At 34.0% G+C, this 101,294-nt stretch carries 89 protein-coding genes and 3 tRNA genes; 39 read left to right on the plus strand and 53 right to left on the minus strand.

What is annotated here, in order from left to right:
• Positions 1–500: 500 nt before the first annotated feature.
• From Q0Q96_RS08660 to Q0Q96_RS08675, 4 genes are all read left to right on the plus strand, one after another.
• Positions 501–713: a DUF5522 domain-containing protein gene (locus tag Q0Q96_RS08660; RefSeq protein WP_293873786.1), complete on the plus strand. Its 213-nt coding sequence runs from the start codon at positions 501–503 to the stop codon at positions 711–713.
• On the plus strand, positions 710–2,695 hold the full coding sequence (locus Q0Q96_RS08665; protein ID WP_293873789.1) for a urocanate hydratase: 1,986 nt from the start codon (positions 710–712) through the stop codon (positions 2,693–2,695). Before Q0Q96_RS08660 ends, Q0Q96_RS08665 begins: the two co-directional genes overlap by 4 nt.
• Positions 2,696–2,801: 106 nt before the next feature.
• The gene (locus Q0Q96_RS08670) at positions 2,802–3,338 is read left to right on the plus strand and encodes a DUF4136 domain-containing protein (protein ID WP_293873792.1); all 537 of its coding nucleotides are present in this window, start codon (positions 2,802–2,804) and stop codon (positions 3,336–3,338) included.
• Positions 3,339–3,549: 211 nt separating this feature from the next.
• Positions 3,550–5,310 (plus strand): aromatic amino acid hydroxylase, encoded by a 1,761-nt coding sequence (locus Q0Q96_RS08675; protein ID WP_293873794.1) that lies wholly within the window; start codon positions 3,550–3,552, stop codon positions 5,308–5,310.
• Here Q0Q96_RS08675 and Q0Q96_RS08680 read toward each other — a convergent pair.
• The 14 genes from Q0Q96_RS08680 to Q0Q96_RS08745 all read right to left on the minus strand — a co-directional run bounded on the left by Q0Q96_RS08680 (position 5,302) and on the right by Q0Q96_RS08745 (position 24,347).
• Positions 5,302–5,949: a response regulator transcription factor gene (locus Q0Q96_RS08680; protein WP_293873796.1), complete on the minus strand. Its 648-nt coding sequence runs from the start codon at positions 5,947–5,949 to the stop codon at positions 5,302–5,304. The genes Q0Q96_RS08675 and Q0Q96_RS08680 overlap by 9 nt on opposite strands.
• 272 nt (positions 5,950–6,221) lie before the next feature.
• Entirely contained in the window at positions 6,222–9,335 is a 3,114-nt protein-coding gene (locus Q0Q96_RS08685; protein WP_293873798.1) for a T9SS type A sorting domain-containing protein, read from the minus strand.
• Between the two features lie 71 nt (positions 9,336–9,406).
• The gene (locus Q0Q96_RS08690; RefSeq protein WP_293873799.1) at positions 9,407–10,858 is read right to left on the minus strand and encodes an SUMF1/EgtB/PvdO family nonheme iron enzyme; all 1,452 of its coding nucleotides are present in this window, start codon (positions 10,856–10,858) and stop codon (positions 9,407–9,409) included.
• Positions 10,859–10,959: 101 nt separating this feature from the next.
• The gene (locus Q0Q96_RS08695) at positions 10,960–12,795 is read right to left on the minus strand and encodes an SBBP repeat-containing protein (RefSeq protein WP_293873802.1); all 1,836 of its coding nucleotides are present in this window, start codon (positions 12,793–12,795) and stop codon (positions 10,960–10,962) included.
• A gap of 34 nt (positions 12,796–12,829) precedes the next feature.
• Complete coding sequence (locus Q0Q96_RS08700; RefSeq protein ID WP_293873805.1) at positions 12,830–14,569, minus strand: T9SS type A sorting domain-containing protein; 1,740 nt, start codon at positions 14,567–14,569, stop codon at positions 12,830–12,832.
• 89 nt (positions 14,570–14,658) lie between these two features.
• On the minus strand, positions 14,659–15,792 hold the full coding sequence (locus Q0Q96_RS08705) for a T9SS type A sorting domain-containing protein (protein WP_293873808.1): 1,134 nt from the start codon (positions 15,790–15,792) through the stop codon (positions 14,659–14,661).
• 9 nt (positions 15,793–15,801) lie between these two features.
• Positions 15,802–16,443 (minus strand): hypothetical protein, encoded by a 642-nt coding sequence (locus tag Q0Q96_RS08710; protein ID WP_293873811.1) that lies wholly within the window; start codon positions 16,441–16,443, stop codon positions 15,802–15,804.
• Between the two features lie 103 nt (positions 16,444–16,546).
• On the minus strand, positions 16,547–18,484 hold the full coding sequence (locus Q0Q96_RS08715; protein ID WP_293873813.1) for a tetratricopeptide repeat-containing sensor histidine kinase: 1,938 nt from the start codon (positions 18,482–18,484) through the stop codon (positions 16,547–16,549).
• A 58-nt stretch (positions 18,485–18,542) separates the two neighbouring features.
• Entirely contained in the window at positions 18,543–18,818 is a 276-nt protein-coding gene (locus tag Q0Q96_RS08720) for a hypothetical protein (protein ID WP_293873816.1), read from the minus strand.
• Between the two features lie 187 nt (positions 18,819–19,005).
• Complete coding sequence (locus Q0Q96_RS08725; RefSeq protein WP_293873818.1) at positions 19,006–19,560, minus strand: DUF6252 family protein; 555 nt, start codon at positions 19,558–19,560, stop codon at positions 19,006–19,008.
• 76 nt (positions 19,561–19,636) lie between these two features.
• Positions 19,637–21,064, minus strand: coding sequence for a hypothetical protein (locus tag Q0Q96_RS08730; protein WP_293873820.1), 1,428 nt, complete (start codon positions 21,062–21,064; stop codon positions 19,637–19,639).
• A gap of 66 nt (positions 21,065–21,130) precedes the next feature.
• Entirely contained in the window at positions 21,131–22,927 is a 1,797-nt protein-coding gene (locus tag Q0Q96_RS08735) for a PQQ-binding-like beta-propeller repeat protein (RefSeq protein WP_293873822.1), read from the minus strand.
• A gap of 30 nt (positions 22,928–22,957) precedes the next feature.
• Positions 22,958–23,332, minus strand: coding sequence for a hypothetical protein (locus Q0Q96_RS08740; protein ID WP_293873824.1), 375 nt, complete (start codon positions 23,330–23,332; stop codon positions 22,958–22,960).
• Positions 23,333–23,405: 73 nt separating this feature from the next.
• Entirely contained in the window at positions 23,406–24,347 is a 942-nt protein-coding gene (locus tag Q0Q96_RS08745) for a GSCFA domain-containing protein (protein WP_293873826.1), read from the minus strand.
• 122 nt (positions 24,348–24,469) lie between these two features.
• Here Q0Q96_RS08745 and Q0Q96_RS08750 point away from each other — a divergent pair, with 122 nt between their 5' ends.
• Positions 24,470–26,221: an ABC transporter ATP-binding protein gene (locus Q0Q96_RS08750; protein ID WP_293873828.1), complete on the plus strand. Its 1,752-nt coding sequence runs from the start codon at positions 24,470–24,472 to the stop codon at positions 26,219–26,221.
• A gap of 37 nt (positions 26,222–26,258) precedes the next feature.
• On the opposite strand, the gene alaS is transcribed toward Q0Q96_RS08750, so the two are convergent.
• Positions 26,259–28,952: an alanine--tRNA ligase gene (alaS, locus tag Q0Q96_RS08755; protein ID WP_293873830.1), complete on the minus strand. Its 2,694-nt coding sequence runs from the start codon at positions 28,950–28,952 to the stop codon at positions 26,259–26,261.
• Between the two features lie 214 nt (positions 28,953–29,166).
• Here alaS and Q0Q96_RS08760 point away from each other — a divergent pair, with 214 nt between their 5' ends.
• From Q0Q96_RS08760 to Q0Q96_RS08780, 5 genes are all read left to right on the plus strand, one after another.
• A complete protein-coding gene (locus Q0Q96_RS08760) occupies positions 29,167–30,147 on the plus strand; it encodes a M23 family metallopeptidase (protein WP_293873833.1) in 981 nt (326 codons plus the stop codon).
• A gap of 65 nt (positions 30,148–30,212) precedes the next feature.
• The gene (locus tag Q0Q96_RS08765; protein WP_293873836.1) at positions 30,213–30,545 is read left to right on the plus strand and encodes a MerR family transcriptional regulator; all 333 of its coding nucleotides are present in this window, start codon (positions 30,213–30,215) and stop codon (positions 30,543–30,545) included.
• 41 nt (positions 30,546–30,586) lie between these two features.
• Positions 30,587–31,171, plus strand: coding sequence for a LemA family protein (locus Q0Q96_RS08770; RefSeq protein ID WP_293873839.1), 585 nt, complete (start codon positions 30,587–30,589; stop codon positions 31,169–31,171).
• A 40-nt stretch (positions 31,172–31,211) separates the two neighbouring features.
• Positions 31,212–31,679 (plus strand): TPM domain-containing protein, encoded by a 468-nt coding sequence (locus Q0Q96_RS08775; RefSeq protein WP_293873842.1) that lies wholly within the window; start codon positions 31,212–31,214, stop codon positions 31,677–31,679.
• A gap of 111 nt (positions 31,680–31,790) precedes the next feature.
• Positions 31,791–32,543, plus strand: a complete 753-nt coding sequence (locus tag Q0Q96_RS08780; protein WP_293874031.1) for a TPM domain-containing protein — start codon at positions 31,791–31,793, stop codon at positions 32,541–32,543.
• A gap of 47 nt (positions 32,544–32,590) precedes the next feature.
• Here the strand turns inward: Q0Q96_RS08780 and der are convergent, their stop codons facing one another.
• The 3 genes from der to Q0Q96_RS08795 all read right to left on the minus strand — a co-directional run bounded on the left by der (position 32,591) and on the right by Q0Q96_RS08795 (position 35,114).
• Positions 32,591–33,901 (minus strand): ribosome biogenesis GTPase Der, encoded by a 1,311-nt coding sequence (gene der, locus Q0Q96_RS08785; protein ID WP_293873845.1) that lies wholly within the window; start codon positions 33,899–33,901, stop codon positions 32,591–32,593.
• 197 nt (positions 33,902–34,098) lie between these two features.
• Positions 34,099–34,983, minus strand: a complete 885-nt coding sequence (gene era, locus Q0Q96_RS08790; RefSeq protein ID WP_293873847.1) for a GTPase Era — start codon at positions 34,981–34,983, stop codon at positions 34,099–34,101.
• Between the two features lie 58 nt (positions 34,984–35,041).
• A tRNA-Met gene (locus tag Q0Q96_RS08795) sits at positions 35,042–35,114 on the minus strand.
• A 151-nt stretch (positions 35,115–35,265) separates the two neighbouring features.
• Between Q0Q96_RS08795 and Q0Q96_RS08800 the strand changes: the two genes are divergently transcribed.
• Positions 35,266–35,718: a KTSC domain-containing protein gene (locus Q0Q96_RS08800; RefSeq protein WP_293873849.1), complete on the plus strand. Its 453-nt coding sequence runs from the start codon at positions 35,266–35,268 to the stop codon at positions 35,716–35,718.
• Positions 35,719–35,802: 84 nt separating this feature from the next.
• Here the strand turns inward: Q0Q96_RS08800 and Q0Q96_RS08805 are convergent, their stop codons facing one another.
• Entirely contained in the window at positions 35,803–36,657 is an 855-nt protein-coding gene (locus Q0Q96_RS08805) for a Two component regulator three Y domain protein (RefSeq protein WP_293873851.1), read from the minus strand.
• Between the two features lie 214 nt (positions 36,658–36,871).
• Here Q0Q96_RS08805 and Q0Q96_RS08810 point away from each other — a divergent pair, with 214 nt between their 5' ends.
• The 7 genes from Q0Q96_RS08810 (at position 36,872) to Q0Q96_RS08840 (ending at position 41,206) form a co-directional block, all read left to right on the plus strand.
• The gene (locus Q0Q96_RS08810; RefSeq protein ID WP_293873854.1) at positions 36,872–37,354 is read left to right on the plus strand and encodes a DUF1761 domain-containing protein; all 483 of its coding nucleotides are present in this window, start codon (positions 36,872–36,874) and stop codon (positions 37,352–37,354) included.
• Between the two features lie 57 nt (positions 37,355–37,411).
• Positions 37,412–38,563 carry a peptidogalycan biosysnthesis protein gene (locus Q0Q96_RS08815; protein ID WP_293873856.1) on the plus strand — a complete coding sequence of 384 codons (1,152 nt, stop codon included), beginning with the start codon at positions 37,412–37,414 and terminating at the stop codon, positions 38,561–38,563.
• A 29-nt stretch (positions 38,564–38,592) separates the two neighbouring features.
• Positions 38,593–39,795 (plus strand): helix-turn-helix domain-containing protein, encoded by a 1,203-nt coding sequence (locus tag Q0Q96_RS08820; RefSeq protein ID WP_293873859.1) that lies wholly within the window; start codon positions 38,593–38,595, stop codon positions 39,793–39,795.
• A gap of 182 nt (positions 39,796–39,977) precedes the next feature.
• Positions 39,978–40,334 (plus strand): hypothetical protein, encoded by a 357-nt coding sequence (locus Q0Q96_RS08825; RefSeq protein WP_293873862.1) that lies wholly within the window; start codon positions 39,978–39,980, stop codon positions 40,332–40,334.
• A gap of 29 nt (positions 40,335–40,363) precedes the next feature.
• Positions 40,364–40,624, plus strand: coding sequence for a hypothetical protein (locus tag Q0Q96_RS08830; protein WP_293873864.1), 261 nt, complete (start codon positions 40,364–40,366; stop codon positions 40,622–40,624).
• Entirely contained in the window at positions 40,611–40,721 is a 111-nt protein-coding gene (locus Q0Q96_RS08835; RefSeq protein WP_293873867.1) for a DoxX family membrane protein, read from the plus strand. Before Q0Q96_RS08830 ends, Q0Q96_RS08835 begins: the two co-directional genes overlap by 14 nt.
• A gap of 128 nt (positions 40,722–40,849) precedes the next feature.
• Positions 40,850–41,206 carry a hypothetical protein gene (locus tag Q0Q96_RS08840; RefSeq protein ID WP_293873869.1) on the plus strand — a complete coding sequence of 119 codons (357 nt, stop codon included), beginning with the start codon at positions 40,850–40,852 and terminating at the stop codon, positions 41,204–41,206.
• A 4-nt stretch (positions 41,207–41,210) separates the two neighbouring features.
• Here the strand turns inward: Q0Q96_RS08840 and Q0Q96_RS08845 are convergent, their stop codons facing one another.
• On the minus strand, positions 41,211–42,086 hold the full coding sequence (locus Q0Q96_RS08845; protein WP_293873871.1) for a diacylglycerol kinase family protein: 876 nt from the start codon (positions 42,084–42,086) through the stop codon (positions 41,211–41,213).
• 60 nt (positions 42,087–42,146) lie between these two features.
• Between Q0Q96_RS08845 and Q0Q96_RS08850 the strand changes: the two genes are divergently transcribed.
• Complete coding sequence (locus tag Q0Q96_RS08850) at positions 42,147–43,115, plus strand: App1 family protein (RefSeq protein WP_293873873.1); 969 nt, start codon at positions 42,147–42,149, stop codon at positions 43,113–43,115.
• Here the strand turns inward: Q0Q96_RS08850 and Q0Q96_RS08855 are convergent.
• The gene (locus Q0Q96_RS08855) at positions 43,108–45,012 is read right to left on the minus strand and encodes an ABC-F family ATP-binding cassette domain-containing protein (RefSeq protein ID WP_293873875.1); all 1,905 of its coding nucleotides are present in this window, start codon (positions 45,010–45,012) and stop codon (positions 43,108–43,110) included. The two genes, Q0Q96_RS08850 and Q0Q96_RS08855, sit on opposite strands and share 8 nt — an antisense overlap.
• A 98-nt stretch (positions 45,013–45,110) precedes the next feature.
• Here Q0Q96_RS08855 and Q0Q96_RS08860 point away from each other — a divergent pair, with 98 nt between their 5' ends.
• Positions 45,111–45,494, plus strand: a complete 384-nt coding sequence (locus Q0Q96_RS08860; RefSeq protein ID WP_293873878.1) for a DUF983 domain-containing protein — start codon at positions 45,111–45,113, stop codon at positions 45,492–45,494.
• A gap of 136 nt (positions 45,495–45,630) precedes the next feature.
• Here Q0Q96_RS08860 and Q0Q96_RS08865 read toward each other — a convergent pair whose 3' ends face one another.
• From Q0Q96_RS08865 to topA, 8 genes are all read right to left on the minus strand, one after another.
• Positions 45,631–45,915, minus strand: a complete 285-nt coding sequence (locus Q0Q96_RS08865; protein ID WP_293873880.1) for a hypothetical protein — start codon at positions 45,913–45,915, stop codon at positions 45,631–45,633.
• Between the two features lie 26 nt (positions 45,916–45,941).
• Complete coding sequence (locus tag Q0Q96_RS08870) at positions 45,942–46,988, minus strand: FAD-dependent oxidoreductase (protein WP_293873882.1); 1,047 nt, start codon at positions 46,986–46,988, stop codon at positions 45,942–45,944.
• A gap of 66 nt (positions 46,989–47,054) precedes the next feature.
• Positions 47,055–47,969, minus strand: a complete 915-nt coding sequence (gene gldN, locus Q0Q96_RS08875) for a gliding motility protein GldN (RefSeq protein ID WP_293873884.1) — start codon at positions 47,967–47,969, stop codon at positions 47,055–47,057.
• A gap of 48 nt (positions 47,970–48,017) precedes the next feature.
• Positions 48,018–49,574, minus strand: a complete 1,557-nt coding sequence (gene gldM / locus Q0Q96_RS08880) for a gliding motility protein GldM (protein WP_293873887.1) — start codon at positions 49,572–49,574, stop codon at positions 48,018–48,020.
• A 56-nt stretch (positions 49,575–49,630) separates the two neighbouring features.
• Positions 49,631–50,278: a gliding motility protein GldL gene (gldL, locus tag Q0Q96_RS08885; protein ID WP_293873890.1), complete on the minus strand. Its 648-nt coding sequence runs from the start codon at positions 50,276–50,278 to the stop codon at positions 49,631–49,633.
• A 54-nt stretch (positions 50,279–50,332) separates the two neighbouring features.
• The gene (gene gldK, locus Q0Q96_RS08890) at positions 50,333–51,754 is read right to left on the minus strand and encodes a gliding motility lipoprotein GldK (RefSeq protein WP_293873892.1); all 1,422 of its coding nucleotides are present in this window, start codon (positions 51,752–51,754) and stop codon (positions 50,333–50,335) included.
• 268 nt (positions 51,755–52,022) lie between these two features.
• On the minus strand, positions 52,023–53,177 hold the full coding sequence (locus Q0Q96_RS08895; protein ID WP_293873894.1) for a formimidoylglutamase: 1,155 nt from the start codon (positions 53,175–53,177) through the stop codon (positions 52,023–52,025).
• 3 nt (positions 53,178–53,180) lie between these two features.
• Positions 53,181–55,682, minus strand: a complete 2,502-nt coding sequence (gene topA / locus Q0Q96_RS08900) for a type I DNA topoisomerase (protein WP_293873896.1) — start codon at positions 55,680–55,682, stop codon at positions 53,181–53,183.
• 327 nt (positions 55,683–56,009) lie between these two features.
• Between topA and miaB the strand changes: the two genes are divergently transcribed.
• From miaB to groL, 7 genes are all read left to right on the plus strand, one after another.
• Positions 56,010–57,458, plus strand: coding sequence for a tRNA (N6-isopentenyl adenosine(37)-C2)-methylthiotransferase MiaB (gene miaB / locus Q0Q96_RS08905; protein ID WP_293873899.1), 1,449 nt, complete (start codon positions 56,010–56,012; stop codon positions 57,456–57,458).
• 90 nt (positions 57,459–57,548) lie between these two features.
• Complete coding sequence (locus Q0Q96_RS08910; RefSeq protein WP_293873902.1) at positions 57,549–58,811, plus strand: sigma-54 dependent transcriptional regulator; 1,263 nt, start codon at positions 57,549–57,551, stop codon at positions 58,809–58,811.
• A gap of 88 nt (positions 58,812–58,899) precedes the next feature.
• Complete coding sequence (locus Q0Q96_RS08915; protein WP_293873904.1) at positions 58,900–59,403, plus strand: LptE family protein; 504 nt, start codon at positions 58,900–58,902, stop codon at positions 59,401–59,403.
• Positions 59,404–59,471: 68 nt separating this feature from the next.
• The gene (locus Q0Q96_RS08920) at positions 59,472–60,290 is read left to right on the plus strand and encodes a tetratricopeptide repeat protein (protein WP_293873906.1); all 819 of its coding nucleotides are present in this window, start codon (positions 59,472–59,474) and stop codon (positions 60,288–60,290) included.
• 2 nt (positions 60,291–60,292) lie between these two features.
• On the plus strand, positions 60,293–60,625 hold the full coding sequence (gene secG / locus Q0Q96_RS08925) for a preprotein translocase subunit SecG (RefSeq protein ID WP_293873908.1): 333 nt from the start codon (positions 60,293–60,295) through the stop codon (positions 60,623–60,625).
• A gap of 140 nt (positions 60,626–60,765) precedes the next feature.
• Positions 60,766–61,041, plus strand: a complete 276-nt coding sequence (locus Q0Q96_RS08930; RefSeq protein ID WP_293873911.1) for a co-chaperone GroES — start codon at positions 60,766–60,768, stop codon at positions 61,039–61,041.
• Between the two features lie 49 nt (positions 61,042–61,090).
• Entirely contained in the window at positions 61,091–62,722 is a 1,632-nt protein-coding gene (groL, locus tag Q0Q96_RS08935) for a chaperonin GroEL (protein WP_293873914.1), read from the plus strand.
• 49 nt (positions 62,723–62,771) lie between these two features.
• Here groL and Q0Q96_RS08940 read toward each other — a convergent pair whose 3' ends face one another.
• The 6 genes from Q0Q96_RS08940 to xrtF form a co-directional block, all read right to left on the minus strand.
• The gene (locus Q0Q96_RS08940) at positions 62,772–63,455 is read right to left on the minus strand and encodes a VTT domain-containing protein (protein ID WP_293873917.1); all 684 of its coding nucleotides are present in this window, start codon (positions 63,453–63,455) and stop codon (positions 62,772–62,774) included.
• 110 nt (positions 63,456–63,565) lie between these two features.
• Entirely contained in the window at positions 63,566–63,907 is a 342-nt protein-coding gene (locus Q0Q96_RS08945; protein WP_293873920.1) for a cation transporter, read from the minus strand.
• Positions 63,908–63,946: 39 nt separating this feature from the next.
• Positions 63,947–65,971 carry a TonB-dependent receptor gene (locus tag Q0Q96_RS08950; RefSeq protein WP_293873922.1) on the minus strand — a complete coding sequence of 675 codons (2,025 nt, stop codon included), beginning with the start codon at positions 65,969–65,971 and terminating at the stop codon, positions 63,947–63,949.
• 108 nt (positions 65,972–66,079) lie between these two features.
• The gene (locus Q0Q96_RS08955; protein WP_293873924.1) at positions 66,080–66,481 is read right to left on the minus strand and encodes a hypothetical protein; all 402 of its coding nucleotides are present in this window, start codon (positions 66,479–66,481) and stop codon (positions 66,080–66,082) included.
• A gap of 56 nt (positions 66,482–66,537) precedes the next feature.
• Complete coding sequence (locus Q0Q96_RS08960; RefSeq protein ID WP_293873926.1) at positions 66,538–66,990, minus strand: exosortase F system-associated protein; 453 nt, start codon at positions 66,988–66,990, stop codon at positions 66,538–66,540.
• A complete protein-coding gene (gene xrtF, locus Q0Q96_RS08965) occupies positions 66,977–67,534 on the minus strand; it encodes an exosortase family protein XrtF (RefSeq protein WP_293873928.1) in 558 nt (185 codons plus the stop codon). The genes Q0Q96_RS08960 and xrtF overlap by 14 nt, the downstream gene beginning before the upstream one ends.
• 117 nt (positions 67,535–67,651) lie before the next feature.
• On the opposite strand from xrtF, the gene Q0Q96_RS08970 reads away from it, so the two are divergent.
• From Q0Q96_RS08970 to Q0Q96_RS08985, 4 genes are all read left to right on the plus strand, one after another.
• Positions 67,652–68,107, plus strand: a complete 456-nt coding sequence (locus tag Q0Q96_RS08970) for a GAF domain-containing protein (protein ID WP_293873930.1) — start codon at positions 67,652–67,654, stop codon at positions 68,105–68,107.
• A gap of 106 nt (positions 68,108–68,213) precedes the next feature.
• Complete coding sequence (rpsO, locus tag Q0Q96_RS08975) at positions 68,214–68,483, plus strand: 30S ribosomal protein S15 (RefSeq protein ID WP_293873932.1); 270 nt, start codon at positions 68,214–68,216, stop codon at positions 68,481–68,483.
• 152 nt (positions 68,484–68,635) lie between these two features.
• Positions 68,636–70,819: a polyribonucleotide nucleotidyltransferase gene (locus Q0Q96_RS08980; RefSeq protein ID WP_293873935.1), complete on the plus strand. Its 2,184-nt coding sequence runs from the start codon at positions 68,636–68,638 to the stop codon at positions 70,817–70,819.
• A gap of 347 nt (positions 70,820–71,166) precedes the next feature.
• Positions 71,167–72,246, plus strand: coding sequence for an AI-2E family transporter (locus tag Q0Q96_RS08985; RefSeq protein ID WP_293873938.1), 1,080 nt, complete (start codon positions 71,167–71,169; stop codon positions 72,244–72,246).
• Positions 72,247–72,377: 131 nt separating this feature from the next.
• Here Q0Q96_RS08985 and Q0Q96_RS08990 read toward each other — a convergent pair whose 3' ends face one another.
• Positions 72,378–72,539 carry a hypothetical protein gene (locus Q0Q96_RS08990; RefSeq protein WP_293873940.1) on the minus strand — a complete coding sequence of 54 codons (162 nt, stop codon included), beginning with the start codon at positions 72,537–72,539 and terminating at the stop codon, positions 72,378–72,380.
• 284 nt (positions 72,540–72,823) lie between these two features.
• On the opposite strand from Q0Q96_RS08990, the gene Q0Q96_RS08995 reads away from it, so the two are divergent.
• Complete coding sequence (locus Q0Q96_RS08995) at positions 72,824–73,687, plus strand: sigma-70 family RNA polymerase sigma factor (protein ID WP_007137700.1); 864 nt, start codon at positions 72,824–72,826, stop codon at positions 73,685–73,687.
• A gap of 326 nt (positions 73,688–74,013) precedes the next feature.
• Positions 74,014–74,679, plus strand: a complete 666-nt coding sequence (rpe, locus tag Q0Q96_RS09000; protein WP_293873983.1) for a ribulose-phosphate 3-epimerase — start codon at positions 74,014–74,016, stop codon at positions 74,677–74,679.
• On the opposite strand, the gene Q0Q96_RS09005 is transcribed toward rpe, so the two are convergent.
• From Q0Q96_RS09005 to Q0Q96_RS09050, 10 genes are all read right to left on the minus strand, one after another.
• Entirely contained in the window at positions 74,680–75,762 is a 1,083-nt protein-coding gene (locus tag Q0Q96_RS09005) for a T9SS type A sorting domain-containing protein (protein WP_293873986.1), read from the minus strand.
• Positions 75,763–75,783: 21 nt separating this feature from the next.
• Positions 75,784–75,857: transfer RNA gene (locus tag Q0Q96_RS09010), tRNA-Arg, on the minus strand.
• Between the two features lie 62 nt (positions 75,858–75,919).
• Complete coding sequence (locus tag Q0Q96_RS09015; RefSeq protein WP_293873989.1) at positions 75,920–76,369, minus strand: GatB/YqeY domain-containing protein; 450 nt, start codon at positions 76,367–76,369, stop codon at positions 75,920–75,922.
• A 315-nt stretch (positions 76,370–76,684) separates the two neighbouring features.
• Complete coding sequence (locus Q0Q96_RS09020) at positions 76,685–78,787, minus strand: peptidylprolyl isomerase (RefSeq protein ID WP_293873992.1); 2,103 nt, start codon at positions 78,785–78,787, stop codon at positions 76,685–76,687.
• A 108-nt stretch (positions 78,788–78,895) separates the two neighbouring features.
• Positions 78,896–80,155: a hemolysin family protein gene (locus tag Q0Q96_RS09025; protein ID WP_293873994.1), complete on the minus strand. Its 1,260-nt coding sequence runs from the start codon at positions 80,153–80,155 to the stop codon at positions 78,896–78,898.
• A gap of 3 nt (positions 80,156–80,158) precedes the next feature.
• Positions 80,159–80,350 carry a hypothetical protein gene (locus tag Q0Q96_RS09030; RefSeq protein WP_293873996.1) on the minus strand — a complete coding sequence of 64 codons (192 nt, stop codon included), beginning with the start codon at positions 80,348–80,350 and terminating at the stop codon, positions 80,159–80,161.
• Complete coding sequence (lptC, locus tag Q0Q96_RS09035) at positions 80,347–80,907, minus strand: LPS export ABC transporter periplasmic protein LptC (RefSeq protein WP_366069198.1); 561 nt, start codon at positions 80,905–80,907, stop codon at positions 80,347–80,349. The genes Q0Q96_RS09030 and lptC overlap by 4 nt, the downstream gene beginning before the upstream one ends.
• Positions 80,907–82,181 (minus strand): hypothetical protein, encoded by a 1,275-nt coding sequence (locus tag Q0Q96_RS09040; protein ID WP_293873998.1) that lies wholly within the window; start codon positions 82,179–82,181, stop codon positions 80,907–80,909. The genes lptC and Q0Q96_RS09040 overlap by 1 nt, the downstream gene beginning before the upstream one ends.
• Before the next feature lie 12 nt (positions 82,182–82,193).
• Positions 82,194–83,444 (minus strand): hypothetical protein, encoded by a 1,251-nt coding sequence (locus Q0Q96_RS09045; protein WP_293874000.1) that lies wholly within the window; start codon positions 83,442–83,444, stop codon positions 82,194–82,196.
• Complete coding sequence (locus Q0Q96_RS09050) at positions 83,441–84,169, minus strand: type III pantothenate kinase (RefSeq protein WP_293874002.1); 729 nt, start codon at positions 84,167–84,169, stop codon at positions 83,441–83,443. The genes Q0Q96_RS09045 and Q0Q96_RS09050 overlap by 4 nt, the downstream gene beginning before the upstream one ends.
• Before the next feature lie 98 nt (positions 84,170–84,267).
• On the opposite strand from Q0Q96_RS09050, the gene Q0Q96_RS09055 reads away from it, so the two are divergent.
• The 5 genes from Q0Q96_RS09055 (at position 84,268) to Q0Q96_RS09075 (ending at position 90,417) form a co-directional block, all read left to right on the plus strand.
• A tRNA-Phe gene (locus tag Q0Q96_RS09055) sits at positions 84,268–84,340 on the plus strand.
• A 122-nt stretch (positions 84,341–84,462) separates the two neighbouring features.
• Positions 84,463–86,631: a S9 family peptidase gene (locus Q0Q96_RS09060; protein WP_293874004.1), complete on the plus strand. Its 2,169-nt coding sequence runs from the start codon at positions 84,463–84,465 to the stop codon at positions 86,629–86,631.
• Between the two features lie 23 nt (positions 86,632–86,654).
• Positions 86,655–88,331: a peptide MFS transporter gene (locus Q0Q96_RS09065; RefSeq protein WP_293874006.1), complete on the plus strand. Its 1,677-nt coding sequence runs from the start codon at positions 86,655–86,657 to the stop codon at positions 88,329–88,331.
• A gap of 70 nt (positions 88,332–88,401) precedes the next feature.
• On the plus strand, positions 88,402–89,886 hold the full coding sequence (locus Q0Q96_RS09070) for a peptide MFS transporter (RefSeq protein ID WP_293874008.1): 1,485 nt from the start codon (positions 88,402–88,404) through the stop codon (positions 89,884–89,886).
• 63 nt (positions 89,887–89,949) lie between these two features.
• Positions 89,950–90,417, plus strand: a complete 468-nt coding sequence (locus tag Q0Q96_RS09075; RefSeq protein ID WP_293874011.1) for a thioredoxin family protein — start codon at positions 89,950–89,952, stop codon at positions 90,415–90,417.
• Positions 90,418–90,427: 10 nt separating this feature from the next.
• On the opposite strand, the gene Q0Q96_RS09080 is transcribed toward Q0Q96_RS09075, so the two are convergent.
• From Q0Q96_RS09080 to surE, 4 genes are read right to left on the minus strand one after another with little or no spacing between them, the layout of a single operon-like run.
• Complete coding sequence (locus Q0Q96_RS09080; RefSeq protein WP_293874014.1) at positions 90,428–92,458, minus strand: ComEC/Rec2 family competence protein; 2,031 nt, start codon at positions 92,456–92,458, stop codon at positions 90,428–90,430.
• Positions 92,459–92,497: 39 nt separating this feature from the next.
• On the minus strand, positions 92,498–93,148 hold the full coding sequence (locus Q0Q96_RS09085; protein ID WP_293874017.1) for a C40 family peptidase: 651 nt from the start codon (positions 93,146–93,148) through the stop codon (positions 92,498–92,500).
• A 46-nt stretch (positions 93,149–93,194) separates the two neighbouring features.
• Entirely contained in the window at positions 93,195–94,307 is a 1,113-nt protein-coding gene (gene lpxB, locus Q0Q96_RS09090) for a lipid-A-disaccharide synthase (protein ID WP_293874019.1), read from the minus strand.
• A 10-nt stretch (positions 94,308–94,317) separates the two neighbouring features.
• Entirely contained in the window at positions 94,318–95,088 is a 771-nt protein-coding gene (gene surE, locus Q0Q96_RS09095) for a 5'/3'-nucleotidase SurE (RefSeq protein ID WP_293874021.1), read from the minus strand.
• Positions 95,089–95,292: 204 nt separating this feature from the next.
• Between surE and Q0Q96_RS09100 the strand changes: the two genes are divergently transcribed.
• Positions 95,293–97,563 (plus strand): carboxy terminal-processing peptidase, encoded by a 2,271-nt coding sequence (locus Q0Q96_RS09100; RefSeq protein WP_293874023.1) that lies wholly within the window; start codon positions 95,293–95,295, stop codon positions 97,561–97,563.
• Positions 97,564–97,665: 102 nt separating this feature from the next.
• Here Q0Q96_RS09100 and Q0Q96_RS09105 read toward each other — a convergent pair whose 3' ends face one another.
• The 3 genes from Q0Q96_RS09105 to Q0Q96_RS09115 all read right to left on the minus strand — a co-directional run.
• Positions 97,666–98,580 (minus strand): GYDIA family GHMP kinase, encoded by a 915-nt coding sequence (locus Q0Q96_RS09105; protein ID WP_293874025.1) that lies wholly within the window; start codon positions 98,578–98,580, stop codon positions 97,666–97,668.
• Between the two features lie 68 nt (positions 98,581–98,648).
• Positions 98,649–99,965 (minus strand): hydroxymethylglutaryl-CoA reductase, degradative, encoded by a 1,317-nt coding sequence (locus Q0Q96_RS09110; RefSeq protein ID WP_293874027.1) that lies wholly within the window; start codon positions 99,963–99,965, stop codon positions 98,649–98,651.
• A gap of 116 nt (positions 99,966–100,081) precedes the next feature.
• On the minus strand, positions 100,082–101,294 hold a 1,213-nt coding region (locus tag Q0Q96_RS09115), incomplete at its 5' end, for a T9SS type A sorting domain-containing protein (RefSeq protein ID WP_293874029.1).

Raw genomic sequence — 101,294 nt, forward strand, 5'->3', positions numbered from 1 at the left:
CTATTTCATTATCAAACAAAAAGCCTTCTATAATTTTATATAATCGAGATTTCTCTTCTTGATTTAATTCCGATATTTGTGCTAAAATGGTATCTTTCATAAAACAAAGATAATAAATATATTCTTTAGACTAAAGCCTTTATTAATTATAAATAGTTTAACGAAGTCCAAAATGACCTTTGATTTAAATAGTTAAGGTCTTTTTCATTTTTATACGCTTCTCGTTCAAAAGAAATATTTAAGTAAGCTTTTCTTCTATCTTTATATTGAATCCATCGAAACAAAAACTCCAAACTGTACCAAATAAAAAAAAGCAAAATTAACAACTCCAACTGTTGCCGAATATGAATTTTTTCGTGATTTATAATTACTAAATTTTGCTTTAAATGATTTTGAGATACTAATATAAAAGGATAAATAGCCAACCCGTCAAAACCTTTTGGAATTAAATATTTCGAAACGACAACAACCATTTATTAGAATACTTTAAATTTGTAGCTATGAAAAAGCAAAATAATGAAAATAAATCAATTGAAGGTGAAGATTATTATTTAACTCCCGAAGGTTATAAATGTTTCACCTCCAATTATCATTTAAAACGTGGCTATTGTTGCAAAAGTGGATGTCGTCATTGTCCTTATGGTTTCGATAAAAAAACTGGGCAAATTAAAACAACATCTAAATTACAAAATCAACGAATTAATAAAAAATGACATTTCAAGAACAAATTTTACAAGGAATTCCATCACTACTTCCTGACCCAAAACCATACGACGTTGCTATAAACCACGCCCCAAAACGAAAGGAAATCCTATCGGCTGATGAAACAAAATTGGCATTAAAAAATGCGCTACGCTATTTTGAACCAAAACATCACGCCGAGTTACTTCCTGAATTCAAAAAAGAATTAGAAAAATACGGTCGAATTTATATGTACCGTTTCCGTCCAGATTACCAAATATTTGCCCGACCTATTTCTGAATATCCCGGAAAATGTGAACAAGCAAAAGCTATTATGTTGATGATTCAAAACAATCTTGATTATGCTGTTGCACAACATCCTCATGAACTCATAACTTATGGTGGTAATGGAGCTGTTTTTCAAAACTGGGCACAATATTTATTGACCATGAAGTACTTGTCAGAAATGACAGAAGAACAAACATTAACCATGTATTCTGGACATCCAATGGGATTGTTTCCTTCACATAAAGAAGCACCAAGAGTTGTGGTGACCAACGGAATGGTGATTCCAAACTATTCCAAACCAGATGATTGGGAAAAAATGAACGCCCTTGGAGTTTCGCAATACGGTCAAATGACGGCCGGAAGTTATATGTACATTGGTCCGCAAGGCATTGTTCACGGTACAACTATAACTGTTTTAAACGGATTTAGAAAAATAAAAAAAAGTCCAAAAGGCGGCTTATTCATCACCTCGGGTTTAGGCGGAATGTCTGGCGCGCAACCAAAAGCAGGGACTATTGCTGGTTGCGTTACCGTTTGTGCTGAAGTGAATCCGAAAATTACGCACATTCGCCATTCACAAGGTTGGATTAATGAAGTTATAGAAAATATTGAAGATTTAGTACCTAGAGTCAAAAAAGCACTTTACAATCAAGAAGTAGTTTCTATCGGCTATCTTGGAAACATCGTTGATGTTTGGGAACGTTTTGATCAAGAAAATATACATATTGATTTAGGTTCAGACCAAACTTCACTGCATAATCCTTGGGCTGGTGGCTATTATCCCGTTGGAATTTCATTTGATGACGCTAATGAAATGATGGCTAACAATCCGGCTAAATTTAAAGAAGAAGTTCAAAAAACCTTGCGCCGTCATGCAAAAGCAATCAATAAACACACCATAAAAGGAACTTATTTCTTTGATTACGGAAATGCCTTTTTACTCGAGGCTTCTCGCGCTGGAGCCGATGTTTTTGATACTAATAAAATTGATTTTAAATACAACAGTTACGTTCAAGATATTATGGGACCTATGTGTTTTGATTACGGATTTGGTCCATTCCGTTGGGTTTGTGCTTCTGGAAAACCAGAAGATTTAGCCAAAACTGATGAAATTGCGTGTACTGTTTTAGAAGAAATGATGAAAAATTCACCTCCTGAAATCAAACAGCAAATGGCCGATAACATCCAATGGATAAAAGGCGCACAAGAAAATAAACTAGTTGTAGGCTCACAAGCCCGAATTCTTTATGCAGATGCTGAAGGCAGAATCAAAATTGCGGAAGCTTTCAATCAAGCCATTGCAAAAGAAGAAATTGGTTTTATCATTTTAGGCCGCGATCACCATGATGTTTCAGGAACAGATTCACCGTATAGAGAAACCTCGAACATATATGACGGCTCTCGTTTTACTGCCGATATGGCAATTCAAAATGTGATTGGAGACAGTTTTCGGGGTGCCACTTGGGTTTCTATTCACAATGGCGGAGGCGTTGGTTGGGGAGAGGTTATAAATGGCGGGTTCGGCATGGTTCTTGATGGCTCAAAGGAAGCTTCAAGGCGTTTAGAATCAATGCTTTTCTGGGATGTGAATAACGGAATTTCGAGAAGAAATTGGGCAAGAAATGAAGGAGCTATTTTTGCCATAAAAAGAGCGATGCAAACGCAACCTTTATTAAAAGTAACCATCCCTACTATAGTTGATGAAGAACTTTTCAAAATTGTTTAACGAGGTATAAAAGTTGAAAGCTGGGTGAAATATCTACTTGCTTTTACTTTAAAATTAGTTTTAAACAGTTGCGAAATTTTTAAACAAATTAAACATTTATAAAGATATGAAAACATTAAAAATTTTACCGTTACTCCTACTCGTTGTTCTTTCTTCTTGTAGTTCTATCAAAGTGAACTCTGATTATGACAAGAAAATAGATTTTGCGCAATACAAAACCTTTGCCTTTTACAAAAATGGCATTGATAAAGTCGAAATATCCGATTTAGATAAGAAGCGGATTCTTCGTTCTATTGATGAGGTCATGACCGCTAAAGGATTTACTAAAAATGAAACACCAGATTTGTTGGTCAATATTTTTACTAAAGAACGAGAACAGGTTGATGTTAGTCGGTTTAACTCCGGATGGGGTTATGGCTGGGGCTATGGATGGAATCCATATATGTGGGGCGGCAATAATACTTCTATTTCCCGTTATACGGAAGGAACTTTGTACATTGATTTGATTGATGCCAAGAAAAAAGAATTAATTTGGCAAGGTGAAGGCGAAGGTGTTTTGACCAAAGACACTAACAAAAAAGATGAGAAAATTAAAGAATTTGTGAGCAAAATTTTGGAGCAGTATCCGCCTCAAAAGAAGTAAGCCGTCTTGAGTGGCAGTTGACCGATTTATAAAATAGCATAGAAACCGTAGCAGCAATGTTGCGGTTTTTTTAGCCCAGATTGCAATGGAAATCCTTTTTACAGCTGTAAGGTTTTTCAAAACCGAACAACTCTAAAAAGATTGCAATGGAAAGCTGGAAATAGCTACAAAAAAAATTGATACCTTTACTTCAAATACAAAGTTATTTATTATGGAAAAAGCATTTGAAAGCAACCCTTTGATTGACCGATTGCCAAAACATTTGAAACAATTCATTAAGCCACAGCATTATGCTGATTACACACCGATTAACCAAGCGGTTTGGCGTTATGTGATGCGAAAAAATGTAAGTTACTTATCAAAAGTTGCCCACTATTCCTATTTAGATGGTTTGGAAAAAACAGGTTTGGAAGTAGATTCTATTCCGAATATGTATGGCATGAATCGAATTTTGGAAGAAATTGGTTGGGCTGCTGTTGCCGTGGACGGTTTTATTCCGCCAAATGCTTTTATGGAATTTCAGGCCTATAATGTACTAGTAATTGCTTCGGATATTCGCCAATTAGAACATATAGAATATACGCCAGCACCTGATATTATTCATGAAGGCGCAGGTCATGCTCCCATTATTGCTAATCCAGAATATGCAGAATATTTACGCCGCTTTGGTGAAATTGGTTGCAAAGCTATTTCTTCACATCGTGATTACGAAATGTATGAAGCGGTGCGATTACTATCGATTCTTAAAGAAGCCGAAGGGACACCACAACAAAAAATTGATGCTGCTGCAGCGCAAGTTGATTTTTTGCAAAACAATATGGGCGAACTTTCGGAAATGTCTCGAATTAGAAATTTACATTGGTGGACCGTGGAATATGGCTTGATTGGCACTTTGGAAAATCCAAAAATATACGGGGCAGGATTACTATCCTCGATTGGAGAAAGTGCTTGGTGCATGACGGATGAGGTGAAGAAAATCACTTATGATATTACGGCTGCCGATCAAAGTTTTGATATTACAAAACCACAACCTCAACTTTTTGTGACTCCAGATTTTGCATATTTAAGTTTGGTTTTGGAAGAATTTGCCAATTCGATGGCACTTAGAACTGGCGGTTTATCTAGTTTGAAAAAGTTAATTCAATCCAACGCTTTAGGAACAATTGAATTGAGTACAGGCATTCAAATTTCTGGCGTTTTCACCAATGTAATTGAAGAAGATGGAAAACCAGTTTATTTTCAAACGACGGGAAAAACAGCTTTGTCGTATCGTGAAAAGGAATTAGTGGGACACGGATCGCAATATCATGCGGAAGGTTTTGGTTCACCAGTTGGAAAACTAAAAGGGATTAACCTAGCGATTGAAGACATGAGCCCCAGAGATTTGCGTGCTTATGATATTTATGAAGCCGAAAAAGTAACGCTTGAATTTGAGGGAAACATTATTGTTACTGGAGAAATTATTACCGGTTCTAGAAATCTGCAAGGAGAAATTATCATCATTAGTTTTAAAAACTGCACTGTTAAACATAATGATACCATTTTATTCCAACCAGAGTGGGGAGTTTATGATATGGCTGTTGGCAAAAAAGTGACTTCTGCTTTCTCCGGACCCGCTGATGTAGCTAGTTTTGATATGATAAATCATGTTCCAATAAGTCATACAATCAAAGCAATAAAATCGGCTGAACGCGAAGAATTAGAAAATTTGTATTTGAATATTAGAAATTTAAGAAATCAAAAAAACACTTCGCTTTCTATCGAAAAAATCTTTGATTTAGTTAAAGAAAATCATCCGAAAGATTGGTTGTTACCGCTTGAAATAGCTGAAATGTGCACTGTAACCAATAACCATTTAGTATTGCAAAATGTGTTGATTTATCTCGAAAAAATGAAACAAAACCGTCCAGAAATTGCGCATTTAATTACGGGTGGATTGGAATTATTTTTAGAGAAAGTTGCTTTAAATTAAATTGTTATTTTTCGCCTTTTGAATGGCTTCCAATTTATTATGTACCTGAAGTTTCGTGTAAATATTTTCGATGTGTTTTCGCACGGTTCCTGGTGAAAGAAACAAATTATCAGCAATAACATTATAATTCAACCCTTTGCTTAATTGCTCCAAAACTTCAACTTCTCTGTTACTTAATTTTATCTCCTCATGATTATAACTTTCAATACTATACGGATTTCTCAATAATTTCAGTGTTTTCAACGCTATAGAGGGATTCATTGCTGCGCCACCATTCAAGGTTTCGATAATGCCTTGATGCAGTTCTTTTGGGTTAACTTCTTTTAGCAAATAGCCATCAGCTCCGGCTTTTATGGCATTAAAAATATTCTCATCATTATCAAAAACAGTTAGCATAATAATTTTAAATTGTGGATATCTGGATTTGATCAATTTGGTAGCTTCAATTCCGTTGCATTCGGGCATTTCGATGTCCATTAATATTAAATCAATATTTTTGTTTTTTTCGAGTTTTGAAAGCAAGTCATTACCATTATTTGCCGTAAATTTTAATACTAAATCATCAAAAAAAGACAGCTTTTCTGCAATGGCTTTTTGCAAAAAAACATTGTCGTCAACAATTACTATTCGTACTGACATATTTTTGAATTTTAATCCGTTTGGTTTGTTAAGTGTAACAAATTTGGTGATTTTTTCTTAAAAAAATCCATTACAAGCCAATTGATTCGTTTCACTAAATAATTACTTGAAAAGGATTGTAACAAAAATCAATACCACTTGATATTACAAATATGATGGATTTAAATCAAAAAAAAATACGACAAATGCAGTATTTTTTTTTCATTTTCGTGGTAAAAAAAAACCATCTCAATTAAATCGAGATGGTTTAAAAAAAAATAAAAAACTGCTAATTACTTTTTGATTATTTTGACCGTTTTGAACATATCAGCAGCATAAACCTTTATCAAATAGGTTCCACTAGCATAACGAGCCATATCTATTTGTAGATCGGAAGCGTTGCTTTCTTCTGAAAATACTTTTTGTCCAATTATATTGAAAACTTCAATTCTAGAAATAGTTTCACTATAAGAAACATTCAGCAGATCAACCGTTGGATTTGGATAAACTTTTAATGCTTTCATCTCAAATGTATCATTACCCAAGCAAGCACCAGAGGTTACCGTAACTGCAAGTCTCGTTGCGCTTTCGCATGTTCCGTTATTTTGACTAGCAAAATATGTAGTGCCAGAGACTAAAGCTGTACCATTGGGAACTACTGCACCACCAGAAGCAGCATTGTACCAAACAAGGTTTGTTCCGCTTGTAGTAACTATCAAACCAACGGTTTCGCCGCTACAAAAGGTTTGATTTGCATTTCCTGTTGGAGCATTTATTGGAACAATTGATGCTGTAACCGTTGTTCTTGACGAAGTACAAGTTTCGTTGGTAACCTCAACATAATAATTTGTAGTACTATTAATTGATGGTGTTGTAAAATTAGAACCGGTTGCCAATAGTGATCCTCCGCTGGAACTCGAATACCAGTTTAAAATTCCGCCTGTAGCTACTGCACTCAAAATTAAAGTTCCAGCATTACAACGACTATTTGGAGTTGTTGACGTAATTGTTTGTGCCACATCAATGGTTGCAATAACTGCATTTCGTGTTGATGTGCACGTTCCGTTACTTGCTTCAACATAATATGTGGTAGTATTGGCAATACTTGGCGTGTTAAATGTTGTTCCAGTAGCCAGAGCAGCTCCGCCTGCTGCAACATTATACCAAATTAAAGTTCCTACACTGGAAGCCGCATTTAATGCTAATGAACCAGTGCCACAACGACTCGCTGGAGTTGTTGAAGTTACCGCAGGAATTGCATTTACAGTTGCTGTAATTGCCGTTCTAACAGATGAAATACAGGTTCCGTTTACAGCTTCTACATAATACGTTGTAGTTGTAGTTAAACTTGGCGTTACAAAATTACTTCCTGTAAAAACTAAAGTTCCTCCGCTTGCTGCATCATACCAATTGATAGTTCCGTTAGTATAACTTGCCGATAAAGTCAGCGTTCCTGTTCCGCATTTTGAGGCACCTGTTGCTAATGTATTGAATGGTCTTTGATTTACAGTTACAATTACTGGTGTTCTTGCAGATTGACAACTTCCGTTGGTAGCTTGAACATAAAAAGCAGCCGTTGTTGTCAAATTTGTCAAAGAAAAAGTACTTCCTGTTCCTTGAACAGATCCGCCAGTTGCCACATTGTACCATGATAACGTTCCTACACTTCCTACCGCAGAAATAATAAATGTGTCTCCACTACAAATAGTTGCGGGGGTAGTTGAAGTAATTGTGGGCGATATATTTACCGTTGCAATGACAGCAATTCTAGAAGAAGTACACGTACCATTTAAAGCTTCAACATAATAAGTTGTAGTACTTGAAATACTTGGCGTAGTAAAACTAGTTCCTGTTCCAATGGCAGAACTACCGGCAGCATTTGCAAACCAACTTAAAGTTCCAGCAGTAGCCGCAGCTGATAAGGTTACTGTTCCTGTATCGCATCGACTGTTGGCAGTACCTGTAACCGTTGGCGTCGTATTTACGGTTGCTATAACAGCAATTCTTACAGAAGTACAACTTGCATTGGAAGCATCAACATAATACGTTGTTGTTGTACTTAAACTTGGTGTTAAGAAACTTGTCCCTGTTGCTAAACTTGAACCTCCTGATGGCACATTGTACCAATTTAAAGTACCAGAATTGGCTACCGCTGTTAATGTTACCGTTCCGCTATCGCAACGGGTTGCTGGAGTAGTTGAAGTAATTACTGGAGTGGTATTCACGGTTGCAATGACTAATGTTCGTGGCGAGGTGCAATTTCCTGTGGTAGCTTCTACATAATAATTTGTAGTAACACTTATAGAAGGAGTTGTAAAATTGTTTGTAGTTGCCAAAGCTGTTCCACCTGTTGCATTTACGTACCAAAGAGTATTTCCTGCAGTTGAGGTAGCGTTCAATAAAACTGAACCTGCATCACAACGACTCGCTGGAGTTATTGCTGTTATAGATGGAGTCGTATTGACGGTTGCAATAACAGCAGTTCTTGCTGAAACACAACTTGCACTAGCAGTTTCAACATAATAGGTAGTTGTTGTAGTAATACTAGGCGTAGTAAAACTAGTTCCCGTTCCTAGAGCTGTTCCGCCCGATACGTTTGCATACCAACTTAAGGTTCCTGCCGATGCTGTTGCGCCCAATGTTACTGTTCCTGTGTCGCAACGACTCGCTGGAGTTGTTGTTTGCACTGTTGGATAAGCCGTTATCGTTATATAACCTGTTATGGTTTTAGTATCTGTACCGTTAAAATTAGCAGCGACCAAAGTTACTGCATAACTTCCTGCGGTATTATAAGTGATTACAGGGTTTTGAACTGTTGAACTGTTTGGCGTTCCTCCTGTAAATGTCCAAGTCCAAGCCGAAGGAATATTAGTAGATGTATCCGTAAATGTTACCGATTGACCTACGCAAATACTCGTTGCACTTGCAGTAAAACTTGCCACTGGCGGTTGGGTCGGGCAAATTGGAGCGGTTTTATCTACTGTAAAACCATCACCATCACCACCAAAATAAGCATAGAAAGAAGGTGGAAAAGGGCAAACAGTTGCTTCCAATGTAGCTACTGTAGTTCCATCATTATTCCCGCCAAAGTAGGCAAAAAATGAAGGTGGTATTCCACATGCAGTAATACTGGCTTGTTCTGTTGCAGCGCCATCTGCATTTCCACCTAAATAGGCAAACTGAAAAGGTGCTATTCCACAGGCTGTTATACTTAACTCATCAACACTAGAACCGTCATTAATTCCTCCCAAATAGGCATAAAAATGCGAAGGAAATGAACAACTGGTTACACTTAACTGATTTACTGTGGTTCCGTTGGAGTTGCCTCCATTGTATTGAGCAAATGCGTTAAATTGTGTCAAAAGAAATGTTAAGCAAACAACTAAATATATTTTTGTTGTTTTCATCTAATTTGATTTTTAAATTATTTTAATTCATTGTATCACAAGTACATTTACTTGCAAATCAAATTGGATTACTATCTTACGCCACGTCCGCCATAAGTATAATTTCTTCCAGCTGCTGCTGTTCCAGCAAAAGTTCTATCAGAAGTTCTAACATAACTTACAGGGCTCACATATTCTCCTCCTCGTTGACCAATACCCACTGCAGTAGTTATAGAAGGCCAAGTCGCCTGATTACAATCGCCTGTAGCTGTTAAAGTTCCATCACCAAGTGTTCCGTTAAAGACTACTCCAGAGGCAGTAGCAACGCAAACAGTTCTCTCAACAAGATTTCCACCCATTTCCATAGCACCATAATAAGCAGCACCTGCGGAAGATCTTCCTGAAGTAGCTGTGGCAAAAACACCAACTTTTAATGGCCCAAAGGCTGTACTTCCTGAACCTAATGCTACAGCGCATCTACCGTTTACAACTGCATTGGCAATTTCTGAAGGTTGCAACGGATTTGTAACTGTTGAGCTATAAAATGGATTAATAATCGTATCTCCCCAAGTATATTCACCTGCAACTCTTGGCATTGTGCCACGACAGACTTTTTCAAATTCTAGTTCGGTCATTGGTCGTAAGGCTGCCCAGTCTAAATAGGCAGCTAAATCAGCCCAGCTTAAATTTGCCATGGCTACACTTTGACCATCGTTTATATTATTGATAACTCCATTGGTAGCATCACAACCAAAAACGGCTGGAATTGCAGCATTATTACCTGGGGTATCAATTACGATTCCGTTTCTGTAACTGTAAGTACCACCATAAACTACATAAGTTCCTGCAACGCTCGTTGGATCTGAAGTAACTCTTGATTGCTGTTGAGAGAATGTTAATGAATTTAAGAATTCTACATACTGCAATTGAGAAATTTCATATTTCATACAGTAAAAAGAATTATATCCAACAGGAAAAGTTGCAGGAATTGATGGCCCTCCTCCACCTATTGTAGCTGCACTAATTCCGCCCGACTGTGAAGCTGCGTTTACTGTAATACTATTAAAAGTAGATGCGCTAGTGCCATCGCCCAGATCAAAAGACGCTTGAGGCACATTTACCATTTCTATTCCAAAAACTTTGTAATTGTAAGTTCCTGCTGGGATTGTCATTTTTAATGTAATTGACGTAGCTCCAATGTTTCCACCACCTAAAGCACTTCTTCTAATAAAAACGCCGCGACCATCTGTCACAGTATCTACTTGTAATGGCGAAGCTGCTGTGTGATCGCCGGCAATAGCACTTAATCCTGCATGTGCCCAAAGTCTGGTGTTACAATCTTGATACTTAATAAACACCCAAACAGCATCCCAATTGGCTGGAGCCACATTGGCATTCCAACTGTTTTCCCAAGAAATATCAAATGTAATGTTGGAACCAGAAACTGTAGTTCCTGTAATTGTAACATTATTTGCATTAGTATTTAATGCCAATAAAAATGTAATTGCAAGTGCAATTTTCGAAAATAATTTTTTTGCTTTCATTGTTATAAATTTTTAGCGTTATAAAACAAATTACATGTATTTATTAACACAAAAAAATACGGCAAATGCCGTATTTTGATAAAGATATTCTCGATTTATGATTAATTTACAAGTAATTTTTTGGTAATATTATTGGCGTCTTTCTGAATTGCGATCAAATACATTCCTTTGTCAAGGTTTTTATTGGTTGTTAATGCATCTAGCGTAAACTGATTTACTTTTTGACCCAAAATGTTATAAATAGTTGCTGTAGCACCCATCAAATTTTCGTTTATTGTAATGTTAAAATCGCCTGATGAAGGATTTGGATAAACCGAAATGTTTGTGTCTAAATCAAATTGCGAGGTTGCAAGTGCAGGTTGGGTGTATGATGCAAGAAAACCTCCAGCAGATACAGCTGTAACCGATTTGTTAAATCCAGTGTCAGTGGAGCCTGCAACAACTACTTTACCTTGAGGTGTTACAATTATCGAAGTTCCTTTTTCGCCACCTGTACCGCCAAATTTATTGGCAAAAACAAAATCACCATTCGAGTTTAATTTAGATAAATAGCCATCGATTCCGCCAGCAGCAGTTAAATTATAATTTGCTGTGCTTGGGTCAAAATCTGTTATACCAGATGTTCCAAAACTACCCGTTGTATAAATATTTCCAGACGAATCGCTGGCCAACCCTAAGGCACTATTGTCTGACGACAAAATTGATACTACAGATTGAGCTGTACTTTTTGCCCAAATAAAACCGGCATTCGAGTTTATTTTAAATAAATAGCAATCGGTGTCGTTTGGCAAAAAGAAGGTGCCAGAACCAAAATCTAAATCTCTAACACTAGCGATTGTTGTGGTTCCACCCGAAATTGATTTGTATGAATTGCCAGATATAATTATGTTATTGGCATTGTCTACAACCAACGAGCAAGTTGAGCCTGGCAAATGATCTCCTGCAATTGGGTATGCCCAAACATAGTTTCCATTTACATCCAACTTGGCTACAAATTGCTCGTTATAACCTGACATAAGCGGTATTACGGTACTGGTGTAGGCTACCAAATTATTTACTGTAGCACTAGGGTCAGCATCAATACTTACCGTAAAAACACCAGTTATATATACATTGCCCGTGCTGTCTAAATCTATTGCCGTCCCTTTGTTGGTGCAATATCCGTTATAAATCCCGTTGTGCAATAGTGCTTTTGCCCAACCTAAATTGCCTGCACCATCTAATTTCATAACAAATATATCAGAATTTAAACTGCTGGCAGGAACTGTAGAGGTAATATTTGTAGTTCCTGCTCTTGGGTCAAAATCTATTGTGCCATAAAAGCCACCCGTTACAAACAAGTTTCCTGCACTATCTACTTTCATAGCCTGAACGCTGTTTTGATCTGCCGCAGCATTTGTCAAAGTGTTGTTAAATTGTGCATTCCAAACATAGTCGCCGTTTGAATTTAATTTTAAAATATACATAAAATTTGTTCCAGCAGGATTAGGCACATCTACAACTCCCACTCCTGGATTGAAATCTAAAATGGCTGCCGCATTTAATTTTTCTGACGATCCTGCAATATATATATTATCATTACTATCGATAGTAATAGCTGTTGCGCTACTTATTTCGTAGTTTGTGGTGCTACCGCCACCTATTTGTTTTGCCCACACAAAGTTGCCTAAAGCATCTACTTTTAGAACATACATGCTAGTTAAAGCAGCACTAAATTGATTTGTATAACAATCGAGATTAAAAACTGCTGGACCTGGATCAAAATCATAATTGCTATTATGTAGTCCGATACTATAAATGTTTCCTTGCGAGTCTGATGCTATTGTGTGATTGTAACTTGCAATTGATGGCAAACCACCTGTCCAGTTTTGAATAGCCTGCGAATGTGCAAAAGAAAATACAAGCAAAAAAGCGAATAATAATATAGTTTTTTTCATAAGAATAATTTATTTAAATTTTAGTACCATTAACTTAATTAACTATTAGTTTTTTTGTGGTTTTGTTATTGTCTTTTTCTATTTCTATCAAATACATTCCTTTGTCGAGGTTTTGATTGGTAGTTAATGCATCTAGCATAAATTGATTTACTTTTTGACCCAAAATGTTATAAATAGTTGCTGTAGCACCCATCAAATTTTCGTTTATTGTAATGTTAAAATCGCCTGATGAAGGATTTGGATAAACCGCAATGTTTTTGTCTAACTCAAATTGCGAGGTTGCAAGTGCAGGTTGGGTGTATGATGCAAGAAATGGACCCGCAGCAGTTGTTGCAATTTTGTTGAAACCGCCCGTACCCGCGAAGCCTTTTATGATAACTTTTCCTGATGGATTAACAAGAATATTAGAAACATAGTCATCACCTGTACCCCCAATTTGATTAGCCCAGATAAAATTACCGTTACTATCAAATTTGGCGAAATAACCGTCTCTGCCAGTACCTCCAGATACGTTATTATAAGTTGTCATGCTAAAAACTCCCGCTCCAGGGTCAAAATCTACTGTATTACTAAAATGGCCAGTTACATAAATATTTCCAGCACTATCTGACGTCATTCCGTTTGACTCGCAAAATCCAGAACTAGTATAGTTTGGATTAATAACAACGTAAACACCTGTAATAGACTTTGTCCAAATATCAGCTCCTGTGGCACTATCTACTTTGAAAAGAGTATTTTTATATAAATTATCAGAAAACATAGAATCGGAAACAATAGGGTTATTTGTGGCATCTAACACTAATTTACTTTCGAAGCCAAATTGCGAATACGTAATTTTCTCATAGGTGTTTACCCAAACTAGTTCGCCCATTGCATTTAGTTTTGTAATAAACAAACTAACATCATTAATAGATGTTTTATTGACTACGCCAACCCCGGGATCAAAATCCATTACTCCTTTACCAAAATAACCGCAAATATATACGTTGCCAGACGAATCGCTTTTGATAGTATGCCCACCTACCTCAACGTTACTTGCACCCGATGTTTGTTTGAATGCTTTTGCCCAAACATAGTTGCCCGATGCGTCTAGTTTTAAAACAAAATTTTGAATATAAGCATCGGTTACTGGAGAAAGATTGACAACACCTGCACCTGGATCAAAATCGGCATTTAGTCTATAAGACCCAGTAGCATAAACATTACCAGCGGCATCTACATTTAAATCATTTATCTGATCGTAACTCTCATCATAAATATTATTTATAAATTTTACCCAATTGAGACTACCGTCAGGATTTAATTTTTCGATAAAATTGGCTTGTCCGCCTGAAATGTAAGTATTGGTATTAACGGTTGGACTTGGATCAAAATCCCAAAAACCAAAGCCTACTTTACCTGCAATATAAATGTTTCCCGATGCATCTAGAGTAATCGAACTTGAAAATGCAGGTCCAGCTCCACCAATTTGTTTTGCCCAAATAAAATTTCCTGCTTCGTCGGTTTTTGAAATAAAAATGTTTCCTAAATTATAATCTAAATTGAATACACCCGATGATGGGTCTAAATCAATCAAAGCTGACCCACTCAGAGGTAACACACCAATTGCATAGATATTGCCAGAAGCATCATTTGCAATTACATTATTTAGTGCTTTTGGCCCATATATTTGAGCACCATTGCCATAAATTTTTTGGCTCCAAACGGAGACCGCTTGCGCATTGACAAAAACTGAAGTCAATAATAATACTGATAATAGTAGTGATTTTTTCATAGTTTTTATTTACAAAGTACAGCTATTTGTAAAAGCAAAAAAATACGGCAAATACCGTATTTTTATAAGTTTTTTTTACAAAAATCACATTAGTTTTTAATAAATTTTTTGGTGCTATAGTTGCTATTTTCAGACTGAATTTTGGCAAAATAAATACCCCTAGTAAAATTTGAAATATCAATAGTATCTTGAAAATCGTTTGTGTTTTTCTCGAATATTTGTTTTCCTACAACATCATAAATTGTTATTGAATTGATTTTATCTGCACTCGAAATTTGAACGTTTGTTGATGCAGGATTCGGATATATTGAGAAACTTGTTTTTTCAAAAACATTTGTACTTAAACTTGAATCAAAAAACCTATATAATGATATCGCAGCACTACCATTATTTTTTGCGGCATAATACAAACCAGAGCCAAGAACATTTAACTCATTTGGAGCGCCACTATAAGTAGCCAACGCACTACTTGGAGCAGCCATTTGAATCGTACCACGTGATACTTGGGTTGTGCTTGCTAACGTACCATCTGTGGCAAACATTGCACCATTTGATCCGTCTGCTTTTACAAAATATAATTTACTGTTCCACTCTTGAGCTACCAAATACCTAGAATAGCCATTGTTAGTGTTAAATAAGATATAACCTAATGCAGCTGGCGCACTAACTTTGGTAAAAAATTCGGTTGTTGGATTAAATTTCATTAGTTCGATGTCAGTAGTTGTATTAGGTACATTTCCTATAAAATAATATTCTCCATTAAACAATCGCATTGCACCTTGTTCAGCATCAGCACTTTTTCCAGAATCTCCAGCAAACAATGTAGCACCAGCAATTTGTGTTACTGTATTTGAAGCATCTACCTTAAAAATTCCAGCTAAACTAGATGTCCCACCACCACCTGAACCTACTATAATATTGCCAGAGGCAAATAGATTATTATTAATTGCTGTCAAACTATTAACTGAAGTAATAAAATTAGTAGGTATCGTAGTGCCAGTTGGAGGTGTTGGCGCGACATGAGAAGTACCTGCAACCGTACCATCCGTTTGAAATAATCTAAAATTAAATCCATATTGATTGGTAAAATCACTATTGGCATTAAAATACATTTTGTTATTACATACTAGAAAAGGTTGTGTACTATAGGTAGATGTTACTGTAAATGCACCTTGATTGTAAACATTACTTTCGCTTTCGGTAACTCTTAAATTGGTAAACATGTTTGTACCTCATGTTGTTCCGTCAGACGACCAAAGTTCGTAGCCATTTATGCCATCATTAGCAACAAACCATAATTTGTTATTAAAAACCGTAAAATGCGGATTTCTACTTGAGTCAAATGATGGATAGGTTGCTCCAACATAAATATCTTTTACCAAGGTTGTTCCTGCAAGTGTGCCATCAGTTGACCACAATTCACGATTGGCAGCTGCCGAATAGGCCGTAAAATAAAGTTTGTTGTTAAAAAATTTAAAAAATTTTGGATCTAAATTTGATGATAAACTGATAGTTCCAGCTATGGTTCCATCGGACTGCCAAAGTTGACCACTTGCTACAAAGTATAATTTGCCATTATAAACTGCTTTGAAATCATTAAACGCATAATCAAAGTCGGTTTGTGGCATTATATTAGCAACTTGCACTCCAAGATTTTTTACTACTTGATTTCCAGATGCACTGCCATCTGTGGCGTATAACGACCATTGATAACCAGAAGTTCTAGCAAAATAGTACATTTTGCCATTCATATTAATAAAATTGGTGGCTTGAAATATTGAAGCCGAAGATCCTGGATAATTTTCAATAACAACTTGTGCATTACTTGTTATTCCAAAAAAAAGCAAGAGTAAAAGAGGTAGTTTTGTTTTCATTGAAGTGAGATTTTAGTTTTTTTTACAAAGTTGCGCTATTCTATTTAGCAAAATAATACGGCAGTTGCCGTATTATTTTTAAAATTTAATTGAAAAGAAGGTGTTACTTTTTTTGAAATTTAATAAGTATATCTGTTCCGTTATTTGGACTTGAGTTTATTTTGATTTCGCCATTTATATCGGCAATTCTTTTTTTCATAATTTGAATTCCGTTGCCTAGTTCAATCATATCGTTGTCAAATCCTTTTCCGTCATCGCAAATGCTGATTACAATATTATTTTCTTGATGTGTAATGTCTATTTTAATGTTTTTAGCATCGGCATACTTAATGCTATTATTTACAGCCTCTTGTATGGTTCTATAAATATTCATTCCTTCAATAGAGGTGAATTTTGAATCTTTCAAACTGTTTTCGATTGTGAAATTAAAGTCAATGTCTTGCTTTGCTTCTTTAGCTTTTTCAACAAAATTATGGATCCTGCTTTGCAAATCTTCAAAGGTGATTTCGCTATTATTCATAGCCCAAATAGTGTCACGAAGTTCTATTATGGTTGATTTAGCAAAATTGCTGATGCTGGAAAGTTTGTTGTCGAGCTTCGAATTTTGAAGTTCAAAAGCATATTTAATATTATCAACAGATGAGATGATAAAAGTGAGTTGCGAACCTATATTATCATGTAAATCTCTAGAAATTTGTAATCGTTGTTCCTGTAATTTGTTTTGGGTTTCAATTTTAGCAATAGCCGATTTGAGTTGGAATTCCTGCTCCTGTTGTTTGTTTCTTAACTTCTGCTGACGGTTTACCAAAAATCCAATCAAACCCACAAAAAGTGCTATTGCAGAAATTAAAAGTGAAACATTTCTACTATTTTTTATTTCCTTTGATTTTTGAAGTAGCTGTATTTCTTTTTTTTCGTTTTGATATTTTTCTTCCAATTCGTTGGTTTGTCTAGCGACCGCCGTTTCAATAATTGTGCTTTGAATTTTTGAAGCCAAATTATTGTAGTAATTTACACTATCTGATTCTTTTAAATAACCATACGTATGGATAAAATATTGATAGGTTTGTAAAAGATTATCTTGATAGTTTAGATCGTTTTGATACTGCTTTTTTAGTTCATATAAAACTTTGTTTGCTTCACTAAATCGATGATACATAATATGTTCTTTCACAAGGCTTAGGGATAAACTAGATTCATCTTTTTTAAGATTTAATGAATCTCGAAGCGTTTTTGATTTATTAAATAATGCAATTGCTTCAGAAGATTTTTGCTGTTGCGATTTTATACTTCCTATGTTGTTTAATGCACTTGACAAGGAAATGTTATTGCCGGCTTCTTTCGAAGATGCTATGCTTTTTTGATAAAATTTTAAGGCATTTAATGTGTCTTTCATTTTCAAAAAAACATTCCCCATAGATAAATACGATGTACACAATCCACTATTTTGTTTGTTTATTTCTTGGTGTGTTATAGCTTCTTGAAGGTATTTTTTTGCTTTTACATAATTTTTTAAACCTATAAAAAGTATGGCGACATTTGCTTTGGTAGCTGCAACTATATCCATATTATTAACCTTTTCGAAATACTCTATTCCGTTAAGGTAATATTTGAGTGCTTGTGCTTTATGGTTTTCTTTATTAAAAATATTAGCTAAATTCAAATTTATTTTTGCCACACCTAAAGCATCCTTCCTAATAGTTCTAATTTTTAGCGCTGTTAAATAATGCTTTTTTGAATTTTCAAAGTCGCTCTTTCTAAAATATACTGCTCCCAAATCACTATTTACTTGAGCGATTAACACCGAATCTTGAAGTTTATCTGATTCTACAATAGCTTTTTTTCCGTATAAGAGCGCAGAATCTGTAGAAATATTAGCATAATTCCAAGTTAAATCAGAATAAATTGTCGCCGTTCTTTTGGAATTAGGATGGTTTTTTAATTCTAATTTTAAATTATTTATTAATTCTTGAGCATTTTGGGCATTACAAAAATTAAAACTAATCAAATAAAAAAATAGTACACTTACAGCTTTTTTCATGCTTTAGTTTGGTGTGATTTAAAAATTAGTATTCAGATAAATATACTGTTTAAATGTATCATTTTATTGGATATAATTCTTCGACTAGTTTAAAATTCACTTCATAAATATCTTTGGAAAGCGTTGCATTAATTTGAAATAATTTCTCTTGGAGTTCTTCTGACAACTGCAATTGATTATTTTGAACCTTTTGATGCTGACTTATTTGAATATTAAATTTCTCTAAATCAGCTATTTTAGATTTAAATTTTTGTCTTTCCTGTATGATTTTAGTAATCAAATAGATGATTATTACTGAAAACAGAATGTTGATTAGCGTTAGAATAGTTATCATTTTTCAGAAGTTAAAACAATTTATTTTTGATTTCATTATGAATATAATACTTCACGTAAATGCGTTGACAATTGTTGTATTTATAATTAAATACTACTTAAACACTTAAAAAAACCGTCAAATGAATTCTGACGGTTTTATTTAAAATTTATAATTATTTTAAAATTTTTCTTAAAATAATATAATATTAATTTGTAAAAATTCCTCTAAAACTACCATTTGTAATTGTTTTGGTAACATCACAAGTTGTAGATTTCTTTGCAGTAAATGAGAAAGTTCCTTCTATTTGTGTAGCTGTAAAACTTGATATAGTAATTGTTCCTGAACTACCTGCACAATCTCCTGTACTATAAACAGTGCCCATTCCTGTTGTAGAACCCGAAGGCGAAAAAGTATAGGCTAATACATTTCCATCAGTAGTCGGTGAAACTGGATACGTTCCTGGAGCAGTAATTCCGTATAAATTAATAGCAATATTTGAAGAATCTGCCCCTGATGCCGAAACATTAGAAACACTTGTTCCTACTATTTGCACGAGTGTTTGAGCTCCTGTCCCAGATTTGCTTGCAACAGCGGTGTTTTGACCTGCATAAACGGTTGTGAAATTTGCGCCATCTACCTTTGCAAGTATGTAAGAACCCGTAGCTGGTGCACCACTGCCGCTATCACTTTTACTACACGAAGATAAAATTGTTGTTAATGCTAATACGATAGCAAAACTGAAATGTTTAATTGTTTTCATTGTAATTTTTTTTAGATTATTAATGATACAAATTACCAGCTATTCTTAAAAAGTAACAATACGTTAAATGACGTAATTATTGTTTTATCTCAAAATAATTTTTAGGGATTTTAATATATTTTAAAACTGATTTTTCTCCTATAAAAGTTGTATAATACAACATTTCCGAAGTTTCATCATAAAAAGGTGCGCCATCAAATTCTGCTGAATTTATTTTACTGCCAAGATTTAACGGTTCACTCCATTTTTTCCAAGTATCATCAAGTCGTTGGGTACAGTAAATATCATAATTTCCAAAACTGCTAAATCCGTTGCTACAAAAAAGCAAGGTTTTGGTGTCAGACAATAAAAAAGGCATTCCTTCATCGGCAGCAGAATTTATTGTTTTGCCAGCATTGGTCAAAAAACTATAACTCCCATCCTCTTTTTTATTGGTAAAATAAATATCGGTTCCGCCTTGTGTCATGTCTGACTCTATTCCCATAAGTATAGTTTTCCTGTCGGAAGTTATTGTTGCATCAGAAGTATCATCATAATTAGAATAAGCAGTTATGATTAATTTTCCCAATGATTCGTATTTTCCATTGTTATATTTAAGAAATTCATATCCACTTTCTCCAGTTCCAATAGCGTGTTCTACACCTCCTTTTAAAATAAAATTATTAGTAAAAGCTTCAATATAATTGTAGTTTGCATTTGCGTTTAAAGCTGCATCTTCCTCTTGAGGATTTGACCAATAACCCGAAGCTTTTTTTGTCATAGAATAAATTTTCTCCACCTCATTGACCTTTGTTGTAAATAATAATTTGGATTTATCTTGGGTTAAAACAGGGTTTTGAGGTTGCAAATTACCCGTTTCAATTTCTTGTGAATTGGGCAAATTTTCTAGTTTTGGCGTAGTATTAATTATTGCAATTAAAGGCGTTTCGGAATCAGATATCCCGATGGCGTCAATTTGCTTTTCTCCCGGCAGTAATGCAAAACTAAACTCTACTTTTACCGCAACTACACTAGAAACGGCATTTTCTAAAATTGCATTTTCGATTCCAGGATTATAAACATCTGGTGCATCTTGCACTTTTCGACGTTTTCTTTTAAAATAATAACTTCTATCAGTGCTTAAAGTAGTTTTGTAATAGGGTGTTTTATAATTTATTTTTCGTGACCAAACCAATTCATATTTTCCTGAACCCGTATCGATCCATATTCTGGTAACACAACCCGCATTAAGGTTTTCAAAAATGGCGACTTGCTTCACCGTTTGCGGCTTTTCAAATCCTACTTCAACGAGCTGTCTTCCATCCAACGCTTTTTTTGGTGTCCATGCGTTGGCGGACGCTCCTCCTTGCGGAAAAGCATCGGGCTTGCCCAAAATTCTTTTGATTCCGTTTTGTTTTCCTCCTAAATCTGAAGAAAATTTTATGACTTTTGAAGCATATTGGACTTGTTGTGAAAAACAAAAAAATGAGATGGTTAAGCTAAATAGTACTATACTTTTTTTCATAATTTTTTTATTAAAAAAGGTTGCAAAACGAATTTTACAACCTTCTTGTTAACAACTAAAAACGCATTAATTGTTTACTTTAATCTTTTCTACTTTTTTTCCCTTAAAAGCAAAAATATATTCTCCATCGGTTGTAATATCAATGCCGTTTCCATAAAGTGGGCTTCCTCCTTTTCCTTTAGACTCTACACTTCCTTTAATTTCACCATTAGTCATATCGATACCATAAATGATATTTTTACTGTTGCGTTGGTCTCTTAAAAAATAATTATTACCTATATGGTAAAAATAATCTACACCTTTTATTTTTTCTGATGCGTAGGCTCTACTTCCATCTTTTTTATTGTAAGCTGCTAATCCTTTTTCTGACAATACTACCACTTTATCGTTAAAATCAACAACATCTGTTGCTCTACCAACTTTCGCATCGTTGTGTTTTACATCAAATAATTGTTTGCCTGAAGCAATATCATAACCATAAAACTCATCACCATCACCCACAAATACCGTTTTGTCATTATCGATAATTAAATCTGTAATCCTTTTATCAAATTTTTCAGAACGCCAAGCCGTCGTCCCATTTTTATCATCAAGAGCTAAAACTCCATTTTTCTGATCTCTGTAAGCCCAATAAACAGAATAGGTCGTGCCATCTTTGTTGGTCTTTATCTCTTGGATCTGTACTTTACCACCAACTTGAACCATTACTTTATCACCAGTTTTATAAATATTAGGCATTGAAAGTGCACCAGTAATTTTTTCTGATGCCCAAAGCAATTTACCAGATTGTAAATCGTGTTTTTCTATATATTTAGTTCGGTCTCTTGTACCCAGAATTACTAAATAAACAGCATCTTTTGTGTACAATGGATCGGCAATTGTTCTATAAATTTTCTTTTGAGAACCGCCACCAAATAAAGAGACACCACCACCTTTATCCATATCAGTTTCATAAATTGACTCCCAAAGTTTTTGACCGTTTTTGTAATCAAATGCCATTAATCCATTTAGATAAACAAAGACTTGATTGTCTTTTACCCATAAATCAATAATGGCTCTCCGAGTCACCAATTCTTTTTCTACAGCTCCAATAAAAGTTGCATCCCATAAAACTTCACCATTAACGGCATTAATTTTAACTAACTGATTTTTAAATCCTGCAAATAAAGAACCTAATGCCGTTGGTTTAAAATTGACCATAATTATTTCATTTCGTTTAGCATCATAAACATATTTACCTACACCACCTTTAAAACGATTGGTTTCCCAAATTTTCTCGCCAGTGTTTGCTTTTACCAAAATTACAGAGGCTTTTTGAGAGATTAAAAACGCGTCTAATTCTGAAATGTACTTAACCGTTTCTAGTTCCCCTTGATCAGAGCCTTCAATAGTTTTAGCACCTTTTTTTTGTATTAAATTTTGATATTGTTCAGAGTTCCATAATTCTTTTCCTGATTGCATATCTATGCATGCTACTTTGTCCGCACCAAAAGTTCGTGCATCAAAAAGAAATAAATATCCCCCACCATTAGCTTTAAAAATTGCAAATTGATATTCCGAATTATTTGTTTTGTTGGTTGTAATTTTTTTATAATCGCCGTTCCATACTGGTTTTCCATCACTGTTTAAAACAGATGCCGAATTATCGTCTGTCCCTAAAATTGTTGAGCCATTAGCGTTTGTTAGTGATAAAAATGACGCCTTGTTTTCAAATTCTGATTCCCATACTGTTGAAAATCCTCCAGTCATTTTTCCAGCACCTGATTTACCTTTTACTTTATCTAAAAGTTTGCCAAATTGTGCGTGACTTAATCCGGTTGCCATCATACAAATGACAAACATAAATAGTGATACTTTTTTCATTTTTTTGCGTTTTTAGTATTAATTAATTTGTTAAAATGTTGCAGTGTAGCGTATTTTATAACGTTGCTGTTTTTGAAGTTTAAACTGAAATTTATGATCCAAAATATATGCTGACATAAAATTTATAAAGTCAATGTTGTGAATATCTGAATCTACTTTGAAAAAGGAAGATACTTTTCCATTTTGGATTACGCCAATATCTATGGTCATCGTTCCCTTGACATCAGCATATTTTTTGTTTTTCTTTTTTGCAAAATCTGGAGATTGAAATACTTGGTCAATTTCTTTGATAACTGTTTCGGATACTATTTCTTCATCAGTTAATACTGGGCGTTGCGAATAACTTGTTGCAGTGCAAAAAACAAAAAGCACTACGAAGAAGTATAAATATTTAGTTCTGAACATAAAAAAATGATTTAGTTAAAGTACAAATCTAAAGCTAAATCAAAAGCGGTAAAATACGTAAAATGTCGTATTTTTAAAATTCTATCATTGGATGCGTTTTCTGAATATTCATAATTTTAGTTTTTAAATTTTCTAAAAACTTATTATGAATTGAGGAGTTTGGGTTGAACGGTTTGTGAGTCATTGCTTTTTGAATAGCGTCAATTTCTTGCATTGTAGTTAAGCATCCCTTGTCGATATAATGGTTAAGAAAGGATTCCCAAATATAATTTATCGCCACTTTGCTTGGATGCAACATGTCATCAGCATAAAAACGATAATCGCGCAGTTCGTCCATCATAATTTCATAAGAAGGAAAATAACTGTGAATTGTGAACTGTGAATTATGAATCGCAGAAATTAAATGTGCTTTGCTGCGTTGGTTCTCTACAAAGCCATCTTTAATATGTCGCACTGGCGAAACGGTAAAAATGAAAGCACAATTTGGATTAACTTTCTGAATTAATGCAATCGTATTTTGAATTGATTTTTCAATAATAGCTATTTCTAAAATCTCTTTGTCAAATTGATTTTGAGGCACTTTATGACAATTGGCAACAATAGCATCTGATGATTTATTTCTATAAACCCAGGCAGTTCCATAAGTAATGATGAAGTGCGTAGATTGTCGGATTTGTTGATTTATTAATTTGATGAGAGCATTCATTTTTGCCAAAAATTCTTCTTTATCCGGATGACTTAGCTCCGAATGTATTTCAAAACAATGCCATAAATCATTGTGAAAGAAAATATCATTTTCGGTAAATTCTATATGCTTTATGGCTCGCTCCATTAGTTTTTCAATCGAAATTGGATTAAAAATTATTCCAAAAGGATTGGTTACTATCTGGAATTTAAAATAGTGGAATTTTTCACCCATATTTACGGCAAAACAAGAACCCAAGGACATAATTTTGGAAGTGTAATCAATGGGATTCTTCGATTTTGCTATGGGAATTTTAGTCGTAAAGTTCATTTTTCAAAAATACAAAATGATTCCGAACCTCAACCGCTCTATCAAATTATAAAGTAATACACTATAAACGCAAGCACTCTGAATTTTTATTTTATACTTTTGCTGCTCAAAAAGTAATTCTTATGAAACTATTATACGCTTATCTCAAAAAACATAAATTACTTTTGTTTTTTGCTTTACTAATGGCAGCTGTAAACATCTGTTTTAGTTTGTCTGACTCGGTAATTACGGGTAAATTAATGCAAGATTGCGGTGTTGGTATCGCCAAGTACAAAGGCAACGAAATGGGATTTATAAGATCAGTTGGCTTTTGGCTCAGTCTTTCTTTGGGCGCGGCAATGATTTCTAGAATTACAAAAAACTTTCAAGATTATTTTACAAATATCGTAATCCAGCGAACTGGTGCCGAAATGTATACAGACGGAATTAAAAAATCGCTCGATTTGCCTTTTGAAGAATTCGAAGACCAACGCAGTGGCGAAACTTTGAGTAAATTAACCAAAGTGCGTATTGATTCTGAAAAACTGATTACACTTTCGATTTCATTAATATTTCAAACCGTTATCGGGTTTGTTTTTGTAGTGGTTTATGTTTCAAGAATTGATTCCAGAATTGCGCTTATCTTTTTAATTACGGCACCAATTATAGCTTTTATAAGTTCGTATTTAGGTAAAAAAATAAAGGTAGTTTCTAGAAAAATTGTCAATCAAACCAATGCTTTAGCGGGTGCAACCACAGAAAGTTTACGAAATATAGAGCTTGTGAAAAGTTTAGGATTGACGTATCAAGAAGAAAAACGTTTGAACTTAAATACGTTTAAAATCCTACAACTCGAATTACAAAAAATCCGTTTTATCCGCAGTTTAAGTTTTATTCAAGGAACAACCGTTCATTTTTTAAGAACGTGTGTTATTTTTACGTTGTATTACTTCTTGTTTGGTGGCAAAATTATTGTGGGCGATTTATTGACCATGGTCTTTTTTACATTTTTTATTTTTGGACCTTTACAAGAATTGGGATCATTTATTATCGCCTTGAATGAAACCAAAGTTTCTATGGAGAATTTTAAAGAATTATTGAATGCTCCAAAAGAATTTCGTCCAAAAAACGCCAAAAATGTTGATGCTATTGAAACATTACAATTTTCAAATGTGAGTTTCAAACACAAAACGGCCAAATATTATGCTGTTGAAGGAATTACTTTCGATATAAAACAGGGTGAAACCGTTGCCTTTGTTGGTCCTTCTGGAGCTGGCAAAACAACGTTGGTAAAACTTTTAGTTGGATTATACCCTCCAGCAAAAGGAACGGTAAAATACAACTCGATTGATTCATCAGAAATTGATTTGCTAGGTTTAAGAAAACAATTGGGCTACGTAACGCAAGACGCACAGTTGTTTTCGGGAACGATTCGCGAAAATTTATTATTCGTAAAACCATCAGCAACCGACGAAGAATTACAAAATGTATTGCACAGAGCGAGTTGTGACAAATTGTTAGAACGTGCCGACGACGGTCTTAATTCAACCATTGGCGAAGGGGGAATTAAAGTTTCTGGCGGCGAAAAACAAAGATTATCGATAGCACGTGCAATCTTGAGAAATCCAAACTTATTGATATTTGACGAAGCAACATCGGCTCTAGATTCAATCACCGAAGAAGAAATTAATGCAACTATCAGAAACATTTCGGATAAAAACAGAATCACTGTTTTGATTGCACACCGATTATCAACCGTAATGCATGCCGATAAGATTTTTGTATTAGAACAAGGCAGAATCATCGAGCAAGGCAAGCACCAAGCTTTATTGGAAGAAAAAGGCTTGTACTATGCCATGTGGAGACAGCAAATTGGTGAACGTAAAAAAGAGTAATAAAAAACCCTGTCAATTTTGCATTGCCCCCAAAAAGTTAGACACTATTTGGGGGCAGTCTAGAAGTTATTAAATTACGAATCAAAATTTTGGCAACATTCTCCAATGCACCAGTAATCCCATCTGCATTTTTCCCTTTTCCTGAAGCAAAAAAGGATTGTCCGCCTCCATTCCCATCAATATATTGTCCTAATTCTTTGATTACCACACTTGCGTTTAAAGCTTTACTTTCAACTAATTCTTTTGAAATATAACAATGAATATTAGGCAACCCATCTTCAATTGAAGCTAAAACGACGAATGAATTTGGTTTTGCGTTTCCTAATGCTTGCGTTAAGTCTTTGGTAGCACTCATAGATAAATCCACTTGTTTTGCTAAAAAATTAACACCATTTATATCTTTAAATTCTGCAACTAAATTATTTTTTAATACTTCAATGTTTTCTTTTACTAGTTGTTCAATTTGCTTTTTGAATTTTAAATTATCCTCCTGCAAAGAAACCACTGCTTTCAGCGTGTCTTGTGGATTTTTCAAAGTTTCTTTAATTTCCGCTAAAGTACTTTCTTGATTTTTGTAGAAATCTTTCACCGCATCGCCAGTTATGGCTTCAATACGACGAATTCCTGCAGCAACTGCTCCTTCAGAAATAATTTTGAAATGCCAAATTTCCGATGTGTTTTTAACATGAATTCCACCACAAAGTTCTTTGCTTTCGCCAAATTCAATCATACGAACTGAATCACCATATTTTTCTCCAAACAAAGCCATGGCACCTTTATCCAATGCTTCTTTAATTGGAATATTTCTATGTTCTACTAACTTTAATTGTGCTTCGATTTGAGCATTTACACTAGTTTCTACTTGGCGTAATTCGTCATCGGAAACTTTAGAAAAATGCGAAAAGTCAAAACGTAAATAATTTGGGTTCACTAAAGAACCTTTTTGCTCCACATGCGTTCCAAGAATGGTTCTCAAAGCCAAATGCATCAAGTGTGTAGCCGAGTGATTTTTGGATGTTGACGTTCTTAAATCAGTGTTTACTTTGGCTATAAAGGTTTGGTTTAAATCTTCTGGTAAATTTTTAGCAAAATGAATAATCAAATTATTCTCTTTTTTAGTGTCAATTATTTCTATTTCTTCTTTTTGACTTTCGACTTTCGACTTTCGACTTATTAAAGTTCCTTTATCGCCAACTTGTCCACCACCTTCTGGATAAAATGGTGTGTTGTCTAAAACAATTTGATATAAAATTCCGTCTTTTTTAGAATCTACTTTACGAATTCTGGTGATTTTTACTTCGTTTTCAGTTTGGTCGTAACCCACGAATGTTTCTACATTTCCTGGAATTAAAACTTTCCAATCTTCGGTTGAAACTTCTGATGCCGCACGAGAACGCACTTTTTGTTTTTGTAATTCTGTTTCAAAATCGGATTCGTTATACGAAAATCCTTTTTCTTTCAGAATTAATGCCGTCAAATCTTTTGGAAATCCGAACGTATCATACAATTCAAAAACTTTTGCTCCTGAAACTTCTTTTCCGTTAGTTTCTGCTACAACTTTATCTAATAATTGCAAACCTAAATCTAAAGTTCTTAAAAACGAAGCTTCTTCTTCACGAATTACATTAGTAACCAATTGTTGTTGCGATTTAATTTCTGGAAAAAATTCGCCCATTTGATTTGCTAAAACTTCCACCAATTTATTGATAAACAGTTCTTTGGTATTTAAAAAAGTAAATCCGTAACGAATAGCACGGCGCAAAATTCTACGAATTACATAACCAGCACCAGTATTGGAAGGTAATTGTCCGTCAGCAATAGCGAAAGCCACAGCACGAACGTGATCAACAATTACACGGATTGCAATATTGGTTTTCTCCTCGACTTCGCAAGGAGTGACAGTATTCGGTAAATATTTGAAACCCGTAATTTGTTCTACTTTCTCAATTAATGGCGTAAAAACATCGGTATCATAATTGGAAGTCACATTTTGCATTGCCATACACAAACGCTCAAATCCCATTCCGGTATCAACGTGCTGCGCTGGTAATTTTTCTAAACTTCCATCGGCTTTTCTGTTGAATTCCATGAAAACATTGTTCCAAATTTCAACTACTTGCGGATGATCGGCATTTACTAAATCTCGTCCTGAAACTGCTGTTCTTTCTTCATCGGAACGAATATCAATATGAATTTCGGAACATGGACCACACGGACCTTGATCGCCCATTTCCCAAAAATTATCTTTTTTATTTCCAAGAATAATTCGGTCTTCAGGAACATATTGCTTCCAAATATTGAATGCTTCTTGGTCGAAAGGAACATTTTCGGCTGGATTGCCTTCAAAAACCGAAACATATAAACGGTCTTTGTCTAACTTTAAAACTTCGGTTAAGAATTCCCAAGCCCAATCCAATGCTTCTTTTTTGAAATAATCGCCAAACGACCAATTTCCTAACATTTCAAACATGGTATGATGATACGTATCAAAACCAACATCTTCCAAATCATTGTGTTTTCCTGAAACACGAAGGCATTTTTGAGTATCGGCAATTCGTTTACTTTTTGGAACTGCGTTACCTAAAAAGTATTCTTTGAACTGCGCCATCCCCGAGTTGTTGAACATCAAGGTTGAATCATCTTTTAAAACGATTGGCGCGGAAGGAACAATTAAATGTCCTTTGCTTTCAAAGAAATTAAGATATGCTTTTCGAATGTCTTTTGATTTCATTTTTATATTTATTCGGTTGTGTGGTTATTTGTTGATTTGGATATTTTGGTATGTTCATGATTTTTCTATTTCAAATAACCACATAACCAAATACATTTCTTAAAAAAAATTAAAAGAATTTGAAACAAGTTCAGATTGAATTGAAACATTTGTTAAATTTGTTCGTATAACCATCGTTTGATAAAAACTTCACAAAAATAGTATAAAATAAAAAATGGCGAAGAAAGTAAAGTATTATTTCGATACCGAAAGTTTAGCTTATCGCAAAATAAATCCAAAACTATCAAAAAAATTGGGATATTTTGGTTTGTTTTTGCTTGCTTCTGCTCTTTTTGGGTTTTTATGTTTTGTGGCTTTACTGAACACTTCGCTTTTAGACACCCCAAAAGACCGCTTGCAAGCTCGTGAAATTGAAACTATGAAATTGCGTTACGCCATTTTGAATAAAAAAATGGACGAAGTAGATGATGTATTAAGCGAAGTTGCCGATAGAGATAATAATGTGTACAGAGCGTATTTTAACACCTCGCCTATACCAAAGGAACAACGAAAAGCAGGTTTTGGCGGAGTAAATCGATACAAAGAATTAGAAGGATTTAATAACTCCGAACTGGTTATTACTACTTCTAAACGAGTAGATATTATTTCTAAAGAATTAGCGATTCAATCCAAATCATTGGATGAAATATTGAAGTTAGCTAAAGAAAAAAACAAACTGTTGGCAGCTATTCCAGCCATTCAACCGGTAAAAAATGAGCAGCTAAAACGTATTGCTTCGGGCTTCGGCTACCGTAGCGATCCTTTTACAAAAGTTAGAAAAATGCATGAAGGAATGGACTTTACCGCCGCAACTGGCACTCCTATATTTGCTACCGGTGACGGAGTTGTGGTAAGTGCGGACAATTCAAAATCGGGTTATGGAAATCATATTGAAATTAGTCATGGTTTTGGATATTTGACTTTGTACGGGCATTTGAGCAAATATAATTGCAGGGCTGGTCAACGTGTAAAGCGTGGTGATGTAGTTGGCTATGTGGGAAGTACCGGAAGAAGTGAAGCGCCGCATTTGCATTATGAAGTGCATAAAGATGGAAAAGTGGTGAACCCCATAAATTTTTATTACGGAAATATTTCGGCAGCCGAATATACTGCCATTTCAAAAGTGGCAAATCAAGAAAATCAATCGCTAGATTAACGATTTAAGATTAACGATTTAAGATTGATGAATTTTGATTTTTGAATAACTAAAGCACACGAAAAATGCAGATAGAATTAAAAGCAGATAAAAGATATTACAGCATTGGAGAAGTTTCTAAAGCTTTCAAGGTGAACACCTCTTTAATTCGTTTTTGGGATAAAGAATTTGAAATTTTGAAGCCCAAAAAAAATGCGAAAGGCAACAGAATGTTCACCCCAGAAGATGTGAAAAATTTGCAATTAATTTATCATTTGGTCAAAGAACGAGGCTTTACATTGGAAGGCGCGAAAACACATCTCAAAGAAGGGCAAAAGAAAACCTTGGATAAGTATGAAATTATTAGCAAACTAGAAGGGGTTAAGATGCAGTTATTACAAATTAAGAATCAATTATAAAAACTAAAAAAATAATAAAACAAACTTTAAATTAAACAAACATGGATTTTAAAAAATTTTTACCTTGGATTATTGGAATTGGATTAATCTTGATGATTGCTTTTTGGGTAGTTGGCATCAAAAACACTGGATTGCAAAAAAATCAAGCCGTGAATAAAGAATGGGGGAATGTTCAAACTACTTATCAAAGAAGAAATGATTTGATTGGCAACTTGGTAAACACGGTAAAAGGTGCGGCCGACTTTGAAAAAAGCACTTTAACAGCGGTCATAGAAGCTCGTGCAAAAGCAACATCTATCACTATCGACCCAAGCAATGTAACTCCACAGCAATTAGCAGCATTTAATTCGGCACAATCAGGAGTGTCCTCCTCTTTATCAAAATTATTAGTTTCGGTAGAACGCTATCCTGAATTAAAAGCTAACGAAAATTTCTTAAAATTGCAGGATGAATTAGCAAGTACAGAAAATCAAATTTTGACGGCAAGAACACGGTTTAACGAAGCAGTTCAAGACTACAACGGTTATGTATTGGCCATTCCGCAGAGCTGGTTCTTGAGCTACAAAGAAAAACCATACTTTGCAGCTGTTGAAGGCGCAGACAAACCTGTTCAAGTAAAATTCTAAAGATTCAACCTCTCCAAAAAGAGATTTAAAAAATAGAGCTATGTCTAAAGTAGAAGCATTTTTAACTCGTGACGAGGAACAAGCTATTGTGGAAGCTATCGGTAAAGCCGAAAAAAATACTTCTGGCGAAATTAGAGTACATCTAGAAAATGGCTCGAGCCATAAAGACGAACAGTCGCAGCAATTTGCCATGTCGCCTTTAGAAAGAGCTGTGGAGGTTTTTCATCAACTTGATATGGAAAAAACCCATGAGCGTAATGGTGTCATTATATACGTAGCGGTAAGCAGCAAACAATTTGCTATTTATGGCGATAAAGGAATTCACGATAAAGTAGCAGATACTTTTTGGGATTCAGCTAAAGAAGTGATGTTATCCCATTTTAAAAATGGTAATTTCAAACAAGGTTTGATTGAAGGCATTTTAAAAGCTGGTGATCAACTTCAAAAATATTTTCCTCATCAAGAAGACGATACCAACGAACTTTCTAACGAAATATCAAAAGGATAAATTATGGAAATTACGAAGTACGAATTACAAATTACGACCCGACCAATCCATGCGAATAATTGGGAACGTACTGGAAAAAATTCTAAAAGAGTTTCTAAAATCCTCTTTTTTATGGTTGGACTCTTTAGTAGTTATTTGAGTTTTGCTCAATTTGAAATCCCTATAAAACCTGATATACAAACTTCTGTATATGATTATGCCAATGTATTGAGCGCGCAGGAAAAAACACAATTAGAAGAAAAACTAATTCGCTACTCTGATAGTACGTCAACACAAATTGTGATCATAACTATACAAAGTTTAAAAGGCGAAGATATTGGTCTTTTGGCTCCCAAATGGGGACAGAAATGGGGAATTGGCGGCAGTAAAGAAAACGATAATGGTGTGGTGGTTCTTTTGGCTAAAGCGGAACACAAAATATGGATTGCGCCTGGCTACGGTCTTGAAGATAGATTAACCGCCGGAATTGGTGGCGAAATCAGTAGAAACATTATCATTCCCGAATTTAAAGCTGGAAGCTATTATAACGGTCTAGACAAAGGAGCTGATGCACTTTTTGATGTTTTTAAAGGAAAATACAAAGGCGAAAGAAAGCAAACCAATAAAGGTGGAACCTTTCCCATAATTCCGATAATCATCATTTTTGTTGTTTTATTTATTATAATCATCAAAAACAGAAATAGTGGCGGAGGAAACTCTGGCGGTGGCGGAATGGGATTGGCTGATATTATTTTGTTGAGCAGCCTTGGTCGTGGTGGTTTTGGTGGTGGCGGTTTTGGTGGTGGTTCTTCTGGAGGTGGCGGTTTTGGAGGCGGTTTTGGCGGCGGAGGATTCTCCGGCGGTGGTTCTGGCGGAAGTTGGTAAAATGCTAATCTTAAATAAATAAAAAAGATAATTATGATCGAGCTTTTTTATTTCTCTCTAATGTAAATATCTATCGGCACTCCCGAAAAATCCCAGTGTTCGCGTATTTTATTTTCCAAGAAACGTTTATAGGCTTCTTGAACATACTGTGGTAAATTGGCAAAAAACACAAACTGTGGTGTGGGTGTTGGCAATTGCATACAATATTTTATCTTCACATATTTTCCTTTCAAGGCGGGGGGAGGAAAAGCTTCTATCAACTTCAACATATAGTCGTTGAACTTGGAAGTTTGAATGCGTTGTTTTCGGTTTTCAAATACTTTTACCGTTTCTTCCAAGGCTTTCAACAACCGTTGTTTGGTTAATGCTGATACAAAAAGAATCGGCACATCGGTAAATGGTTTTAATTCTTCTCTTATTTTAGCCTCATAATCGCGGGTTGACATGGTGTCTTTTTCGATTAAATCCCATTTGTTGACCAAAATGATAATCCCTTTTCGGTTCTTTTCGGCAAGCCAAAAAATACTTTGATCTTGTCCTTCAAACCCGCGCGTAGCGTCAATCAATAATATTATCACATCCGAATGCTCGATAGCGCGCACGGAACGCATCACGGAATAGAATTCTAAATCTTCTTTTACTTTAGCTTTTCTGCGAATTCCGGCAGTGTCTACCAAGTTAAATTCAAAACCAAAACGGTTGTATTTGGTATCTATAGCATCGCGAGTTGTTCCTGCAATATCGGTAACAATGTATCTATCTTCTCCAATCAAAGCATTGATAAACGACGATTTTCCAGCATTGGGACGACCCACAACGCAAAACCGAGGCAAGGCAGCTTCTTCTTCGGTTACTTCGGGCAATTCCGGTAAAACTTCTACTAGTTTGTCTAGCAAATCTCCTGTTCCGCTGCCGCTGATACTGGCAATGGTAAAATATTCCCCAAGACCCAGATTGTAAAACTCGATAGCATCTTTTTCGCGCATCGCATTGTCCACTTTATTAACCGCTAATAATATGGGTTTTGTTACCTTACGCAGTAATTTAGCTACTTCGGCATCCATTGGCGTAATTCCTTCTTCAACGTCAACCACAAAAATAATCGCATCGGCTTCATCAATAGCCAATTCAACCTGCCGGCGAATTTCTGCTTCAAAAACATCGTCTGAACCTTTGATATAACCACCTGTATCTATTACGGAAAACTCTTTTCCGTTCCATTCGCTTTTTCCATAATTTCTGTCACGTGTAACACCACTCACCGAGTCAACAATAGCCTCTCTTCTTTGAATTAGTCGATTAAAAAAAGTAGATTTACCTACGTTTGGTCTTCCTACTATGGCTACAATATTGTTCATTTTTATTTTTGATATTAGATTTCAACTATAAGTGAGATGAAATAAATCTTGAGCATAATAAGTGTTATCTTCTTGATTATGGCTGAATTTTTTTTGCAAAAGTACGGTTTTAGATTTAAGATTAATGATTAACGATTTATGATTCCCTAATTTTAGGAACATCAGGAACTTAAAATCGTTATTCGATTAGAAACCATCTATTTTTGATTGTATCCAAAACGGCGCAATTGATAAGCATTGCTTCTCCAGTCTTTGTTGACTTTTACATACAATTCGATGTGAATTTGTTTGCCAAAGAACTTTTCTAAATCTATGCGCGATTGCATTCCTACTTTTTTTAAAGCAGCACCTTTGTGACCAATAATAATTCCTTTTTGAGTATCCCTTTCGACCATTATAACGGAACGAATGCGAATAATTTTTTCATCCTCCAAAAATTCTTCTGTTTCAATTTCTACAGCGTATGGGATTTCTTTATCGTAATTGAGCAAGATTTTTTCACGAATGGTTTCGTTGACAAAAAAACGTTCAGGTTTATCGGTCAATGCATCTTTTGGATAATAAGGTGGTGAAAATGGAAGCAATTCCATAATTCGAGCAAAAACTTCTTTTACATTAAAATTTTCTAAAGCCGAAATCGGATATATCTCGGCATTAGGTACTTTAGTTGTCCACAACGCGATTTGTTCTTCTAGTTGCTCTTGGTTTGATTTGTCGATTTTATTCAAAAGCAACAACACCGGAATTTGAGAATGAATAATTTTGGTAAAGAAATCTTCATCTTTAAGTTCCTTCTCACCAATTTCGACCATATAAAGCAATACATCGGCATCTTCAAAAGCAGACTTCACAAAATCCATCATTGATTTTTGCATTTCGTAAGCTGGTTTGATTATTCCTGGCGTGTCTGATAAAATGACTTGAAAATCATCGCCATTTACAATCCCAAGGATTCGATGGCGTGTAGTTTGTGCTTTAGAAGTTATTATCGACAAGCGTTCCCCAACAAAAGCGTTCATTAAGGTTGATTTGCCCACGTTTGGGTTTCCTATAATATTGACAAAACCTGCTTTATGACTCATTTAAATTATAATAAAAAAACCGAAAACTCAATTAGTGTTTTCGGTTTTTAGTTTCTAGTAGCGGGAACAGGACTCGAACCTGTGACCTTCGGGTTATGAGCCCGACGAGCTGCCTACTGCTCTATCCCGCGCTGTTTGAAGTGCAAATATACAACCAAAATCGACATACACAACATATAAAAATAAAAAAATAATTTTTGAATGTCTTCTTATATATATCTCATGTAAAGAACTACTTTTGCAAAAAATTTAAAAACCTTTAAAGGTTTATATTCCAGCAAAATGAATACAAAAAAAATTATCGAATACCGAACGTTACTCGGTGTTACAAAAACAGCTACTTTAAAAGAGCTTAAAACCATTTACAGAAATTGCATGAAAGACATGCATCCTGATGCTATTTCAGAAGATGCTGAACGAGAACTCGCCGAGGAGAAAAGTAAAGAAATTATTGCGGCCTATCATTTCTTGGTAAGCATTGCGCCTGAAACCTTGGATAAAGACAGAACCGAATATACAAGAATCTCAACAAGTACCAACATTGCTGATTTTTATTATGAAAAAGGTGTGCTATACATTACTTTCTTGGATGGCAGTGCGTTTGAATATTTTGGTGTTTTAAGACCCATTTATATCAAAATGGTAAATGCGGAATCTCCCAGCCGTTTTGCGAGAAGACACATCTACAATGAATATATTTATAGAAGCACTTCAAAATTAGTAGCAACTGAATAATTTTTAAACATAAAAAAGGTCTTGATTTCTCAAGACCTTTTTGACCTAACAAAAATTCAATTTTATAACAAAAAAAACAAAAAATTATTCATCTGCAGCAAACGCCGAATTTTTATCGATACTTACCTTTAAAGTCGTTGCAACACCTTGCTTATTCACCATTGTCATATTTAAAGTATCTAATTTAGATAAGTTTTTAGAAACTAATCCGTTGAACATATTATAAGAAATATTCATTTCTTTAAGTTTTCCTAATTTTTCTAAATCAAAAGGAACTTGCCCATCCATTTTGTTTTCAAATAAACTTAACGTCTCTAATGAAGAAAGATTGGAAACTTCTTTTTCTAATTTTCCTGTTAGTTTATTACTGTTTAACAACAATACTTTCAATGATTTTAGCTTATAATATGAAGATGGAATTTGACCTTCGATTTCATTATTGAATAAAGACAATGTTTCTAAATTTATCAAATTTCCCACAGCAACTGGTAATTGCCCTGTTAATCTGTTCATGTGCATTTCAATCGATTTTAATTGAGTAGCGTTCCCTAATGATTCAGGTAAAGCACCTGATATTTGATTAAATGCAATGTTTAGTTTAGTCAAATTTTTCAAATTACCAATAGATGTTGGCAATGCGCCAAAGATATTATTTCTAAATAAGTTTAAAACTTGCAACGAGGACAAATCACCCAGTTCAGATGGTAGCTGTCCCGCAAGATTGTTGTTGACCAATTTAATAGATATCACTCTATCGTTTTGGATTTCTAAACCGTACCAAGTGGAAACAGGCGATTTTAAATCCCATTTATTAATCCATTGTGAACCTTTAGTGGCTTTGTTCAATTTTATTAAAGCGTTTTTTTCGGTTGAAGATATTTCTGCAAAAAGTGATGCTGAAATAAAAAGTGATGCGATGTAGGTAAAAAATGTTTTCATATCATTTAAGGTTTGTGGGTTATGACGATGTAAAATTATGCGAATTGTCGTTTAAAAACAAATAAAATCGACAAAATACATTTAATGTGTAATTTTATATATATTTATCTTATAATAATGTTTTAACTTTATAATATAATTGAAAAAAACTTCAAAAAATTCATTTGAATATTATTTTTTACATTTGATGTACTAACCATTAAAACATTAAATTATGAACATCAATTGGATTGCAATTTTACTTGCTGCTTTTTCAACATTAGTTGTTGGATTTATTTGGTACAACCCAAAAGTTTTTGGAAACATTTGGATGAAAGAAATAGGATTGAAAGAAGTAGAGATGAAAGGAGGTAACATGTTCAAAATGTTAGCTTTTACTTTCTTGTATGCTTTTCTTATTGCATTTATTTTACAAATGTTAGTTATTCATCAATTTGGAGCTTTAGGAATGGTTGGAGGTAATCCTTCAAAAGCTTTACCCTCCTACAACGCTTTTATGACTGATTATGGAACTGCTTACCGAACTTTCAAACATGGCGCATTACATGGTTTCATGGCAGGATTATTTATGATCCTTCCTGTGGTAGGAACCAATGCTTTGTACGAAAGAAGAACTTTTAAATACGTTATGGTAACAAGTGGTTTTTGGATTGTTTGCTTTATGATTATGGGAGGAATTATCTGTATGATGCAATAATTAACATTTTATTATATACCAATCGCGCTACATTTGTAGGGCGATTTTTTTAGCCTATTGGAAACATTTACTTATAAAATATACGCTTCGCTATCAGAACTTCCTACTTCATGGGATGAAGTTGCCGTTGAAAATGCATTTTTACAAACACCTTATTTGAAAGTTTTAGAAGATTCTTCACCCATCAATATGCGGTGTTACTACATTGGTATTTATGAAAACGATATTTTAATAGGAGTAGCCTTGACGCAATATTTAGATATTAATAAGTTGGAATCATTTGGCGAACGAGATCAATGCATCAAAACTTATATTAGAAATTTTATCTTCAAAAATTTTTCAGGTCATGTGCTTTTTTTAGGCAATAATCTAGTATCGGGACATAACAGTTATGCTTATAAAAAGCATTTATCGTTTGAAACGATAAGTAAAATAATGCTTGAATATTGTGCTGAAATGCTCGTTTTTTTGAAACAAAAAAACATCACTATACATTTAATTACTTTCAAAGATTTTTATCAAATAGAAGCCACCGAACTTAAAAAGTTTGATTTTAAAAACATCTACGAAATCCATGCGCAACCCAATATGATTTTGAATTTGAATACAAAGTGGAAATCAAAAGAAGATTATAATCGAGAGTTGACAAAAAAATATAGAGACCAGTATAAACGGGCTCGAAAAAAATTTACTGGAATAGCAATCGAAGAATTATCGTTAGAAAAAATCGAACAAAACGAAGCTAAAATTTATGAATTTTATAAATTTGTAGCCAAAAATGCCTCGTTTAACACTTTTATTTTATCAGAAAGTCACTTTTCTACTTTTAAGAAAAAATGTCCCAAACATTTTAAATTATTTGGTTATTTTGATAACCATCTTTTAGTTGGGTTTCACACCATTTTTCAAAACGGAGATACGCTAGAAACCTATTTTTTGGGCTATGATGAAAAAGTACAAAAAGAGAAAATGTTATATTTGAATATGTTGTATAATATGACCGAATTTGGAATCGAAAATCATTTTAAACGAATCATCTTTGGCAGAACTGCGCTTGAAATAAAAAGCTCAATCGGTGCACAACCCATTATGATGTCGGGGTTTATGTTTCACAAAAATCGATGGATTAATAAGCTTTTACCTAAAATTTTTCCTCGGTTAGAGCCTGAAATGATTTGGCAACAAAGACATCCATTTAAAGAAAACTAAAATTATATATCTTTAACTAAATTTGATTTATGCTTTTCCAATTTGGATTTTATTCTTCCCTTCTTCTTATAACCTTCTCACAAGGAATCATTTATAGCAGTATTTTGTTAAAAAAAGGCATACAAACAGGTAGTAATTCCAGTTATTGGTTAAGCCTTTTTATCTTTTTGTGCAGTTTATATATTGCTCCTTGGATGCTTGGTTTTGCAGGCTGGTATGACAATCAGCCGTATCGTGACTTTTTGTTTTATACACCGTTTCAGCATCTTTTTTTTGTAGGTCCTGTAATTTACTTCTACACTCAAAGCCTTTTAAATCCTTCTTTTCGATTAACCAAAAGTAATTTTTTACATTTTATTCTAGGTATTTTATACGTCCTATATTCGCTATTCATGTGGATTTATGATAAAATAATTATCCATGATTATTATTTTTATAAAGATGGAATGGACAAAGATTTTGATGATTGGTATCAAAAAACAGGGTTGATTTCAATGTTAATTTACTTCATAATGTCTATTCGGTATTATAATTTGTACCGAAAACTCATGTTTCAAGTAGTAAGTTATGCCGACAGTGTTTTATTCAAATGGATAAAAGCCTATTTGTATGCGTTTTTAATTATGTTGCTTTTGCCTATTGTTTTCGATATTGTAATTCTAATTTATCCTGCTTTAAACTCTTATCAAGGATCGTGGTGGTTTTATCTTTTTTTCTCGATCATTATGTATTATGTAGCAATTTCTGGGTATGCCAATTTGGTAGTAACCAAAATACCTTTTGAAATTTCGGTCTTCGATAAGAAACCTGTTTTGCTTTTATCCAATAATGCACCGTTAGAAAAAGTAATCATTGATGTGGAACATGAAGTTTATGAACCTGAAACTTCTCCAGAAATTGAAAATTGGAAAGTAAAATTAGAATTACTCATTAAAGAGCAGCAACTCTATCAAAATCCTGAATTAACATTGGCAGATATTGCCAAAAAATTAGAAACTAATGCATCGGTAATCTCAAAAGCTATCAATCAAGGTTTTCAAATGAACTTTAATGACTTTATCAACAACTTCAGAGTAGAAGCGGTAAAACAAAATTTTGAAAACGGCGAACATAAAAAATCAACCTTACTCGGAATCGCTTTTGATAGCGGATTTAACTCAAAAGCAACTTTTAACCGAGCTTTCAAAAAAAATACGGGACTTTCGCCCAAAGAATACCTAAATACAATTTGATACTTTTAATAAGTCTTGTACTAAAACCCTTTATTTACCTCACTTTTTTTTAATTTAATAATTTGAGATCTATTTATTTTGGCTCAAATTATAATTTGAAGCGTATGCGTTTGAATGTTGCTACAACTTTGCAGCATTAAATAATCAGAAACCCAACAAAAGGTTTCCTAAAACTTCAAAAAATGAAAACAATTATTACAACCTTATTTTTGGCATTAATCATTACTTCTTGTGGCGTGTTTGGTTCTTTAACGTCTAACACCATTATTAAACCAAACGACAGTTTTGTTTTAGGTAACAATGAACACGGAACTTTTCAGGTAAAACTAAAAAATGTTTCCAATCATAATTTAAAAATAATTATGGCTCCTATAACTGGAGGCACCCATTCGCCAATTATAGTTAGTCCTAATGAAACTGTTAAAGTAAATGCCGATAGCAATACCGCGCTTGTTATCGAAAATAAATCTAGCGAAGAAGCATCGGTTAATTTATATGTTACTGGAGATACTGGATTATCTATGGGATATAAAAATTAATAGTAGTTTCAATCATCAAACAAATCACCATGAGAATAATAAATCAACTCACAAACCCAATTAAAATGCCATTTTGTTGGCAAGATTTCTTATTTGCCATTCCCGGAATTACTTGCGGATTTCTATTAAGCTCCAACTTTGGTGCGGCAAAATTCGGATTGTCGTGGTCGCCTCCCGAAAATAATCTAGGATTATTTGAAGTAGCCTTTTGGTTTCCAAATGATGTAAGCGTCGTATGGTGGAATATTTGCTGTCGCTCCAGCTTTTTTTGCTTGGATGGGTGCTTTTAGCGAAGCTGTCGGCGGCATTTTTTTAATACTGGGATTTCAAACCCGAATAGCTTCTTTCTTAATCTTGTGCACAATGCTTGTAGCGATTTTTATGTAACAAATTCAGAATGGTTTATGGAACTGCCTGCCAGCAACGGGATTTCTATGGGTGGGGACATTCTATCTGATTCTAGGTTCGGGTCGATTTGGTGTTGATTATTTACTAACTCGTAAAAAAACTGCATTATGAAAACATTATTTATTCTCATTGCACTACTTATTCTAGCGAATGCCTGTGTTCAAAAAGCGTATCAAAGAGTAGTTGTAGTAACACTAGATGTCTCTAAAGTAAAAAACATAAAAACTGTTGGAATTCGTGGTAATGGTAAGCCATTGAACTGGGAAAACGATTATCCTATGAAAGAAGTAATAAAAGACAGCTTGTATAAAGCGGTTATCGTTACGCAAACTGGCTATCTTTTTGCAGAAGGAAAATGTATCGTAAATGGCAATTTTGAATTACAAAATAAACCCAATCGAAAAGTGGTATTCGACACCAAAAAAGACACGACTTATGTCAATTTTGTTTTTGATTCAGAATAAAATTTTAAAGAACTGCAACTTTCATTTGAGCCGGCAAAATCATAATATCCAATCGTGTTTCTTCACCAATATATTCTCCATCAATTTGAAAACAAACGGGTGTAATGGTGGTAATTATTGCATTATCGGTAGAAATAATTTGAATATCTTCGGTATTAATTGGAATATTTCCAGTAATTATTTTTCCGAAAACCAATAAATCTAGGTTCTTTAAAATTACTAATTCAAATTTCCCATCGTTCATGACTCCATCCGGGTTAATGGTTACGCCTGTCCCGTATTTTTGAGAATTCGCGATTACAATCATTCGTGCAGTACATTCGATTATTTCATTATTGGCTTCTATTTTAGCAAAAAAAGGTTCTTCCAATTCGGTTAAAGTAGTAATTACTTGTAAAGCATAACCCAGTTTGCCCCGTGTAGAACCATTTTCATAATTCTTGACAAGTGCTGCATTCAACCCTAAATCGCTTAAATGAATACTTTTTTTACCATTGATAGAAATCATATCCATTTCCATAAAATGATTGTGAAAAGCTATAGATAGATTTTCTTCAATGGTAGCTGGCAAGTTTAAAGCTGCCGCCAAACCATTGGCTGAACCTGCAGGAATAATTCCAAAAATGACATCTTGTTGCTCTAGTGCTTCGCCTACCATTTTTATTGTTCCATCCCCGCCAGCAATCAATATTCGTTGTGGTTTATGCACATTGTACAAACTTCTTATGGCTTTTTCATCATCGTTACTAGAAGTTTCAAACACAATGATTTCTACTTTAAATTTCTCGGCAAATGCTAAAGTTTTTACTAAAATTTCAGTTTTATCAACATCTCCGGAAATGGGATTTAGTACTAAAATATATTTCTTATTTGCTGTCATAAATTGTATTTCCTAAATTATTTGTACTTTGTTCAGCTAAACTCAAATGTATAAAATTAAGTGAAGCCCTTTTTAAAATTATATCGTGGATATGCTAACGACCAAGAATTAATTGTGATGGGGCACGTTTTTAAATCTAACTCGAAGGAAGATTACGATTTTCAAAAGAAGAATTTTAAAAATGCAACTTCTGTAATTAGATCGTTTCGTATTGCAACTCTGGGCAATACAGATGTTTATTTAGAACACAATAATGCACAAATCCACACGAAAACGTTAGACGACGGTTATTTTAAATTTTGTATTCCGCTGACTGAAAAATCAATTTATGGTTGGATAAATTATACCGTAAGTATTTTTTATAAAAATGAAGAAATTAAAGCCGTTGGAAGTTTTATTAAACCTCATGAAGGAAATTTTGGATTCATATCAGACATTGACGACACTTTTTTAGTTTCGCATACTAGAAATCCTTTTAAGAAAATGTCTATTTTATTGTTCAAAAACGTTTATGATCGACGTGTTTATCGCGACGTTGTAGCGCATTATCAAGCGTTGAGTACCGCAGGCAAAAACAATGTAACCGAACAAAATGTATTCTTTTATGTGTCGAGCAGCGAATGGAATTTGTATCGTTTTATTACTCAATTTGCCGAAATTAATAAATTACCCAAAGCCGTTTTGCTGTTGAAAGACATTAAAACCAGCTTAACCGATTTATTTATTACCGGTCGTGGAGATCACAATCATAAATTTGAAAAGATTAAGCACATTTTAGAATTTTATCCAAATTTGCAATACACGCTGTTAGGTGATGATTCGCAAAATGACCCATATTTATATGAGAATATCTGCAAAATTTTTCCTGTAAATGTAAAAGCGGTTTACATACGACAAACCGGAAATTCTAAAAAAGAAAGAACGATATTATTACTAAAAAATCTAGAAAGCTTGCATGTAGAAGTGTGTTATTTTAAAGAAAGTTCAGAAGCAATAGCACACTCCAAAAAAATTGGTTTGATTACTTAAAATCTATCTCACCCTGAACAATTTCCCAATCATCAAGCAATTTATCTAATTCGGCTTTTTTCTTGTTATAAGCCATAAAAAAAGTAGCGTCTTCGACATGCTTATTATAATTAGAAGATAAAGCTTTATCATCGTTTTGAATATCAATTTCCAATTGCTTGATTTGGCTTTCTATTTTGCTCAAACGGTTTTGTAACGATTTGCTTTTCTTTTGATCCTCATAAGAGATGTTTTTGGTAGTTGATTTTGTTTCAAGCACAACATCTTTTTTCTCTATTTCACGCATATTTACCGCGTTTCTTTGTTCTAAAAAGTAGTTGATATCCCCCAAATATTCTTTAATATTTTGATCTTTAAATTCATAAACAATGTTCGACATCCCCTGCAAAAAATCTCTATCGTGTGATACCAAAAGTAACGTGCCTTCATATTTTTTCAAAGCAGCTTTCAATACATTTTTTGATTTAATATCTAAATGATTTGTAGGTTCATCCATCAGTAACACATTGATGGGTTGCAATAACAACTTGCACAATGCCAATCGGTTTCGTTCACCTCCCGAAAGCACTTTTACTTTCTTCTCTACATCGTCACCACGAAATAAAAAGGAACCCAACATATCGCGAACTCTTGAACGATTACCGTCAGTAGCGGCATTGGTCATGGTTTCTAATAAAGTGATTTCTCCGTCTAAATATTCGGCTTGGTTTTGAGCAAAATAACCCAACTGCACATTGTGACCCAGTTTTATAGCACCCTGAAACTTGAACTCGTTCACTATTGCTTTAATTAAGGTTGATTTTCCTTGACCGTTTTGACCCACAAAAGCAATCTTACTACCGCGCTCTACTAGTAGGGAAATATCTTTTAGAATCACTTTTTCGCCGTAGGCTTTTGTCACATGGTCGGCTTCAATAACTACTCTCCCTGGGGTTTGCGAAACTGGAAACGAAATGTTCATCACCGAATTATCGTCTTCATCTACTTCAATGCGTTCTACTTTATCTAATTTTTTAATAAGCGATTGTGCCATCGAGGCTTTCGAAGCTTTGGCCCTAAACTTTTCAATTAACTTCTCGGTTTCTTCAATTTTCTTGGCTTGATTTTTTTGGGTAGCCAATTGTTTTTCTCTGATTTCCTCACGTAAAACCAAGTATTGCGAATAGGGTTTGTTAAAATCATACGCTTTCCCCAATGATATTTCAATAGTTCTATTAGTCACATTATCTAAAAACATTTTATCATGCGAGACAATCACCACCACGCCAGGAAAATTTCTCAAAAACCCTTCTAACCAAATGATACTTTCAATATCTAAATGGTTCGTAGGCTCATCCAAAAGCAAAATATCATTCGATTGCAATAATAATTTAGCCAACTCAATCCGCATACGCCATCCACCCGAAAAAGTATCGGTTTGGTTTTCAAAATCCTCTCTTTTAAAACCCAATCCTAAAAGAATCTTTTCGGTATCTCCCACATAATTATAACCTCCCAATATTTCAAAATGATGTGTAACATCACTCAACTGCTCAATCAAATCAGAATAACTCTGACTTTCATAATCGGTTCTGATAACCAATTGGTGATTGATTTCATCAATTTTAAGCTCGGCTTTTTTAATTTCCTCAAAGGCTTGATAGGCTTCATCCAGAACTGTTCTACCTTTTACAAAATCTATATCCTGACGCAAAAAACCAATTCTAACTTCCTTTTCAGTAGCTATCTGTCCGCTATCGGGTTTAAAATCGCCTGCTAATATCTTAAGCATCGTCGATTTTCCAGCACCGTTTTTCCCAACAAGTCCTACTCTATCCCCATAACCTAATCGAAAAGTTACCTCTTCAAAAAGATACGTACCACCAAACGAAACCGATAAATTGTGAATGTTTAACATAAAAAGAATTTCAAATTACTACTAAAAACTTCCTTTAGAATTATCTTTGTAGACCGAAAGTCGTGAGACCAAACTGAACGAAATTAAAATTTTTGCAAATGTTAAAAAAAGGATCCAAACTAAATAGCATTTTAACAGGAACTTGTCCAAGATGCCAAGAAGAAAGCATGTATGTAAACCAAAATCCTTATAATCTCAACACTATTTACAAAATGCACAACCACTGTAACCACTGCCACTTGCACTATCAAATAGAACCTTCCTTTTTTTACGGCGCCATGTATGTAAATTATGGTCTCACGGTCGCAATAGGTGTAGCTTCATTTATTATAACCAAAATACTGCTAGGACTAAATATAGAAACTTCCTTCATTGCCATCATTGTCAGTTTAATTGTTTTAATGCCAGTCACTGCAAGGCTATCACGCAATATTTATATTAATATGTTTGTGAGTTATGATCAAACAGCTGGGAAAGAATAAGTAGCGATAGGCTTGGGTGTTTTCAGTAATCCCTATTCCCGCTGACCGCGCTGCACGGCAGCCAGCTCCCATCGGGGCTAATTAGGCAGTGTCTTTTGTGAAATAAATAACTGTAAAGTCGGTATAACCCAAAAATCTACACCCTCTTTGTCACTCCAAGCCCAGTCGAGGAGCATACACCGTCTGATGCTCTACTTCTGCCGTCTGATGCTTCACTTTTAACGTCTGATGCTTCACTTTTAACGTCTGATGCTCTACTTTTAACGTCTGATGCTCTACTTCTGCCGTCTGATACTCTACTTCTGCCGTCTGATGCTCTACTTCTGCCGTCTGATAAAACCCAACACTCAATAAATAGCAAGCAACAATCTAAACAGTGACTCGCAAACCAAGTTGCGAGATTATTTTTAATGATAACCAAAAAATCATAGGGAGCAACCCAAAAAGTTAGTACTTAACAGCATAACGCTTAATATCAATAGTGCTGTCAAGAGGAATTCCCATATGAATATGGCGGTATAAATCTTGGGCCATACTTGGTGCCAGCATCACTCCACGTGTACCAAGTCCGTTCAGAATATGCAAATTTTTATGCAAAGAATGAGTGCCCACAAGTGGTTTCCGGTCGCGTACTGTGGGACGAATTCCGGCAAAATGAGCTACAATTTCAAAATCACACGTTATAATTTCTTTGATTTTGCTGATAAGTTCCTGTTTCCCTTCTTGGGTAAGAACATCGGTTTTATCAACCCAGTTATAGGTGGCACCCACTTTAAAAAGATGATTGCCCAGCGGCAGCATATAAACACTGGTATTCACAATAACATCAATATCCAAATCAGGTGCGCTAATAATTAGAAGTTCCCCTTTTGTACCATCAAGCGGTAAATAGTTAAAAAAGGGATTGGCATGCATTCCAAAACCTTCAGCAAAAACAATATGGGTGGCTTTTAGTTTTTGATACGTTACATGATCATCATAAATGTGCAACTGCTGATAGTGAAAAGAATTTTCATTAAACATATTTAAATTTTTTAGATATTCGTGATAACTTGTAAGCAAAACATCGGTGGTAACGAAACCCGTTTTATACACTTCTCCGTATCCAAAGGGAGCATCAATAGCAGTATATTTTTTATGAATAACACGAGTAGAAAGAAAAGGAGCTAAATTAGGTTTATCCGAAGCCGTGAACCAATTATTTTGTTCTTCTATCGAAAAGAACTTTCTATAAATGGGCATTTCAAAATCTACCTTTAAATGCAGTTTGGCTTCGATGTTTTTATAAAATTCTATAGCAATTTGTAGTTGTTGATTGGCATTCCAAACTTGACTAAAACGTTTTAATATTACTGGATTGTAAAGTCCCGCAGCAATCCTAGAAGAATTTTGCGACTGATTTTCAAAAATCATAAAGCATTTATTGTTTTGCAAAAGTGTTTCAGCAAAAGCAATGCCTGCCAGCCCAGAACCTACAATAATATAATCTACCATTATGTATTACTAAAAAAAACTCCCACCATAAAGGCAGGAGTTGAATGTAACTTTAAAAAAACTGTTTTAATAATTCCACATATCTGATTCGAAATCTCGAATTTTTTCTTTGATACGTTCTGATTCTAACAATTGCGATTGCGCATTGTCTTTCATGTATTGCTCTATTTGTCTATCACCATATACATTTTCTTCCTTATAAATTTCAGCGTTAAACCTACGCGAATTAAGTAAGTGATCAAAAGTAATTGGCATAGCAGAATTTTTGTCGTTAAACGCTTTAGCTTCATGCAATATGTCTCGAATTGGAGGGAAATAAACCCAAAACAAATCTATAACATCCGCTTTATCATTACCAGCATCACGAGCTTCGGGAGTTACGGGACAAAGCGCCAATAATCGGTACTTCAATTCACCTTGTCGTTTGTCAAAATACCAAAACCCTTTTATCTTATAACCCGAAATATAACTAGCATCTAGCTCTTTCTTATTAATAAATTGTTTATCTAATACTTTTCTTCCTGATTTATAATCATCAAAATAATTGTTGATTTCGTCCTTACCAACATTGGTAGTATCAATATAAGTAAACGAAGATTCCATATCCTTGAAGGTTCTTTTGGTATTGAAATAATCATCAGCATAAACTTCGGTAATTTTACCACTTTTAATATTTTTTACAAGAACGTCAAATAAAGACCTTCTTTCTTTACCTACAAAGGCAGTGTCTATAGGATAATATAGCGGAAAATTAATTCTTTCATCAATATCAATAAACTCCCAAATTGTTTTTCCCATCAATACATCTCTGTCATGAACATAACCATAAGGTAATGGTTTATCATTATCGGAGATTAATTGCGCAGGTGTTTTTTTACCAATCTCCTCGGGAGTTTTGGCATTCAACAAATTTGATTGAGCAAAAGTAAAAGTACTCCATGCTACCACAAAAGCTACTGATAAAATATTTCTAATTTTCATAATTTACGATATAAGTTATTTGAGTAGGTTTTCTATCAACTTAAATTATTATTGAATTTCATATAATACTGGTGCTGCATCTTTAGGCACAATAGCAGCACTAGTACCAACAATTTTGGTTTTGATGTCAAAAATTGTTATTTGATCTCCTTTGGATGCTCTAGCCAAAGCTGATTTACATTGTGCATTAACTCTATCTCCACTAACAATGATAGCAGCTTGTCCGGGAACTTTGAAACTAAAACGCGTTACCTGAAAAGTTAAATCATAAAGGAAATCCTGTAAGACTGCAGATATTTGAGAAACTTCTAAACGAGACTTTGCTCCTTTTTGAAGACCTACGTTTCCGCCAATAGCACCCGCTGGAGCAGGAATATTTTTTATTCTAAATATTTTACTGTCTGTAACGGGTTTACCATCAGGTAATTTTGCCGTAACACTAACTTTTACTTCAGTCCCAGAGGGAGGATTTAGATTATATTTTCCAGCATTTCCAGCAGCTTTCGCTAAACCTGGAGCCGAAGCTGAGACCTTATCATCAGAGATTCCCGCAAATGAGATAGTCATTGGGTTCGGCAAACCTCTATAAACCACATTCATTTTATCTGCAGAAATATTAGCTGATTTAGGTTGTGGAACCACAACATAGTTACCTTTTATTGGTAAGCTAACCACTTTTCCGTTTTCATCAAAGTTAAAAGAACCTGTAATTTCATGTTCTCCAACTGCACCCGCTCCAAATGAAAAATCAGCTTGTCCTGCTTTAGCAACAACACTTGAACCATTTACAATTACCGATTTGGCAACTAAATTTGGGTCAAATTTACCGAGTATAATTTTACCTTTAACTGCTTCACCTTGAAAAAAGGCAGTTTTTTCGGGAACCACAATTGGCTGATAGGCAGTTAATGATGCCGCAGCAACAAGGTCAGATTTAAACATTCCTTCCATTACGTCACTTTCGGTTGTTTTTATGTCAGCTTGTAATTGTGTCAACTTTGTAACCGATGCAATCAAAGGAAAGTGATGGTAATTATAATCTAACCATGGTAATTTTGCTTCTGCTTTTTCTGAATAAACATCTGCTGTGGCAAATCTTTTTTCAATTTTTTTCATTTCAACATCTGCAATTGAACTTCCTCCTATTGCCTTAATTTTTCCGGCAAATCCTTTAATTTTTTCTAAAAATTCCTTACCTTTTGTTGACTCTTTATCTCCTTTGTAGAACATGTTATCAATAGCATCACTTTTATCCATTTGCTCACAAGGATAATTTCCTTCTTTGTCTTTAGGAAACGGTTTTGTTATTTCACTTTTAATACTTTCTACATAACTTGAAAATTCTTTAGCCACGGCTCTTATTTTATCAACTTTTGATTTTTTATCCCCATATTGTAATGGTTGGTCTTTAGCTTTTTGTTGAAGTTGTGCAAAAGAACTTTCATTTCTTGCATCTGTAATCGAATTTGAGCTTTCAATTTTATTATTTAAAATTCCAAAAGCAGATAATACTTCTTTGGACATATTTAATGCCAACATTGCGATGAAAACCAAATACATTAGGTTAATCATCTTCTGTCTAGGGGTTAATTTTCCTCCTGCCATTTTTTCTAATTAGTTTGAATTATTATTTTGTTTAAAATATATAGTTATAAAACTAATTATCCTTTGTTACTCATTGCAGAAAGCATTCCACCATATACATTATTCAATGTAGAAAGGTTAGAAGTCAAACTTTTCATTTGATCTTTTAATTTTAAATTGTTTTCGGCAACTTCATCATTGATTTTCGCATTTCTTTCGGCACTTTGTAATTGTACATTATACAAACCGTTTAAAGCTTCTAATTGAGTAGCAGCTTTGGTCATTTCTTCAGCATATTTTTTTGTCGAAGCAACAGAGTCAACTGTAGGGGATATGGCTTTTGCAGCTCCTTCAAAATTCTTGATACTGTTTCCTAAACTTTCCATTAATGCACTGTCCACTTTAGCCTCTTTCAACATAGCGTCTAATTTTTTAGACAATAACCCTTGCGCATCTGTTCCATCTTCTGTTTTTACTTTTCTGGCTTTTGCTTCACCACCTGCTAATTCAGGATAAACCAAAGACCAGTCTAATTCATTATCAACTGGTTCAAAAGCAGATAAACCAAAAATTAATGCTTCTGTTACAAGACCTATAGTCAACATTAAATTACCTGTAATAAATCCGAATTCTATGTGAGTAATTTTAAATAATGCTCCAATAATCACGACTGCTGCGCCCATACCGTAGGCGAAATTCATTGCTTTTTTGCTTAATAATGCCATAATAATAAAAATTTTAGTTAGTTAAAGTTAATTGTATTTAAGTTAGTTTTGAAATTACTTTTTAGGTGCGCCGTTTTTTGTCACTTTAGTTCCCATATAATCCTGAACGGTACGGAAACCAATATAACTTCTAGCGGAGTCTGCATATTCGAAGTCTCTGGTGGCTACTTGTAAGAAGTAAGCAACATCTTTCCAAGAACCGCCACGAACTGCTTTTCTCATGTTCTTTAAATCTGAAACGTTAGGATTTATAGAAGAAACATATTCATAAGCAGCAGCATCATAAGATGAATCTGTCCATTCAGAAACGTTACCTGCCATATTGTATAAATTATATCCATTTGGCTGATAGGACTTTGCTTCAACGGTGTATAAAGCTTGGTCTGCCGCATAATCGCCTCTGTTAGGTTTGAAATTAGCTAAAAAACAACCACGGTCATTTTTAGCATAAGGACCACCCCAAGGAAAAGTTCCTGATTCTATTCCTCCTCTTGCCGCATATTCCCATTCTGATTCAATTGGTAAACGAAAAGTATTAATCAAATCATGATGTTTTTTCTTCGATTTAATGTAGGAGTTTTTGTTTAATGTTCTCCATGCACAAAATGCTTTAGCTTGTTTCCAACTCACACCAACAACTGGATACTGGGCATAAGCTTGGTGCCAAAAGTAATCATTATGCATTGGTTCGTTGTAAGAATAAGCAAAATCTTTGATCCATACTGTTGTATCGGGATACACCAATTGTTGTTCTGTTTTAATGAAAGTACTTCTTTTGCCGGTTTTTGCTTTTGCTGCAGCTTGAATGTCCATCCATGAATATCTGAATTTCAATTTACGAACATCTATGGTTCGTAACCCGTTGAAAGATTCAGCCATAGGAAGGTACATAGTGTCCATTACTTCTGTGTAGTATTCATCAGGATACTTCTTGGTATCTTTAATAAGTTTAATCTTTTTATTTAATCTTCTTCCAGCATAAGGATCGTCATCAGTTCCTACGCTATAATAATTTTCATACATGTATTTATCATAGGGAGTCATCTTCGCAGGATCGGTATCATTGAAAGCAAAATCACCAATACTTCCTCCATTTTTTCCACTTTTACCGCCTTTACCTCCTTTTGCAGAACCAGCCGTTTGACCCACTTCGTCAGCAAGGATAGCTAAACGAACTCTTATAGTAGAATCTTTTACCCATTCAACAAATTGACGGTATTCACTATTTGTGATTTCAGTTTCATCCATGTAGAATGATCTAACGGTAACCGTTTTCGTAGGTGCATCTTGAACATTAGCTAAATCACCATCGGATTTACCCATAATGAAAGCACCGCCTGGAATTAATGTCATTCCAAAAGGTTTTTCTGGGTGCCATTTTTTTCCTTTAACTCCTACTAACTCACCTTTGTCGCTTGACCCACCACAAGAGGTTAATAAAGCCAAAAGTGACACGAATGTTATGAACTTCTTCATATGAATATTTTGGGGTTATTTGAATATTATTTTTAAGGCGTAAACCTATTTATTATTTTTCAAAAAAGCAATTAATTAATATTAAATTTATCAGTCTAAAATTTGATTATGATAATTGACAATTCAAAAATAGAATTAATGTTAGTATTAAAAAAATATTTTATCGATAAAATGCATTTTTATACGCTAAAATGCTATTTTTATATATTTTTGTAATCTATATATTATGTTATTAGCATTGAATGATGAAATATTTATTTAAATTGTATTAAACACTATTTTTTCGTTGTGCTTTCCACCATCTTTCAGGTATTTCTTGGTTACACGCAGTTAAATATTCTTCATGTGAACATGGTAATAACGTGTTTTTTTTTAGTTTATTGTGCTGACCCGCAAAAAAATTTATTTCTATCCACCATCTTCCTGTTTTGTTACTCTTGTAAAAAACTAAATCTTCACTTTCTAATGGAACTATATATTTTAAAAAGTTTTCTCTTGTTGTGAATGGATACTCATTAGAACGAAAATTAACCCCTTCAATGAAGTACCATATTATTTGCGCTATTAAAATCGATTCTTCTTTTGAATTATTATGATTAAAAATCCCTATCGAACTAACTTTATCACTGATGCCTGAATACCTTGACAAGCTACAAATTTCTTTTCCGTCAAATCCATTTGGATTGAAAGTAGTTAGATTTCCTGAAGTAGAGGATTTTACGCTATTTAAATCAATACTAACAATATCGGCATCGCGAAAAACGGGTTCTGCAAGCTCAATATTAGTGGACAGTTCGCCTAGTCTGTATGCATCAAAATATAATTTTTCGATTAAATCAATTTCCTCTTGTGAATTGTAATAGGTTTGAAAACCTACATTGCTGAAATTAAAAAGATTATTCGGTTCATTAAGAATTATTTTAGTCAGATAAGAGTCGGCTGAAATGCTGTCATCTTGTTTACCCAAATCAAATTTACTATCTATAGCTACCAAGTTAACCATCTGTTCTAGAGCATCATATGCCCTGTAAATAGGATAAGTCAAATCTTGTGAACCTCCAATAATTATAGGGATAGTACCTTTTTTGATAAGCTTTGATGCTACTTTCTGTAACGCAAAAAATGTATCTTCCAAGGAGTTTCCGGCTATAATATCTCCTAAATCTGCAATATAACTATGCCAATTTCCTGGAAATAAACCATATAATTCTTTTCGGATTGCGTTCAAATTAATGATTTCATTTACGGAATTTGTAGCACCTCGGTTTTCTAACACACCAATGATTGCAATTTTTACTTTATCAATGTCTGGAAAGTCTTTATCTGTGTGAAAAGCGATTTTACTCCCCAAATGCTGTGTTGACAATCTATTTATGTATTCCAATATTTCGTTATCAACAGGTGAAAGAAAGTCAAATTCCATAGTTTATTTCTTTTTTGTTGCTGCTTTTTTCGTGGTAGCTTTTTTGGCGGCAGTTTTCTTTTCGGGTGTTTTTTTGGCAATCATCTCTTTCACTTCTTCCAAAGTCAATTTGGAGGCATCAACATCTTTATTCAATTCAATCTTGATTTTGCCTTTTGTAATTTCTGATCTTCCCCAACGGGCTTTTTGAACCAAAATTCCCTCTGATTCCCAATTGTGAATTACCTTGTCTATATTTTTTTGTAATTTATCTTCAATAATTGATTCAATGTCTTGCTGTGATAAATTATTGAAATTATATTTTGTACTCACATTAATGAACATGCCGTTCCATTTCAAAAAAGGACCAAACCGACCTGTTCCCTTTTGAACACCCTCACCTTTATAAACTGCAACCGGAGCATCGGCAGATTCTTTTTCATCAATCAAAACTTTTGCTCTTTCTAAATCTACATCTAATGGTTCTTCTCCTTTTGGTAAAGACACGAATACTTTTCCAAACCTGATAAAAGGACCAAACCGACCTAAACTTACTTCAACTTCTTCTCCTTTATAAGCTCCTAAAGCTTTGGGTAGTAAAAATAAATTCAACGCTTCTTCAAGCGTAATATTGCCAATGTTTTGTTCTGGTCGTAAACTAGCAAATTTCTTTTCTTCATCATCGGCCTCTCCAATTTGAGCCATTGGACCAAATTTTCCTAACCGAACTATAACTTGTTTTCCTGTTTTTGGGTCCTTGCCCAATATTCTTTCGCCGCTTTCTCTTTCGGCGGTGTCTTGAACCAGAATTACATTGGGATGAAATTTATCGTAGAACTCTTGCATCATCTTTGCCCAATCGATATTTCCTTCGGCGATTTCATCAAAATCTTGCTCTACTTTCGCGGTGAAATTATAATCTAAAATCGCTGCAAAGTTCTTTACCAAAAAGTCGTTTACAATCGTTCCAATATCTGTTGGAACCAACTTTCCTTTATCCGAACCTGTCATTTCTGTTAAAACTTGGCTTTTAACTTCACCAGCTTTTAATACAAATTGGTTATATTTTCGTTCTAAGCCTTCAAAGCTTCCTTTTTCAACATAGGTTCTTGCAATAATGGTTGAAATAGTTGGCGCATAAGTTGATGGTCTACCAATGCCTAATTCTTCGAGTTTTTTTACCAATGCGGCTTCGGTGTAGCGGCTTGGTGCTTGGGTAAATCGTTCTTTGGCTACTATTTGCTGATTGGCTAGTCTTTCATTTACTTTTAAGGCTGGCAACATGCCTTCTTGTTCTTCATCGTCATCGTCATTGCCTTCGAGATATACTTTTAAGAATCCTTCAAACTTGATTACTTCGCCTGATGCCTGAAAAATTTGGTTGTGATTATTAGCTTCAATCTTAACATTTGTTCTTTCCAATTCAGCATCACTCATTTGTGACGCTAATGTTCTTTTCCAAATCAAATCGTATAAACGTGCTTGGTCTCTTTCTACATTCACGGTGTGACGCGACATATCGGTTGGGCGAATGGCTTCGTGGGCTTCCTGCGCACCTTTGCTTTTAGAAGTAAAAGTTCTTGGTTTTGAGAATTGACTTCCGTAAGATTTTGTGATTTCGGCTTGTGCCGCGGCAATTGCTTCTTTTGAAAGATTCACGCTGTCCGTTCTCATATAAGTAATCAAACCAGCTTCGTATAAACGCTGTGCGATTTGCATCGTGATTCCTACGGGTAAATATAATTTACGAGCCGCTTCCTGTTGTAACGTTGACGTTGTAAATGGTGCAGCCGGTGATTTCTTGGTGGGTTTGGTTTCTAAATCGGCTACTTTATAGCTGGAGCCGATGTTGTAATTAAGAAAATCTTCAGCTTCTTTTTTGGTGGCGAAGTTTTTTGGCAATTTGGCTTTGACTACTTTTCCGGCTTCGTTGGTAAATTCAGCGGTTACCGAATAAGAAGCAACTGGTTTGAAATCCTGTATTTCCCTTTCTCTTTCAACAATCAAACGCACGGAAACCGATTGCACACGTCCTGCAGATAAACCGCCTTTTACTTTTTTCCATAAAACAGGAGAAAGTTCATATCCAACCAATCTGTCTAAAACCCTTCGTGCTTGTTGGGCATTAACTAAATTATAATCTATTTCTCTAGGATTATCAATAGCTTTTAGGATGGCATTTTTGGTGATTTCGTGGAAAACAATTCTTTTGGTTTTGTTTTTGTCTAATTTTAATTCTTCGGATAAATGCCATGAAATAGCTTCTCCTTCGCGATCCTCATCGGAAGCTAACCAAACCATTTCGGCATTTTTGGCTAATCCTTTTAGTTTGGCAACCAAAGCTTTTTTATCGGCAGAGACTTCGTATTTGGGTTTAAAACCATTTAAGACATCTACTCCTATTTCTTTAGAAGGCAAGTCGGCTATGTGCCCGTAGCTTGACTCTACTTGGTAATCGCTTCCTAAAAATTTCTCGATGGTTTTTGCCTTTGCTGGTGACTCTACGATAACTAAATTCTTTGCCATACTCCGATTGTTTATGTCGGCAAAAGTACTAGTTTTTTTTAAAAAACCGTTTTATTGCATTTTTTTCACGATGATTGACTCATTTTAATATCCAACTCTGATACAAAAGACTACAACTCACTAGCCCCGATTGCAGCGGTTACCATGTAACGCGGAAAGCGGGAACTCGGATTCCAAATATGCTCTTACCAATCGCTCTAAAACTTTTATTAAACCGCTACTGCCATCCTGTCAGATTTTATAATTTAGTATTATCTTTGTTGCCCCGATGAATCGGAAATGATAATGAAGAACATTATATAAGATACTGAAATAAATTCAGCATAAATGGAAAAGGAAATTAATGAGCAAAAGCAAGGTAGCAGTCTTGTTTTGGAGCCTAAAAAAGAAAATACCAAAAAACTATTTATAGAAAGTTATGGCTGCGCGATGAATTTTTCGGACAGTGAAGTAGTCGCTTCTATATTAACCAACCAAGGATATAATACAACAACTGTATTGGAAGAAGCCGATCTGGTTTTAGTAAATACCTGTTCCATTCGGGACAAAGCAGAGCAAACGGTGCGAAAGCGCTTGGAAAAATACAATGCGGTAAAACGAGAAGTGAATCCGAATATGAAAGTGGGCGTTCTGGGTTGTATGGCGGAACGGTTGAAAGAAAAATTTCTGGACGAAGAAAAAATTGTCGATATGGTTGTTGGACCTGACTCCTACAAGGATTTACCCAACTTATTGCAGGAAGTTGAACAAGGCAGAGATGCCATCAATGTAATTTTATCGAAAGAAGAAACTTATGGTGATATTTCCCCCGTGCGACTGATGAGCAATGGTGTGACCGCTTTAGTATCGATTACACGCGGATGCGATAATATGTGTACGTTTTGTGTGGTGCCTTTTACCCGCGGACGTGAACGCAGTCGTGAACCGCAAAGCATACTTTCGGAAATTAAAGATTTATGGAACAATGGCTTTAAAGAAGTAACGCTTTTGGGTCAGAATGTAGATAGTTATCTTTGGTATGGTGGTGGTTTGAAAAAAGATTTTGAAAAGGCTACTGAAATACAACAAGCTTCAGCGGTTGGATTTGACCAATTGTTGGAAATGACGGCGGTTCAATTCCCGAAGATGCGGATTCGTTTTTCGACTTCCAATCCGCAGGATATGCATGAAGAAGTATTGCATATAATTGCCAAATATCCTAATGTGTGCAAACATGTTCACTTGCCTGTTCAAAGCGGAAGCGACAGAATTTTAAAGGAAATGAATCGTTTGCACACAAGAGCAGAATATTTATATCTGATTAACAAAATACATCAAATTATCCCCGAAGTTAGCGTTACACAAGACATGATTGCCGGTTTTCCTACAGAAACAGAAACAGATCATCAAGACACTTTAAGTTTAATGGAAGCAGTGAAATATGGTTTTGGATATATGTATTCGTATTCAGAACGCCCAGGAACATTAGCAGGAAGAAAAATGAAAGATGATGTAACCGAAGAAACCAAATTACGAAGGTTACAAGAAATAGTAGACTTACAACGGATGCACAGCGGTATCAGAACAAAAGAATTTGTTGGCAAAACCGTAGAAGTTTTAGTAGAAAAAGTTTCTAAAAAATCAGACAATGATTTATCAGGACGCAATTCACAAAGCTTTGTGGTGGTGTTTCCAAGAGAGCACTATAAGATTGGGGATTTTGTAAATGTAAAAATTACCAGTTGCACCAGCGGCACTTTGATTGGGACTGCAGTTGGGTATAGTGAAATGAATTAAAACAATGAATAATATATAGTGGATAATTAATAATTTCAAAAATTAGGAATTAATTATCCATTATTAATTGTCAATTATCAATTGAATAAAATGGAAACAGTTCAAAACATAAAACAACGATTTGAGATTATTGGGAATGATCCAAAACTAAATCGTGCCATAGAAAAAGCAATACAAGTAGCTCCTACCGATATTTCGGTGTTGGTGGTGGGTGAAAGTGGTGTTGGTAAAGAAAGTATTCCCAGAATTATACATTCGCTTTCGCATAGAAAACACGGAAAATATATAGCTGTAAACTGTGGTGCTATTCCAGAAGGAACTATTGACAGTGAGCTTTTTGGGCATGAAAAAGGTTCCTTTACTGGTGCCAATAATGCTCGTGAGGGTTATTTTGAAGTCGCCGATGGCGGAACAATTTTTCTGGATGAAGTAGGCGAATTGCCTTTAACAACGCAAGTGCGTTTGCTGCGTGTGTTGGAAAATGGCGAATTTATCAAAGTTGGTTCCTCTCAAGTTCAAAAAACGAATGTTAGAATTGTGGCAGCCACCAATGTCAACATGTTTGACGCTATCGAAAAAGGAAAATTTCGCGAAGATTTGTACTACCGTTTAAGTACGGTTGATATTCCTTTGCCGCCCTTGCGTGACCGGAAAGAGGACATTCATTTATTATTTAGAAAATTTGCAGCCGATTTTGCTCACAAATACAAAATGCCAGCCATAAAATTGAGCGATAGTGCCGTTTCTTTTTTACAAAAATACCGCTGGAGTGGCAATATTAGACAGTTGCGAAATGTAGCGGAACAGATTTCGGTTTTAGAAACCAATAGAGAAATTTCATTACTTACCTTGCAATCCTATCTTCCTATCGAAGGAACTAATCTACCATCGGTGATTGGCGGAAAAAAATCGGAAAATGACTTTTCTACCGAAAGAGATATTTTATACAAAGTATTATTTGACATGAAAAATGATTTGCACGATTTGAAAAAATTAACCTTTGAACTGATGCAAAACGGAAGTTCGAAAGTGCAGGAAATGAATAAGAATTTGATTCAAAAAGTCTTTGACCAAAAAGAAGAAAGTGTTTCGAGTTTTGGAGAAGAGGGAAGAATAAGCAACATGGCTCCGCAAAATGAGGTAGATCAAGAGGAATTTGAAGACGATGATGATGCTAATTACTTAGTGGCAGAAACCATTGAAGAAGAAGAAACTTTGAAATTAGAACAACGAGAGATTGAACTTATCAAAAAATCATTGTTGCGCCATAAAGGCAAACGAAAAGCCGCTGCCGATGAATTAGGCATCTCTGAAAGAACACTCTATCGCAAAATTAAGCAGTATGACTTATAAAAATTTTACATTTTACTATTTGATACTACTGATGATTCGCTTCCTTAATTGAAAATAAATAATTACTTTAGCGGCTTTAATTGTTACCATGAAATCTTTTAAATTATTAACTTTTTTAATTCTAGCCTTTATTGTTAACAGTTGTTCTGTGTATAACTTTACTGGAACGGGGAAAATTGACGCAAAGACCTTTCAGGTTAATTATTTTCAAAATAATTCTGCACTCATCGAACCAGGAATAGACAGAATTTTTACTATCAAACTTCAAGAACTTATACAAAATCAAACCAATCTGAATCTAACAAATTCCAATGGTGATTTATTATATGAAGGCGAAATTGTGGATTATAGAATAGCTCCAATGACAGCCACAGCTGATCAGAAAGCCGCTCAAAGCAGGTTGTCGATTACGGTGAATGTTCGATTTAGTAAAAAAAATAAAGAAACCGATAATTTTGAAAAAAAGTTTTCATTCTTTCATGATTATGATGGTTCTACACAATTAGTTGGATCAAAACTGACAGAAGCTTTAGACGATATTTTTGAAAGAATTACACAAGATATATTCAACGAATCGTTAGCTAAATGGTAAATCAATACCAATTTCTAAACTAAATAATGCAAATTAGAAAAAAGCGCAAAGCGTAAATCTCAATACATTTGAACTTAACAGATTACACATACTTACTCAATAAACCCGATGCAATCAATGACAAGCATGCACAAAAATTGGAAAATGTTTTGAATGTTTTTCCTTATTTTCAAAGCGCACGTGTGTTGAAATTAAAACATCTGTACAATCAAGATAGTTTTAATTATAATTTTGCTTTAAAAGTTTCAGCCGCTTACACTACTGACAGAAGCGTTTTATTTGATTTTATTACTTCTGACTCCTTTGTAGCTATCCAAAAAGGTTTGTACGAAAAAAAACTAGAAGAATTAATGAATATGAGTGTTATAGCAAGCGAACATCTTATTGTTGCGCCCAAACAACCCATTATTGATGCGGTAGAACAATCTATTTTGACTTCAATCAAATCCGCTGCCACAAACGATGAGCAAAAAGTAGCCGAGAAACTGGCTTTAGGCAAACCTTTAGAATTTTCTAGAAATGAAAAACATTCTTTTCAGGAATGGTTGCAATTGTCAAGGTTCAAACCAATTGTCAGAGTAGAAAACGATGCTACTGTAGATGAAGAAAAGAAGAAAAAATCAGCTATAATCGACAAATTTATTGAAAACAATCCAAAGATAACTCCCATAGCTAAAGACACTATAAATCTGCCAATAGAAAACATTCCCAACGACACATCTACCTTAATGACCGAAACTTTGGCAAGAGTTTATTTAGAACAAAAAAAATATTCAAAAGCAATGCAAGCCTACGAAATATTAATTTTGAAATATCCAGAAAAAAGTAGTTTCTTTGCAGACCGAATTTCGGATATTAAAATTTTACAACAAAATAATAATTTATAACAATGACTAATTTTACAGTTTTTTTAGTTTTAATAACAATTGTTTGCTTTTTATTGATCATCGTAATTATGGTTCAAAACCCTAAAGGTGGAGGTCTGTCGTCGTCATTAGGTGGCTCAACACAAATGGGTGGCGTTCAAAAAACAACTGACTTTTTAGATAAAAGCACTTGGACTTTGGCAACCATATTAATAGTTTTAATACTATTATCTAGCTTAAGTTTCCCCGGGATAATGGGCAATACTGATTCTAAAATCATTGATAAAAAAGAAACAGTTGCACCAAAAACCACAACTACCACTCCGGCAAAACCCGTTGAAACTCCAAAAAAATAATTTTTGTCAAAAAGAAATATCATGCCAGCATAATCAAGCTGGCATTTTTTTTAGACTGAAAATTTGTCAGCAAATAGCTGAATGGTATAATTTCTGAAAAACAATTTAACAATTATTAAATTTAATAAAATCATACTATTATGGCATTAAACATTAAACCGCTTTCGGACAGAGTTATTGTGGAACCTGCAGCGGCAGAAACACAAACGGCATCTGGAATTATTATACCCGATACCGCAAAAGAAAAACCTCAAAAAGGAACTGTTGTTGCAGTTGGAAAAGGAAAAAAAGACGAACCAATGACTGTTAAAATTGGAGATTCTGTATTGTATGGAAAATACGCTGGAACCGATTTAAAATTTGACGGCAAAGATTATCTCATCATGCGTGAAGAAGATATTCTTGCGATTATCTAATTAAGTATCAAGATTTGAGTATTAAGTATTAAGACAAAAAACAAAAAAAATGGCAAAAGACATAAAATTTGATATAGAAGCACGTGATGGATTAAAACGTGGTGTTGACGCATTAGCAAATGCAGTAAAAGTAACATTAGGACCAAAAGGGCGCAATGTAATTATTGGAAAATCATTTGGTGGACCAACTGTAACCAAAGATGGTGTTACAGTTGCCAAAGAAATAGAATTGAAAGACCCATTAGAAAATATGGGTGCGCAAATGGTAAAAGAAGTAGCTTCAAAAACCAACGATTTGGCTGGCGACGGGACTACGACTGCCACTGTTTTGGCACAAGCAATTGTCAAAGAAGGTTTGAAAAACGTAGCTGCTGGAGCCAATCCGATGGATTTAAAACGTGGAATTGACAAAGCTGTTGAAGCAATCGTCACTGATTTGGCAAAACAAGCACAGGTTGTTGGAAGTGATTCTGAAAAAATAAAACAAATTGCCTCTATTTCAGCAAATAATGATGAAGTTATTGGCGATTTGATTGCTACTGCTTTTGGAAAAGTAGGTAAAGAAGGTGTTATCACTGTTGAAGAAGCCAAAGGAACTGATACTTATGTTGATGTTGTTGAAGGAATGCAGTTTGACAGAGGTTATTTATCGCCCTATTTTGTTACTAATCCGGAGAAAATGGAAGTGGAATTGGAAAGACCATACATACTTTTATATGATAAAAAAGTGTCGTCTCTAAAAGAATTATTACCAATATTAGAACCTGTAGCACAATCCGGCAAACCTTTATTGATTATTGCTGAAGATGTTGATGGCGAAGCTTTATCTACATTGGTGGTAAACAAATTAAGAGGTGCTTTGAAAATTGCGGCGGTAAAAGCTCCAGGTTTTGGAGACCGAAGAAAAGCGATGTTAGAAGATATCGCCATTTTGACTGGTGGAACGGTAATCGCTGAAGAAAGCGGCTATACTTTAGAAAACACAACATTGGAAATGCTTGGTACCGCTGAAAAAGTTACCATTGATAAAGACAATACAACACTTGTAAATGGTGCTGGAACCGCCGACATGATCAAAAATCGTGTAAACCAAATTAAAGGTCAAATGGAGTCAACGACTTCTGATTATGATAAAGAAAAACTACAGGAACGTTTGGCAAAATTAGCTGGTGGCGTTGCTGTTTTATATGTTGGAGCTGCATCTGAAGTAGAAATGAAAGAGAAAAAAGATAGAGTTGACGATGCTTTACACGCAACAAGAGCGGCTGTAGAAGAAGGAATTGTTGCTGGTGGCGGTGTGGCTTTATTAAGAGCAAAATCAGTTTTAGATAAAATTAAAGCTGAAAATGCTGATGAAGCTACAGGAATTCAAATAGTCTCTCGAGCAGTAGAATCTCCGTTAAGAACTATTGTTGAAAATGCTGGTCTAGAAGGTTCAGTAATTGTTGCAAAAGTTGCTGAAGGTAAAGGTAATTTTGGGTACAACGCAAAAACAGACGAATATGTTGATATGCTGAAAGCTGGAATTATTGACCCTAAAAAAGTAACTCGTGTAGCGCTTGAAAATGCAGCATCTGTTGCAGGAATGATTCTAACTACTGAATGTGCTTTGGTAGAAATCAAAGAAGAAAATGCTGGTGGTGGAATGCCAATGGGCGGTGGAATGCCAGGAATGATGTAATCTAATTAGTTTTTTTTAATAAACGTCCCGAAATTTTCGGGACGTTTTTTTATTCCTCTACTTTAGGTGTTTTCTTGATCATTTTTAAAAAAACTGGTAGCGTAGAAATTAGTATAATGCCAATAACAATCTTTTCTATATGATGCTTCAAATCAATATGAAACTTATCTAAAAACATTCCATACAAGTAATGCCCTGAAAAAATCAAAACAAATGACCATAGAAACGAACTTACAATATTGTAAAACATAAACTTCTTTTTATCCATGGTAACAATTCCGGCTACGATTGGCGCAAAAGTTCTTAAAATTGGTATGAAACGTGCAAAGATTATTGCTTTCCCACCAAATCTTTCGAAGAAATCTTTAGACTGAATTAGGTATTTTTTCTTAAACAAAAAGCTATCCTCTTTTTTATATAAATAATAACCACTTTTGGAACCAAACCAGTAACCCACCATGTTTCCTAATATACCGGCTATAGCAATTAATGTAGACAATAGCGTGACATTAATCATATCACTTTCAATAAAAGAAAAATTTTCTATTAAATCTCGACTGTAAATTCCTGACAAGAAAAGTAAACTATCACCAGGCAAAAAGAATCCAGCAAACAAACCTGTTTCAGCAAATACAATAAATAACACTATCCACAAACCCAATTTAATACCGCCAATAGTAAGCGTTATGTAAAACTCGGGGTTTAATAATTGCATCCAGTCAAAACTACTCATAGAGCATAAATTAAATTGAGCGTGAATTTAGTGATATTTTATGATTTACGCCGTTACTGTTTGAAGTATTTTGCTTTTAAAAAACTTTCCAAAAAATTACCCTTTCAAAATTACTTTCGCTCATATTGGCAGCAGGCATGAAGTTTGTCATAAACTGCATTGGTTGCTTTTATCTCATCAGTGTCATGACCTACTTTGGCAACAGCATTTTTCACATCCACAAGTGAACATTTTTCTTCATTGATACTAACACTCAATTGATGACTTTCGATATTCCAAACTGCTGATTTAACACCAGTGACCGAAAATGCTGCTTTCTGAATACGTTTTTGACATTGTTCGCAATTTCCATTGACTTCAAATTCGTAATGGGCATTTTTATTTTTCTTTTCTTGCGCTTGGGTTGAAAGTGCTACAAACAGCAATATCATTCTTAAAATTGTATTTTTCATTTATGTTAAATTTAGTTCAACATCTTTCGATGTTAAATGTTATTTTTTTATTTTAAATCGTAAACCTGCATAATACATTTGTCCAAAAACTGGCGCATATATAATTGAGGTGTCAAAATTAGGTCCAAACGGATTATTATTGCCCAAAATAGCTTTGTTTTGACGGTAGTTTCCAATGTTTTCTCCACCAATATATACTTCAAAGGTACTCGAAAAAGTTCGGGTAATTTGCGCATTCATTATACTAAATGAAGGTGAAAATTCAGGCAATCTATCTTGTGCAGGATTGCTTGCAGTATTGGGCAACTGCTGTTTTCCTAACCAATTAAAGGTGTAATCAAATTTCCATTGCTGTCCTTTTTCGGCGATATGGGTTTCATATTCTAAATTACCAAAAAAACGATGTTTGGCTTGTAATGGTCTTTGAAAACTTCCCGAAAGATAATCGGTGGCAATGTCATAATATTTATAAGCGGTTCTTAAATTCAAATGTTTGATAATTTCTAAATTAAAATCTATTTGAAAACTATTTGCAAACGATTTTCCTCTTAAATTATAGAACAAAACTTGTTGTGGCGAATTCATAATATCTACTACGGCTTGGTTTTGAAAATCAGTGCGATAAAAATCAAGTGTTACATCGGCACTTTTGCCAAATAACAAAAAATTTTGAGTAAAACTCAAGCCATAATTCCATGCTATTTCGGGATTTAAACCATAAACTTTTCCATTTGTATCTAAAACTTGAAAGGTTCTAGAACTCGCAAACAAATTTTGATTTTCGGCATAGATATTAGCCGCACGTTTTCCTCTTCCGGCAGAAAATCGCAACACCGCTTTCTCCCAAGGATTGTATTTTATGTGTAATCTTGGTGTGAAAAAAGCGCCTAACCTGTTGTGATAATCAAATCGCCCACCAAGTATATAACTGAACTTATCGCCGTTATCATAGGTATATTCAAAGAAAGCTCCAACAGAATTGTCAATTCGGCTAACATCAGCAAGGTTAACAAACTCCAAGTATTTATCATACGTAAAGTTCAATCCCGTAGCAAACTTATGCATTGTATTGCTTATAATTGAATTGAAAATCAGGTTCGAATAATAGCTTTGTTGTTTGATGTTGTATTGATTCAAACCAAAATACGATAACTGATTGTGATTACTGAAAGCATTTTGGAAACCAATACTTTGAAACGGCATGTCCTTGAAAACATAACCTACTTTGGAAGTGAAATCTAATCGTTCTGTATTGATTTCAGAACCCCAATAATTTGTTGTTAATCTATCTCTGCTTGGCTCAAAATTGAGTTCCCCAGTTTGCTTATCGTCTTTCATAAAACGAAGGTTCAAAAACGAAACCCATCCCGTTTTTGGATTAGAATACTGCCAACGGTTGGCTATATTAATTTGTTTTCCCAATGGGTTATCAAGAAAACCATCGTTATTCATATCGGTTTTAGCAACTCGTGCATTCCCATGCACAAACAAACTTGACGACCAATAATCAGAAACTTTTTTGTTAAAATGCGTATTCAGTTCAAACCGAGAATCGGTCGAGCCATATGCATTTAGGAAAAAAGGGATGTCTTTTATAGGTTTGATCAATTCGGTATTGATTTGACCTGAAATGCTTTCGTAACCATTAACCACACTCCCCGCTCCTTTGGTGATTTGAATACTTTCTACCCATGTTCCAGGCGTAAATGATAAACCATAAGCCTGCGATGCGCCTCGAACCGATGGAATATTTTCTTCGGTAATCATAATGTAAGGACTGGTTAAACCTAACATTTTGATTTGTTTAGTACCCGTTAGAGCGTCCGAAAAATTGACATCAATGGAGGGATTAGTTTCAAAACTTTCTGCAAGATTACAACAGGCTGCTTTGAGTAGTTCTTTGCCAGTAACGAGCGTGGTATTTGACGTACCAGAAAGTGATTTTTTTAGTCCTTTTTTATTGGCTAAAACCTTTACCGTTTTCAAAGTATCGTGTTTAATATCTTCTTGTGAAAAGGTAACTGTCGAAACCAACAATGCAAGGTACAACATTGTGTTTTTCATTTTATGCTGAATTTATTTCAGCATCTTTCGATACTGAAAATGATTAATATAAATTCTATTTCAATGATTCTCATAGATGTTGAGAATCTGAACTGAATTCAGATTAAATCAGGCGTAAAAAGTATATTGGCTATACAAAAGATAGAAAGGCGGCGCATTGGCATCGCAATAATAAGTATTATTTTCTCTTGTTTTGAAGTTAAAATTAGAAGCAAAAAAAAGAGGTTTGCAATCATTACAATTCAAAGTATAATTGGCATTAAACGATAAAGACTTAACTATAATTTGGTCTGATTTAGTTTCGGACTTAATGATTTTATTTTTACAGCATTTGGAATCTTTCCCAATTTCACCACAGCAATTTTTTTCTGCATTTTGCACTGCCGAAACTGTGGTTAATGTAATTGACGCTATTTCTTTGCCACAATAATGCACATTGAACGCCAATCCTAAACTGGAAACTAACAAGAAAAACGTTAGTAAAAAAGATATGTGCTTTTTATAAACCATGAAACAAAGTTATAAAAAAGAAGCCGTTTCTTTCTTAAAGTATTCTTATTTTTTATTTAATTTCGGGCTGTTCGCCTTTGGCTCGATTGTTTTTGGTAATAAAACCCAGGAATAAAAAGTAAAATAAAAATAGGCTGAATGAGAAATCTTCTGATATAGAACAAAGTCATTTTACTTTCTTCTCCAAAAAAATGGAGTATAAAAATGAAACTTATCATTAAAGTTGAACCCAAAAGTATGTAAAGTAATGCCGAGAATTTTACTATTTGAGTGTCTTTAAAAATAACATACAACAAAAATAATGAAATCACCGAGTTGAGATAAAACCGCATTCCAAAACTAAAAAATAGCTTAAAAATATTAATTCTAGGAAATGGCAAATGTGCATATTCACTTTGAAAGTACTTCAAAAAAGGATCGTAAAACACCGTTTCTTCAAAAGCTCTTATGAGCACTAAAAGTGCAATCAAAAACAATGACCAACCAAGTTTCTCTTTATTTTTTATCAATTTCTGAAGCATAATACGAATAGTTATTAACCCAAATTATCCACAATAAAAACACAACGCCATAAATAATTAATGGAAAAATCACTCCGTGCAACAAATGTTCAAATTGAGGAAAATGATATAAAGCTACGCACAAAAGTGTAATTCTACCAATATTCAAAATATGAATCAAAAAACTACCTAACAGTATAAAAAGAATAGTGTTTTTGAGTTTTCCTGTAAATGCTACCACAAATGCTATGAACAAAATAATCACGCTCATGGCGTTGCAACCTTCAATAATTCGGGAAATATATTTGCCTTTGTAAAACAATTTTATACTTGGTTCTTTGAGATGTGGCATAGTGTAAGATTGCGCATCAAACAACGACAAAACTTTTGCAGATTGATTGCCTACAAGTAATGTGAAAGAATCTACTTCGGCATTCTTGGCGTCAAAACGATTTAAATAGGTCTGATAAATCAGCGTTAGAATCAAATAACTGACAATAAATTTTCCTAGAAAAAGTAAAAAAGGTTTGTACTGGAACAGTAGATTTTTCAAAAGATAATTTTTAACAAATTTATATAAAATAAGAAAAAAACAGTCGTTACTTTTGCATGAAATTAAAATCGAACACAGATTTCACAGATTTTCACAAATTAATTGTCAAAAAAAACTATGAATTTTGAAAGCTTAAAACCACAAGTGATTGCTATTCTTTCTGAAGCTAATGGTGAAAGAGACATCAAATTGAAGAACCTTTGCCAGTTCCTTTCAAACAGCGTCGATTATTACAACTGGGTTGGATTTTACTTTGCCAACCACGAAAACAAGACCTTGCATCTTGGTCCTTATGTTGGTATTGAAACCGATCATACCATAATCCCGTTTGGGAAAGGAATTTGCGGACAGGTTGCCGAATCCAATCAAAATTTTGTCGTTCCCGATGTATCGGCACAAGATAATTACATTGCTTGTAGCTTTACGGTGAAATCGGAAATCGTTGTTCCGCTTTTTGTTGATGGAAAAAATATTGGACAAATAGACATTGACAGTCATGTTATTGATCCTTTCACTGAAGTTGACGAAAGGTTTTTAGAATTTGTAAATCAGGAAGTTGCCAAACTTTTTTAAGTTAAGCCTATCTTTTTATTTGCCTAATCAAAAAAGAAAATTATCTTTGCACTCGAATTGAGAAAGCCTTGATTCATACATAATAATCATTTAAAATAATATTGGAATGTATTTAAGTAAAGAAACAAAATCTGAAATCTTCGCTAAACACGGAGGAAAAGCTGAAAACACAGGATCTGCAGAAGGGCAAATCGCATTGTTCACGCACAGAATTACTCATTTGACAGAGCACTTGAAAAAAAATCGTCACGATTACAATACCGAGCGTTCGTTAGTACTTTTGGTTGGTAAAAGAAGAAGTCTTCTTGATTACTTGAAGAAAAAAGAGATCAACAGATATCGTGAAATAATCAAAGAATTGAATATTAGAAAATAATCAATATAAAGAGGTGCCCACGCGCCTCTTTTTTTTAGGTTAAAAAGAAGAAAAGTTTCGGTTTTTCATTGGGTTACAAACAACAACTACAACAACACAACTAATCAGTCGACAGGCAGGAACCAATGTAAAATTAAAAAAGGAAATTATTTATGATTCCACAATTATTTGTAGAAAAAATCGATTTAGGTGATGGAAGAAACATCACAATCGAGACAGGTCGTTTAGCAAAACAAGCCGACGGATCTGTAGTAGTTAGAATTGGAAACACTGTTATATTAGGAACAGTTGTATCCTCAAGAAAAGCAACAGCTGGTATCGATTTTTTACCATTGACGGTAGATTATCGTGAAAAATTTGCTGCAGCAGGACGTTTTCCTGGTGGTTTCTTTAAAAGAGAAGCGCGTCCAAGTGATAACGAAGTATTAACTATGAGATTAGTAGATCGTGTATTGCGTCCGCTTTTCCCAAGTGATTACCATGCAGAAGTTCAGGTTATGATTCAGTTGATGTCGCATGATGATGACGTGATGCCGGATGCATTGGCAGGATTGGCCGCTTCGGCAGCACTTGCTTTGTCTGACATTCCGTTTGAAACCTTGATTTCTGAAGCAAGAGTTGGAAGAATTGATGGTAAATTCATTATTAATCCGTCTCGTGCTCAATTAGAATTGTCTGATATTGACATGATGATTGGTGCTTCAACCGATTCTATCGCAATGGTAGAAGGTGAGATGAAAGAGATTTCAGAAGCTGAAATGGTTGAAGCGATTAAGTTTGCTCATGAGCATATCAAAAACCAAATTGCGGCGCAAGAAAGGTTGGTAGCTGCTTTTGGAAAAAAAGAAGTTCGTTCTTATGACCAGGATAGAACAGACGACGCTATCCACGCTAAAGTGAAAGCAGCAGCTTATGATAAAATTTACGCAATTGCAAGCAAAGGTTCTGCTAAACAAGAACGTTCGGTTGCATTTGATGCCGTAAAAGAAGAAGTAAAAGCATTATTTACAGAAGAAGAATTAGCTGAAAATGGCGATTTAGTTGGGAAATATTTCTACAAAGTCAACAAAGAGGCGGTTCGTAATGTAACCCTTGATTTAGGAACTCGTTTAGACGGTAGAAAAACTACAGAAATCAGACCAATCTGGTGTGAAGTAGATTATTTACCATCTGTTCACGGTTCGGCTTTATTTACTCGTGGGGAAACTCAAGCTTTGGCAACAGCAACTTTAGGAACATCCAGAGAAGCTAACCAAATTGATTCACCATCTGAACAAGGAGAAGAAAAATTTTATTTACACTATAATTTTCCACCATTTTCTACAGGAGAAGCGCGTCCGTTGAGAGGTACTTCAAGAAGAGAAGTTGGTCACGGAAACTTGGCACAACGTGCGTTGAAAAACATGATTCCTGCGGATTGTCCTTATACTATTCGTGTGGTTTCTGAAGTATTGGAATCTAATGGCTCATCTTCAATGGCAACTGTTTGTGCTGGTACATTAGCATTAATGGATGCTGGTATTCAAATGATTCGTCCTGTTTCTGGAATTGCTATGGGATTGATTACTGATGGTGATCGTTTTGCTGTTTTATCGGATATTCTTGGTGATGAAGATCATTTGGGTGATATGGATTTCAAGGTAACCGGAACTTCGGAAGGGATTACGGCTTGCCAGATGGACATTAAGATTGATGGATTGAAATATGAAATCATGGAAGCGGCATTGGCACAAGCTCGTGACGGTCGTTTACACATTTTAGGGAAATTAACAGAAGTATTGGCTCAACCAAAAGCAGATGTTAAAGTATATGCTCCGAAAATTATCATGAGAACTATTCCTGGTGCCTTCATTGGTGCTTTGATTGGACCTGGTGGAAAAGTGATTCAAGAATTACAGAAAGCTACTGGTTGTACAATTGTAATTAATGAAGTGGATGAGCAAGGTGTTGTTGAAATTCTTGGTACTGATCCGGACGGAATTGCAGCAGTATTGGCAAAAATTGATTCTATCATTTTTAAACCTCAAATGGGCGAAGCTTATGAGGTGAAAGTAATTAAGATGCTTGATTTTGGTGCAGTAGTTGAATATACTGATGCTCCAGGAAATGAAGTTTTATTACACGTTTCTGAGCTAGCTTGGGAAAGAACAGAAAATGTTACCGATGTGGTTAACATGGGAGATGTGTTTCAAGTGAAATATTTAGGACTTGATCCTAAAACTAGAAAAGAAAAAGTGTCAAGAAAAGCACTTTTACCAAGACCTCCAAGAGATGAAAATGCTCCTGCGAGAGAAGATCGTGGCCCACGTCCTGAAAGACGCGACGACAGAAGATAGTTTTTAACTATATATGGCAAAACCCCAATTCAAATTTGAATTGGGGTTTTTGGTTTTTTAGGATTTATTTAAGGTTCGTTCTTTGCTAGCAAGCATTTTACTTTATCTAATTCTTTAATACGATAGTTAAAATATAAAGAGTTATATTATTTTAATTTTTGGGTTAAATAATTAGTTTATTTAGCATAATAACGTTGCTTTAAAAATAAACACACAGTGTTTTGCTTTAGATAGATTCACGTTAATGTTTATTAAAGGTTGAAACTAATATCCAACAATGGGAAATTATTTCATTACCTTTAAAATAATTATGCGTATTAATCAATAATTTAAGTTACTTTTTATCTATGGCTTCAGTGAAACAATACCCTTTCTATGTTAAAAGCACTGTGATTATTTTTGGGCTTCTGCTTATTAGTCATGCTCTTTTTAACCTCGCAGACATTCTGTCTCCTATAGCTTTCTCTCTTATAATTGCTATTTTATTAAATCCTTTAGTTACGAAATTAGAGCGTAAAGGTGTAAAAAAAGTAATAGCAATTTCTTTAGCATTAGTTTTATCTATAGTTTGTGTTGCCTGTATTTTCTATTTTATTTCATCCCAGCTAATGCATTTTACTGATTCATTACCAGAGCTTAAAGTAAAATTCAATGAACATTTTAAGGAAATTCAGGATTGGATAGCAAAAAGTTTTAATGTATCTCTAGCAAAACAGCAAAAATTAATGTCGGATGCAGGTAACAGCAGTAAGGCATTGATTGGTTCGACACTTGGTGGTGTATTCGGTATTGTTGGTTTTTTTGTGCTTGTCCCCATTTATGTGTTCCTTTTGCTTTTTTATAAAACCTTAATGATTAATTTCCTTCATGAAGTTTTTGCTGAGGAAAACAGCAATAGGATTTCAGATGTTCTCACTGAAACAAAAGGTGCCATTCAAAGTTATATGGTTGGTTTAATATTAGAAGCACTTGTGGTAGCCATACTTAATAGCATTGCTTTATTACTTTGTGGTGTACAATACGCCATCTTACTTGGAGTCATTGGCGCCTTACTTAACATGTTGCCTTACATTGGCGGAATCATTGCAATTGCCTTACCGGTATTGCTTGCATTTGTTACGAAAGATGGTTTTACAACTCCAATAGCCGTTGTAATTTCGTATATGGTTATCCAATTTATAGATAATCATTTTCTTATTCCATTTCTTGTTTCATCACGAGTTAAAATAAACGCCTTCTTTTCTATTGTTGTGGTGCTGCTTGGAGGGGCTTTGTGGGGTATATCAGGCATGTTTTTGTCAATCCCTTTTGTGGCCATTTTAAAGATCATTTTTGACCGTCTGCCTGAAATGAAACCATGGGGCAAATTGTTGGGATATGAAGTTTCCACAAAACATAGAGGAAAAATTTGGAAAAAAGGAAACTAAAAAAGAATCCCTATCGAAAAAATCATTCAAGATTTAGGAAAATGATTTAAAGTTTCGTCTGAATGTAGTTGAGCAAAAGTCGGAGAAGAATTTACAGTTCCAACAACCGAATAACCTCCTGTTCCTGTTTTTCATCCTATTTTACAACCCGTTTCATCTGATGCACTATCAGTCAAAGACAGGTTATTTGAGTTGTGGCATGCAGCCACACCTGATAAATTAGATGGAGCAGCAGGTAAAACGGTAGTACTGTTGTCTGCATTAGAACTTGGTGTGCGGCTGTTAATTATCATGAATAGAATTACTAGGAGTGAAATTTAGTTTTTATAATGTTTTGGTTAGTTGTTGGTTTCTAATTCTATGAAATTAGGTTAAGAAACTCACAAATAAATAAAAATAACAATTTAATCAAGTAATTTTCTTAAAAATCGTATGAGTGATTAACAAAAATCTAATTGATTAACTATGACTAAGTGAATGTAAAAAATAATGGGTGTAACTATTTTAATGTTTTTGTAACTTTTTCGGAACATATTACGTATAATTACCTGAACACTTTAAATTAAAGGGACAAACAATGAGACAGCTCAAAATCACCAAGCAGGTAACTAATCGTGAAACTGCATCTTTAGACAAATACCTACAAGAAATTGGAAAAGTTGACTTAATTACTGCTGATGAAGAAGTAGAATTAGCACAAAAAATTAAAGCTGGTGACCAAAAGGCTTTAGAAAAATTGACAAAAGCCAATTTACGTTTCGTAGTTTCTGTTGCAAAACAGTACCAAAATCAGGGTTTAACACTTCCCGATTTGATTAACGAAGGCAATCTTGGCTTGATAAAAGCTGCGCAACGTTTTGATGAAACGCGTGGTTTTAAATTTATTTCCTACGCCGTTTGGTGGATTCGTCAATCTATTCTTCAGGCTTTGGCGGAGCAATCTCGTATTGTTCGTTTGCCTTTGAATAAAATTGGTTCTATCAATAAAATCAACAAAATGTACGCTTTATTAGAGCAGTCTAACGAGCGTCCGCCTAGTGCTGAAGAGATTGCCAAAGAATTGGACATGACGGTGAATGATGTGAAAGAGTCTATGAAAAACTCTGGTCGTCATTTATCAATGGATGCTCCGCTTGTTGAAGGAGAAGATTCTAACTTATATGATGTTTTGCGGTCTGGTGAATCTCCAAATCCAGACAGAGAATTGATTCATGAATCTTTACGTACAGAAATTGAGCGTTCATTGGAAACTTTGACACCAAGAGAAGCAGATGTGGTACGTTTGTATTTTGGTTTAGGTGATCAACATCCGATGACATTAGAGGAAATTGGAGAAACTTTCGATTTAACTCGCGAGCGTGTTCGTCAAATTAAAGAAAAAGCTATTCGCAGATTGAAACATACTTCGAGAAGTAAGATATTAAAAACCTATTTAGGGTAAGTCGGAAAGTCATAAAGTTTGAAAGTCTAAAGTTTATACTGGGTAAGACTTTTGACTTTTAGACTTTTGAAATTTGGCTATTAAAAGTAACAGCAGTCTGATTAACTGTTCGTTTTTTGATTGATGATTGAAACTCCGGCTGATTACCGGAGTTTTATTTTTTGCACGGCAAATAAAACTCCAGTCTGTTCGCTTTGCTCGAGTATCCGGAGTTTTATTTTTTTTAATCTGAACTTGTTTCAGATTCTTTAATTATAATTTACTTTTGCAAAAACAACACTAACTAATTTCAGTATTATAAAGATGCTGAAATAAATTCAGCATAAATGAAAAACATACTTATTGCTCCATCTGTTCTTGCTGCCGACTTTGCCAATTTGCAGCGGGACATAGAAATGATTAATAACAGTGAAGCCGATTGGTTTCACATCGATATTATGGATGGTGTATTTGTTCCTAATATTTCTTTCGGAATGCCTGTTTTAGAAGCTATAACTAAACATGCAAAAAAAGTCATTGATGTTCATTTGATGATTGTTGATCCAGACAGATACATTAAGACTTTTGCTGATTTAGGCGCCAATATTTTGAGCGTGCACTATGAGGCATGCACTCATTTGCACAGAACACTTCAAGCTATAAAGTCAGAAGGAATGAAGGCTGGAGTTGCTTTAAATCCGCATACGAATGTATCTTTATTGGAAGATATTATTACAGATATCGATATGGTTTGTATCATGAGCGTAAATCCTGGTTTTGGTGGGCAGTCCTTTATTGAAAACACGTATTCAAAAATTGAAAAACTAAAAGATTTAATTATAAAAAAAGGTACTTCTACGTGGATTGAGATTGACGGCGGAGTTACAGATAAGAATGCCAAACGATTGGTGGAAGCGGGCGCTGATATTTTAGTGGCAGGGAATTTTGTTTTCAAGGCTGTGAATCCAACTCAAACTATAGCTAGTTTAAAGGAACTTGCTATTATAAAATAATTATTCTTTAGTAAACTTTCTTACGGCAATAGAAGTTCCCGATTTTACTTTTAAAGTGTAATTTCCAACTGATAGTTCGGAAACATTTACAGCATTATCCAGATTATCTATACTTTTGACTTTTTTCCCTGACATATCATAAATTTCGGCACTATCTACTTTGCCGGTTTTTGGTATGGTAATATTCAACATATTTTTCACTGGATTTGGATAAATCAAAACAGCAGCCGAAAAATCATTTTCTGGGGTGTCTAAAGAAATAATTGTTCCGTTTATAGAAAAAGGTAGGTCTTGAGGAACATCAGCGGCAGAAGCTGGATCACCTACATCTAAAATATTTGCCCATCCTAAAACAGTACTGGGAACGGTATTAGCCACAAAGTTTTGTTTTGCATTCCATCCTGCTAATCCTCGTGTACCTTCGACGGTAACCGATGGAACAAAAATACTGCTGTCATTGATTGCATGAAATTGATAAACCACCCAATAGGTTCCTGGATTTAAAAGAATAGTAACAGTTCCCTTTATTTTCCAAATTTTTCTGTTTGTGTTTGGAGCAATTACTGGGAATCCAATGATAGAATTTGGAATTCTATATATAACCGTATTATTGCTGTTAGCAGCATCGAGAACATTTGTGGTCATATTGCCATAAATAATTGATGAACTAGGTAAAGAGGGATCACCGTTCCATAGCTGAATTCTCAATTGATCGACAGGAATTGTAGCTCCAATATAACTGTTTTGATGGGCAAAAAAATCAAAACTTGTGATGCTCCATTGTTGTCCAACAGGAACAATAAAATCATCTCCTAACTGAAAAGACGAGGTTTCGGCTGTATTAAAATAACCCGCAAAACCAGTGTTCTTATTGCATTCGGTTGTATTTCCAGTGTTGTTTTGAAGTTCGCTCCATGTGTAATTTGTAGGAGATGTGACGCCACTTTTTGATAGTGTTCCCGTCGATAGATTACCATTTGAATAAATTTGACCAGAAGCAATGTTCGATTGAAAAAAAAGTATAATGAGCAGAAAAGAGGCTACAATAACTTTATTGAATATTAAATAGTTATTTATCTTCATGGTACTATTTTTAATTAATTGTGACTGCGAAGGGATTCGAACCCCCAACCATCAGAGCCGAAATCTGATATTCTATCCAGTTGAACTACGCAGCCTGTTTATTATGGGTTATTAAATATAAAATAGTAGTTGTTTAAAACCAAATAACTAAACTATATTATACTAATAATTTTTTGACGATGGCTGATATCGTTTTACCTTCAGCTGTTCCACCCAATTGTGCCGATGCAATTCCCATTATTTTTCCCATGGCAGCAATTCCTGAAGCTCCCGTTTCTGAAATGATTTTGGCAATAATTGCTTCAACTTCAGTTTCTGATAATTGAGCAGGAAGAAATTTTTCGATTATGGCAATTTGTGCTAATTCTGGCTCGGCCAAATCGAGACGGTTTTGAGTCGTAAAAATACCTGCACTGTCTTTTCGCATCTTAACCAATTTTTGCAATATTTTGAATTCATCGGCTTCAGTTATTTCTTCTTTTGCTCCCGAAGAAGTTTGTGCTAGTAAAATTTCTGATTTTATGGCTCGTAATGCTTCCAATGCAATGGTGTCTTTGGCACGCATAGCATTCTTCATTTCGTCCATGATTTGGGTTGATAAACTCATATGTATGTTATATTTTTAGTTTATAGCTTCTTTCATAGCTAAATGGTACTCAAAAGGCACTGTAAAGTTAGAAAAAATAACCCGAAAACAGAAATCCATTTTCCGATTCTATATTCAAACATAATTATAACGAAAAATAAAATAGTTGTTTAAGAAATACCTTTAGATTCTAATGCATTCTTTATTAACTAATTATAAAAACTAAACCGAAAGCGGCTGTTTAAAAATTTTATAACATTATTTATTGCTTAAACTCATTTATAATAAAAAATCCTGAAGCAGGACTTCAGGATTTTTAATCTTATTGAGAAGGTATTAATAAAAATCAGCTCGATTGTCTTTTATATCAGCATCGTTTTTCAAGGCTGGCAAAACTCTTCCTGAATAATTGGCAACTTGAGGTTTTATTTTATTGACATATTCATCATATTTTTTAATTGCAGGCGCTTTGGTAACCACTTTGGTAACTATTACAAATTCTCCTGAATTTCCATCAATTGGTTTTGATAATTGACCTGCTTTTGATGAAAATGATAGTCCCACTACTTTTGGTTCAAAACCACCACCAGCAATATTTGGATTTTCGATAGTTAAATCAACAGCATTCATAACCGTTACCTTATTAGTTGTTGCAATAGCTGCTAGTGACGTCCCTTTCATTTTTGTAGCAATCATCGCGGCTTTCTTTTTGTTTTTCAAAATTGTTTCTACTTGTGGTTTTGCCTCTTCTACGGTCATTAAACCTTTATCGGCAGTGCTTTTTAATTTTGCGATTACATGACCTACGTTTACAATTTCAAATCGTTTTACATCACCTATTTTGGTTGCCTTGTCAAATGCCCACTTTACAATTTGTCGTTGATTGCTGATTGATCCAAAACCTTCATCCACCGCTTTCACTCTTACTGATGGGTTGATTGTTAACTTCATTTGTTTAACCAATGTAGCAAAATCTTTTTTAACAGCATCCATTTCAAATTTGGTTGCTTCGGTGTATGCTTTATCGTTGGTCGCTTCTGATGGTTGAATTTTTTGTGCAATAGTTGCCAACTTTACGGCATCTTGCTTGTCTGTTACGTTGATAATATGGTACCCAAATTCGGTTTCCACTAAACCAATTTTTCCAACGGGATTATTAAAGACAAAATCATTAAACGGTTTTACCATTTGACCTGGAGCAAAATAACCTAAATCTCCACCTTGTTGTGCTGATGAGTCATCAGAATTTGTCATGGCCAGCATCATAAACATACCCGGATTTGCTTGTGCTTGCGCCAATAATCCCTCTGCTTTAGCTTTGGCTTGTTCTTTTGTTCTTTTCTCTTTTTTGGTGGGAACTTTTGTTCCTTCCCAACTAATAAGAATGTGGCTAGCTTTTACTTTGGCACCTGCTTTTCTGCCTAATGATTTTGAAATACAGTAATAATTGTTTTTGATGTAAGGTCCATAAACATCACCTACAGGTAAATTAAATAATTGATCCGCACTTTCTTTTGGTAAATCTTGTTTTGCGATATAAGTGGAATCAAAAGGAATATCCGAATTAGAATTTACAAATTCAGCATTATTAGTCACCGATTTGAATCCTTGTATTGTATCGTTTTTTGTGGTTTCTTTGTTGTAACGAACACTTGGCAGCAACAACGCCTCAATATTTTTCTTTATTTCAGCTTCGTCTTGTGCCGATGGCTTTTCTGAAATCAAAACATAGTCCAACTCGCGAGAACCTTCGGATTTGAATTTTTTTTCTTTCGTTTTCATGTATGCCTTGATTTCGTCATCGGTTATTTTTACATCCGTATCTTTAATCGAAGAAAACGGAACCATTACGTAATCAAAACTTACTTTATTAGTTTCTGCCTCATATTTGAATTTACCTTCCGTTTGGGTGGTAAACATGGCACCTTTTATGAGTGAATTATAAATTTGATATTTGGCATTTATTTCAGCATTTTTCTCTTCTTCTTTTAACATTTGCATTCCTTCTGGCGTAGCTTTGAAATATTCTTTGAACTTATTAAGATCAAATTTTCCCGCGGCATTCAAAAACATTTTGTTTTGTGCATAGCGTTGGTCTGCTTTCAAAACTTCAAGAATGTGTTTTTCGCCCACTCGAATTCCTAGTTTTTCAAATTCTTCATTTAGCAAAGCAATACTTACCTCTTGATTCCAAACTTGATTAGAGGCTTGCATCGAGGTCATATTTTGTCCTTGACCTTGACTATTTTTTTCGGTATTTGCCACTTTTATTCTAAATTCTTCAAAAGAAACATCTTTTCCATTGATGCTTCCCACATCTTTTGATAAACTCTTAAATCCTTTTGTAAACAAATCTTGAACTACAAATGCTAATAATGCAAAACCTATTGCTAGTAAAAGCAAACCCGAGCGTTTTCTAATTTTTGATAAAACTGCCATTTCTATTCTTGTTAAATTTTAATTTAGTTTGCGAAAATACAATTATATGTGAAATAATAATACTCAACAAGTTATAATTTCATGTAATTTTTGATTTATTGTTCAAAATTAATCGATTATAGTCATTTTAACTAATTCAATTTTTTTATTCGATGCTTCTTCAATGACAAATTGAAAATTTCCAATACTAATTTGTTCGCCTTTATGAGGAATTTCTTTGCTGAAATCTACAATAAAACCACCCAATGTTTCATAGGAATCATTTTCTGGAATATTAAGTTTATATTCTTCATTAAGGTATTCAACATCTAACCGCGTCGAAAAAAGATAGGTTGATTCATCAATTTTATTTTCTATTAATTTTTCATCAGAGTCGTGTTCGTCTTCTATTTCACCAAAAAGTTCTTCCACAATGTCTTCTAAAGTAACAATACCCGAAGTTCCGCCATATTCGTCAAGAATTACCGCCACACTTTTTCTCTTTTTAGTCAATAAATTCATGGTGTCTTTTATCAAAATGGTTTCGGGAACAAATTCTACAGCTATCATTATAGATTTGATACTTCTTGGTTTTTTAAATAATTCGAAGGAATGAACATAACCTACAATATCATCCAGCGTATTTATGTAAACAAGTATTTTGGAATAACCAGTTTCTATAAAAAGTGCTCTCAAATCAACCACTGAACTGTACAAATCAACGGCAACCAATTCGGTTCTTGGGGTCATAATTTCTCTTGCTTTTACACCCGAGAATTCGAGTGCATTTTGAAAAATTTGAATTTCAGAATCCACAGTTTCATGGTCTTGCACTGCATTCATTTGTTCAGAAATATAATTGCCAAGTTCTACTTTACTGAAAGAAAGATTAATTTGATCTCCTTGAGTTTTTAAAAATTTGCGCAAAACATAATCAGATATCCAAATCATAAAAGTAGATATGTAATAAAAAAGTTTGTAAAAAAAATAAGCGGGTAAGGCAAAAAACTTGATGAAACTATTGGCGTAAATCTGAAAAAACACTTTTGGTAAAAACTCTGAAGTCATCAAGACTATTAAAGTTGATATAGTTGTTTGCAATAATAAATTAGTCAAATCAGAGAATTTAAAGCCAAATGTGACAAACCAATGCATGAGCAAATCGCCCATAAAAAACCCATAAACCACCATAGAAACATTGTTGCCAACAAGCATGGTGGCAATAAATTTTGACGGTTTTTGAGTAAGTTTGGTTAAGATTTTTGAAATAAAATCGTCTTGCTTTTTTTCGATTTCAAGGTAAATTTTGTTGGAGGAAACAAAGGCTATTTCCATTCCAGAAAAAAAAGCGGAAAGTATCAAGCATAGGATGATTATTCCGATTTGCATAGCTTATGTTTTTTTATTTTGGTCGTCAAATTTTTTAGCAAAATTTCTTCTAAAAAAAAACAAAAAAATACAAACAGCCGCAAATAATCCGCTGATAGTATAGCTTTGATGTGACTGCCATTTTACAAATGCATCAAGAGCAAAAAGAATTCCTGCAAGTAAATAAGCGTATTGCGTAAATCTTAAATAGTTCATAATTTTTTTTCTGATTGGATTTCTCCTGATATTTTTTTGGAATTTACTTTTTTGAAATCTTTACTGAAATCAATTCCTTCGCCATAAGAAACTCCTTTGGGAGAATTGAATTTAAACTTTTTTTCGGTAAAAAACCATTCGTTTTTTTGGTCGTAAAACAATTGTTCTGTTTCAAGCACATTGCCACTTTGATTGGATATTTTTACATTTTCTTGCAAATCAATGATGTTTGTGGTTTTGTGTGTAATTGCATATTTTGCATCAATGTAGGTTTCCTTACCATTTTTATCAAACAAAGTTAGATGTATTCCTTTTGGAAATTCGGTAAAAGGATATTCAACTGTTGCATAATCAAGCATTTTGGGGCTTATCAAATTGGCTGTAATCCTACCCGAATCGGTATATTTTAAATTTATAAAATCGGCATCACCGCTTGGAGAAAACTCGGCAAATCCCATTTTTTGAACATCGCGAAAGTTGCTCTCGCAAGCCATTATCGTGAAGCAAAAAAGAATTGCCATTAGAAAAGGAACACTATTTCTAATAAATTGCTTCATTATTTGGAGGGAAAAGTAATAGTTTCGTTTATCCAAAATCCAATTGTGAATGATTTTCCAGTCATTTTAGCAGCTGTAATATCGACCTGATTAAGGGCTTTTTTAAGAAAGTCATTATTCATTTTGTCTGAAGTTGGCTTTAACCGTGTTTCAACATCTCCCGCTTTTTTAACGGTTTCAGCGGCTAAATAATATATTGCTTTCTTTTCAAAATTTGTCCTTCCACATTCATCTGCACTGTTCGAATAAAGTTGAGCCAAAAATAGATAGGCTTTCCCCATTTGTGGGTCGAGCGTCAATGCTTTGTTTAAATATTCTTTAGATTTTGGCGAATCATTTGATAGTAAGCTGGTTGCAATAAGATAATAGATTTTAGCTTTCTCGACTGGATTGCTTTGTAATTCTGCTGATTCATTGTAGAATTTTATAGCTTCGGGGAATTTTTTTTGTTGCAGATTTGACAACGCTATAAAGTTGGCAGATTTTGTTGTTGCTTTTATCGAATACAATTTTTCGGCAATGGTATTAAAAATGGGCTTGGTACTACATCTTTCGGATAAATTAATTAATGCTGTGGTGAGCCAATCGCTATTCTCCTGATTGCTTGGATAATTTTTGTCATAAAAATTAGTTAGGTTTTCACAAGTTGCTACATCTTTCGTCAAAGCGTTTATTGCGTTTAATGCCGTTCTATACTCATTAGCTTTAGTCAGATTGGAAACTTGTAATTGATTGAGCATTGAACTAACTAGCGTGAATTTTTCTAATAGTACGTTTGAGGTAATCGCATTGTCTCCACTCTTGAATTTTTCGCATAAAAGACTAAAGTAAATGTAGATTGCATTAGCGTCGGTGATACTTTTAGAAGCTGTTGCAAAACCGTTATCAAGCAAACTGAAAATTTCTTCTTTAGCTTCAATTTTATTATTAACCAAAACCATTGCCTTGTCGGCTTGAAAACTTGGTGTGGTAAGGGGGAAGTTTTTGTTGTATTGATTGTACAATTTTAGAACATCACGAACTAATTTTTCTTTAGCTTCTGCTGTTGTTGCATTGTCAATTTTATATTGAAGGATTTGAATACCTACGGTGTAAATAGACTCACTTTGATTTGGACAATTTTTTTGAACTTCGTTCCAAATTTCAAACGATTCAGCTATTTTTCTTTCTTTAAAAAGCGTTTGATACGCTATTATTTTTGAAGAACAATCAAACTTCTGAGCATTTGCATTTGCAATAAATAAAATACCAGCGATAAAAATAATTGCTCTCATAACTAAAAATTTTTAGTCAAATTTACGTTTTATAAACCAACGTTCACTTAAAGACAAACCAATACTTAAATTAACATAATTCTCTTCAACCAAGTTACTATATACTGTGCCTCTTTTTCCCATTTCGAGCCCAATATTTATGTTAGAAAAAGTTCCACCAAGAGGTAATCCAAGTCCCAGATTTGCTGCAAAATCTGTAATTGATTTATTTTGGATTACCAAACCAGTATTTTCGTAACGAATACCGCCTCGATACACTATTTTTTTAACATAATTAGAGTACGAATTATAGTTGGGTATATAAAAACCACCCACACTATAACGGATAGAATTTTCGAAAGTAGAACCGTTAATATCAGTAAAACGATTTGAAATCACACTGTTGTTTATAAAGGTGATTTCACCACCTAGTAACCATTTTTTTACTTCCCCAAACCCGGAACCTAATGATAGTTTAGCAGGAAGTTTGATAGAAGTATCTTGAACAGGTATTTTGTCTTGTTCTATAACACTGACTGCTCCTGACGATAAAAACTGTATAATTTCAATAGTACGAGAATTACCCAATGTTATTTTAGCTTCTGGAGTATAAGATAAACTGCTAAAAAACGAATATTTACTTTTCACCTTTGTTTGATAAGTCAACCCTAAATCTAGGTTTACACCACGAACATCTGAAGCATTGTTTTCTCGTGTACCATATTGAAGACCATCTTGAAAACGAAGATTTGTAGTTTTGATGGTTCCAAAATTATATTGTAAATCGGCACCAATATTTAGCTTTTTCGTCAGTTTATAACCAATTCCTAAAAAAACTTTATTCACGCCTCCAATACCCGTGTATCTTGAAAAAATTGGCGTGGTATCACTAGATAATTTTTGAAGTTTGTATCCTACGGATGAGTAAGGGATTAGTCCAAAACCTACTCCAAACTTTCCAACAGGAATTCCAACCGCAAGATAATCCAACGATGTTCTTTTGGCTTTAGCCTCATCTAATTCGCTTTTAGATTTTGTAGTGGCATAGGTAGTCCCAATTGCAAAACTTGTTAATTTGAGACTTGCCAAATGCGCAGGGTTTTGAAGATTCATGTGAATACTATCAGGAAAAACCGAAATTCCACCCATTGATCTATTTTCAACGGTTCCTTTAAATTTTACCTCACCAATTCCGTAAAAAGAATAAGGCGATGAAGTTCCTTCTTGAGCTGCCAGTACTAATGAAAAAAGTAAACAAACGCTTACTATAACTTTTTGAATCATTTTTTATTGTATTGAAATGTTTGATTCAAACTTTCGAGCATAAAATTTGAATTGGCAAATATGGTATTTTTTAATTGCATAGCCAAAAAATAGGCATCGCCGCCCGTTAAAATTATGATAAATTTAGCGTATTGAATTTTATAATGTTCAATAAATCCATCTATTTCCAGCAAAACACCGTTAATTATACCCGAATGTATTGATTCATCAGTAGAATTTCCAATATAATTTATGGGATGTTTTTTTTGTAACAAAGGTAATTTTGCTGTTTGCTGATGCACTGATTCATAACGTAAACGAATGCCTGGAGAAATAGCACCGCCAAGATAATTGTCTAGATTATCTACAAAATCATAAGTGATGCATGTACCAGCGTCTATAACCAATCGGTTTTGAGCAGGGAATTGCATTACGGCACCTGCTGCCAATACCATTCTGTCTATGCCTAGCGTTGTTGGAGAACTATATAAATTGGTAAAAGGAAATTTACTCTGGTGAGTAATATAATGTACTTCGACACGATTTTCAAGTGATAAAAAAAATTTATTTTCTATATTTCCAACAGAGCAAATGACCAACTTTTTTATTTTTGGATAGTGATTCAGAATATAATGAAGCTTATTTTCAAGCTCTTTATTCTCAAAAATAAATAACTCAACAACTGTATTTTGTTCGAAGACAGCGGTTTTAATTTTTGTGTTTCCAACATCAATGGTTAAGAGCATAATGCTATTTTTGGTGCACAAAGTTACGAATAGTTTTTTTTTAGTATTTGTTTTGGATAAATTAAAAATCATCCTATATTTGCACCCGCATTAAGCGAGGTACCTTAGCTCAGTTGGTAGAGCAATGGACTGAAAATCCATGTGTCCCTGGTTCGATTCCTGGAGGTACCACAACACAACCCATTACTGAAAAGTTAGTGGGTTTTTTATTGTAAACTGTTTTTAATATAAAAAACTGCTGTTATCTCTAAAATTTTCACTAAAATTGACAGTTTTTATAATTAACTATAGCAATGAAATCAAAACAACTCGTCGTTCTATTCCTATTATCGTGCTTTTGCCTTGTAGCACAACAAAAATTATCGGTAGAAGAAATTTATTCCGGAGCTTTTAGATCCGAAACCATGGAGGAACTTATAGCAATGAAAAACACCAACCAATACACTGTGCTCAATTTTGACAGAAGCACACGAAGTATGCAAATTGACCTTTACGATTTTGCTACACTAAAAAAAATTAACACAATCATTGATACTAAAAATTTCCCATTATTGGTAAATGGCATTGACAGTTTTGTTTTCAGCAAAGATGAAAAGCAATTGTTATTAGCCAATACTACCAATCAAATATACCGTCATTCTTTCACGGCTAATTATTTTTTGTATGATATTCAAATCAAAAAACTGACTAAAATTTTAGAGCAAGTACAAGAACCAACTTTTTCTCCAGATGGTTTAAAAATAGGTTTTGTTAAAGAAAACAATCTTTTTATATATGACATTGCATCTCAAAAAACTACTCAAGTTACCACCGATGGCAATAAGAACAGCATTATTAATGGCATTACAGATTGGGTTTACGAAGAAGAATTTGCTTATGTGAGAGCTTTTGATTGGAGTGCCGATAGCAAAAGACTAGCCTATATTCGTTTTGATGAAAGCCAAGTGCCCGAGTTTTCGATGAGTATTTTTCAAAAAGAATTATATCCAAAAATAGAAACTTTCAAATATCCAAAAGCTGGCGAAAAGAATTCGGAAGTGGCTTTGTTTATTTATGATGTGGCTGCTGGCAGTTCCAAAACAGTAAATTTAGGCAATTACAAAGATTTCTATATTGCTCGAATGAAATGGACAAAAGATGCGAATGTGCTTTGCGCTCAAATACTTAACCGCCATCAAGATACTTTAGATTTGCTTTTTATAGATGGTACTACGGCAGCTTCAAAAGTGGTTTTGAACGAAAAAGATACTGCTTATGTTGATGTTACCGATAATCTAACATTCTTAAACGACAACAGTTTTATTTGGACTTCCGAAAAAGATGGTTTTAATCATATTTATTTGTACGACAAAACAGGTAAGTTAAAAAATCAAATCACAAAAGGCAACTGGGAAGTCACTGCCTATTATGGATTGGACGAAAAAACAAAAACAGTTTTCTATCAATCGGTAGAAAATGGTTCAACAGTTAGAGATGTTTATAAAATAGGTTTAGACGGAAAAAATAAAGTGAAATTATCTGAAAAAGAAGGAACCAATGCAGCTACGTTCAGTCCAAATTTTCAATTTTTTATCAATACGTTTTCTAATGTAAATACGCCCACCTTATACACATTAAATTCGGCTTCTAATGGCAAGGTAATTCAGCCGATATTGAATAATAATGCGCTTGCAGAAAAACTAAAAAAATACAACCTTCCTACCAAAGAGTTCTTTGAATTGACCACCGAAAAAGGTAACAAATTAAACGCTTGGATGATTAAACCCAAAGACTTTGACGCCACAAAAAAATATCCGGTTTTCATGAATCAATACTCTGGTCCTGGTTCGCAGCAAGTAGCGAATGATGGATTAGACATTAATGATTATTGGTTTATGCTATTGTCACAACAAGGTTACATCATTGTTTGTGTGGACGGGAGGGGAACCGGTTTTAAAGGAGCTGCTTTCAAAAAAGTTACCCAAAAACAACTCGGAAAATTAGAAGTAGAAGATCAAATTGATGCTGCAAAAGACATAGGTAAGTATTCGTATGTAGATAAATCAAGAATAGGTATATTTGGTTGGTCTTACGGTGGTTTTATGTCGAGTAATTGCATTATGAAAGGTGCCGATATTTTCAAAATGGCGATTGCAGTTGCTCCCGTTACCAATTGGCGTTTTTATGACACCATTTACACTGAGCGTTATTTGCAAACGCCTCAAGAAAATGCAAGTGGTTATGATGACAATTCGCCTATCAATTTTGTATCAAAACTAAAAGGAAATTTCCTTTTAATCCATGGAAGTGCTGATGATAACGTGCATTTACAAAATTCAATGCAAATGATTGAAGCCTTGGTACAAGCCAACAAACAGTTTGATTGGGCTATTTATCCTGATAAAAATCACGGGATATACGGCGGTAAAACCAGAATACAATTGTTCAATAAAATGACAAATTTTATTAAAGAGAAACTATAATAAACCAAACTAAAACAATAATTATGAGTGAAACAGCAGTAAAAACAGGACATCCAAAAGGACTTTGGGTACTATTCGGAACCGAAATGTGGGAGCGATTCAACTTCTACGGAATGCGCGCTATTTTAACATTATTTCTTGTGAATTCATTACTGATGAAAGAAGAAGATGCTTCCTTAATTTATGGAGGTTTCTTGGGTCTTTGTTACTTAACCCCAATGCTTGGCGGATTCATCTCTGACCGTTTCTTTGGAAACAGAAACTGTATACTTTTAGGAGGCTTAATGATGGCTACGGGTCAGTTTTTACTGTTTTTTAGTGCCAGTATTTTTGGAACAAACATTAGTTTAGCCAATACATTAATGTGGACAGCTCTGGGAATAATTATTTTTGGTAACGGTTTTTTCAAGCCAAATATTTCAAGTATGGTGGGAAGTTTGTATCCAAAACAAGAAAAAAGCAAATTGGATACTGCGTTTACTATTTTTTATATGGGAATCAATCTTGGCGCTTTTTTAGGTCAGTTAATTTGTCCAATTGTAGGCGACGTAAAAGACACTGCAGGGATTAGAGATATTCATGCTTTTAAATGGGGATTTTTAGCAGCTTCAATAGCAATGTTGATTGGAACAGCAGTGTTTTACTTCTTAAAAAATAAATATGTTATAACTCCAGAAGGAAGACCATTAGGAGGATTACCAAAACACAACGTAAATGATGATTATGAAGAAGGCGAGTCGCAAAAAGCAGTATTTTCTAAAAACGCCTTAATAGGCGCTGTAATTTCATTTTTTGTTTTAGGAGCTTTATTCCATTTTGTTGTAAATCAAAACTGGATTTACACTGTAATCTACTCTAGCGGTATCACTTTAGCGGGATTAATTATTTCGGACTCTTCGTTAACAAAAATAGAAAAAGACAGAATTTTAGTAATTTATATTGTTGCTTTCTTTGTTATTTTCTTTTGGGCAGCCTTTGAACAAGCAGGTTCGTCTTTAACTTTCATTGCAGATAACCAATGTGATAGAAACTTCTTTGGCTATAACATGCCCCCATCTATGGTGCAAATCTTCAACGGATTATTTGTTGTGGCTTTTGCGGTTCCCTTCAGCATGTTGTGGGATTATTTAAGAAGTAAAGACAGAGAGCCAATTTCACCCGTAAAGCAGGCGGTTGGTTTAGGATTAATTGCCTTGAGTTATTTTATCATTGCCCATAATGTAAAAGATTTAGGAAACAACGGGCTTTTAGCTATTAAATGGTTAATTCTTTTATATTTAATACAAACTTGTGCCGAGTTGTGTTTATCACCAATTGGTTTATCATTAGTTGGTAAATTATCGCCAAAACGTTTTTCATCATTACTTTATGGGGTATTCTTTTTGTCCAATGCTTCTGGTTATGCATTAGCGGGAACTTTAGGTTCAATACTACCCGCAACAGGAGATAAATTCAATAAAGCAAAAGAACTAGGTATTGATTTACAGGCTGTTTTAGATAAAAAAATAGTGCCAACAGCGGAGCAAGTAAAATTATTGGCAGATAATCAAATTACAGATCATAATCCTATTTTTGCTGGATTTGAAATTCATAATTTATTTGAATTTTTTATGGTATTTGTAGTATTAACAGGTTTAGCGGCTATTATTTTAATGGCACTCACTCCAAAATTGAAAAAGATGATGCACGGCGTTCGCTAACATTATTTAAAATAATTTTATACCTTTCAAACCTCCAAGAATCCTTGGAGGTTTTTTAATTTACAATTTTATGGAACAAAATCTGACTTTAGACCAAATTCAAAACTTTAAAGGCAAATACCCAAAGCAACTATGGTATTTGTTTACTGTAGAAATGTGGGAACGCTTTTGTTTCTATGGAATGCGCGGTGTGCTTACTTTTTTTATGGTAGATCAACTGCTGTTAAAAGATGATGCGGCAAACCTTCAATACGGTGCGATTCAAGCATTTGTATATGCGTTCACTTTTATAGGAGGAATATTTGCAGATAAAATTTTAGGTTTTAGAAAGTCGCTGTTTTTTGGAGGTATTGTAATGATAATAGGAAACCTTTTAATTGCTTTTTCTCCTCAACATATGTTTTATTATGGTATTGCTTTTTCTATTATTGGGACTGGTTTTTTCAAACCAAATATATCTTCAATGGTTGGCGAGTTGTATCACGAAAAAGATCACAGACGAGATGCAGGTTACGGGATGTTTTATGCTGGTATAAATATAGGAGGACTTTTTGGAGGTGCTTTGTGCATTTTTCTTGGAAAATATTATTCTTGGTCATTATGTTTCCTAGCCGCAGCTTTTGTTATGATAGCTGGATTATTGACATTTTTATTTACCAAAAAATATTTAGGTCCGATAGGTGATTCTCCATTGTTGAAATTACCAGAATCTAAAAGAAAATTCAGAGAAATAGCCGTTTATATAGGTTCATTGTTAAGTATTCCGCTCATTTTCATAATGGTCAAAAATACTGATTACACTGATTATTTTATGTATATCATAGGTATAATTGCAGTGAGCTATTTTATTTTTGAAACGGTCAAATTGGGAGAAAAAAGTTTGCAGAAAAAACTAATTGCAGCATTTGCTTTTATCTTTTTCTATTTTTTATTTAACGCCATTTATGAGCAAAGTGGGGGTTCATTGTCGTTGTTTGCAAAAGATAATTTGAACTATAATCTGTTAGGTTTTTCTATTGATCCCAATGTGGTTAACAATAGTTCGAATACTTTATTTGTAATTGTTTTAAGTCCAATTATTGGATTGCTTTGGTTGTGGCTTGCTAAAAAGAAAATAGAACCAAATACTTTAATCAAGTTTGGAATTGGATTTTTATTCTTGTCAGCTTCTTTCTTTATTTTTTATTACACTAAATTCTTTGCCAATGTAAAAGGTATAACATCTTTGAATGTTTTTACATTTGCTTATTTCGTAACAACTATAGGAGAACTTTGTTTAGGCCCGATAGGGATGTCAATTATCACCAAATTATCTCCTAAAAGATTATTTGGAATGATGATGGGATTGTGGTTTTTAGCGAGCGCATTTGGTCAATTAGCTGCAGGAAAGTTAGGTGCTGAAATTTCAAGATCAAATCAAGGTGTTACTTTGCTTTCAAAATTGCAATCTTATACAGATGGCTATTATAAATTAGCTTTATATGCCCTTATTGCAGGATTAATTTTAATCCTAATTTCTCCTTTTGTGAAAAAATTGATGCAAGAAGTAAAATAAAATACTTAAATTTCGGCATTGTTTTTGAAACGAAAATAATATTATAATTTAAAAAATGAAAAAATGAAAAAATTAGCTATTACTTTATTTGTAATTTTAAGTTCCTTAACGATACAAGCACAAGAATTAACTTGGCAAACAGACATGAACAAAGCAATGGAAATTTCAAAAAAATCAAAAAAACCATTGTTTTTATTTTTTACAGGTAGTGATTGGTGTGGCTGGTGTATGCGTTTGCAAAATGAGGTGTTCAAAACTCCTGAATTTAAAAAATGGGCAACAGAAAATGTGATTCTTGTTGAGTTAGATTTTCCAAGACGAACTCCACAATTACCAGAAATTCAAAAACAAAATTCTGAATTACAACAAACATTTGCTGTACAGGGTTATCCAACAGTATGGTTTGTAAATGCCAGTAAAAAAGATGGAAAAATAAACCTTGAAAAATTAGGAAGCACTGGTTATCTCGCTGGTGGGCCAAACGCTTGGTTAGACGCCGCTAATAAAATTTTGATTAACAAAAAATCATAAATTTCATAAATTACATCTTATAAAATCCCTTTTCGTTAGTATTATGAAAAGGGATTTTTTCTTGTTTACATGTTGCTTCCCAAAGCTTAACATAACTTTTAAAATTGGAACCATCCACAATGATTTGCTCTGGTTTCCATGTAGACAATAGTCTTGTTAAATTTAGTTTTGGTGAATTGGTTATAATCAAAATATCTGGTTTTATATTCTTTAAATAAACGTTGGAACTATCTATGATAAGTATCTTTTTGTTATTAAAAAAAAGAAAGTTTTTAAGTTTATTTTTTGCTCTTATTTTGCAAAAATTTCCCACCAAATAAGATTGAATAATTTGATTATTGTGCATCGATTGCAAAATGCTATCGTTACTGTAAACAGTGACAAGATTATGGCTTCTTTCGGTTATCAAAGTGCATTTCTTCATATTAAAAACGATTAATTCATCAGCATTTTCAGTTTTGTATTTGGCAAAAATATAAATGCCTTGAAGCAATAATACACTTGTTAAAGCAAATGCTAATCGTTTGAAATTTGGTTTCTCTAACCAAAGAATAATCAATAGTATCATCGTATAAGAAACTAAAAGCATCTCAAAAGAAAATGAAATATTTTTTACAATAAAGCTTTCAAAAGAAGCAACCCAATGAATAATATAATTTAACATCGTTATCACCAGTTCGAGCGGTTTTGCAATAAAAATTGGTACATTTCCAAAGCATGCAATGATAATAGCGATTATTCCAATAATCATGATAATTCCTAGTAACGGTAAAACTATAATATTGGTAATAAAAAACAAGCCAGGAAATTGATGAAAATAATAAATGCTTAAAGGCATTGCCCCAATTTGTGCCGCAAAAGAAACAGTAATAATATCCCAAAAATACTTGACAATTTTATTTTTGGGTAACCAAATGCTAGATAAAATGGGCTGTAACCAAAGAATAAAAAACAAAGCCAAATAACTTAATTGAAATCCGATATCAAAAAGGAAAGACGGTTTGAATAATAATATTATGAGCATGGAAACCAACAAAGTGTGATAGGTATTTACAGTTCTTCGCAAATGATTTCCAATGGCAACTATTGAAAACATTGCAGCCGAACGAACAACTGATGGCGCTAATCCGGCGAGAATTCCAAATACCCAAAGTGAAAGCAAAATGAGTATAAGTTTCAAAAACGAGCCTTTTTTTGAATTGGGAATTGGCTTTAAAATAAAAGTAACAAATAGTAAAATAAACCCAACGTGCAATCCAGAAACCGAAAGAACATGTACTGCTCCAGCATATTGATAATCTTTCATGACTTCGGGCGAAATATCTTGTTGTTGCCCCACAAGTAAAGCAATCAAGACATTGAGCTCATCATTTTTTATATTAGAATGAGCTAAATTAGCAATAATCTTGTTTCTAAAATTTGAAAATAAAGACCACAAAGTTGGTGTGTTTTTACCAATTTTTATTTGATTGTTTTGAGTATAAAGTTGCGCATAAATTTCTTGATTTTCTAAATAACGACCATAATCAAATTGATTTGGATTAATAGGATTTAGGTTTTTATATACCTTGGATTTTACTATTAAATTTACCCCGATTGCCAAATTTTTTTCTGACCTTGTTTTTTTTATATTTAGGATAACTTTTCCATGGCTTTTTTTTCCGTCTAAACTCGTAATCAAAGATATATAGCGATTATTTTTAAGGGTGCTCTTTAGTTTTTCATTGACAATTAAACCAATTAAATATGGTTTTTCGGAATCATGAATCTGATTTGTATAATGATTTACATTGTACGTTTCTTTATTAACGATTGAGGAAGAAATGCCAATAAGGAAAGAAATAAGCAAGGTGAAAACTCCAAAATATATTTTTAGAGACGGGATTTTTTTGTCAAAAAAATGCAGTAAAATTAAAAGAAACCCACAAACAGTTAAACTACCAAATACAATAACAGGGATTGGTTGATACCAATTAAAAAAAAGTAAGCCCAGAATAAAACTGATTGAAATTCTTGCTGCAGGAAACTTTAAAATTTTCATGTAACTAAATTACATAAAAAATTTAATTATGCAAGAAAATTATTCCACAATCCTATTTATTTGTTTAAAAGTCTTTTCGTAATAAGGTTCTTTTAAAGATGAAATCATCACGCCACCGTTGGTTGAAGAATGTATAAATTTAATTTCATCACTTTTTACTTCTACAATCATTCCAACATGATTTATTCTTTTTTGACCACGGTTTATAAAGAAAATCAAATCCCCTTTTTTAGCTTTTTCGGTGGCAATTAATTTTCCTATTTCTGCCATTTCGTAAGAAGAACGTGGAAGTGAAATGTTAAATTTTTTAAATGTTGAATACATCAAACCAGAACAATCAAAACCTTCTTTTGTAATACCCCCACCACGATAAGCAATCCCTAAATTATAGCTGGCAGTGTTAATTATTTGTTCAATTAAATAGTTCGAATCTTCATTTTCAATCACAATATCACTTTCGTTATTATCATTTAACTTTGGTGCTTTTTTTACATTTGGAACTGATTTAACTTCTTGGTAAGTGTACTCATTTTGATTTTTTTTTACTTTTAATATGGTGTTTTTCCCAAGAACTGGTAGAGAGTAAATACCTTTTTTTACAGTAACATTTTTTGAAGTTATGATGTTCGAAGTAGGTTTACAAGCTGTAAACAAAAATAAAATTGTCAAGATAAATAAATAATATTTCAAGGTAAAAATTTTCTGAAAGATATTAGTTTAAAACCTAATTATATAACTACTTCAAATCATTTATGATTAGTTTAGCTGTTTTTTTGCTAGCGCCAACTCCGCCAAGCCTAGTTTCTAATTCATTATATTTTATTAGTAAAGCTTTTCTGTTGTTTACATCCAATAATTTTATAAGTTCTATCTTTAAATTTCTAGAATTAAATTTTTCTTGTATAAGTTCAGCAACCACTTTTTCGTCCATTATTAAGTTGACTAATGAAATATATTTAAGTGTAATAATTCTTTTTGCAATTTGATACGAAGCCCAACTTCCTTTGTAACAAACGACTTCAGGAACTTTGAATAATGCTGTTTCCAAAGTTGCTGTTCCTGATGTAACCAATGCTGCCGATGCTACACTCAATAAATCATAGGTTTTATTTGAGATAAACTTTACATTATTTGATTTCAAAAAGGGTTCGTAAAAATGATATTCCTGACTTGGCGCTCCCGCAATTACAAATTGATGCTCCGGAAAATCAAGGACAATACTCAACATTACACTTAACATTTTTGATATTTCTTGTTTTCTGCTTCCAGGAAGTAAAGCAATTATGGGTTTTTGATCAAGATTATTCGCTTTTCGGAAAGTAGCTTCATCTATCTTTTGTCGATTGTGAATAGCGTCAATCAACGGATGTCCGACAAATTCAACAGAAAAATGATGTTTTTCTTCAAAAAAATCTTTCTCAAACGGAAGAATCACAAACAGTTTATCAAAATCTCGTTTTACTGCTTTTATTCGGTTTTCTTTCCAAGCCCAAATTTGTGGCGCAATGTAATAATGCGTTTTAATTTTTCTTGCTTTCGCCCATTTGGCAATGCGCATGTTGAAACCAGGATAATCTATAAAAATAATCACATCTGGATTGAATTTTTCAATATCAGCTTTACAAAGTTTAATATTGTTAAGAATCGTTTTCAAATTAATTAGTACTTCGGAAAATCCCATAAAAGCTAACTCACGGTAATGTTTTACTAAAGTTCCGCCCACATTTTGCATCAAGTCGCCACCCCAAAATCGAATATTTGCTTCGCCATCTTCTTTGAAAAGCGCTTTCATTAAATTTGAACCATGCAAATCGCCCGAAGCTTCGCCAGCAATGATGTAATATTTCATAGTTGAGAATTTAAAAATCCCATGAATTCAGTTGTTGAATAGCATGATGTGCCGTTAAATCAAACTGAATAGGAACGATGGAAATGTACCCTTTAGAAAGTGCCCATTCATCAGTATCCTCACCTTTATCCTGATTGACAAATTCTCCTGTGAGCCAATAATAATCTTTTCCATAAGGTGTTTTTCGTTTATCAAATTTTTCCATCCATATAGCTTTCGCTTGACGGCAAATTTTTATTCCTTTGATTTCGTTAGATTTTAATTTTGGAAAATTCACATTCAAAACGATGCTTTCAGGCAGTTTCTTGGACAAAACCTCAAACGCAATTTTTTTAATAAACGGTTTTATTTGTTCGAAATCTGCATTCCATTCATAATCTAATAAAGAAAAACCTATGGCGGGAATTCCTTCAATTCCGGCTTCGACAGCTGCACTCATGGTTCCCGAATAAATCACATTGATGGAAGAATTAGAACCATGATTAACACCAGACACACACAAATCGGGTTTCTTTTTCAGCAATTCGTTTACTGCCAATTTCACACAATCTACAGGAGTTCCAGAGCAACTGTATTCAGTAATAGCTGCATTTTCAGCAGAAACTTTATTCAAATATAATGTACTGTTGATGGTAATTGCGTGTCCCATGGCGCTTTGTGGACTATCCGGCGCCACAACAATGACATTGCCAATTTCGGCCATGACGCTAATTAAAGCACGAATTCCTGGCGCATTAATACCATCATCATTGGTAACTAAAATAGTTGGTTGGTGTGCCATCAGATTTTTTTGAATTTTAAAAAGCTTTTTATAGCCAAATATTGGTTTGTAAAATTAACAAATTTTAGGGTTTTATGCAGTTACATTTTTATAACTTTGGAACTTTGTGCTTCTCAAAGCAATGAAAATAACGATTTTTAACAAAAATTTATCTCGGCAGAAAACTCATGACCTAGTTTTTTGTTTACTTTAGACCATTAATTAATGAATAAAATAATTGTATACATGAAAAGGAATTATAAAATACTTCTGTTAGTTGCCATAGTAGCAGTTGCATTATGGAGTTTTATCCCAAAAGAAAAACAGTCAGATCCCGATAAAGATAAGATGCTTCTTGAATTGTTAACCTTTGTAATCGAAAAAGGGCATTACAATCCGGCAAAAATTGATGACACTTTTTCAAAAGGCGTTTATAAAGATTATCTGAACGCTATTGATCCTTCTAAACGGTTCTTTTTGCAGTCTGATATTGATGAATTTGCCAAATATGAAACCAAAATCGATGATGAAATTTTGAACAAAGATTTAACATTTTTTGACTTAACCTATTCGCGTCTTATGAAAAGAATGGACGAGACAAAAGCCTACTATAAATTGGCGTTAGATAAGCCATTTGATTACAAAAAAAATGAATCTATTAACACCGATTACGAAAAATTGCCTTATGCAAAAGACGTTAATGAATTAAAAGAAAGATGGCGTTTACAAGTCAAACTTTCTACTTTGTCTTCCTTGGTTGAAAAGCAAAAATTAGAGGATGATTTAATAAAAGATAAAAATAAAACTACCGAGGAAAAGCTAAAAGATTACAAAGCAAATCTTGGAGATAATATAACTCCAGAATTAGAGAAAAAGTTTCTTTCTGATCTTGAAAAAAAGAAAAATCAGGCTCCAAAAAGCTATGAGCAACTTGAAAAAGACACTAGAGAAAACACACTTAACTCGCTGAATGATAATTTTAGTTTTATTAAAGATTTAGACCGAGAAGATTGGTTTTCAATCTTCATAAATGCGATTGCTTCACGTTTTGATCCACACACATCTTACTTTGGTCCTAGCGAAAAAGAAAAGTTTGATGTTAGTATGAGTGGTAAATTGGAGGGAATTGGTGCTCGTTTACAAAAGAAAAATGATTTTACAGAAATTACCGAGTTAATTTCTGGTGGTCCAGCATGGAGAGGAAAACAACTAGAATCGGGTGATGTTGTTTTAAAAGTAGCTCAAGCCGATGCAGAACCTGTTGATGTGGTAGGCATGCGTTTGGACGATGTAGTAAAAAAAATAAAAGGTCCAAAAGGTACAGAAGTTCGATTAACCGTAAAGAAAACTGATGGAACCATCAAAGTTATTACGATTATACGTGATGAAGTTGAAATTGAAGAAACCTATGTAAAATCTAGTGTTGTAGTGAAAGATGGTTTTAAATACGGAGTAATATATTTGCCTAAATTCTATATCAATTTTGAAGATCAAAACAGTAGAGATGCAGGAAAAGACGTAGCTCAAGAAGTTGAAAGATTGAAAGCGGAGGGTGTACAAGGGATTGTGATGGATGTGAGAGATAATGGTGGAGGTTCTTTAAAAACCGTGGTTGATATTGCAGGATTGTTTATAGATCAAGGCCCAATTGTTCAAATTAAGTCGGCTGCAGGAAAAAAAGAAGTATTGTATGATAGAGATGCAAAAGTACAATGGGACGGACCGTTAGTAGTTATGATTAATGAATTTTCAGCATCTGCTTCAGAGATTTTGGCGGCAGCCATTCAAGACTACAAACGTGGTATTATCATTGGAAGTAAACAATCCTACGGAAAAGGAACAGTTCAAAATGTAATCGATTTGAACCAGTTTGTAAGAGGAAGTACTTATGGCGATTTAGGCGCGTTAAAAACAACAACTCAAAAATTTTATAGAATTAATGGTGGTTCTACACAACTAGAAGGCGTAAAAAGTGATATCGCTATTCCTGATCGTTATTCGTATTTAAAAATGGGCGAAAAAGATATTGATAACGCTATGCCTTGGGACAAAATTGATGCTGCGGATTACAAAGTTTGGGACAAGCAGAACAATTTTGATTTAACTATTTCAAAAAGCAGAGAACGAATGAGTAATAATGCTCAAATGAATTTAATAGATGAAAATGCCAAATGGCTTGACGAACGAAATAAAGAGAACGTTTATAGTTTAAACATCGATAAATTTAAAGCAGAACAAAAAGCATTGGATGATAAAAACAAGAAATACAAATCTATTGTAGACTATAAAAATTCATTTCAATTCAACTCGTTACCTTATGAAGTAAGTCAAATGAAAAGCGATCCAATTCTAAAAGAAAAAAGAGATAGATGGCACGAAAATTTAGCAAAAGATATCTACATTGAAGAAGCAATTCATATTCTAAACGATTTACAGTCAGAAAATAATAAAGGTTTAACGTCCAAAGTTAAAAAAGATAAAGTGGTAAAATCCTAATGATTTAAACAAATAATTATTGCCATAAACTGAAAATGCCTCAAATATTGAAAAATTATTGAGGCATATTTTATAGAAAAAGCATTAACAATCTATTGATTATCACAAAATTATTTCTTCATAAGGAATGACAATTTCAAAACCTTTATCTTTAAAATAATTACTAGGATTTTCTTTTGAAACGCTCATTACAAAATCTCCACCCCAAGCACCGAGGCTTTTAATAACACCATCAAAGTCTGGAAAGAGTATTTCTTTAATAGTTTTTTGATGTAAAACGGCACTCATTTGTGTTTCGTGATTTTGTAGAGCTGTTTCAAATTCTTCGACAGTTGCACCTTTAATCAACTCATTTGTAATTGTATTAATGATAGGAATGTACTTTTCAATGTTTACATGACTCTTATAATAGGATGAAATGGCAGTTTTGCTGTTTTGTTTTTTGTTTAAATAAACAAAAAAGATTTGATTAGTAAAGTTGGGTTTAAAAATAATTCTTTCAATTACTGGTTTCTGGTTTAGAAGTTGATATACAATGGGCATATTATTTTGAGCGCATGCAATATCATAGCCGCTTCCTCCAAAACTTCGTATTAATAACTCAAACGCATCTATTTGTAACCACTGGGCAATATTATTTATTAAAGATGAAGAAGTTCCCAAACCCCAAAATTTTGGAAAACTCAATTCAGTTGTAACCAAATATCCATTTTTATCTGTTATAAAATTAGGATTCATAAGATAGGCTTCGTGCAGGATTTCAATTAAGGTGTTTTTAATAGTATCGGTATCATTAAAACGTTCTTTTTTAACAATTGAGTTGTACATAATGGTATCTTCAAACCAAATACTTAGATCACTATCATAACTTTTCCAATGGATTTTTTGCCCTTCGGATTCTTCAACAATAAGATTTTGACCAAACTTTGTTGGCAGAGCAAAGGCTTTGGCACCATCAAGCACCAAATATTCTCCTGTGATTAGTAATTTCCCGTTGCTGTAAAAGTTTTTTTTCATCTGGCTTTTTGCAAAGTTTCTGGACTATATCTTTATAATCATTCGGTGATATTAAGCGCAGTTGTGAGTTATTTTCTAATTTCTTCTATAAAAGTTACCACTGCAGCATGTGAAATTGTATTGTTTTCAAAATGATTTTTAATCATTTTGCGCTCTTCGGCTGTCGTTTGATATTGATTCAAAATATTATTGATGTGCATTTTCATGTGTCCTTCTTGAATTCCAGTGGTGATTAGTGAACGTAGCGCCGCAAAATTTTGTGCCAATCCAGCAACGGCTACAATTTGCATTAATTCCTGCGCTGTTGGTTTCCCTAAAATTTCTAACGCCATTTTAACCAACGGATGTAATGATGTTAAACCGCCGACAGTTCCTAACGCTAGTGGAATTTCCATCCAAAAAGTAAATACGTCATTTTCGATTTTGGCAAACGATAAACTCGAATAGTTTCCGTTGCGTGCAGCATAAGCGTGAACTCCAGCTTCGACAGCTCGGAAATCATTACCAGTGGCCAACACTACAGCGTCAACACCGTTCATAATTCCTTTGTTATGTGTAACCGCTCTGTATGGTTCAATTTGCGCTATTCGAACTGCCTGTACAAATTTTTCGGCAAACTCTTTTGGGTCTTCGATTTTCTTTTCGGCAAGCTCTGACACCAAGCAGGATACTTCGGCGCGAACTAAACAATTAGGAACATAGTTGGAGAGAATGCTCATCACAACAGTAATGTCTTTTTCCTCTTGATTAAAATCAGCGTAGTTCAGTGCTTCTTCTTTTAATGATTTTGCTAATTGTTCAAGACAAGAGTTGATAAAATTAGCACCCATGCTGTCTTTGGTTTCAAAAGTTACATGCAGCTGAAAGTAGTTTTCTAATTTTGATGTTTTATCTCGCAGTTCTAAAGTTGTAATTCCGCCACCACGTTTTTGCATGTTTTGAGTAATACTGTCAGTTGAATAAATTAAATTTTCTTTTATTTTATCAAAAAAAGTTTGTAGTTTTTTTGAACTTGCTTTGGATATAAAATGAACTTGTCCAATTTTTTCAGTATTCAAAATAACAGCTTTAAATCCGCCTCGCGTACTCCAATATTTTGCAGATTTAGCTGCTGCTGCGACTACAGAACTTTCTTCAATTACCATTGGAACAGCATAATACCTTCCGTTTATTTGAAAATTAGGTGTGATTCCCATAGGCAAATAGAAATTGGTAATCGTGTTTTCAATAAAATCATCATGCAACTGTTGAAGTTTTACATCATCATTCCAATATTGTTTTAAGGTTGCAATTGCTTCAGCTGGATTTGTAAAATATTGATAGGCAATCCAATTAATTTTTTCTTCTTTGGAAAATTTGGAAAATCCTGCAACAGCATTATTCATAGATAAAGTAAATTTTAATGAGTTACAAATATAGTTTAGATAGTTGATTGTTTAGTACAAAATAAAAAACCACGTTTATTACAACGTGGCTTTTATAGAAAATAGAATAAGTTGAATTATTCTTTTATTAACTTCATAGTTTTTGAACTTCGGTTAGCATCAAAAGCTTTAACTAAATATATTCCAGCACTTAAATAGGTAACATTGTACTGATTATCTTCTGTTAGTATTGAATCAAAAGTTTTAACTAATTGACCTGTAATTGAATAAATTTGAACTTTAGAAACTTGACCAGTAATGGTAAATATTCCAGAAGTAGGATTAGGTGATAAATTTAAAGTAGCAACATTATTAAAATTAGTTGTGCTTAAAGTGGATGGTTGGTTGCCATATACTTTAAACCCTCCTGTTGGTATAGATATATTCATATTTGTATCTGTAACAATCATAGCTGAATTATCCATTAAGTTGTACCAAGTTCCTAAAAATGGAAAGCCCACGCCCGTAGTTAAGGTGTTGTCTGAAAAGTTTGTTCTAACAAAAACATAACTTAAAGCAGAACTAGGGGAAGTGCTTGTCCAGACATCTAATCTTGGACTTCCTGTTGCGGCCAAATTCCATGAAAATTGTCCATTTTCAAAAACGTTTTCAGTTTTTTTCAAATCAATCATCCTTGCCCAACTGTTATAAATATTTAACCTTGCTGGGTCTCCCAGCCAATTATTAACCCATTGTGGTTGTGGCTTTGTATCTAATTTACAATCTGGATTTGAATAAGAAATGTTTCCATTATTGCATGTCCATAAAGAAGATGTGTATCCTAAATCGGCAAAATGCCAAATCATTTTTGGCCCTGGAACTAATAAATGAACAGCTCCTAAAGCTGGAAATCTTTGCAAAATTTTAGCTAAATTTCCTTGTGTTTGTCCTGCCTCATTAAAAGCTTTGTAACCAACTCTTTCTTCATCATGACTTTCTGCATATCCTACCATTCGTTCTGACGGATCAGTAACACCAGTTAAATCAGCATAATTCCCTTTCAGTAGATTAGCATAAGGATCTGTCATTTTTCGCCATTGCATAATTCCTTTTGTGTCTCCAGAACGAAGATAATTTGCCCATTCCGTTTCTTCAGTAGCGGAACCACCAGTTCCTAAATGTTCAAAAATCACTAAAAAATTTGGGTCAAAAGACCACTGAATATCAGCATATTCTTTTAGTTTAGCAACTCGGTCGGGTAGGTAACTATTAGTACAAGGTTCGTCTCCAGAGGTACAACTATTTGTAAAACCTTTAGTTAAATCCCATCGAAAACCATCAATCTTATAA

This window comes from Flavobacterium sp., assembly GCF_025352015.1.
Classification (GTDB): Bacteria; Bacteroidota; Bacteroidia; order Flavobacteriales; family Flavobacteriaceae; genus Flavobacterium.

Coding starts and splice junctions, on each gene's coding strand:
- Q0Q96_RS08915 (WP_293873904.1), top strand. CDS start 58,900: ATGAAATCTTTTAAATTATTAACTTTTTTAATTCTAGCCTTTATTGTT.
- Q0Q96_RS09025 (WP_293873994.1), bottom strand. CDS start 80,155: ATGCAAATCGGAATAATCATCCTATGCTTGATACTTTCCGCTTTTTTT.
- Q0Q96_RS08775 (WP_293873842.1), top strand. CDS start 31,212: ATGTCTAAAGTAGAAGCATTTTTAACTCGTGACGAGGAACAAGCTATT.
- Q0Q96_RS08745 (WP_293873826.1), bottom strand. CDS start 24,347: ATGAACTTTACGACTAAAATTCCCATAGCAAAATCGAAGAATCCCATT.
- Q0Q96_RS09070 (WP_293874008.1), top strand. CDS start 88,402: ATGGAACAAAATCTGACTTTAGACCAAATTCAAAACTTTAAAGGCAAA.
- Q0Q96_RS08970 (WP_293873930.1), top strand. CDS start 67,652: ATGAATTTTGAAAGCTTAAAACCACAAGTGATTGCTATTCTTTCTGAA.
- Q0Q96_RS08760 (WP_293873833.1), top strand. CDS start 29,167: ATGGCGAAGAAAGTAAAGTATTATTTCGATACCGAAAGTTTAGCTTAT.
- Q0Q96_RS08780 (WP_293874031.1), top strand. CDS start 31,791: ATGGTTGGACTCTTTAGTAGTTATTTGAGTTTTGCTCAATTTGAAATC.
- Q0Q96_RS08855 (WP_293873875.1), bottom strand. CDS start 45,012: ATGTTAAACATTCACAATTTATCGGTTTCGTTTGGTGGTACGTATCTT.
- Q0Q96_RS08940 (WP_293873917.1), bottom strand. CDS start 63,455: ATGAGTAGTTTTGACTGGATGCAATTATTAAACCCCGAGTTTTACATA.
- Q0Q96_RS08800 (WP_293873849.1), top strand. CDS start 35,266: ATGAATACAAAAAAAATTATCGAATACCGAACGTTACTCGGTGTTACA.
- Q0Q96_RS09105 (WP_293874025.1), bottom strand. CDS start 98,580: ATGAAAAAAAACTTTTACAGCAACGGGAAATTACTAATCACAGGAGAA.
- Q0Q96_RS08860 (WP_293873878.1), top strand. CDS start 45,111: ATGTTAAAAAAAGGATCCAAACTAAATAGCATTTTAACAGGAACTTGT.
- Q0Q96_RS08870 (WP_293873882.1), bottom strand. CDS start 46,988: ATGGTAGATTATATTATTGTAGGTTCTGGGCTGGCAGGCATTGCTTTT.
- Q0Q96_RS08830 (WP_293873864.1), top strand. CDS start 40,364: ATGAGAATAATAAATCAACTCACAAACCCAATTAAAATGCCATTTTGT.
- Q0Q96_RS08840 (WP_293873869.1), top strand. CDS start 40,850: ATGAAAACATTATTTATTCTCATTGCACTACTTATTCTAGCGAATGCC.
- Q0Q96_RS08680 (WP_293873796.1), bottom strand. CDS start 5,949: ATGTCAGTACGAATAGTAATTGTTGACGACAATGTTTTTTTGCAAAAA.
- Q0Q96_RS08770 (WP_293873839.1), top strand. CDS start 30,587: ATGGATTTTAAAAAATTTTTACCTTGGATTATTGGAATTGGATTAATC.
- Q0Q96_RS08810 (WP_293873854.1), top strand. CDS start 36,872: ATGAACATCAATTGGATTGCAATTTTACTTGCTGCTTTTTCAACATTA.
- Q0Q96_RS08765 (WP_293873836.1), top strand. CDS start 30,213: ATGCAGATAGAATTAAAAGCAGATAAAAGATATTACAGCATTGGAGAA.
- topA (WP_293873896.1), bottom strand. CDS start 55,682: ATGGCAAAGAATTTAGTTATCGTAGAGTCACCAGCAAAGGCAAAAACC.
- groL (WP_293873914.1), top strand. CDS start 61,091: ATGGCAAAAGACATAAAATTTGATATAGAAGCACGTGATGGATTAAAA.
- der (WP_293873845.1), bottom strand. CDS start 33,901: ATGAACAATATTGTAGCCATAGTAGGAAGACCAAACGTAGGTAAATCT.
- Q0Q96_RS08660 (WP_293873786.1), top strand. CDS start 501: ATGAAAAAGCAAAATAATGAAAATAAATCAATTGAAGGTGAAGATTAT.
- Q0Q96_RS08955 (WP_293873924.1), bottom strand. CDS start 66,481: ATGGTTTATAAAAAGCACATATCTTTTTTACTAACGTTTTTCTTGTTA.
- Q0Q96_RS08805 (WP_293873851.1), bottom strand. CDS start 36,657: ATGAAAACATTTTTTACCTACATCGCATCACTTTTTATTTCAGCATCA.
- Q0Q96_RS08720 (WP_293873816.1), bottom strand. CDS start 18,818: ATGATAACTATTCTAACGCTAATCAACATTCTGTTTTCAGTAATAATC.
- Q0Q96_RS09065 (WP_293874006.1), top strand. CDS start 86,655: ATGAGTGAAACAGCAGTAAAAACAGGACATCCAAAAGGACTTTGGGTA.
- Q0Q96_RS09100 (WP_293874023.1), top strand. CDS start 95,293: ATGAATAAAATAATTGTATACATGAAAAGGAATTATAAAATACTTCTG.
- Q0Q96_RS09075 (WP_293874011.1), top strand. CDS start 89,950: ATGAAAAAATTAGCTATTACTTTATTTGTAATTTTAAGTTCCTTAACG.
- Q0Q96_RS08750 (WP_293873828.1), top strand. CDS start 24,470: ATGAAACTATTATACGCTTATCTCAAAAAACATAAATTACTTTTGTTT.
- Q0Q96_RS08695 (WP_293873802.1), bottom strand. CDS start 12,795: ATGAAAAAAACTATATTATTATTCGCTTTTTTGCTTGTATTTTCTTTT.
- gldK (WP_293873892.1), bottom strand. CDS start 51,754: ATGAAGAAGTTCATAACATTCGTGTCACTTTTGGCTTTATTAACCTCT.
- Q0Q96_RS08700 (WP_293873805.1), bottom strand. CDS start 14,569: ATGAAAAAATCACTACTATTATCAGTATTATTATTGACTTCAGTTTTT.
- Q0Q96_RS08980 (WP_293873935.1), top strand. CDS start 68,636: ATGATTCCACAATTATTTGTAGAAAAAATCGATTTAGGTGATGGAAGA.
- Q0Q96_RS08670 (WP_293873792.1), top strand. CDS start 2,802: ATGAAAACATTAAAAATTTTACCGTTACTCCTACTCGTTGTTCTTTCT.
- Q0Q96_RS08985 (WP_293873938.1), top strand. CDS start 71,167: ATGGCTTCAGTGAAACAATACCCTTTCTATGTTAAAAGCACTGTGATT.
- alaS (WP_293873830.1), bottom strand. CDS start 28,952: ATGAAATCAAAAGACATTCGAAAAGCATATCTTAATTTCTTTGAAAGC.
- gldN (WP_293873884.1), bottom strand. CDS start 47,969: ATGAAAATTAGAAATATTTTATCAGTAGCTTTTGTGGTAGCATGGAGT.
- Q0Q96_RS08675 (WP_293873794.1), top strand. CDS start 3,550: ATGGAAAAAGCATTTGAAAGCAACCCTTTGATTGACCGATTGCCAAAA.
- Q0Q96_RS08995 (WP_007137700.1), top strand. CDS start 72,824: ATGAGACAGCTCAAAATCACCAAGCAGGTAACTAATCGTGAAACTGCA.
- Q0Q96_RS08710 (WP_293873811.1), bottom strand. CDS start 16,443: ATGAAAACAAAACTACCTCTTTTACTCTTGCTTTTTTTTGGAATAACA.
- Q0Q96_RS09045 (WP_293874000.1), bottom strand. CDS start 83,444: ATGATTCAAAAAGTTATAGTAAGCGTTTGTTTACTTTTTTCATTAGTA.
- Q0Q96_RS08730 (WP_293873820.1), bottom strand. CDS start 21,064: ATGAAAAAAAGTATAGTACTATTTAGCTTAACCATCTCATTTTTTTGT.
- Q0Q96_RS08740 (WP_293873824.1), bottom strand. CDS start 23,332: ATGTTCAGAACTAAATATTTATACTTCTTCGTAGTGCTTTTTGTTTTT.
- Q0Q96_RS08950 (WP_293873922.1), bottom strand. CDS start 65,971: ATGAAAAACACAATGTTGTACCTTGCATTGTTGGTTTCGACAGTTACC.
- surE (WP_293874021.1), bottom strand. CDS start 95,088: ATGGCACACCAACCAACTATTTTAGTTACCAATGATGATGGTATTAAT.
- Q0Q96_RS08835 (WP_293873867.1), top strand. CDS start 40,611: ATGGGTGCTTTTAGCGAAGCTGTCGGCGGCATTTTTTTAATACTGGGA.
- Q0Q96_RS08945 (WP_293873920.1), bottom strand. CDS start 63,907: ATGAAAAATACAATTTTAAGAATGATATTGCTGTTTGTAGCACTTTCA.
- Q0Q96_RS09030 (WP_293873996.1), bottom strand. CDS start 80,350: ATGAACTATTTAAGATTTACGCAATACGCTTATTTACTTGCAGGAATT.
- secG (WP_293873908.1), top strand. CDS start 60,293: ATGACTAATTTTACAGTTTTTTTAGTTTTAATAACAATTGTTTGCTTT.
- Q0Q96_RS09015 (WP_293873989.1), bottom strand. CDS start 76,369: ATGAGTTTATCAACCCAAATCATGGACGAAATGAAGAATGCTATGCGT.
- Q0Q96_RS08895 (WP_293873894.1), bottom strand. CDS start 53,177: ATGGAATTTGACTTTCTTTCACCTGTTGATAACGAAATATTGGAATAC.
- Q0Q96_RS08910 (WP_293873902.1), top strand. CDS start 57,549: ATGGAAACAGTTCAAAACATAAAACAACGATTTGAGATTATTGGGAAT.
- Q0Q96_RS09110 (WP_293874027.1), bottom strand. CDS start 99,965: ATGAATAATGCTGTTGCAGGATTTTCCAAATTTTCCAAAGAAGAAAAA.
- era (WP_293873847.1), bottom strand. CDS start 34,983: ATGAGTCATAAAGCAGGTTTTGTCAATATTATAGGAAACCCAAACGTG.
- miaB (WP_293873899.1), top strand. CDS start 56,010: ATGGAAAAGGAAATTAATGAGCAAAAGCAAGGTAGCAGTCTTGTTTTG.
- Q0Q96_RS08715 (WP_293873813.1), bottom strand. CDS start 18,484: ATGAAAAAAGCTGTAAGTGTACTATTTTTTTATTTGATTAGTTTTAAT.
- Q0Q96_RS08990 (WP_293873940.1), bottom strand. CDS start 72,539: ATGATAATTAACAGCCGCACACCAAGTTCTAATGCAGACAACAGTACT.
- Q0Q96_RS08825 (WP_293873862.1), top strand. CDS start 39,978: ATGAAAACAATTATTACAACCTTATTTTTGGCATTAATCATTACTTCT.
- Q0Q96_RS09040 (WP_293873998.1), bottom strand. CDS start 82,181: ATGAGAGCAATTATTTTTATCGCTGGTATTTTATTTATTGCAAATGCA.
- Q0Q96_RS08845 (WP_293873871.1), bottom strand. CDS start 42,086: ATGACAGCAAATAAGAAATATATTTTAGTACTAAATCCCATTTCCGGA.
- rpe (WP_293873983.1), top strand. CDS start 74,014: ATGAAAAACATACTTATTGCTCCATCTGTTCTTGCTGCCGACTTTGCC.
- lptC (WP_366069198.1), bottom strand. CDS start 80,907: ATGAAGCAATTTATTAGAAATAGTGTTCCTTTTCTAATGGCAATTCTT.
- Q0Q96_RS08705 (WP_293873808.1), bottom strand. CDS start 15,792: ATGTTTACCAATTTAAGAGTTACCGAAAGCGAAAGTAATGTTTACAAT.
- Q0Q96_RS09005 (WP_293873986.1), bottom strand. CDS start 75,762: ATGAAGATAAATAACTATTTAATATTCAATAAAGTTATTGTAGCCTCT.
- Q0Q96_RS08690 (WP_293873799.1), bottom strand. CDS start 10,858: ATGAAAGCAAAAAAATTATTTTCGAAAATTGCACTTGCAATTACATTT.
- gldL (WP_293873890.1), bottom strand. CDS start 50,278: ATGGCATTATTAAGCAAAAAAGCAATGAATTTCGCCTACGGTATGGGC.
- Q0Q96_RS08735 (WP_293873822.1), bottom strand. CDS start 22,927: ATGAAAAAAGTATCACTATTTATGTTTGTCATTTGTATGATGGCAACC.
- Q0Q96_RS08665 (WP_293873789.1), top strand. CDS start 710: ATGACATTTCAAGAACAAATTTTACAAGGAATTCCATCACTACTTCCT.
- Q0Q96_RS08685 (WP_293873798.1), bottom strand. CDS start 9,335: ATGAAAACAACAAAAATATATTTAGTTGTTTGCTTAACATTTCTTTTG.
- Q0Q96_RS09020 (WP_293873992.1), bottom strand. CDS start 78,787: ATGGCAGTTTTATCAAAAATTAGAAAACGCTCGGGTTTGCTTTTACTA.
- lpxB (WP_293874019.1), bottom strand. CDS start 94,307: ATGAAATATTACATCATTGCTGGCGAAGCTTCGGGCGATTTGCATGGT.
- Q0Q96_RS08820 (WP_293873859.1), top strand. CDS start 38,593: ATGCTTTTCCAATTTGGATTTTATTCTTCCCTTCTTCTTATAACCTTC.
- Q0Q96_RS08930 (WP_293873911.1), top strand. CDS start 60,766: ATGGCATTAAACATTAAACCGCTTTCGGACAGAGTTATTGTGGAACCT.
- Q0Q96_RS09050 (WP_293874002.1), bottom strand. CDS start 84,169: ATGCTCTTAACCATTGATGTTGGAAACACAAAAATTAAAACCGCTGTC.
- Q0Q96_RS09060 (WP_293874004.1), top strand. CDS start 84,463: ATGAAATCAAAACAACTCGTCGTTCTATTCCTATTATCGTGCTTTTGC.
- gldM (WP_293873887.1), bottom strand. CDS start 49,574: ATGGCAGGAGGAAAATTAACCCCTAGACAGAAGATGATTAACCTAATG.
- rpsO (WP_293873932.1), top strand. CDS start 68,214: ATGTATTTAAGTAAAGAAACAAAATCTGAAATCTTCGCTAAACACGGA.
- Q0Q96_RS09080 (WP_293874014.1), bottom strand. CDS start 92,458: ATGAAAATTTTAAAGTTTCCTGCAGCAAGAATTTCAATCAGTTTTATT.
- Q0Q96_RS08725 (WP_293873818.1), bottom strand. CDS start 19,560: ATGAAAACAATTAAACATTTCAGTTTTGCTATCGTATTAGCATTAACA.